The sequence below is a fragment of the Streptomyces sp. NPDC057623 genome, assembly GCF_042800355.1.
Classification (GTDB): Bacteria; Actinomycetota; Actinomycetes; order Streptomycetales; family Streptomycetaceae; genus Streptomyces.
The window spans coordinates 57,215-140,851 of sequence record NZ_JBHVGZ010000021.1; the positions used below are offsets into that span (position 1 = coordinate 57,215).

The window sequence follows — 83,637 nt, forward strand, 5'->3', positions numbered from 1 at the left end:
TACACCACACTGCCGCGCGCCACCTGTGTGGTCTCCAAGCCGACAGTGATGTGGGCGCGGCCACTCACAACGAAGTAGACCTCGTCCTGGTTGTGCGGCTTCTGTGGATCATGCTCGCCGGCATTGAGCGCGTACAGACCGACCGACATATTGCGCTCCCGCAGAAACTGCAGGTAGGCGCCCTCGTTGGCGGCGCGCTCCGCCTCCAGTTCGTCCAGCCGGAAAGCCTTCATCGCTCTTGCCGCCCTCGTCCCCGTGTTTATCGCCGATCTCGTCTGCCACGATCAGACACATGAAGAATTTCGTAGTCAAGACGATCGCCAACGCGGGTGCCCTGGCGGTCGCCGTCTGGCTGATAGACAAGATCACCCTCACCGGTGACAGCACGGGCAAGAAGATCGGCACCCTGCTCCTCGTCGCGCTGCTCTTCGGCCTGGTGAACTTCGTCGTCAAGCCGATCGTGAAGCTCCTCAGCCTCCCCCTGCTCATCCTGACGCTCGGCCTGTTCACCCTGATCGTCAACGCGCTGATGCTGCTGCTGACCTCGTGGCTCGCCGACAAGTTCGATCTGAGCTTCCATGTCGAGGGCTTCTGGACGGCCGTGCTCGGTGGCCTGATCATCTCCATCGTCTCCTGGGCGCTGCACGTCGCCCTGCCCGACGGGGACTGAGCATCCGATGACCTACCGCGTCTGCTTCGTCTGCACCGGCAACATCTGCCGCTCCCCGATGGCCGAGTCCGTCTTCCGCGCCCGCGCGGCGGAAGCCGGACTCGACGGCCTGGTCGAGGTCGACAGCGCCGGCACCGGCGGGTGGCACGAGGGCGACCCGGCCGACCCCCGTACCGTCTCCGTCCTTGAGGAGCACGGCTACGACAGCGGCCACACGGCCCGGCAGTTCCAGACGTCCTGGTTCGAGCGCGTCGACCTCGTGATCGCGCTCGACGCCGGCCACCTCAAGGCCCTGCGCCGCCTCGCTCCCTCGTCGGAGGACGCGGCCAAGGTGCGGCTGCTGCGTTCCTACGACCCCGCCGCGGGCGACGACCTCGATGTGCCCGACCCGTACTACGGGGGCCGGGACGGGTTCGAGGAGTGCCTTGAGATGGTGGAGGCGGCAAGTACGGGCCTCCTCGCCGAGGTCCGCGAACACGTGGAGGGACAGACGCCATGAGCGGTACGGGGCCTCAGGAACGGCATTCCGGCGGCGGAGACGGCACGCGCGCGGTGCGGGCCGGGCTGCCCGAGGCGGTCAAGTACGAGCCGACCCTGCCGGGTCCCGTGTTCGCCGCCCACTACCACCTGCCGGGCGAGCCCACCGGACCGTACACCTACGGCCGTGACGAGAACCCCACCTGGACACACCTGGAGCGGGCGATCGGCGAGCTGGAGGCGCCGGGGGAGGTCGGCGTCGAGACGCTGGTCTTCGCGTCGGGCATGGCCGCCACGTCGTCGGTGCTCTTCTCCCAGCTGCGGGCCGGGGACGCGGTCGTCCTGCCCAGCGACGGCTACCAGGCGCTGCCCCTGGTGCGTGCGCAGTTGGAGGCGTACGGCATCGAGGTGCGCACGGCGCCGACCGGTGGGGACGCCCAACTCGGCGCCTTGGACGGCGCGAAGCTGCTGTGGATCGAGACGCCGTCCAACCCCGGTCTCGACGTGTGCAACGTCCGGCGGCTCGTCGAGGCGGCACACGCGCGTGGGGCCCTCGTCGCCGTCGACAACACGCTTGCGACGCCGCTCGGGCAGCGTCCGCTGGAGCTCGGTGCCGACTTCTCGGTGGCCAGCGGCACCAAGCAGCTGACCGGACATGGCGACGTGCTGCTGGGCTACGTCTCCGGCCGCGACGCCGGTGCCATGGCCGGCGTACGGCGTTGGCGCAAGATCGTCGGAGCGATTCCGGGGCCCATGGAGGCCTGGCTCGCGCACCGTTCGCTCGCCACGCTCCAGCTGCGGGTGGAGCGGCAGAACGCCAGCGCCCTCGCGATCGCCGAGGCGCTGCGGGACCGGACGGAGGAGCTCGGGGTGCGTTATCCGGGGCTGCCCGGCGACCCCTCGCACGAGATCGCCTCACGGCAGATGCGGCGCTACGGATGCGTGGTGTCCTTCACGCTGCCCACGCGCGCGCGTGCCGAGCGTTTCCTGGAGGCACTGCGGCTCGTCGATGACGCGACCAGCTTCGGCGGGGTGCGTTCGACGGCCGAGCGGCGCGGACGCTGGGGCGGCGACGCCGTGCCGGAGGGCTTCATCCGGCTGTCGGTCGGTGCCGAGGATCCCGAGGATCTGGTGGCGGATGTGCTGCGCGCGCTCGACGCATCGGCTCAGTGACCGGGCCCGCCCCCGCGTCCATCAGTCTTCGGATACGGAGAACGGGCGGTCCGAACCTCCCCCCTCGTGGCTCGGACCGCCCTCGGTTCCACGCGTGAAGAACCGCGCGAACAAGGCTAGTTGACTCTCTGTCAGTGTCCAATCACAGTAGCGACAGCGACCTATCGACTTATTTATAGTTGGGCCCTGCCCTGGGGGTGGAGAGAAGGGCGGGGAAGGAGAGGGTGCGGCATGGATCTGGCCTTGTTGCGCACTTTTGTGACGGTGCACCGGGCTGGTTCCTTCACCCGTGCCGCCGCGCTGCTCGGGCTGTCGCAGCCGGCCGTCACCTCGCAGATCCGCACTCTGGAACGGCAGCTGGGCCGTCCGCTGTTCCTGCGGCAGGCCCGCGGAGTGACGCCGACGACCATGGGCGACGAACTCGCCCACAAGGCGGCGCCGCATCTCGACGCCCTGGTGGAGATCACCGAGACGGGACTCGACGACGAGTCCTCCTTACGCACGCTGCACCTCGCCGGTCCTCCTGAGTTCACCGCCGAGCGGGCGCTGCCCGCTCTCACCGAACTGACCGGCGAGGACGGCCAGGGCTTCGCACTGCGTGCGTCCTTCGGTAATGCCGAGGAGACCCTGGAGGGGTTGGCCGCCGGGCACCACGATCTGGCCATCAGTACGGCCCGTCCGCGGGGCGCCCTGCTCACCGCGACTCCGCTCTGCGACGAGGAGCACGTCCTCGTGGCCGCTCCCCGCTGGGAGGAACGGATCGGGTCAGGGACGCTGTGCCGCAAGGGGGCACATGCGCTGGAGGACGTCCCGGTCGTGGAGGTGCACGAGTCGCTCCCCTTCGCCTCCCGTTACTGGGCTTCGGTCTACGACTCCCGTCCCGCCGCCCCCGGCACCGTGATCGTCCCCGACCTGCGCGCGGTCCTCGCCTGTGCGGTCGCGGGGGCGGGGCTGGCGGTGTTGCCACGCTATCTGTGCGCGGCCGCCCTGGAGCGCGGCGACGTCGTCGCCCTGCACGATCCGCCGGTGCCTCCGCTGCGAACGTACTTCCTGGTGGTCCGCACGGGCACGCTGGCGATGCCGCATATCGCGCGGGCGCATGAGTGGCTGTTGCGGGCGGCTTCCGAATGGGCCTGAGCCCCGGCTGACGACAGGGCCTGAGCGCCGGCTTCCGGGGGGCCTGAGCAGCGGTTCCCCACGGGTCTGAGCAGGCTTTCCAGGGCCATCACACCGTGAGCTGGGCCGGTGACGGTTCGCGATGTTTCACGTGGAACCAGCCGGGCCACATTTCTCCCATGACCGTCCGACCCGTGGTCAAGCGCACCGCCCGCGCCGTTTTGCTGGATGGCGACGACCTGATCCTCATCAAGCGCACCAAGCCCGGCATGGATCCCTACTGGCTCACGCCCGGTGGTGGAGTCGAGCCGACCGACACGACTGTTGTCGACGCCCTGCACCGCGAGGTGTACGAGGAGCTTGGCGCCAAGATCACCGACGTGGTGCCCTGCTTCGTCGACACCGTCGAGCACATAGGCGAGGACGGTGGAGCGACCGGTGTGAAGGTGCAGCACTTCTTCGTCTGCCGTCTGGGGTCCATGGACCCGTCGTTGCGGCACGGCCCCGAAGTGGACGAACCCGTCGGCGAGTACGAGATCGTGCGGGTGCCGTTCACTCGGGTCGGCATCGCGTCCGTCCATCTCGTACCGCTCTCGCTGCGGCACTACCTCGACGGAAACATCGAGGGCGTGCGCGCGATGCACGCACCCGACTTGGGCTGAGACCGACCCGGAGCGCTGCCGGGCCTTGGTTCGACTACGAGGACGGCTCGTCAGTCCCCGATGACGACGAGTTCCTCGACCGAGTCATGGCGTATGCGTTCGGACGGGATGCCGACGTCTCGGAGCGCGTCCACGCCGCTGCGGATCATGCCGGGCGGGCCGGAGAGGTAGGCGTCGTATTCGGTCCAGGGCCCGTACTGGCGTATGGCCTCGGGGAGCTGGAGCAGTCCGTGCCGGTCCACCACCGGGCGGACCTCCAGCCAGGGGTGGGACTGCTTGAGCCTGAGCATGGTGTCGATGTCGTACAGGTCCTGGTCGGAGCGGGCGCCGTAGAAGACCTCGACCGATCGCCGGTCGCCGTGCTCGGCGACGTCCTCGACCAGTGCCTTGATGGGCGCTATGCCGGTGCCTCCGCCCAGGCAGAGCAGACCGCTGTCGGTGGTGTGGTCCACGGTCATCGAACCGGCCGGCGGCCCGAGCCGGATGATGTCGCCCGGTCGGGCGCGATGCACCAGCGCGTTGGAGACCCAGCCCGCGGGCACGGCCTTCACATGGAACGTCAGCAGGCCGTCCGAGCGGGGCGTCGAGGCGAAGGAGTAGTGCCGCCAGATCCTGGGCCACCAGGGCGTCTCCAGGCTTGTGTACTGCCCGGCACGGAAGGGGTAGGGCTGGTCGGGGCGGACGGTGAGGACCGCGACGTCCGAGGTTCTCAGGTCGTGCGACACGACCTCCGCGTACCACCAGGCGGGGGCACGCAGTTCGTCTGCCGCCGCCGCATCGATCATGACCTGCGAGATCGTCGTGTACGTCCGGATCCAGGCGGCCTCTGTCTCGCCGTCCCAGACCCCGGCGGCGTACTTGCTCAGCGCGCCGATGAGGCACTCGCCGACGGCCGGGTAGTGCTCGGCCCGGGTGCCGTACTTGCGATGACCGCGGCCGAGGTTCTGCAGGTAGTCGACCAGCACGGGGGTGTTGTCGATGTGCTCGGCGGCGGTGAGCAGTGCCTTCAGCAGCCGGTCCCGCTGGGTGTCCATCGCGGCCGGGAACAGGGACCGCAGATCGGGGTGGCGTACGAAGAGCAGCGCGTAGAAGTAGGAGGTGACCTTGTCGGCCACGGGGCCGATCTCGGTCATCGTCCGGCGGACCAGGGCGGCGTCGGGGGAGACGGGTGTGGCCGGGGTCGGGCGCGGTGTCGGCACGCCTATGTGTGGGGAGGGTGAGGCGAGTGAGGTGAGACCCGATATCTCCGGCGGTGCGGCGATCGCCTGGGCGGAGGCTTGCGGGGCCTGCCCCGGGGAGGGGGCGTGGGAAGGCGTCGGCGGCGTGGGCGGCATCCGGCTCGGGACGGGCGGGCCGGGCGCGAAGGCGGGATTTGCCGGGTGGGGCCGTGCCGAGGTGGCCGTCGGGGCGGGCTGTGTGCCGTCCTGGGGTGGCGGGACCGTGTCGTCGTCCGTCGTCGTCCTGCCGACCGGGCGCAACGCCGCCAGGCGGCTGCCCTCGGCGGTCTCCTGTTCGCTGCCCGGAGTCGTCGGCGGCTGCTTGCGCGGCGTGAACCAGCCGCCCCCGCCGCCGGAAGTGCCGTTGTCGGCCGACGTGGTGGTCGGAGCGTCCATGGTGTGCCTCGCCTCGAACATCTTTCAGTCGGTCTGCGCACTTCCTCGATCGGAAGGTGCCTGCTTCCCCCGCGACGGCTTGCATTCCCCGTTCGTTGCCGCAACCAATACGGCTACATACAACCTGAATTCACACTCGGTACGGACAAGTAAGGCGAGAGTGTGACATTGGCCGCAGTGCTCTCACCGCAGCATCCCATCGTGTATGGGCGCCCGGCCGCATAACCGAGAATGCGGGTCTTCGATCTCTCCGTCCCATTAGGCTGCGTTGCCTTGCGCTCGATCCGGCTGTGCGTCTCCATCACAGCTCGGACACGAACCGGAGTCGACCATACCGGCCGCGGCCCCGATCACAAGTCCCCCCTTCATCCCTCACGAATGGGGCCAGGGGGCGAACGGGCAATTCCTTCAATTACCGGCTGCTGCGCACCAATTCATAGGCTTCCCACAGATCCATCCCCATGTAGGAGTGGGTCGCGAGTCCGGCCAGATGGCGGTCCGCGTTGACCGCGACAGAGACCGGGACGGCGCTGAACAGGTCTTTGTCCGACAGCGAGTCGCCATAGGCAACGCATTCGGCCCGGGTCACCCCGAACTCCGCACAGAGCCGGTCGGCGATCCGGACCTTGGCCGCGGCGCTCAGAACTCCCGCCGGGTCGACGGGCTGAGTGAACGGCACGGCTGGAAACCGGGAGCCGAAGGCCGCGTGCGCGCCCCAGCCCGTCAGCCGTTCCACGAAGAAGGAAGGTGAGAGCGATACGACGGCGCAGTAGTCACCCTGTCCCCTGATCTCCGCCCAGACGTCGCGGATCCGGGTCAGCCAAGGAGCGGCCTCGAAAGCGGCTGCCACGTGGGCCTCGGTGAGATCGGCCCAGAGTGCGTGGACCCGCGTCGCATACTCCGGAGGCCCGATCAGCCCCGCAGAGATCTCGCGGTCGAGTGCCACGGTCTCCGTCTCCAGCCCGAGTTGCCGTGAGATCTCCACGGGGGCGGACGTTCCGTGCAGGAGTGTGCCGTCGAGATCGAAGAGGTGAAGTCTCGCCATGGGCCATGAGGCTAACGGGACATGCTGTCGCTCCCCCGGATGGAGATCGGGAACAGCCCGACGGTCGCCGCGCAGCTCGGGGAACTCTCGTCCCCGACGTAGGTGATGGACGCCCGCCGTTCGTCCATGTTTCACGTGAAACACCCAGCGGCCATCGGCACGTCGCAGAGTGACCCATGACATGGCCAAAAGCTCGTACGTCTCCCCGGAAACGGCTGGACGACCAGGGCAGTCGTCAGACAGCCTGACCTGCGTGCCGACTCCTTCCCTCGCCGCTCTGCCCATCCGCCGTCTGACGCCTCGCGACCTCACCGCCTGCGCCGACTTGTCCGAGGAACGGGGCTGGCCCCGTGAGGAACACAAGTGGGGGTTCCTCCTGACAGCGGGGAAGGGCTACGGGATCGACGACCCCGCCGGTGGGCTCGTCAGCGCCTGCGTCGTCACGCAGTACGGGCCGCAGGACCGCCCCGACCTGGCGGCCATCGGTATGGTCCTGGTCGCCGAGCGTCATGCCCGCCAGGGCATCGGGCGCCGCCTGATGCAGCACGTCATCTCCGCGATGGGCACGACACCGCTGACGCTCCACGCGACGCCATACGGCCGGCCGCTCTACGAGGAACTCGGCTTCAAGGTCGCCGGCCTGGCGGAGATGCTGCTCGGGCATTTCAGGCCCGGCGTCGCGGAGACCTCGGTGGCCACACGTGCGGCCACCGCTGAGGACCTCAGCGCGATCCTCCGGCTCGATGAGGAGGTGTTCGGCGCCGATCGCACCCACATCGTCACGCGGTTGCCCGCATTCGTCGACCAACTGCGCGTCGCCGAGGCGCAGGGCCGGATCATCGGCTATGCGGGCGCCTGGCCCAACATGGACACCCAGGTCGTGGGCCCACTGATCGCCCGTGACACGGCGACCGCGAAGGCGCTCATCGCGTCCCTTGCCGCCCACACCGACCGACCGTTGCGCACCGATATCGATGTACGCCATGAGGAGCTGCTGACCTGGGCGAAGGAGCACGGTCTGGCGTCCGTCGCCTTCAACTCGGTGATGAATTTCGGCGTCTCGGAACTGCCCGGTGACTGGAGGCGGCGGTTCGCTCCGCTGACGGTCGCGGCGGGCTGAGGCACTCAGCCGCGAACCGAGACACCCATGAGGAAGCGCCGGTCCCTGCGGGGATCGGCGCTTTTTCATCGAGACGGAGATGCCGTCACGTGATGCGGATGGTCCGCCATCAGGCCAGGTCCTCGATCGCGGCCGTCGCGAACGCGTGGTCCTGCTCCGGTGCGCCACCTCCGACCCCGATCGCCCCGATCAGCCGACCGTCCCGATGGATCGGCACACCACCCGCGATGAAGAGCAGCGGCCGGTCGAGCGCGGTGGGCAGGGTGTGGAAGGGGCCACCGGGCTGTACCGCGTCGACGAGGTCGGCGGTGGGGGCGTCGAGCTGGACTGCCGTGTAGGCCTTGCGGGTGCTGGTCTCTCCGGAGATCAGCACGGCTCGGTCGTCCCGCCGGAAGGCGAGCAGATGACCTCCGGCATCCAGGACCGTGACGCTGACCGTCACCCCGGCGGCCTCGGCGGCCCGGTGGGCGGCGGCTACGAGGAGGTCGGCGTCCTGGATGGTCAGGGGGCCGACGGCGAGGGGGGTGCTCATGGGGCTCTCCTTGCTGTGGTGCTGCGGTGGACTGTCGCGGTGCCGGATGTGCGGGGGCGGCCCTGACCTCGCACACGGGTCAGCTCAGTGGTGTACGACGGCTCGCCGCCCGGCGGGCGCGGTGCCGGAGACGACGGTGCTGGAGGATGCTCCGTCACGGCGCTCCAGTGCGGCCGAGAGGAACGCGAGCAGCAGCGCGGCCGCGGCGAGGGCGGCGCCCACCCAGTTGGGGGAGGTGTAGCCGTAGCCCGCGGCGATGACGATGCCGCCGAGCCAGGCGGAGACGGCATTGCCGAGGTTGAAGGCGCCGATGTTCACGGCCGAGGCCAGTGTCGGGGCGCCGTGTGCCTGGTCGAGGACGCGCTTCTGGAGCGGAGGCACGGTGGCGAAGCCCAGGGCACCGATCAGCGCGATGGTGACGGCCGCGAGGACCTTGTTGTGGGCCGTGAGCGTGAAGAGCGCGAGCACGACGGCGAGTGCGCCCAGCGAGATGTACAGCATGGGCATCAGCGCCCGGTCGGCGTACTTGCCGCCCACGAGGTTGCCTCCGACCATGCCGAGCCCGAACAGGACCAGCAGCCAGGTGACGGAGCCGTCGGCGAAGCCGGCGACGTGCGTCATCATCGGCGCGATGTAGGTGATGGCCGCGAAGACGCCGCCGAAGCCGAGGACCGTCATCGCCATGGCGAGCAGGACCTGGGCGTTCTTGAACGCGGCCAGCTCGTGGCGCAGGCGTACGCCCTGCTGCTTGGGCATGTCGGGGACGAGCTTGGCGATGCCGACAAGCCCGACGACTCCGAGCGCGGCGACGATGCCGAAGGTGACGCGCCAGCCGATGGACTGCCCGACGAGCGTGCCGAGCGGGACGCCGACGACATTCGCGACGGTCAGGCCGGTGAACATCATCGCGATGGCCCCGGCCTTCTTGTCAGGGGCGACCAGGTCGGCCGCGACAACCGAGCCGATGCCGAAGAAGGCACCGTGGGCGAGCGAAGCGACCACACGGCCGATCAGCATGACGGAGAAAGCGGGGGCGAGAGCGGAGAGCAGGTTGCCGACGATGAACAGCCCCATCAGCGACATCAGCATCCGCTTACGGGAGACCTTGGTGCCGAGCACGGTCATGAGGGGAGCGCCGAGGACCACGCCGAGTGCGTAGCCGGTCACCAGAAAGCCGGCGGTGGGGATGGAGACCGCGAAGTCGTCCGCGACCTCGGGCAGCAACCCCATGATCACAAACTCGGTCGTCCCGATTCCGAAGGCCCCGATCGCGAGGGCCAGAAGCGCGAGAGGCATGAAGGGATGCACCTTCCCAGAAGATTGCAGGAGCACTTTACGCGTGGCGACAATACTTGCAAGCGCGTCATACTTGCAAGCGCAGACTATTGCGACCCTGCCCTATTATGGCTTCAGCCACTCCGGGACGGAGGAGTACGTCATGACAGCGACGGACCCCGCGCTCACCGCGCTCGCCCAGGGCTGGTGCGCCCTCTCCCTGCTGCACGGCAGGATCGAGGCGCACATCGAGCGCGCCCTCCAGAGCAGGCACGACCTCAGCGTGCGCGAGTACTCCCTGCTCGACGTCCTCAGCCGCCAGCACAGCGGCGAAGGCGGCCACCTGCAGATGAAGCAGGTCGCCGACGCCGTCGTCCTCAGCCAGAGCGCCACCACCCGACTCGTCACCCGCCTGGAAGACCGCGGCCTGCTCTCCCGCTACCTCTGCCCCACCGACCGCCGCGGCATCTACACCGACGTCACCGACACCGGACTCGAACTCCTCGAACAGGCACGCCCCACCAACGACACAGCCCTGCGCCAGGCCCTCGACGAAGCCGCCAAGAACCCCGAACTCGCCCCGCTGGTCCTCGTCGTGGAGTCGCCCCCTGCGCCCGCATAGGGTGCGGTCATGGGAGATCTTGAGATACGAGCCGCCGTCGCCGATGACATCCCCGCGATCGTCGGCATGCTCGCGGACGATCCGTTGGGCGCCCAGCGCGAGTCAACGGACGACCTGACGCCCTACCTGGCCGCACTGGAAAGGCTCAGCGACGACCCGAACCAGCACCTGGTCGTCGCCGTCCGCGAGGGCCGCGTCGTCGGTACGCTGCAGCTCACGGTCATTCCCGGGCTGTCCCGCAAGGGCGCGACCCGCTCCATCATCGAAGGCGTGCGCATCCACGCCGACGAGCGCGGCAGCGGCCTGGGCACGCGACTCATCGAGTGGGCGGTCGCTGAGTCCCGGCACCAGAACTGCCAGTTGGTGCAGCTGACCTCCGACAACACCCGTACTGACGCCCACCGCTTCTACGAGCGCCTCGGCTTCACGGCCTCACACGTGGGCTTCAAGCTCCAGCTGTGACACGGGCGGGTGCCTGTTTCACGTGAAACAGGCACCCCATCGGACCGTCAGAACGAACCGCTCCCCCGCCACCCGTCCGGATCCACTCCGCCCGGCACGGCAGCGCCCTCGTCGTAGGGCCGGCGCGTGAACACGAACGACCCGAGGTCCAGGTGGTCCACCGTCCCGTCCGGGCGTCGTACGGCCTTCAGGGGCTCGCCGGCGTAGTACCCCTCCAAGCCCGTCCATGTGCCGTCACTGTTGGGCCGGAATCGCGAGCGGCGTCCCTTGCCGGACAACGGCTCCAGCGAGACCAGCCCGTCGGCGGTCAACCGCAGGGCGAAGGCATACGTCCCCCAGTACCACTGGCCGGCCAGCTCCAAGAGCTCCCCGTCGGCTTCGGGCATCGGGCGCCATGGCTCGGGGATGCGCGGCTCGGCGTCGGCCACGATGCGGACGAGGTCTGCGGCGACCGAGAACGCCAGTGGCCCAGAAGTGCAGTTGGCCATGACGACAGCGGCCAGGTCGTCCTCCACGCTCACCATGAGGCAGGCGAGGAATCCCGGGAGTGATCCCGTGTGGCCGACGAGGGTCCTGCCGTCCTGATGCCGGATCTCCAGGCCCAGGCAGTACGCGTACCCACTCGCCACGTCCGCCGTCTCCGGCGGAGCCGCCGGCGTCCTCATCTCCCACAGCGACTCGACGCTCAGCACCCGATCGTCGCCCTTGATCAGGAAGGTCGCGAACCGGGCCAAGTCATCTGTCGTCGACCACAGTTGACCGGCCGGTGCCATCTGGCCGAGGTCTTCGACGGGCTCGGGCAGCATCACGTCGGCCCAGGGATGCACCGCCCAGCCACCCGCGTGCGGTGCCTGCGGGCGCGTACTCGTCCGGCTCAGCCCCAGGGGTTCCAGCACCTCACGCCGGAGCACGTCCTCCCACGAAGCCCCTCTCACCTTCTCGACCAGGGCACCCAGCAACGTGTAGCCGGGGTTCGAGTAGTGGAAGCGGCGGCCGGCCGGATGCAGGAAAGGCTGTTCACCCAGGACATCGGAGAGCTCGGGCCGCATGGATCCAGGGGTCCGTTCCCACCAAAACCCTGGTGACTCGGCCGCCAACCCGCTGGTGTGCGCCAGCAGCGCGGCAATGGTGGACTCCCCGGCGCCGGTGCCCGGCAGGTGCTTCTCCAGCGGATCACCGAGGTCCAACAGGCCCTCGTCACGCAGTCGCAGGACGAGAACGGCGGTGAAGGTCTTGGTGATCGAGCCGATGCGGTACTGCACGTTCTCGTCCGGCGCGTGCCCGTCCATCGAGGTACGCGAGCCGTGCCACACCGCCCGTCCGTCCCGTACGACCGCGGCGACCAGCGAGGGAGCACGTCCTTCGGCCTGGGCCACGGCGATACGGTGCAGCAACGCCCGGCGCGTGGCGGGGAGCAGCTCTTCCTGAGGTGTCGTCATTCCCTCAGTCCACCTCGTCGGCCACACGGGAGTCGAGCGCATATCCCGCGGCTCGATCCGGGGACTCACACTCCCGAGTGCGGTCCGGGATCAGGTCTGCGCCATGTCCACGAATCGTGAGTAGTGGCCCTGGAAGGCAACCGTGATCGTCGCCGTGGGGCCGTTACGGTGCTTGCCCACGATGATGTCCGCCTCGCCCGCGCGGGGCGACTCCTTCTCGTAGGCGTCCTCGCGATGCAGCAGGATCACCATGTCGGCGTCCTGCTCGATGGAGCCGGACTCACGAAGGTCGGACACCATCGGCTTCTTGTCCGTGCGCTGCTCGGGACCACGGTTGAGCTGCGAAAGCGCGATCACCGGGACCTCAAGCTCCTTCGCCAGAAGCTTGAGGTTACGGGACATGTCCGAGACCTCCTGCTGACGGCTCTCGGAACGCTTCGAACCACCGGCCTGCATCAGCTGGAGATAGTCGATGATCACGAGCTTGATGTCATTGCGCTGCTTCAGCCGACGGCACTTCGCTCGGATCTCCATCATCGACAGGTTCGGGGAGTCGTCGATGTAGAGCGGAGCCGCCGAGACCTCGGGCATCCGGCGCGCCAGGCGGGTCCAGTCCTCGTCCGTCATGGTGCCGGAGCGCATGTGGTGCAGGGCCACGCGCGCCTCGGCCGACAGCAGACGCATGGCGATCTCGTTGCGTCCCATTTCCAGGGAGAAGATGACACTCGCCAGGTTGTTCTTGATCGACGCCGCCCGCGCGAAGTCCAGCGCGAGCGTGGACTTACCCATGGCGGGGCGGGCAGCGATGACGATCATCTGGCCCGGATGCAGGCCGTTGGTGAGCGAGTCGAGATCTGTGAACCCGGTGGGCACACCGGTCATCTCACCGGTGCGGGAGCCGATCGCCTCGATCTCGTCGAGCGCACCCTCCATGATGTCGCCGAGCGGCAGATAGTCCTCGCTGGTGCGCTGCTCGGTGACCGCGTAGATCTCGGCCTGGGCGCGGTTGACGATCTCGTCGACATCGTCGTCAGCCGCGTATCCCATCTGCGTGATGCGGGTACCGGCCTCGACGAGACGGCGCAGGACGGCCCGCTCGTGGACGATCTCCGCGTAGTACTCGGCGTTCGCCGCCGTCGGCACCGTCTGGACGAGGGTGTGGAGATACGAAGCACCGCCGACCTTGTTGATCTCGCCGCGCTTGGTGAGTTCAGCGGCGATCGTGATGGGGTCGGCCGGCTCGCCCTTGGCATAGACGTCGAGGATCGCCTGAAAGATCGTCTCGTGCGCGGGCTTGTAGAAGTCGTGGCCCTTGAGGACCTCGACGACGTCGGCGATGGCGTCCTTGGACAGGAGCATGCCGCCGAGGACGGACTGCTCGGCGTCGAGATCCTGCGGCGGCACCCTTTCGAAGGCCGAACCGCCGCCGTCCCACTGACCGTTGTCCCGGCCGCGATCATGCTGCTCGTCGCGTCCCCGGCCACCGTCATCACGTCGGCGGGAGGCGGGCAGACGATCACTGGGACCGCTGTCGGCCCACGGGTCGTCCAAGGGCTCGGAAATACTCACCGAGCCACCTCCTCACGTCCGCCGAGCGGACCTCGCCGTGCCCCTCAGTTCTACGGCACGCCACTGACATTCGAGAGGCCCAACTCCGGTTCTGGCACGTCGGTTTTGTGAGGGTTTCCCGGCCGACGGACGGAGTGGGCGCCGCACCACGGTAGGCCCGCGGGCACCGTCAGCCAATCTGGTTATCCACAGGCCATGTGGACGACGGCCCGGATGCTGTGGAGAACTCCGCGAAACCTGTGCACGACACGGTGGACAGCCCTGTGAACAAGCTCTGATCGAATCTCGCACATAGCACCTGACCTGCTGGTTTACCGTCCACTGGCTGTGCAGAAGAAAAACTTTCCCAGTCGGACCAAGATCCCTTCGAACAGTGCGCGGAAGGACACACCACGAGACGGCAAGTAAGGGGCTCAGTGGCATTGCATCTCTTACCTGTGGACGATTAGATTGGTGGTCATGACACAGGCTCCCGCGACTCCCAAGGCTGCCCGGCGACAGCACGACCGAGAGATCGTCGCCTTGGCCGTTCCAGCCTTCGGCGCACTCGTCGCCGAGCCCCTTTTCGTCATGGCCGACAGCGCGATCGTCGGCCATCTCGGCACCGCACAGCTCGCCGGCCTCGGGGTCGCCTCAGCCCTTCTCATGACAGCCGTCAGCGTCTTCGTCTTCCTCGCCTACGCCACCACAGCGGCCGTTGCCCGACGCGTAGGAGCCGGCGACATCCAGGCGGCCATCCGCCAGGGCATGGACGGTATCTGGTTGGCTCTGCTTCTCGGCGCCGCCGTCGTCGCGGTCGTTCTGCCCACGGCACCGTTCCTCGTGGAACTCTTCGGGGCCTCGGACACAGCGGCCCCGCACGCAACCACCTATCTACGGATCTCCGCCCTCGGCATCCCGGCCATGCTCGTCGTGCTGGCCGCCACCGGAGTCCTGCGCGGACTACAGGACACCAAGACACCTCTCTATGTCGCCGGAGCAGGCTTCGTCGCCAATGGCGTCCTCAATGTGGGCCTCGTCTACGGCGCCGACCTCGGCATCGCGGGATCCGCCTGGGGCACTGTCATCGCCCAGTGCGGCATGGCCGCGGTCTATCTCGTGGTCGTCGTTCGCGGCGCCCGCGAGCACGGTGCCTCCCTGCGCCCCGACGCTGCGGGGATAAGAGCCTGCGCACAAGCCGGGGTGCCTCTGTTGGTCCGCACCCTCTCACTGCGGGCGATCCTCATGATTGCCACGGCCGTCGCGGCCCGTCTCGGGGACGCCGACATCGCCGCCCACCAGATCATCCTGTCGCTGTGGAGCCTGCTCGCCTTCGCGCTGGACGCCATCGCCATCGCCGGGCAGGCCATCATCGGCCGGTACCTCGGGGCCGGCGATGCCGAGGGCGCCCGTGCCGCCTGCCGTCGCATGGTGGAGTGGGGCATCGCGGTCGGCGTCGTACTTGGACTGCTCGTGGTGCTCACCCGGCCACTCTTCCTGCCCTTGTTCACCAGCGACGCGGTCGTCCAGGACACGGCCCTACCCGCCCTTCTCGTAGTGGCGCTCTCCCAGCCGATCTGCGGCATCGTCTTCGTCCTGGACGGCGTCCTCATGGGCGCGGGCGACGGCCCTTACCTCGCCTGGGCCATGGTGCTCACCCTGGCGGTGTTCACTCCGGTCGCGCTACTCGTCCCGGCGCTCGACGGCGGCCTGACCGCGATCTGGGCAGCCATGACACTGATGATGACGGTGCGCATGCTGACGCTCTGGACGCGCTCCCGCTCGGGCCGTTGGATCGTCACGGGCGCGACGCGCTGAATGGCGCTGGCTGTTTCACGTGAAACACGCTGTTTCACGTGAAACGGACGTGCTCCGCTGCCTGGGACGCGCCCGTTCTCCCACAGCGAAGGGGCCGTACCCCAGCGGGTACGGCCCCTTCATTCAGCTGTGCAAGCCGAAAGCCGCGGTCAGGCCGCGACGACCTCGATGCTGACCTTGGCGGCAACCTCGGGGTGCAGACGCACGGACGTCTCGTGAGCGCCCAGGGTCTTGATCGGCGTGCCGAGCTCGATGCGGCGCTTGTCGACCTCGGGACCACCAGCAGCCTTGATCGCGGAAGCGACGTCGGCCGGAGTGACGGAACCGAAGAGACGACCGGCGTCGCCGGAGCGAACGGCCAGACGGACCTTGACCGCTTCGAGCTGGCCCTTGACCTGGTTGGCCTGCTCGATGGTCTGGATCTCGTGGATCTTGCGAGCACGACGGATCTGCTCGACGTCCTTCTCGCCACCCTTGGTCCAACGGATAGCGAACTTCCGCGGGATCAGGTAGTTGCGAGCGTAACCGTCCTTGACGTCAACGACGTCGCCCGCGGCACCGAGGCCGGAAACCTCGTGGGTGAGGATGATCTTCATTAGTCAGTCACCCTTCCCTTAGCGCGCGGTGGAGGTGTAGGGCAGCAGCGCCATCTCACGGCTGTTCTTGACAGCCGTGGCGACGTCACGCTGGTGCTGCGTGCAGTTGCCGGTCACGCGGCGGGCACGGATCTTGCCGCGGTCGGAAATGAACTTCCGCAGCATGTTCGTGTCCTTGTAGTCCACGTACGTGACCTTGTCCTTGCAGAAAGCGCAGACCTTCTTCTTAGGCTTGCGCACAGGCGGCTTCGCCATGGTGTTTCTCCTGTGTGATCAAGAAGTTTGGGTACGACCCGCCCTTTGACCCGGACCGGCCCGAAGGCCAGGCCCGAAGGCCTAGAAGGGGGGCTCGTCCGAGTAGCCGCCGCCACTGCCGCCGCCGGAGTTTCCACCCCAGCCGCCGCCACCGCCGCCGCCCTGCTGGCCACCGGCGGGAGCGCCGGTCGCCCACGGGTCGTCCGCGGGGGCACCGCCGCCTTGCTGACCGCCGCCGGAGTTTCCACCCCAGCCGCCGCCACCCTGGCCGCCACCGCCACCGCCGCCATAACCACCCTGGCCACCGCGGCCGGCACCACCGGAGGTCTTGGTGACCTTGGCCGTGGCGTTCCGCAGGCTGGCGCCGACTTCCTCGACGTCCAGCTCGTAGACCGTGCGCTTGACGCCCTCACGGTCCTCGTAGGACCGCTGCTTCAGCCGGCCCTGCACGATGACGCGCATGCCTCGCTGGAGCGACTCAGCGACGTTCTCCGCCGCCTGACGCCAGACCGAGCAGGTCAGGAACAGGCTCTCGCCGTCCTTCCACTCATTGGTCTGACGGTCGAAAGTGCGGGGAGTGGACGCGACACGGAACTTCGCGACCGCCGCACCGGAAGGGGTGAAGCGCAGCTCGGGGTCGTCGACAAGATTGCCGACGACCGTGATGACGGTCTCGCCTGCCATGGGGAACCTCTCGGCGGGTTTGCTGCTCTGGCTGCTTGGTTGCTGCTACTCGAATCCCGAGATCAGCTGAGCGGGAGAGCTCAGTGGGTCTCGGGGCGGAGGACCTTGGTCCGGAGGACCGACTCGTTCAGGTTCATCTGGCGGTCGAGCTCCTTGACGATCGCGGGCTCAGCCTGCAGATCGATGACCGAGTAGATGCCCTCGGGCTTCTTCTTGATCTCGTACGAGAGACGACGACGGCCCCAGGTGTCGACCTTCTCGACCTTTCCGTTGCCCTCACGGACGACGGAGAGGAAGTTCTCGATCAGGGGGGCGACAGCGCGCTCCTCCAGATCGGGGTCGAGGATGACCATCACCTCGTAGTGACGCATGTGGAACCCACCTCCTTTGGACTCAGCGGCCACGGTCGTTCCGTGGCAGGAGGGTTGTGATGCGTACGCAACGGTATCGGCCGCCACTGACAATCGGGGGTGACCTCGCGGTTTCCCCGAGCTGGCCCGGGCAGACACCGGTGCAGACGCTACACAGTACCCGCACACCGGCGTCCGGTTGAAATCCGGCCGCCGTCCCCCACAATCTGTACACATCGGGTGTGTATGGCGCTACGATGCGCCGCCTTCCGCAGGAGGTGCCCTATGGCACAGGCATTGCGACCCAACACCGTCGGAGGTCTTTTCGCCACGGACGGAAAGCCCCACCCTCTCCAGGACACCCTGCTCGCGGTGACCCTGGTGCTGGGCATCACGGCCTTCGTCACGGCGATGTTCCACAACCTGCACCTGCTCAGCTCCTGGACCGGCCTGGTGGGAATCCTCACCGGGGCGTACGGGCAGTGGATCTCGGAGACGACCCGCGAACGCTTCGGGCTGATCATCGGCCTCGGCGCCTCGGCGGTCGGCTTCTTCCTCGGCATGGCGCACGGCGGCCTCTTCGGCGGGGTCTTCTGACGCCAGGGGCACTGTCCTCCCCACCCCGGCCACGGAGGTTGTCCTCCGAACACCGGTAGAACACCGAATAGCGCTCCATCGAACGCCTCGGCGGCCACCAGGCCGAGGCGGAGCTTCCATACGCCCATTCGGGGCGCTCGAAAGGCGCAGTAGGCTTCGGCGCGAGAGCCGGAGCCCCTGTACCCATGGGGACACCCCAGCCCGAGGAGCGCCCCGAATGAGCCTGACCCTGAGGACGATCAGTCGCGAGCAGCATCTGGCATACATCCAGAGCCTGCCGTCGGCGAGCCACATGCAGGTCCCGGCCTGGGCGGACGTCAAGGCGGAGTGGCGATCGGAGAGCCTCGGCTGGTTCGACAAGAGCGGTGAACTCGTCGGCGCGGGCCTCGTCCTCTACCGGCAGCTGCCCAAGATCAAGCGCTATCTCGCCTATCTGCCCGAGGGCCCGGTCATCAACTGGTTCACGCCGAATCTGACCGACTGGCTGGAACCGATGCTCGCGCACCTGAAGAACCAGGGCGCCTTCTCCGTGAAGATGGGCCCGCCGGTGATCATCCGGCGCTGGGAGGCGGGCTCCATCAAGCAGGGCATCCAGAACCCGGACGTGAAGCGGCTGCGCGACATCGAGGCGGACTTCATCGAGCCGCGCGCCTTCGAGGTCGCCGACAAGCTGCGCCGTATGGGCTGGCAGCAGGGCGAGGACGGCGGGGCCGGCTTCGGCGACGTACAGCCTCGCTATGTCTACCAGGTGCCGCTGGCGAACCGGTCCCTGGAAGAGGTCCACAAGAACTTCAACCAGCTGTGGCGGCGCAACATCAAGAAGGCCGAGAAGGCCGGCGTCGAGGTCGTCCAGGGCGGCTACCAGGACCTCGCGGAGTGGCAGCGCCTGTACGAGATCACGGCCGTGCGCGACCACTTCCGGCCGCGCCCGCTGTCGTACTTCGAGCGCATGTGGACGGCCCTCAACACCGAGGACCCCAACCGCATGCGGCTGTACTTCGCCCGCCACAACGGCGTGAACCTGTCGGCGGCGACCATGCTGATCGTCGGCGGGCACGTCTGGTACTCCTACGGCGCCTCCGACAACATCGGCCGTGAGGTCCGGCCCTCGAACGCGATGCAGTGGCGGATGCTCCGCGACGCCTACGCGCTCGGCGCCACCGTGTACGACCTGCGCGGCATCTCCGACTCGCTGGACGAGACCGACCACCTCTTCGGACTGATCCAGTTCAAGGTGGGCACCGGTGGGCAGGCCGCCGAGTACCTCGGGGAATGGGACTTCCCGCTCAACAAGCTGCTCCACAAGGCGCTCGACATCTACATGTCGCGTCGCTGACCTCGCGTTCTCTTCTTCGATACCGTCAACAGCTGCAACGTCGATAGCTTCCATATCTCTGATACACCGCAGCTACGAGAAAGGCTCCAGGTCCGGCCATGGCGCTCACGCTCTACGTCGACACCGCGCGCTGGCGGGCGCATCACAAGCACGTGCAGGAGCAGTTCCCGGGCCTCGTCCCGGTCTGCAAGGGCAACGGCTACGGGTTCGGGCACGAGCGGCTGGCGGAAGAGGCCACGCGTCTGGGTTCCGAGGTCCTCGCCGTCGGCACGACGTACGAAGCGGCGCGCATCAAGGACTGGTTCGGCGGCGACCTGCTGGTGCTGACGCCGTACCGGCGCGGCGAGGAGCCGGTGCCGCTGCCCGACCGGGTCATCCGCTCGGTGTCGTCGGTGGACGGCGTGTACGGCCTCGTGGGCGCCCGTGTCGTCATCGAGGTGATGTCCTCGATGAAGCGGCACGGAGTGAGCGAGCACGAGCTGTCGCAACTGCACGCCGCCATAGAGAACGTCCGGCTCGAGGGCTTCGCCATCCACCTGCCGCTGGACCGCACCGACGGCTCGGACGCCGTCGAGGAAGTCATCGGCTGGATGGACCGCCTGCGTGCGGCCCGGCTGCCGCTGCACACGATGTTCGTCAGCCATCTGAAGGCCGAGGAACTCGCCCGTCTCCAGCAGCAGTTCCCGCAGACCCGCTTCCGCGCCCGCATCGGCACGCGGCTGTGGCTGGGGGACCACGAGGCCACCGAGTACCGCGGCGCGGTGCTGGACGTCACGCGCGTCTCCAAGGGCGACCGCTTCGGCTACCGGCAGCAGAAGGCGGCCTCTGACGGCTTCCTGGTGGTCGTCGCGGGCGGAACATCGCACGGGGTGGGCCTGGAGGCCCCCAAGGCCCTGCACGGCGTCATGCCGCGTGCCAAGGGCGTTGCCCGGGCCGGCCTCGCCACGGTCAACCGGAACCTTTCTCCCTTCGTGTGGGGCGGCAAGCAGCGCTGGTTCGCGGAGCCGCCGCACATGCAGGTATCCATCCTGTTCGTCCCCGCGGACGCCCCCGAGCCGAAGGTCGGCGACGAGTTGGTCGCCCATCTGCGCCACACCACCACGCAGTTCGACCGGCTCGTCGACCGCTGAGGGACCGTTGAGGGACCGTTGAGGGAACTCCGCTCGGCAATGCCGTAACAACGAAGGCCGTACACGGAGAACCCGTGTACGGCCTTTCGCGTCTGCCTCTATCGCCCTGTTCGCTCAGAGCGAACCGTCGGTCGTCGCCCCCGGACTGCCCCATTCCACAGGCGTCCCGTCGAAGTGGGCCGCGTGCCGCGGGGGATGGGCCGCGGGGCCGAACACGAACACGTCCTCCGCTCTGTCGAGGACTCCGCCCGAGGGATCGTCCTCGCCGGTCCGGCGCACCGGATCGCGCTCGGGCATGAGGATGTCCCGTACGACGACGGCACACAGGTACAGAGTCCCCAGCAGGTGCATGCCGATAGCCCAGTGGTAGCCGTCGGGCGGCAGTCCCTTGTGGGCGTCCCCGCTGGTCGTGTACGCGAGGTACAGCCAGATCCCGAGGAAGTAGGCCACCTCGCACGCCTGCCAGATCAGGAAGTCCCGCCACCTCGGCCGGGCCAGCACGGCCAGCGGCACCAGCCACAGGACGTACTGCGGCGAGTAGACCTTGTTGGTGAGGATGAACGCCGCGACGATCAGAAAGGCCAGCTGGGCGAAACGTGGACGCCGCGGCGCGGTGAGCGTGAGCGCGGCGATGCCGGCACAGCACAGCAGCATCAGCAGCGTGGCGAGCGTGTTGACCGTCTCCGTGCTCAGCGGATCGGTGGAGTTCTGGGCCATGATCAGCCAGAAGGAGCCGAAGTCGACACCCCGCTCCTGACTGAACCGGTAGAACTGCGACCACCCGTCCCAGGCGAGGAGCATCACCGGAAGGTTCACCACCAGCCAGGCGACAACGGTGCCGACCAGCGCCTTTCCGAAGTCCCGCCACTTGCCCGCACGCCAGCACAGGACGAACAGCGGGCCGAGCAGGAAGACGGGATAGAGCTTCGCGGCCGTGGCCAGTCCCAGCAGGATGCCGAAGGCGACAGCGCGACCGCGCGACCACATCAGCATCGCGGCGGCCGTCAGGGCGACGGCCAGCAAGTCCCAGTTAATGGTCGCGGTCAGCGCGAAGGCGGGCGCCAGGGCGACCAGCAGTCCGTCCCAGGGGCGCCGGACGTGCGTGCGCGTCACGCACACGGCGATGACGACCGCGCACGCCATCAGCATTCCGGCGTTGACCATCCAGTACCACTGCTCCTGGTGCTGGATGGTGCCGCTCCCGGTCGTGAGCCAGGAGGCGACTTCCATGAACACACCGGTCAGGACCGGGTACTCGAGGTACTCCATGTCGCCGGGGAGCTTGTCGAAGTACGGCACGAGCCCGTCGGCGAAGCCACGCCCCTGGTAGAGGTGCGGGATGTCCGAGTAGCAGGCATGCGTGTACTGCGAGCTGGCGCCGAAGAACCAGCCACCGTCGTAGCAGGGTGCCTTCTGCACCAGGCCGAGGGCGAACATGCCGATCGCCACGAGCGCGATGATCCGGACCGGAGTCCACCAGGACGTCCCGAGCAGGGCACGCCGTCCGATGGGGCCACCGATCAGCTCACTCCCGTTCGCGGCGACCTCGTCCTCCTTGGTCGGCCGCACCGGGTCGGGCTCGTGCACGCTCGTGGGCGTCGTCTCTGCACTGGGCATGGGGCACATCCTGCCGTACGTGCCTTGGAGTGAGGTGTCAGGAGGGCGATCGAGCACCGGTCGGCCGGCGAGGTCTCACGTCAGTACCACTTGTAGTCAGTGCAGTACCGGATCGGCTCAGGGTTGTTTCCCTCCCAGACCGCGGCCTGGACAGCGAATCCCACGGTGGTCGCCGCGGAGTAGGCCGAGGTCGACCAGCCCTGCGAGGTGCCCTTACCGCCGTAATGGGCACGCCACGGGTAGTAGGTGTGGGGACCGGCCATGCTGAGGGAGATGAAGCGGATCCGCACGTGGTGGTCGTCGGCCGCGTTGTCAGCCAGCGAGAGGTAGACGTGCGGGTAGTTGTGGGAGCCTGCGGTGTAACCGTCGACGTTGACAGTCCCGCTGACACCCGTAGCGCTGCACCCGGCGACCGCGACGGCGGCATGCGCGGGACTGCTCGCCTGGCCCACCAGGATCAACCCAGTGAGCGCAGTGATGGAGGCCCAGGCCCTGGAGCGGTCTCGCCATCTCATTTCATTGCCTCACTCACGTTCAGACTGATGTTCCCTGCACCGTAGGGATCTTGGAATGTCCTGTACAGATCAATCCAAGCCACCAGGGGTACGTTCGTTTCCGGACCACGGGGATGGCGGTGGAACGAGCGGCAGCGCACCCCAGGCGGCGCCTCCCCGACGAACTCGGCTCGTTCCAGACCGCTCGACAGCGCAACATCGGTGGTACATCAACCGCGTCTCGAAATGCGGCGCGGCCTGGCCACACGACCGACGAAATTCGCGATCGGCTACCAGGCCGCTCTCCACCTCGCCACCATCCTCATCCGGACACGGCGCTGACCAAGGAGACAGAACCTAACCCGTCGAGCCTCCGAAAATACCGCCGTTGCCGTTGGCATTGCCGTTGTCGTCTGTTTCCGTAGACGTGGGCGTCGGCGACGAGGTCGCTCCCCCGTCCTGGCCACCGTCCTGGCCACCGCTGGTGGGGTCACACTGCCAGCTGATCTGGCAGGTCTCACTCGCCGTGGGCGTCGGAGAGGCGGCACTCTCGCTGGGTGACACGCTCGGCGTCGGGGAAGCCGACTCGCTCGGCTCAGGAGTGAAGGACGGGGTCGGCGACGGCGCGCCCACGGCGTCGTGGATCTCGCCGATCTCCTCGGCCTCCGGGAAGCCGGGATCACTCTCGCTCTTGAGCGCGGCCTTCATGTACTCGGTCCACACTTCCGTGGGGACATCACCACCATGGATGGAGTCCTCGCCGGCCGTGCCGTTCATCGAGAGAAGTTTGTGATCCTTCGGGTTTTCGCGGAACATCGCGACCGCGGTCGAGAGTTGCTGGGTGTACCCGACGAACCAGGCCGACTTGTTCTCGTCAGTGGTACCGGTCTTGCCGGCTGCCGTCCGGCCCAGGGCCTTGGCGTTCTGACCTGTACCGTTCTCGATGACGTTCTCGAGTGTGTCGGTGACATTGTGAGCTACGTTCGCAGGCATTGCTTCACTGGCCTCAGGCTTGGTGAATCCGGAAAGCCTTTGGCCGTCCTTCTTGACCTCAACAACCGAGTACGGATCGGTGTGCTGGCCGGACGCGGCGAACGTCGCGTAGGCGTCCGCCATGCGGATCGCACTGGGGGTCGACGTGCCGAGCGCGAAGGACGGGTTGAGCGTGGCAAAGCTGTCCCTCAGGATGCCTGACCTCTGGGCGACGTCCCGCACCTTCGTCATTCCGACGTCCCAGCCAAGCTGCACGAACGGCGTGTTGATGGACTGCTCCATCGCCTTGCGCAAGGTGATGTAACCCCAGGCGCGAGGGCTCTCGTTGCGCTGCAGAAAGACCTGGTCATCCTTGTCCAGGACATAGCTGCCGTCATCATTCCGGACCTTGAGCTTGTCGTTGCCGTTGTACTTGCTCATCGGCGACAGGGCCTCGCCGTTGGTGTCGTACCTGCCGTACTGCATGGCCGCGGCAAGCACGAACGGCTTCCACGTCGAACCGACCGGGACACCTGAGGTATCCGCATTGTTGGTGAAGTGGTCGTTCTCGTAACCGGCGCCGCCGTAGATGGCGACGATGGCACCATCGTTGGGCTTCACCGAAGCAGCACCGAACTGGACGTACTTGTCCAGCTCACGCTTCTCTGGGTCGAGGCGCTCACTCTCGATCTTCTTTACGGCCTTGGTCAGGGCGTTGACCTTGTCCTTCTCGAAGGTCGTGGTGATCTGGAAGCCGCCCTTGTCGAACTCCGTCTGTGTGATGTCCGAGTGGTTGAGGACGTACTTCTTGGCCGTGTCGACCAGGTAGCTGATCTGGCCGGTCATGCCCTTGGTCGCCTTGAGACCCTGGGGCATGGGGTACTTCTTGGTGGCTTCCTGGTACTGCGCCTCCGTCAGGTGGCCGTCCTTGCGCATCTCGCCGAGGATCCAGCCCCAGCGCACCTGGGAACGTTTCTTGTTCGCCACAGGAGTCGCCGACTTGTCAAGGTTCGTGTTGCCCTCGGGGTCGTAGTACGTCGGGCCTTTGAGTAGCGCGGCGAGGAAGGCACACTCGCTCGGCGTGAGCTTGACCGCGTCCTTCCCGTAGTAGGTCTGGGCCGCAGCCTGGAGACCGTACGCGCCACGGCCGTAGTACGACGTGTTCAGGTACCCCTGGAGAATCTCGTCCTTGGTGAGTTCACCCCCTACCTTTATGGAGATGAACATCTCCTTGAACTTCCGGGAGAGCGTCTGCTCCTGGCTCAAGTAGGTGTTCTTGACGAACTGCTGAGTGATCGTCGAACCGCCCTGTGTGTCACCGCCCCGGGCCATGTTGGCCAGCGCTCGGGCGATGCCCGCGGGGTCGATGCCCGAGTCCTCGTAAAAGGTCTTGTTCTCGGCCGAGATCACCGCGTACCGCATGGCCTTCGGGATCTTGTCGATCGTGATGTTCTGACGGTTTTGGCCGCTGCCCGTGGCGACCATCTGAGTGCCGTCTGCCCAGTAGTAGACGTTGTTCTCAGACTTTGCCGCGGCATCCTCCTTGGGGATGCCGACCATCGCGTACCCGATACCTGCGACGGCCACAAGACTGCCGAAGAAGCCGATGAACAGTCCGGTGACAAGCCGCCACGACGGAACCCAGCGCGCCGCGCCGTACTTGCCCGCGCGTGGATAGTCGATGAACCGCTTCTTGTCGGGCGGGGCCGCGCGTCCTCTGCCGCGCCCGGGGCCGTTCGGCCCGCCGGGAGCGCCTCGGCGGCCGCCCCGGGCTGGTTCGGGCGCTCTACGGCGGCTGCCCGCGCCTCTCTGGGCAGCGCGCCGTGCTTCGGCGCGTCCGCCATACGGACGTTCCTCGCCTTCCGGACCGCTGGGACCCGACCCGTACGAGTCGGAAGGAGATCCGGTGGCGCCTCGCGGTGCCGCTCGGCGGCCGGAGGAAGAGCCGACCTGGCCGCGTCGGGTCGCGGCACGTCCGCCTCCCTGCGGCGGCGGCGGTTTGCGACGGTGCTCGCTCATCGAACGACTACTCCTCGGGCAGGCGCACCCCTGCGCGCCTGACAACGGCGGCTGTTTTCCGGTCCCCCCGAAGTACGGATGCGGTCGGTTCCGCATTCACCCGTACTGCACCAAGAACGACGACGCCCTCAGGCGTCACTCGGTTCCCGGTGCTGTGCATGGCGCACAGACTACGCACCGTCAAAGCCCCACCAGCCCCGAACTTCACCCCAAATCAGGCAACTCGCTCCACATGAATCGTTGATGTGATCCCGTTCACCGTTCCCCCACTTGTCGCGTCCGGGAGGCCGTTCTATCGTTCTGATGTATCGAGTCGATACATCAGCGCGAGATATGCCGAGGAGGCGAGGGGATGAGCCGACGTTCCGGGATCCTCGAGTTCGCCGTCCTCGGACTGCTCCGCGAATCCCCGATGCACGGCTACGAGCTGCGCAAACGACTCAATACGTCGCTGGGCGTGTTCCGCGCGTTCAGCTACGGCACGCTCTATCCCTGCCTCAAGACGCTGGTCGCCAACGGCTGGTTGATCGAGGAACCGGGGAACACCACCGAGGACGCCCTCGCCGCACCACTCGCGGGGCGTCGCGCCAAGATCGTCTACCGGTTGACGGCAGAAGGTAAGGAGCACTTCGAGGAACTGCTCTCGCAGACCGGCCCTGACGCGTACGAGGACGAGCACTTCGCTGCCCGATTTGCTTTCTTCGGACGCACACCCCAGGACGTGCGCATGCGCGTGCTGGAAGGCCGCCGCAGCCGGCTGGAGGAGCGGCTGGAGAAGATGCGCGCCTCCCTGGCGCGTACTCGGGAGCGCCTCGACGACTACACGCTTGAGCTCCAGCGCCACGGGATGGAGTCCGTGGAGCGCGAAGTGCGCTGGCTGAACGAGCTCATCGAGAGCGAGCGGGCCGGGCGGGACCTGAAAGGTTCCGCTTCCGGGGGGTCCGCTCAGCAGGACACCACATCTGGAGAGCCGGGCGATCTGCCCCGTCCCGGGGGTACCCCCGGGACGGATTCGCCTGGCGACACCGCCACGTGAGAGCCCAGTCAGGGCCTCACTCGTACACACAGGGAGCAACCGGAATGGGTTCGGTTCGCGTAGCCGTCGTCGGCGTCGGCAACTGCGCCGCGTCGCTGGTTCAGGGAGTCGAGTACTACAAGGACGCCGACCCGGCGTCCAAGGTCCCCGGCCTGATGCATGTGCAGTTCGGCGAGTACCACGTCCGTGACGTCGAGTTCGTCGCCGCCTTCGATGTCGACGCGAAGAAGGTCGGCCTCGACCTCGCGGACGCCATCGGCGCCAGCGAGAACAACACCATCAAGATCTGCGACGTGCCGAGCACGGGCGTGACCGTCCAGCGCGGCCACACCCTCGACGGCCTCGGCAAGTACTACCGCGAGACCATCGAGGAGTCGGCCGAGGCCCCGGTCGACGTCGTCCAGATCCTCAAGGACAAGCAGGTCGACGTCCTCGTCTGCTACCTGCCCGTGGGTTCCGAGGACGCGGCGAAGTTCTACGCCCAGTGCGCCATCGACGCCAAGGTCGCCTTCGTCAACGCTCTGCCGGTCTTCATCGCCGGTACGAAGGAGTGGGCGGACAAGTTCACCGAGGCGGGCGTCCCGATCGTCGGCGACGACATCAAGTCCCAGGTCGGTGCCACCATCACGCACCGCGTCATGGCGAAGCTGTTCGAGGACCGCGGCGTCGTCCTGGACCGCACGATGCAGCTGAACGTCGGCGGCAACATGGACTTCAAGAACATGCTGGAGCGCGACCGCCTGGAGTCGAAGAAGATCTCCAAGACGCAGGCCGTCACCTCGCAGATCCCCGACCGTGAGCTCGGCGAGAAGAACGTCCACATCGGCCCGTCCGACTACGTCGCCTGGCTCGACGACCGCAAGTGGGCCTACGTCCGTCTCGAGGGCCGCGCCTTCGGTGACGTCCCGCTGAACCTGGAGTACAAGCTCGAGGTCTGGGACTCCCCGAACTCCGCCGGCGTCATCATTGACGCGCTGCGCGCCGCGAAGATCGCCAAGGACCGCGGCATCGGCGGCCCGATCCTCTCGGCCTCCAGCTACTTCATGAAGTCCCCGCCGGTCCAGTACTTCGACGACGAGGCCCGCACGAACGTCGAGAAGTTCATCAAGGGCGAGGTCGAGCGCTAAGCAGACGGCGCCGCACTAGAACGCTCCTGCCAGAGCTGCCGAGGGTCCCCGGGTTGTACCGCCCGGGGACCCTCCCCATATGTGAGGCTGTGCCCCATGTCCGTCGTACGCGACCTGCGGGTCCTGCTGCGCTTCCGGGACTTCCGGCGCCTGCTCGTCGTACGCCTGCTCTCGCAGGGCGCGGACGGCGTCTACCAGACCGCGCTCGCCACGTACGTCGTCTTCTCCCCGGAGAAACAGACCTCGGCCGCCGCGATCGCCTCCGCCATGGCGGTACTGCTCCTGCCGTACTCCCTGGTGGGCCCCTTCTCCGGTGTCCTCCTGGACCGCTGGCGCCGCCGCCAGGTGCTGCTGTACGGCAGCCTGCTGCGCACCGTACTGGCCTCGGCGACGGCCGCCCTGATCATCACCGAAGTCCCGGACTGGCTCTTCTACGTCTCCGCCCTGTGTGTCACCGCCGTCAACCGCTTCGTCCTGTCCGGCCTGTCCGCGGCGCTGCCGCGCGTCGTCGACGAAGAGCGGCTCGTGATCGCCAACTCCCTTTCGCCGACCGCCGGAACACTCGCGGCGGCCGCGGGTGCCGGCCTGGCCTTCCTCGTGCGGCTGGTGGCATGGGACTCCGATGCGGCCGTGGTCCTTCTGGGAGCCGCGCTGTATCTGTGTGCGGGGCTGGCGTCGCTGCGCATGGCACCGGAACTGCTCGGTCCCGATCGCGAGTTGGCGCAGCCTGGGCTCGCGGCCGCCGTGTCCGGCACAGCGCGCGACCTGGCGGCGGGCGTACGCCACCTCGGCACCCCGCCGCGTCGGGAGGCCGCCTGGGCCCTGTTCACGATGACCCTGATGCGCTTCTGCTACGGCGCTCTGCTGGTCATGCTGCTGATGCTCTGCCGGTACGCCTTCTCCTCGAACGCCGATGACGGACTCGCCTTGCTGGGGCTGGCGTTGGCTATCTCGGCCGCCGGCTTCTTCGCTGCGGCGGTGGCGACCCCTTGGGCTGCGGGACGGCTGGGCTCCGGCCTCTGGATCGCCGTGTGTGCGGGGGCCGCCGCGCTCCTGGTGCCCGCACTCGGCCTCCCATTCGCCACAACTCCCATGCTGGTGGCGGCATTCGTGCTGGGCCTGACGACGCAGGGGGCGAAGATCGCGACGGACACGATCGTGCAGGCCTCGGTCGAGGACGGCTTCCGTGGCCGGATCTTCTCCGTTTACGACGTGCTGTTCAACGTAGCCTTCGTCGGCGCCGCGGGTGTAGCCGCCCTGATGCTGCCGCCGGACGGCCGCTCTGCGCCGCTCGTGGTCACAGTCGCCGTTATCTACGCGGCAGTTGCTGGGGCTATGGCCCGCTTTGAACGCCAGTCTGTGTCACATCAATGACACAGAGCCACTCCCGGCGACTTGAGTGTCAGTGGGGACCGGTAACTTACGTGCGTCTTATCTCGGCGCTCGGTTCGCGCCACGCACCCACGTTCTAGGGGGACCCCCAAGTGACCACTCCGCCGCCCCAGGGCAACCCGTTCGCCCAGGGCCAGAACCCGTACGGCCAGCCCCAGGCCCAGGCACCGTACCCGCCCCAGGCACCGTACCCGGCCCAGGGCGGCTACCCGCAGCAGCCGGGCCAGCCCGGGTTCCCCCAGCAGGGTGCGGCACCGTACGCGCCGGTTCCGCCGCAGCAGCCGCGTCGCAGGGTCAGCTTCAAGACGATCAAGAACGTCGGCGCCGTCGTGATCGTCGCCACCATGATGATCGTCGGCTACATAATGAGCCAGGACGACGCCAAGAACGCCGCCGTGGGCGACTGCCTGAAGGCCCCGTCGTCGTCCGTGTCGGACGACGCCCTGGAGGTCGTGGACTGCACCTCCTCCGACGCCGAGGTGAAGGTACTCAAGAAGGTCAAGGGTCACTACACGCAGCTCACGGCCGAGACCGAGTGCGGCAAGGTCGACGGGGCCACCAGCTTCTACACCGAGACGATGAAGACGGGCACCAGCGACGACGAGTTCCTGCTGTGCCTCAAGGACGTCTGATCTGACTCCGGCCGCTTCTGCAGGCCGCCATCGCACGCGTCGTCGTTTCACGTGAAACATCGAAGAGCGGGCGCCATGTTTCACGTGAAACATGGCGCCCGCTCTTTACGTATCGGCTCGATTCAGGCCTCTGACTCCTGCGCCCACCATTCCTTGAGCGCCGCCGCCGCCTCGTCGTGTGCCATCGGCCCGTTCTCCAGCCGCAGCTCCAGCATGTGCTTGTACGCACGACCGATGACCGGCCCGGCCCCCACACCGAGGATCTCCATGATCTGGTTGCCGTCGAGGTCGGGGCGGATGGCGTCCAGTTCCTCCTGCTCCTGGAGCTGAGCGATCCGCTCCTCCAGGCCGTCGTAGGCGCGGGACAACGCGGCCGCCTTGCGCTTGTTGCGCGTGGTGCAGTCCGAGCGCGTCAGCTTGTGGAGTCGGTCCAGGAGCGGGCCTGAGTCACGGACATAGCGGCGAACTGCGGAGTCCGTCCACTCTCCCGTGCCGTAGCCGTGGAAACGCAGGTGAAGTTCGACCAGCCGTGAGACGTCCTTCACCAGCTCGTTGGAGTACTTCAGCGCAGTCATGCGCTTCTTGGTCATCTTGGCACCGACCACCTCGTGGTGGTGGAAAGAGACCCGGCCGTCCTGCTCGAAGCGGCGTGTGCGGGGCTTGCCGATGTCGTGCAGCAGCGCGGCCAGCCGGAGGGTCAGATCGGGGCCCTCCTCCTCCAACTCCATCGCCTGTTCCAGAACGATCAGAGTGTGCTCGTACACGTCCTTGTGGCGGTGGTGCTCGTCGCTCTCCAGGCGAAGAGCCGGGAGCTCGGGCAGCACGTGGTCGGCGAGCCCGGTGTCGACCAGCAGGGTCAGACCCTTACGGGGGTGGGCCGAGAGGATCAGCTTGTTCAGCTCGTCCCGCACCCGCTCCGCCGAGACGATCTCGATGCGGCCGGACATGTCCTTCATGGCAGCGACAACCTCGGTAGCCACCTCGAAGTCGAGCTGTGCCGCGAAGCGCGCCGCCCGCATCATGCGCAGCGGGTCGTCCGAGAAGGACTCCTCGGGAGTGCCCGGCGTACGCAACACACCCTCCGCCAGGTCCTCCAGCCCGCCGTGCGGGTCGATGAACTCCTTCTCCGGAAGCGCGACGGCCATCGCGTTCACGGTGAAGTCACGCCGGACGAGGTCCTCCTCGATCGAGTCGCCGTACGACACCTCGGGCTTGCGTGAGGTCCGGTCGTACGCCTCCGACCTGTAGGTGGTCACCTCGATCTGAAAGCATCGGTCAACGTCTCCGACGCGGGCTTCCTTCTGCACCCCGACCGTGCCGAAAGCGATACCGACTTCCCACACGGCGTCCGCCCACGGGCGCACGATCTTCAACACGTCCTCGGGACGGGCGTCGGTCGTGAAGTCCAGGTCATTACCGAGCCGGCCGAGAAGCGCGTCCCGGACCGACCCGCCGACCAGGGCGAGTGAGAACCCGGCCTCCTGGAAACGGCGGGCGAGGTCGTCGGCGACAGGGGCAACCCGCAGCAGTTCACTCACCGCACGGTGCTGCGCCTGGCTCAGGGCGCTGGGCTTGTCTTCGTTGGCGTTCGGCACAACAGAAGAGGGTACGTGGCCTGGGCGACCGGGAGCGCCTCCATTAAAGGTGCACATCCGAGGGCGGAGACAGCTCCGTCGATACGCCCACAATGCCTGCTCTTACGACGTACGAAAACGCTCCCCTTTATAGGGGCACATACGGGACAGGCTGAGCGGTCCGAGCCGATCTTGTGGAGGAGACCGCGGCACTTCCCCTCAGCGCGCATCGTTACCATGCGTGGACGCACATTCCGACGACCACTGACGACGACGAGGGACGGGCGAGCGCGTGGCCGAGGCGGCAGACTTCCAGGGGATGAGTCCCTCACCTGCCCGCCGGTGGATGCGGCGCACCGGAGCGCTGCTCGCCGGTGCGCCTCTGCTGGCAGGCCTGCTCCAGCTGCCTGCCGCCGCCACGACGCACGCCGCCATGCAGGACTCTGTGCAGGACTCCGTGCAGGCCGCTTCCGGCCCGGGCACGGTGGCCGTCGCTGTGGACTCGCTCACGCCCACCGTCCCCGGTGAGGGCGACACCCTGACCGTGTCCGGCACGGTGACCAACAAGGGCAAGCAAGCGGTCACGGACGCGCAGGTGGACCTGCGCCTGGGGGCGCCCCTGAACACCCGCTCGGCCATCGACACGGTCGCCGCGCGCACCGGCTACCAGCAGGGCCTCGACGGAGCCCCGGTAGGCGGGAAGTACGTCAAGGAGTTCTCCAAGCTCACTCCAGGTGTCTCCCAGCCCTTCAGCATCTCCGTGCCGGTCGACAAGCTGGACCTGGGAGAGGACGGGGTCTACGAGTTCGCCGTCTCGCTGTCCGGTGAGACGGCGGCGCAGCAGTGGGACCAGGTGCTCGGCATCCAGCGGACCTTCCTGCCGTGGCAGCCCGACGAGGCCGGCACGAAGACCCGGACGACCGTTCTGTGGCCGCTCATCTCCTCCTCGCACATGACCGCGCAGACGGGGTCGGACGAATCACAGACTCCGGTCTTCCGTGATGACGACCTCGCCAAGGAGATCTCCCCGGGCGGCCGACTGCAGCAGCTCGTGTCGCTGGGCAAGGAACTCGACGTCACCTGGGTGATCGACCCCGACCTGCTGGCCTCCGTGGATGCCATGACAGAGAGCTATCGCGTCCAGGGCGAGGGCGACACGACCAGGCCGGGCGGCTATCGGGCGGTCGCCGCGCAGTGGCTGGCCGAGCTACAGGACGCGGTGCAGGACAAGGAAGTCGTCGCCCTGCCCTTCGCCGACCCCGACCTGGCCTCCCTGGCGCACAACGGCACCAACGCCACCGGTTCCCTGAACCACCTCAAGGAGGCCACCGACGTCGCCGCCGACACGGTCGACTCGATCCTCCACGTGGAGCCGACCACCGACTTCGCCTGGCCGGTGAACGGCGCCGTCGACCCGTCCATTGTCAAGGTCGCCACGTCCGCCGGCGCGGACAAGGTGATCGCCCGCAACGACAGCCTGGTGGAGACCGGCGGCCTGCCCTACACGCCCTCGGCGGCCCGTCCCATCGGCGGCGGTACGACGGCGGTCGTCGCAGACGCACGGATGTCGACGGCATTCCAGGGCAACCTGACGAAGGCGTCGAGTTCGACGCTCGCCGTGCAGAGGTTCCTGGCCCAGAGCCTGACTCTCAACCTCCAGACGAACAAGCAGCGCAGCATCGTCGTCGCCCCGCAGCGGATGCCCACGACGAGTCAGGCCCAGACGATGGCCGAGGCGGTCTCGGCGCTCCAGGACGGCACGTGGTCCCAGTCCCAGGAACTCACGGCCGCTGCCACGGCCAAGCCGGACTCCGCCGCCACCACGAAGGTGCCGGCGGCCTCCCAGTACCCCTCCTCACTGCGCAAGCAGCAGCTGCCGCGAGCGGCCTTCGAACAGGTCGCCACCACGCAGGACAAGCTCGACAAGTTCAAGGTGATCCTCACCAAGCAGTCCCGGGTGGTCACCCCCTTCGGACGGGCCATGAACCGCGAGATGTCCACGTCATGGCGCGGCCGCTCCGCTGAGGCCGCGGACTATCGCAACGGCATTGAGGCCTACGTCGACTCGTTGGCCGGACAGATCACACTGATCGAGAAGTCGGAGACCAAGCTCTCCGGGCGCAGTGCCACGATCCCTGTGACCGTGCAGAACAATCTCGTCCAGGGTGTCGACCACCTGGTGCTGCGGCTGACCTCACAGAGCCCGAGGCGCCTCGAGATCGGCGGCGACTCCTACTACGAACAGCGTGTCGCGGTCTCCGGCGGCCACAGCCAGACCGTGAAGTTCACCACGTCGGCGCAGGCCAACGGCCAGGCCAGGGTCGTTGCCCAGCTGTTCACCGAGGACGGCCAGCCCTACGGCTCACCCGTCACCTTCGACGTGAAGGTCACCGAGTTCACGGCCACCGTGATGCTCGTCATCGGCGGCGGTTTCCTCCTGCTCGTCCTCGCCGGGTTCCGCATGTACACGCAGCGCAAGCGCGCGGCGGCCCGCAGGGCCGAGGAGGACGCCTCCCAGGAGCCGAGCGAGACCGACGGCGACCCGGAGAACCCGGAAGGCCCCGAGGACCGTCTCACGCCCGAGGAACTCCGCGAGGAAGAGTCGGACACCGGTCCCCGGGCAGACGCCCCGGAGCAGCCGAGTGACCCGACACCGGACACCGCAGCGGAAAGCGCCGACCCGTCCGGCACGGGTGAGAGAGTGGACCGTTGAGCGATGTCGTGGCCGGTGGGCCCGGGACGATGAGGTGGGGTAACCATGAACGCGCCGTACGACGGTGACCGCGGCCAGCCCGCGGGCCCCTCGGGGCACCCCGAGGGCCCGCCGCCCGAGCACGGCCAGGTACCGCCGCAGCACCCCGCGGACATGTACCTCCAGGACGCCTACGACCAGGACCCCTACCGGGCGCAGGACCTCTCCGCCCAGGACCCGGTCGCCGAGGCGCTGTACGACCGTGCCGCCCACCCGCCGCCCCCACCGGGCACGTACCAGTCGCCCGAGTCGCTGTACGCCCAGCCACCCCAGTCGCCGTACGCCCCCGACCCGCACGTGTGGGCACAGACCCCGGCGCCCGAACCGGAGGGCCCGACCCAGTACCTGCCTTACGGCGACGACCCCCGTACGACCCAGTACGTGGGCGTCGACGACCTCGTCTCGCACTCCACCGAGGAGCGCCCCGAGCACGACGCCTTCGCGCACCTCTTCCGGGACCAGCAGCAGGGCGGTGTTCCGCCGTACCAGCCGCCGACGGTTCCGGGGCCTTCTCCGGCGCCGGCGGCGACAGCGGGGCCGTATCCGGGACCTACGCCGCCTGCCGCCGCCGAGCCCTCGGCGCCCGTCCAGGCGTCTGCTCCAGCGCCCGCGTCCGCGTCAGCGCCGAAGAAGGGCGGGCGCGCCGCGGGCCTGATGAAGTCGAGCGCCGTGATGGCGGCCGGCACGATGGTGTCCCGGCTCACCGGGTTCGTCCGCTCGATGATGATCGTCTCGGCACTGGGCCTCGGCCTGCTGGGCGACTCGTTCCAGGTCGCCTACCAGCTGCCGACGATGATCTACATCCTGACCGTCGGCGGCGGCCTCAACTCCGTCTTCGTGCCGCAGCTGGTGCGCGCCATGAAGGACGACGAGGACGGCGGCGAGGCGTACGCGAACCGTCTGCTGACCCTGGTGATGGTGGCGCTCGCCGCCCTCACCGCACTCGCGATGTTCGGCGCGCCGCTCCTGGTCAGGGCCCTGTCCACGCCCGTCGCCAACGACCCCGCCGCGAACGAGGTGGCCGTCACCTTCACCCGCTACTTCCTGCCCTCGATCTTCTTCATGGGCGTCCACGTGGTGATGGGGCAGATCCTCAACGCCCGCGGCAAGTTCGGCGCGATGATGTGGACGCCCGTCCTGAACAACATCGTCATCATCGTGACGCTCGGGATGTTCCTCTGGGTGTACGGCACCGCGGAGCGCTCCGGCATGGCCGTCACGAACATCCCCCCGGAGGGCCAGCGGCTCCTCGGCATCGGTGTCCTGCTCGGTCTGGTCGTCCAGGCCCTGGCGATGATCCCGTACCTGCGTGAGACGGGCTTCCGGCTGCGGCTGCGCTTCGACTGGAAGGGTCACGGTCTCGGCAAGGCGGCGATGCTCGCCAAGTGGACGATCCTTTTCGTCCTGGCCAACCAGGCGGGCGCCCTCGTGGTCACCCAGCTGTCGACCGCCGCCGGAGTCGACTCCGACGTCGACGGAACCGGCTTCGCCGCCTACGCCAACGCCCAGCTGATCTGGGGTCTGCCGCAGGCCATCATCACCGTCTCCCTGATGGCCGCCCTGCTGCCGCGTCTCTCGCGCTCGGCGGCGGAGGGCGACAGCGGTGCCGTACGGGACGACATCTCCCAGGGCCTGCGCACCACGGCGGTGGCGATCGTCCCCATCGCCTTCGGGTTCCTGGGCCTGGGCATCCCGATGTGCACGCTGATGTTCGGCTCCTCGGGCACCAGCGAGGCCACCAACATGGGCTACATGCTGATGGCCTTCGGCCTCGGCCTCATTCCGTACTCCGTGCAGTACGTGGTCCTGCGTGCCTTCTACGCCTATGAGGACACCCGGACCCCGTTCTACAACACGGTGATCGTGGCGGCCGTCAACGCCGTCGCCTCGGCCGCCTGCTACTTCGTCATCCCGGCCCGCTGGGCCGTCGTCGGCATGGCCGCCTCATACGGTCTCGCCTACGCGATCGGCGTCGGCGTCGCCTGGAGCCGGCTGCGCAAGAAGCTCGGCGGCGACCTCGACGGCGCCCGCGTGATGCGGACGTACGCACGACTCTGCATCGCCTCGGTACCGGCGGCCCTGCTGAGCGGTGCGGCCTGCTACGGCATCGCCCAGACCCTGGGACAGGGCGTTCTCGGCTCCTTGGCCGCACTGCTGGCCGGTGGAGCCGTGCTGCTCGGGGTCTTCTTCGTCGCCGCCCGCCGGATGCGAATCGAGGAGCTGAACTCACTGGTCGGCATGGTCCGCGGACGCCTGGGTCGCTGAGGTGGGGGGCGCGACGAAGCCTCTCGGAGTGTGCATGAGTGTGCACAACCTGCTTCTAGTTGCGTTATGCTCCTCGCGTGAATCTGACTGAGTGGGCACGGTCGCAGGGGGTGAGCCCCCACACGGCGTATCGCTGGTTCAAGAACGGGACGCTTCCGGTTCCTGCTCAGCGTGTTGGGCCTCGCACGATCTTGGTGAACGTCGACGCTGCCACAACGCCGGAGGCAATCGGCGGTCTGGGCCTGTACGCCCGCGTTTCCTCGCACGAAGAAAAAGCAGATCTGGAACGTCAGATCGCCCGCTTGTCGGAGTGGGCGGCCAAGGCCGGTCACCGTGTGGTCCGCGTGGAAGCCGAGATCGCATCCGGCATGAACGGCACCCGTTCCAAGGCGAAGCGACTGCTGGCCGACCCCGCCGTGACCACGGTCGTGGTTGAGCGCAAAGACCGCCTCGGCCGCATGAACGTCGAACTCGTCGAAGCCGCTCTGTCCGCGCACGGGCGCCACCTCGTCGTCCTGGACGACGGCGAGGTCGAAGAGGACATGGTGCGCGATGTGGTGGAAGTACTGACCTCCTTCTGCGCCCGCCTGTACGGCCGGAGGTCGGCGAAGAACCGCGCCCACAAGGCCCTGGAAGCAGCCCGGCATGGCTGATCATCGCAAGCCACTCAGGCAGATCGCCCGGCCGTTCGTCGCCGACGGTCCCACAGGTGTCTCGATACGCGACCGCCTCAAAAAGCTGACAGTCGAGGATGAGAAGGTCCTGCAGGCCGTGGGACAACACATGGGACGTCTCGCCTCCCGCGACCTGGCCCGCCGGTGCCGTGACGGCCTGGAGCACTCCACCGAAACATGGGCCGCCCGTAAACGGGAGCTGACCGCCGAATCGTCGTCCCGCTGGGCCGGGTCGGTCACCTCCAACACGCACGACCAGTGGGGCCTGTCTCGCCGCGCCCAGCATCAGCACCTTGCATCGCTGGACGCTGGTATCCGCACAGTGCGGCACCGCCTGTCACTGCCAATCGGGGAGAAGGGCAGCCAGGGCAAGCCCGGCGGCTACCGATCCAGGAACGAGTGGTTTCACAAGACGCGCCGTCTGGCCATCCTGGAGCACGAATACGAGCGGGTCCGCGCCGAGCGCGAAGCCGGACGCGTATCGGTGGTTCGGGGCAGCAGACGGCTACTCAAGCAGCGTCACAACCTCACTACGGCGCAGAAGACCGAGACGCAGTGGCGAGAGGCGTGGGAGGCCGCGCGCTGGTTCCTGACCGCTGATGGCGAGTCCGGCAAGCGCTTCGGCAACGAGACGATCCGCGTCACACCCAACGGTGAGATCAGCATCAAGTTGCCCGCCCCGATCACCTACCTCGCCAATGCCCCGCACGGCCGCTACACCCTCGATGCCCGTGTGAACTTCGCCCACCGAGGTGCAGAGTGGCGCGACCGGATCGAGGCGAACCGGGCTGTGGCCTACCGCATCCACTTGGACGTAGGGCGCGGCCGCTGGTACCTGGACGCGTCCTGGACCCGCAAAGACCTGCCCGTCTTGCCACTAGAGGTACTGCGGGCCTCAGGCGTGATCGGCGTTGACACGAACGCGGATCACCTGGCCGCCTGGCTGCTGGACGAGTACGGCAACCCGACGGGCGCACCCCGTCGATTCGACTACGACCTGACCGGGACAGCCAGCCATCGCGACGCCCAGCTCCGCCACGCCCTCACTCGCCTCCTGCACTGGGCCAGCCAGACCGGCGTGCAGGCCATCGCGATCGAAGACCTCGACTTCACCAACTCCAGGACGCGGGAGAAGTATGGCCGACGCAAGTGGTTTAGGCAGCTCATCTCCGACATCCCCACCGGCAAACTCCGCGCACGTCTGCTGAGCATGTGCGCCGAAGCCAGTATCAACGTGATCGCCGTTGATCCCGCCTACACCAGCCGTTGGGGCGCCGAACACTGGCAACAGCCCCTCACCACAACCCGACGCCCCGCAAGCCGACACCAGGCGGCTTCGGTGGCGATCGCACGACGCTCCCTCGGGCACCGGATCAGGCGACGGACGGCACCGCCCCCGCACCACCAGAGCGATGGTGTGGGGCATCGGACCGTCCAGGCTTGGCCTGGTGACCGCAGGAGTGAGGAAAGCCGCCCCTGCGTACCCGGACCACGGACACGATCCGATGGCGCTGGACGCGGAGCGAACGCGGTCGACCAGAATGCCCAAGACCGTTCGGGGCATTCGGCAGAGCATGTCCAACTCATGCTCAGTCTTTAGGAACGGTACGCGCACAACCATCGTCCGCCATCGAGTGTCGTGCATAGCGGCGGACTGTGGGCACAATTGGTTCGACGTCGGACGGCGCGCACGAGTCTGACGGCGCGCAATGGATGGGGAGGCAGGAGCGACGGTGGCGGAACGGAGCACGGCTGCCGTCGACGTGGCAGACAACAGCGGCGACGAGCCGCTGACCGCTCAGGCGGACCAGTCCACGTCCGACGGGGTGGCCAAGTATTGGGAGCGGGACACGGACATCGATGAGGCACAGGGGAGTGGCGGGACTGAGGGTCCCGGAAAGGCTTCACCGCCTGAGCTGCACAGCGGTCACAAGCTCGCCAGACGCTACCGCCTCGAGGAGTGCGTCACCCGTCTGGACGGTTTCAGCAGTTGGCGTGCGGTCGACGAGAAGCTTCGTCGCGCCGTCGGCGTCCACGTCCTGCCAGCGGACCACGCACGGGCTCGGTCCGTCCTGGCCTCGGCCCGCTCTTCCGCACTGCTCGGTGACCCCCGCTTCGTCCAGGTCCTCGACGCCGTCGAAGAGAACGATCTCGTCTACGTCGTCCATGAGTGGCTTCCCGATGCCACCGAACTGAGCACGCTCCTCGCCTCAGGGCCGCTGGAGGTGTACGACGCCTACCAGATGGTCACCCAGGTATCCGCAGCCATGGCCGCCGCCCATCGCGAGGGCCTGGCCCATTTCCGCCTCAACCCGAACGCTGTGCTGCGCACGTCGACCGGCCAGTGGCGCATCCGCGGGCTCGCGGTGAACGCCGCATTGCGTGGGGTCAGCTCCGACACCCCGCAGCGCACCGACACGGAGGCCATCGGCGCCCTGCTGTACGCCGCGCTCACCCAGCGCTGGCCGTACGAGAGCGACGCCTACGGCTTGTCCGGGCTACCGAAGAACGTCGGTCTGATCGCCCCCGACCAGGTGCGTGCCGGCGTCCACCGAGGGCTGTCGGAGCTCGCCATGCGTGCGCTGGTCAACGACGGCGCGACGGCGTCCCGCCATGAGTCCGCGTGTACAACGCCGGAGGAACTGGTGAAGGCGATCGGTGAGATGCCCCGCATCCGCCCGCCGGAGCCCGCGTTCACGGCCCCGCCGGAATATCAGCGCACGACGTACCAGCAGGGCACTTACGGCCGCCAGGCACCGCGTCCGGGCGTCACTCAGCCGATAGCGGCTCCGCCTCCCCCACTGCAGGGCCGAACCGGCAAAGCGCTCAAGTGGGCCGTCTCGGCCCTCCTGATCGCCGCCCTGGGCCTGGGCAGCTGGCAACTGGCGGATACGCTCATGGGCCAAAGCGACAAGTCCGAGGACACCAACCAGACGCAGACAACGGATGGCGACGACGAGAAGGACGAAAAGGCCAAGCCGGTGTCCTCGCTCAATATCGAAGATGCCGCCGAGTACTACCCGGACGGCAAACCCCAGCACGCGAACGATGTGAGGCTCACTTACGACGGCGACAGTTCCACGTACTGGAGGACGTACTCCTACGACGACGGACCTGAGCTCGCACCGTATAAGCGGGGCGTGGGCATCGTCTACGACCTCGGCTCCACACACACGTTGTCGACGGCGTCGATGGGGCTGCTTTATGGCGGCGACCGCACCACAGCGACCTTGTATAGGGCCAACTCGCTATCTTCGTCGGCACCTCTCAGCTCCATGACAGAGATCGCCACAGCCACGACTTCCGGTCAGGATCTGAAGATCTCCACCGACAGGACGGTGAAAGCCCGGTACGTACTCGTGTGGATCACAGCAACGCCCTACTCGGGGCAAGACCAATACAGTGGCGCCGGCTACAAGCAAGCTATCACCGACGTGACGTTTAAGGGCTGAGGGTTCACCGTCACAGACCAAGAGAGATCGACAGCAGACGGCTCAATCCCCTCAAACAGAGCTTAGTCATACGTCCGCGATCGTGTGTGACGAGGGAGCGGCGGTGGCAAACGGGGCAATCCTGAAAGTTGCCTGTCAAAGGCGGACGGTAGGACTGCGGAGATACTTCAAGCCGCTCGAAGCGCGGAAACCTTTCTACGAAGGCCCCTCGCTGAGACTGGCCCAGGAGTCGCGTCCATAGTCGATCGGTCTCTTGAAGACACACATTGTGTAGCCGTCGGACGTCGCAGAAGTCGCTGATCCCGGTGTGATCCTGATCCAGGCCTCTTACGAGTGGCGAAGAGGTGCCGCCGGACATACACGACCTTCAGCACGTTGTTGAACGCCTCGCCGACGGGCGCTATCGACACAGGATCCGACCCGAACCATGGACTGGAAAACGCCCAGTTTGCGGCGGGCTTGACGGATCCTCCATGAACCCTGTTCGCTGCCGCGGTCCATATGGAAGGTGGTGCCGCGTATGTTCCCGCCGCGGCTGGCCGCGGCCATGTGCACGGCACCAACGACCAGTTGGGAATCACGACGTTTCCCCGTCGCACCTCTCCGTGACGATCCGTGCAGCCCTGCCAGAACCCCAAATGGAACTTCCGTTTCTTCTCTGTCATCACTTCCAACTTCCCCTGCAGTCACGGTCTGCACGCTACGAGGAAAGAGACAAGGTGATGAGCAGAAGTCCTGCGAGGATCGCCGTCGTCGAAATGAAAGCGATCCAAATCAGTCGGCGCTTTCGAATAGCGCGCCCCCTCATCTCACCTGCTCTCACTAGTGCTACAGGATTGACATTACCAGCTGGGCCTGAGGCATCAATTACCTTCCTCAGGGCAAATTCGAATGAATCACTACTGTCGTTCAACCTTAGTAACTCACTTTCTCAGCGGGACTTGGACAAGACTTGCCGCGCATTCTGGATCTCTACCTCCTGGAATGCGCGAAGTTCCTGTAGGAGATTGGAGTGTTTGCGAATCATCACATCCTGCTCACTTCTTTCTACTCCACTCCAAATTTCCATAAGTTTCGTTTCACGTTTGCAGGAAATGTCCATCACTGCAACACGCTTCTCCTCCTCGGTGGGCTCATCCGCTTCTTGGAACTTGGCATCCGAAATCGCCTTTAGCGGCGAATCATACTTATACCCCCTCTCCGCCATGCAGGCAGACCATCGCCTATTTGCTTTGACAAAAAGTGGATCCTTCAAAGAAATTGTGAAACTTTCAGAGTTAATTTGTTGAGCCACGGAAATCGCAGATTCAGGCCTCTGGGTAGTAGTTATTATCGACTCAGCTTTTCCACTGCAACCCCCAGCAGGAACTTCCATGCCATTCGCCTCGACACTCGCCCGCCGACTACTCCCAAAAAGCAGCGTTCTCTCTCTCGCTGCGATCTTCCCTGGGTCTTCACCTGCGCCCGAGCTCGCTTTCGGCATGTGATAGCCGTAGGTTCTCGCAGTTTTCATATCCGTTACTCCGTATCTTCTTGTTGCCTGAACGATAGGTTCTCCAGGCAGGGGAGCGGAGTAATCGCTTCCAAATTCTTCCATGCAGCGATCAATAAGGATCTTCTTTGCTTTGTCGATCAAATAATGATCCTCAGGGCTGATCCCGTAGTCATCGATGGGCAGTTGGAAGGGTTGAGACAAATCTTGCTTGGGATCTGCTTTTGCGCTCGATTCCGTGCGATTTTCATGATTCTGACCAGAATCTGAACTCGATCCGCTCGCACAACCAGTAGCTAGCGCTAGAAGGACCAGAATCGTGGTACTGCCCGGTGTAAATTTTCGAGAAGGCCGCAAAATGACACCTCCAATAACAGCTCCGGCGGACACCTTAGAGGAGCCCGCCGGAAAGCAAACTTGATTACTACTATCCCCAGTAGGTGCAGCCTTGGCTCACCACGGAACGGCGCCAATAGAGTGATGCATTTTCGTTGTACGTATTGACAAGCTTGGAGGCATAGGTGTACTCATCAGGAGTGGCTTGGAGCCTGTCACAGGGACCAGAGTATCCGCTACGGTAGTAAATGGTCACATTGTAATTCAAGCCCCAGTTTCTTGCTTGTGCTGACGCAGCATTGTTCTTTACCGAAAGCCCATTTCCTGCGCCCGAAGTCTTGAATGTATAGGGGCCCAAATCGTAGAAACCTTCCTCCTCCTTATTGTTCTCGAAAGTCGTTCGCGAACCACCATACTGGGAGTTATAGAAGAGTACTATGCAGGCGGCGTCACAGTTATTAACCGTATTGGTGCTGGTCCACACGGCCGCGTTTGCGTTTGAAGCAGTTGCCACAACGCCAAACGTAGCGACCGATATAACCGAGGTAAGTGCAGCAATGCAACGCCTCTTAAGCATCTAAGACCTTTCCATTTCTCTCAAGTAGTAGATAGATGTGCCGATTGATCCCCTGAATCTGGCACCAATGGCGATCATTGTGATCGATGTGAGATTCTGTCTATGGTTTGCGGGCTGGGAAGCTACGCAACCTTCCCGCATCGAGTTTGGGGGATATGTGTGAGTCATGGGCCAGTTGACAATATTCGGTCCTCACGTTCTGACGAAGCTCTCTTGGCCCTCCATGTCGAGGGCGACCCCGACGCCTTCGGTGAACTCGTGCGGCGTCACCGAGACCGGCTCTGGGCGGTGGCCCTGCGTACACTCGGCGACCGCGAGGAGGCCGCTGACGCCGTCCAGGACGCCCTCGTTTCCGCCTACCGGGCCGCCCATACCTTCAGGGGCCAGTCGGCCGTCACGACGTGGCTGCACCGGATCACCGTGAACGCCTGCCTGGACCGCGCCCGCAAGGCGGCGTCCCGGAAGACCTCCCCCGTCGACGACACCGAGCGCCTGGAGCAGTTGCTGGAGCCCCACGAGGAGGCATCGGCTCCGGCAGAGCGCAACGATCTGCACCGTCAGTTGCTGGAAGCACTCGGCACGCTTCCGCCCGACCAACGGGCGGCGCTCGTCCTGGTGGACATGCAGGGCTACCCGGTCGCGGAAGCCGCCCGGGTCCTCGATGTACCGACCGGCACGGTCAAGAGCCGATGCGCGCGCGGCAGAGCCAGACTCCTGCCTCTCCTCACCCATCTACGGCCTGACAGCGCCGGAGGGGGCAAGGACTCCAGCAAGAGGCGGAACCGGACGCCGGGGGCATCCGTCCCACCGGCAGCGGGTCCACATGCCACGAGGCCACCGGCCACGGATCCGCGAGATACCGGGCCGAGCGATTCAGCTGCTGTGAAGGGCGGAGGTGGGCGAGCGTGACTTCCACGACGGACACGGCCGGGCACCCGGACGTCGCCGAGATCTCCGACCTCACCGAGGGGCTGCTCCCCCCGTCCAGGACGGCAGACCTACGGCAGCATCTGGACCAGTGCGAGTTGTGCGCGGACGTCCACGCCTCGCTGGAGGAGATCCGGGAACTGCTCGGCACTCTGCCCGGCCCCGCGCGTATGCCCGCCGATGTCGCCGGACGCATCGACGCCGCCCTCGCCGCGGAGGCTCTACTGAACGCCACGGCGCCCGATGACACCGAAGCGGCACCCCCCCTCGGGGACGCCCACCCGGTCTCCGGCGCGGACGACAGCGCGCATGTTTCACGTGAAACATCGGCACCGGCAGGCCGCCCGGCAGGCCACGCCCGCTCATCAACCACCGGTCCCGGCCGCAAGAATCGCAAGAATCCCGGACGTCGCAAGGTGGCCATCCTCGGCGCCGCATTCACGGCGGCCGCCCTGGGGCTCGGCTCCGTGCTGCTGACCTCGCTGGTGGGTGGAGGGGCCGGCCCTTCGGCCGACGGAGGGCAGAGCGGCGCTGACACCTTCTCCGCAGCGAAGCTGGAGCATCAGGTCGCCGATCTCCTCGCCAAGAGCGACAGCTCTGCGGGTGACTCCCGCAAGCCGGAACGCAGTATGGGGATGGAAGGCGGATCCGACACCAGGAGCCCCAAGATCCTGCGCGAGATCACCGTGCCCGAATGTGTCAGGAAGGGCATCGGCCGCGACGACGCGGCGCTCGCCGCCAAGGAAGGCGTCTACCAAGGCAAGGACGCTCTGCTCGTCGTGTTGCCGGATGCCACCAATGCCAGCCGGGTCACCGTCTACGTCATGGATGCGACCTGTGTGAAGCACGCGTCATCCACCACGGCCGAGGTCCTCCTGAAGGACTCTTACACGCGTTCCTGAGAGCCCAGCTGTTCGTCTCCGTCCTGCCTGACAACCCCTCCGATGGGGCTTGACCGTGTGCCCGGACACAGTGGGAATGCGCGCCCCTTAGGATCCGTTGGGTGGGGTGAGAGTTCTGAAAGGGGCTCCCCCGGTCCGATGACGCAGTCCAGAGACGAGGAATCAAGCCGTGAGCGATGTCCGTAACGTGATCATCATCGGCTCCGGGCCCGCCGGCTACACGGCGGCGCTCTACACCGCGCGCGCGTCGCTGAAGCCGCTTGTGTTCGAGGGTGCCGTCACCGCCGGTGGTGCGCTCATGAACACGACCGAGGTGGAGAACTTCCCGGGCTTCCAGGACGGCATCATGGGCCCCGAGCTCATGGACAACATGCGCGGCCAGGCCGAGCGCTTCGGCGCCGAACTCGTTCCGGACGACGTCGTCAACGTCGACCTGAGCGGTGAGATCAAGACCGTCACGGACACCGCGGGCACGGTCCACCGGGCGAAGGCCGTCATCGTCACCACCGGCTCGCAGCACCGCAAGCTCGGCCTGCCGAACGAGGACGCCCTCTCCGGCCGTGGCGTCTCCTGGTGTGCCACGTGTGACGGCTTCTTCTTCAAGGACCAGGACATCGCTGTGATCGGCGGAGGCGACACCGCGATGGAGGAGGCGACCTTCCTCTCGCGCTTCGCCAAGTCCGTGACCATCGTCCACCGCCGCGACACCCTGCGTGCCTCGAAGGCGATGCAGGAGCGCGCCTTCGCCGACCCGAAGATCAAGTTCGTTTGGGACAGCGAGGTCGCCGAGGTCCAGGGCGAGCAGAAGCTCTCCGGTCTGAAGCTGCGCAACATCAAGACTGGCGAGCTCTCGGACCTGGCGGTCACCGGCCTGTTCATCGCGATCGGCCACGACCCGCGTACCGAGCTGTTCAAGGGCCAGCTGGAGCTGGACGAGGAGGGCTACCTCAAGGTCGACGCCCCGTCCACCCGCACCAACCTGACCGGTGTCTTCGGCGCCGGCGACGTGGTCGACCACACGTACCGCCAGGCGATCACCGCGGCCGGTACCGGCTGCTCCGCCGCTCTCGACGCCGAGCGCTTCCTCGCCGCCCTCGCGGACGAGGAGCAGGCCGAGCCCGAGAAGACCTCTGTCTGAACCCCCGCCTGAACCCCATCCGCCCCACGCATCAACCAGTTAAGGAGCCCGCCGTGGCCGGCACCCTGAAGAACGTGACCGACGACTCCTTCGAGCAGGACGTCCTCAAGAGCGACAAGCCCGTCCTGGTGGACTTCTGGGCCGCCTGGTGCGGACCGTGCCGCCAGATCGCGCCGTCCCTTGAGGCGATCGCCTCCGAGTACGGCGACAAGATCGAGATCGTCAAGCTGAACATCGACGAGAACCCGGGTACGGCCGCCAAGTACGGCGTCATGTCCATCCCGACGCTGAACGTCTACCAGAACGGCGAGGTCGCCAAGACCATCGTCGGCGCGAAGCCGAAGGCCGCGATCGTCCGCGACCTCGAGGACTTCATCGCCGAGTGACGTTTCACGTGAAACACGAATGGGCCAACCCCCTCGGGTTGGCCCATTCGCTTTGGAGGCGCCTGCTCTGGAGCGTCCTTGCTCTAGAGCGGCCTCAACGCCGGTTCCTTCTGCACAGCCCCCAGCAGTCGGTCGATCGCCATCTCCATGTCTTCCTTCCAGGACAGAGCCGTCCGCACTTCCAGCCGTAGACGCGGAAAGCTGGGGTGCGGACGCACGGTCTTGAAGCCAACCGCCAGGAGATGGTCGGCCGGCAAGACACACGCCGGTTCCTTCCAGCGCGCGTCTCCGAACGCCTCGATCGCCTTGAAGCCCCGGCGGAGCAAGTCCTTGGCGACTGTCTGGACCATCACTCGGCCCAGCCCCTGACCCTGGTAGCCCGGCATGATGAACGCGGTCATCAACTGCACCGCGTCCGGCGACACCGGGCTTGTGGGGAACGCTGTCGCACGGGGGACGTACGCCGGAGGCGCGTACAGCACAAAGCCCACTGGCGCGTCGTCGACGTAGACGACCCGCCCGCAGGAGCCCCAGTCCAACAGGACGGCGGAGATCCAGGATTCCTTCTCCAGGGCGGCGGTTCCGGCTGTTACCGCGGCTTCACCGCTGACCGGGTCCAACTCCCAGAAGACACACGCGCGGCAGCGCTTGGGAAGGTCCGGAAGGTTGTCCAGCGTGAGCGGTACGAGCCGACGCCCCATGAAGGCTGATCCTCGCTTCCTTCGCCCGCGGCATCACGAGCGGCTGTCAGGGCGCTCCGTTCCCTGAGCAGGCTGCCGACGAACCCGCCGACCGCGCCCAGCCCAAGGCCCGCGCTCACCAGTCCGGTCCGGCTCACCGTTCGCATGGACCCCGCCTCCCCTAAGAGGTCTTGCCACATGGATGCGCCATACCCAAACGCATCGTATCCACGAAGCGATTCCATCGATACCGCCAGAAAGCAAAGTGCGGGCCGTGTTCCGGTACACACCGGACACGGCCCGCGTAGGGGGCCAGGAAGGAACCCCGGCCGACCGAGCCTCAGAGCTCGTCTTCGTCCACGTCACTGTCCAGGAGACTCCTCTGGAGCGCCAGCTTCTCGCCCGGGGCGAGCGTGCTGAGGATCCGCTCAAGGTCGTCCGGAGAAGCGAACTCGACGGTGATCTTGCCCTTCTTCTGGCCCAGTTCGACCTTCACGCGCGTCTCGAAGCGATCCGAGAGCCGGGTCGCGAGGTCGGACAGTGCCGGGGAGGGAACGGAACCGGCTCGCGGCCCCCTGGAGCGCTGGGCCTTCTGCGGCCGGGAGCCCATCAGGGTCACGATCTCTTCGACGGAGCGAACCGAGAGCCCCTCGGCCACCACTCGGTACGCCAGCCGCTCCTGCTCCTCCGGGTCGTCGACGGAGAGAAGCGCCCGCGCATGCCCGGCGGAGAGCACACCGGCGGCCACCCGGTTCTGCACCTTGGGCGAAAGCTTCAGCAGACGCAGAGTGTTGGAAACCTGCGGGCGAGAACGGCCGATGCGGTCTGCCAGCTGGTCGTGCGTGCAGTTGAAGTCCTTCAGCAGCTGATCGTAGGCAGCCGCCTCTTCGATGGGATTCAGCTGAGCGCGGTGCAGGTTCTCCAGGAGGGCGTCCAGGAGAAGCTTCTCGTCGTCCGTGGCCCGCACGATCGCCGGGATGACGTCGAGGCCGGCCTCACGGCAAGCCCGCCAGCGCCGCTCGCCCATGATGAGCTCGTAGCGTGCGTTGCCGATCTGCCGTACGACGATCGGCTGGAGGAGCCCGACCTCCTGGATGGAGGTGACGAGTTCCTGCAGCGCGTCCTCGTCGAAGACCTCACGCGGCTGCCTCGGGTTGGGCGTGATCGCGTCGAGGGGGATTTCCGCGAAGTGGGCGCCCATGGGAGGTGCGGGCGTCTCGACAGCGCCGTTGAGCGCCGGCTCCTCGGTTTCATGTGAAACCGGCGGCAGCGTCGCCACCTTGGCAGCGGCCACGCCACGGTCACTCAGCACCGGTACAGCGGCTGGGGACGCGGAAGCAGCGCCTCCCATCGCAGCCGGAGGCACCGTCTTCTCCGTCGGTGCAGCAGGGATCAGTGCGCCGAGACCACGGCCCAAACCCCTCCGTCGCTCGCTCACTGGATGCCCTCCGCCATACTCGGGTTGCTCTGGGCGCCGAAGTGAGCGTGCGTCGGGTCGTAATTGACGCCGACACCCTTCAGCGCGATTTCTCGTGCCGCCTCAAGATACGACAGGGCACCGCTGGATCCTGGATCGTAAGTCAGCACCGTCTGGCCATAGCTCGGCGCCTCGGAGATACGGACCGAGCGGGGAATGCTCGTCCGTAGCACCTCGTCGCCGAAGTGGGTCCGTACTTCATCCGCGACCTGGGAGGCTAGGCGCGTACGGCCGTCGTACATGGTGAGCAGGATCGTCGAGACGTGCAGCGTGGGGTTGAGGTGACCCCGCACCAGGTCGACGTTGCGCAGCAGCTGGCCCAGGCCCTCCAGCGCGTAGTACTCGCACTGGATCGGGATCAGGACCTCCTGGCCGGCCACCAGCGCGTTGACCGTCAACAGGCCGAGCGAGGGCGGGCAGTCGATGAGGATGTAGTCCAGCGGCTGTTCGTATGCCTGGATAGCCCGCTGCAGACGACTCTCGCGTGCCACCAGGGACACCAGCTCGATCTCCGCACCGGCGAGATCGATCGTGGCGGGTGCACAGAAGAGGCCCTCGACATCGGGGACCGGCTGAACGACTTCCGCGAGCGGCTTGCTCTCGACCAACACGTCGTAGATGGAGGGAACCTCCGCGTGGTGATCGATCCCCAGGGCAGTGGACGCGTTGCCCTGCGGGTCGAGGTCGATGACCAGCACCCGGCCGCCATGAAGGGCCAGCGAGGCGGCAAGGTTGACGGTCGTCGTCGTCTTGCCCACGCCCCCCTTCTGGTTGGCGACCACCATGACGCGGGTCTGCTCGGGCCGCGGCAGGCCCTCGCCGGCGCGGCCTAGAGCCTCCACCGCCAGTTGGGCAGCACGACCGATGGGAGTGTCGTCCATCGGGGGCGGTGTTTCACGTGAAACATCCTCCCCCATCGACTCGGTACGGGGACCGGGGACCGGATCGGTCATCGGTCCCGCGATGTTGGCGTCGGACCGCAAGGATTCACTCTCCTCGACTTCAGGCTCGCAATGAACAGAGCCTCCCATGCCTTCGGGGTCGTGAACCAGTGAGGCCTGGTGTTCTGTGGAGAAATCCACCTCTGTGGACAACTCCGTGCCCCCCAGGAGGGACGGAGCACCACCAGGAGCCCCCTCTCTGAGAGAACCGAGGGGCTTTCGATCTCTGGGTTCGGCCGCGGCGCGGCCGCGACCGATGATGCCGTGCAGCAATGAGCGACGTTTCACGTGAAACACGATGCCAGCGTCATCCCGAAATACTTCACGACACTCCACCCTGAGTAGTTTTGTACCCTTTTACGGAGTACACCCTGAGCATCGGCAGAGTGTCACTATCCCCACCCGGCTGTCCCAGATGAGACCTCCGCCACAGCCGGCACCCCCACGCAGGGCTGGACGATAGCGATCTTTCCGGAAGAAACGCCCTCACGCCATACAGCCCAAATACCCCTCAAGGGATTTATCGTGAGGATTTCACCACCTAATCAACGAGGTAGGGTGTGAAATGAATCGGGGGCGCCGGATGTCGACCAATCCGGCACAATTTTCGGAAGTACATTCGCGCGCTCTCCGCTTCATTGAATTGACCAAGAAAAGCATTACGGGGAGCACCATGAAGACCAGGAATGTCGCGCGCACGGCTGCCGTTATCATCGGCATCGGAATGCTGAGCGCCACCACGCCGGCCTTCGCCGACCAGGACGTCAAGGCCATCTGGGGACAGGCCTACCGCACCAACGGTGACCACGGCGTTGCCGCCGTCAAGGACCTGGCCGACGACGACAACGAGGTCTACGTGCAGTACACGCGCAGCGGCCACGGAAGCAAGATTTTCACCCTGTGGAACAAGAAGGGCAAGGGCACCACGACCTACAGTGGTGACGGCGGCACGGTGACCATCAAGAGGGTCTGCCGCTCCATCTCCCTGGCCTCGGACTACTGCGTCGAGCGGTAAATTCGGAGCCTGCTGACAAGCGGTCCGGAAACACGTAAAAAGAGGTGCCTTTCCCGCGGGATAACCCTGGGGGAAAGGCACCTCTTTTTCGCAGAATTCGATACCCGGTGTCTGGCCTCGCTCAGCGCCTGCGCCGCGCCCGGCTCGGCCGGGCCGCCTTCGCACGCTTCGCCGCGAAACGCACACCTCCCGGGCTCTCCCCGACCTCCACGCGGACGACGGTGGACATCGGATCCACCAGTCCCTCGCCCACATGCAGGATGGACGTCTCCACAGCACCGAGTTTGCTCAGCGCCGTGGCCGCGCTCTTGAGCTCCTCCTCGGCGGTGTCGCCCTTGAGGGCGAGCATCTCGCCGTACGGTCGCAGCAGAGGAATGCCCCACGTGGCCAGTCGGTCCAGCGGTGCCACGGCTCGCGCGGTGACCACATGCACCGGTGTCAGCTTCCCCATGACCTCCTCGGCACGGCCCCGCACCACCGTCACGTGATCGAGGCCCAACAGTTCCACGACCTCGGTCAGGAAGTTGGTGCGCCGGAGCAGTGGCTCAAGCAGGGTGATCTTCAGGTCCTCCCGGACGAGGGCCAGAGGAATGCCGGGCAGTCCGGCGCCCGAGCCGACATCGCACACCGTCACCCCCTCCGGTACGACCTCGGAGAGCACCGCGCAGTTCAAGAGGTGCCGCTCCCACAGGCGGGGCACCTCACGCGGGCCGATCAGACCGCGCTGCACACCCGCCTCGGCGAGCAGCTCGGCGTAGCGGACCGCATCACCGTAGCGATCGCCGAACACCTCACGTGCCTGCTCGGGCACAGGGGGAAGCTCCGCTGCCTCCGTCACGGGGGACCGTCCTTCCGTACGCACCGGCGCACCGAGCGCCGACACCAGAACCACCAGGCTGACAAAGTTCGGCCCCGCCTGCGGGCAGACGGGGCCGGGGGAACGAACGGGCCGATCAGGCGGGGAGCACGACGACGAACCGCTGCGGTTCCTCGCCCTCGGACTCGCTGCGCAGGCCCGCGGACTTGACCGCGTCGTGCACGACCTTGCGCTCGAACGGCGTCATCGGGTTCAGCTTCACGGGCTCGCCCGTGTTCTTGACCTCAGCGGCTGCCTTGGCGCCCAGCTCGGAAAGCTCGGCACGCTTCTTGGCCCGGTAGCCCGCGATGTCCAGCATCAGCCGGCTGCGGTCCCCGGTCTCCCGGTGTACGGCCAGGCGCGTGAGCTCCTGGAGTGCCTCCAGCACCTCGCCGTCACGCCCGACCAGCTTCTGCAGGTCTCGGCCGCCCGCGTCGCTGATGATCGAGACAGCGGCGCGGTCGGCCTCGACGTCCATGTCGATGTCGCCGTCGAGATCGGCGATGTCGAGCAGACCCTCGAGGTAGTCCGCCGCGATCTCGCCCTCCTGCTCCAGGCGGGTCAGGGTGTCTGCACCCTCGGCAGCGGAGGTGGTGCCTTCCGTCACGGGATGGGCTCCTTCTTACTTCTTGGACGGGGACTTGGGGCGCTGCGGGCCGCCCTTGCGCTGCCCGGACTGGGCCTTGCTGCGAGTGCTGCCGCCGGACTTCTGAGCGGCGTTCTTGGCAGCGCCGGGCTGGGTGTCCTCGGGCTCGTCGGCCTTCTGGAGCGAGGTGGTCGGCTCACCGGCCTGCTTCGCACTGCCGGACTGGCGCTGGGACTTGCTCTGCCGCTTCGGCTGCTGACGCTTGGGGGCACCAGCCGTGGTCGGCGTACCGTCCTCGGCCACGGTGGCGACAGAGCTCTCTCCCTGCACCACACTGCCGTCGGCCTGCGCCGCGAGACCCGCCTTGGTCAGGCCGTTGATGAACTTGCGCTCGTACTCGTTGCGGTCCCGGCCCTTGGCGACGATGGCCTTGACGATGACACGCTCGCTGCGCTTACGGGCCTTGCCGTGCTGCGTGACGTGCTTGGTGAGCCGCTCCAGGTACGCGGCCTGGGCCTTGGAACCCGGAGTCGGGTTGTTGCGGATGACGTACATCTGCTGGCCCATCGTCCACACGTTGGTGGTCAGCCAGTAGACCAGGACACCGACGGGGAAGTTGATGCCGAAGACGGCGAACATGACCGGGAAGACGTACATCAGCATCTTCTGCTGCTGCATGAACGGCGTCTTCACCGTGGTGTCGACGTTCTTCGTCATCAGCTGGCGCTGCGTGTAGAACTGCGACGCCGACATCAGGACGATCATGACCGCGGTGACGATCCGGACCGTGGTCAGCGAGGCTTCGAGCGCCGCGACGTCCGCGGAGCTGTCGGTGAACTTCGCGGCCAGCGGGGCCCCGAAGATGTGTGCCTTCTGCGCGCTCTCCAGCAGGCTCTGGTTGATGACACCGATGGTGTCGTTATTGGCGATGCTGTTGAGCACGTGGTACAGGGCGAAGAAGAACGGCGACTGCGCCAGGATGGGAAGGCACGAGGAGAGCGGGTTGGTGCCCGTCTCCTTGTACAGCTTCATCATCTCTTCGGACTGACGCTGCTTGTCGTTCTTGTAGCGCTCCTGGATCTTCTTCATCTCGGGCTGGAGCGTCTGCATGGCCCGGGTCGCCTTGATCTGCTTCACGAAGAGCGGGATCAGGCAGATACGGATCAGGATCACCAAGGACACGATGGACAGGCCCCAGGCCCACCCGGTGTTCTCGCCGAAAATGGCGCCGTACACCTTGTGGAACTGGACGATGACCCATGAGACGGGTGTCGTGATGAAGCTGAAGAGGCTGGCAATCGTGTCCACTAATCATGCTCCTTGGGCATGGGGCGAGGTCTCTGCGGCCGGGCCCGAAGGAACATTCTCCTCGGTGGCCGTTTCGGCGGCGGAGGGCCCGCCCTTGCGTGCGCGCCAAGCGTTGCGCAGCAACTCGTGCCACCGCGGGCGCTTGCGTGGCGGGACATGGTCCACACCGCCCAGCGACCACGGATTGCACCGTAGGATGCGCCAGGCTGTGAGCGCCGTGCCCTTGATCGCACCGTGCCGGTCGATCGCCGTGTAGCCGTAATGGGAACACGACGGGTAGTACTTGCACACCGGCCCGAGCAGCGGACTGATCGTCCACTGGTACAGCTTGATCAGAGCCAGCAATGGGTACTTCATCGCGCGCCCCCTCCCAGGAGCCGCTGCAAAGCGGCGTCCAGGTCTCGGGCCAGCTGTGCATGGTCGGCGTCACCCGCACCGGGCAGCGCTCGTACGACTACCAGGCTACCGGGGGGCAGCTGGTCGACTCGGTCGCGCATCAGATGGCGAAGCCTGCGCTTCACCTTGTTCCGTACGACCGCGCCGCCCACAGCCTTGCTCACGACGAAACCCGCACGCGTCGGGGGAGCGCTCTCCCCAGGCGCGTGCGGGTCCGTGGCACCGCTACGAAGATGGACGACGAGGTGCTGGCGTCCTGCCCTGCGTCCTCGTCGTACCGCGGTCGCGAAGTCCTCGCGCCGCCTCAGCCGGTTCTCGGTGGGCAGCACGATGTCATGACCTGATCGGAATCAGGCGGACAGGCTGGCGCGACCCTTGCTGCGACGGTTCGCGAGAATCGCGCGGCCGGCACGGGTGCGCATCCGCAGGCGGAAGCCGTGGGTCTTCGCGCGACGACGGTTGTTCGGCTGGAAGGTGCGCTTGCTCACTCGGGGGCTCCAGAAAGAAATCGGTGTTGGCGGGTGCCGTCCTGGCTGTCACCGTGCGCCCACGAGGTAGCTCGCGTTACGCCCGAGTGCACCGCTTCCCGATCACCCGAGGCGATCTGTGCCCATCGGAGGCAGGCGGCAGCAGCCATCGACAACTCGACCTGGTTACGGTACGCGCGGCTACGCCATCCGGTCAAACCAGAGGTCACGGGGAGACACTATCCACAGGCTGGGGACAACAACTTGAACCGCACCCGCCGCCCTGACTACCGTGACTGAACTCCGATTCGTTGCCTTGTCCCCTTGATTCTGGCTCCACCACTTTTGAATCCCGACCCGTCCCACCATCACACGTTCGTGGGACCCGTGAGAGAGCGTGCCCTGTGGCTGACGTACCTGCCGATCTTGCCGCAGTGTGGCCACGAGTACTCGAGCAGCTTCTCGGTGAGGGCCGCGGGCAGGGCGTCGAGGTGAAGGACGAGCACTGGATCCGCCGCTGCCAGCCGCTCGCGCTGGTCGCCGACACCGCTCTGCTCGCCGTGCCGAACGAATTCGCGAAGGGCGTACTGGAGGGCCGTCTGGCCCCGATCGTCAGCGAGACCCTGAGCCGCGAGTGCGGCCGCCCGATCCGCATCGCGATCACCGTCGACGACTCCGCCGGGGAGCCCCCGGCCCCGCCGGCGCCCCCTGCCCCGCTCCAGCCGCGCTACGAGGAGCCCGAACTCCCCTCGTACGACGGCTACGGCCGCCACCGCGCCGACGACCGCGGGAGCGCACCCAACGACCCGCTGCCCACCGCCCGCCCGGCCTACCCGAGCGAGTACCAGCGCCCCGAGCCCGGCCCCGGCAGCTGGCCCCGCCCGCCGCAGGACGAGTACGGCTGGCAGCAACAGCGACTCGGCTTCCCGGAGCGGGACCCTTACGCATCGCCGTCACAGGACTCCTACGCACAGGACTCCTACGGCGCGCCCTCCCAGGACTACCGCCCGCAGCCGATGGAGCGGCCGTCGTACGACGGGCACCGCCCCGACTACGAGCAGCACCGTCCTGACTACGAGCAGCACCGCCCCGAGTACGAGCAGAAGCGGCCGGACTACGACCAGCCGCGCTCCGACTACGACCGCGACGCCCGCCGCGACCGGCCCGAGCCGCCGTCCGGCTCCGGCCATGTGCACCGAGGCGGCCCCGTCGGCTCGAACCTGCCGACCACCGGCGCCCCCGGACCGCTGGCAGCGCAGCCCGCGCCGGCGCCCGGGCCCGGTGAGCCGACCGCCCGCCTGAACCCGAAGTACCTCTTCGACACGTTCGTCATCGGCGCGTCCAACCGCTTCGCGCACGCGGCAGCGGTGGCGGTCGCCGAGGCACCCGCGAAGGCGTACAACCCCCTCTTCATCTACGGGGAGTCGGGGCTCGGCAAGACGCACCTGCTGCACGCGATCGGGCACTACGCGCGCAGCCTGTATCCCGGCACGCGCGTGCGCTACGTGAGCTCGGAGGAGTTCACCAACGAGTTCATCAACTCCATCCGCGACGGCAAGGGCGACAGCTTCCGCAAGCGCTACCGCGAGATGGACATCCTGCTCGTCGACGACATCCAGTTCCTGGCGGACAAGGAGTCGACGCAGGAGGAGTTCTTCCACACCTTCAACACGCTCCACAACGCGAACAAGCAGATCGTGCTCTCCAGCGACCGGCCGCCGAAGCAGCTGGTCACGCTGGAGGACCGGCTGAGGAACCGTTTCGAGTGGGGTCTGATCACCGACGTCCAGCCGCCCGAGCTGGAGACGCGCATCGCGATCCTCCGCAAGAAGGCCGTCCAGGAGCAGCTCAACGCCCCGCCGGAGGTACTGGAGTTCATCGCCTCCCGCATCTCGCGCAACATCCGCGAGCTGGAGGGCGCGCTGATCCGGGTCACGGCGTTCGCGTCGCTGAACCGGCAGCCGGTGGACCTCGGGCTCACGGAGATCGTCCTCAAGGACCTGATCCCCGGCGGCGACGACGCGACGCCCGAGATCACCTCGACGGCCATCATGAGCGCGACCGCCGACTACTTCGGCCTCACCGTCGAGGACCTGTGCGGCAGCTCCCGCGGCCGCCAGCTCGTCACGGCCCGCCAGATCGCCATGTACCTGTGCCGCGAGCTGACGGACCTCTCACTGCCGAAGATCGGCGCGCTGTTCGGCGGCCGCGACCACACCACGGTGATGCACGCCGACCGCAAGATCCGCAATCTGATGGCCGAGCGGCGCTCCATCTACAACCAGGTCACCGAGCTGACGAACCGCATCAAGAACGGCTGACAGAGCCGGCCGACGAGCGGCCGGAAGAGCCGTCGTACGACGCCGAGGGCGCCCCCGGAGCAGGTTCCGGGGGCGCCCTTCGTCATGCCGCGACCGAACGTCCGGACACCGGCTGTTCGATTACCTGCCAGGTTACGGCCACTCTCCACAGATTCGGTGACTTTCTCGCGTCCACACCCTGGGGACTGGGAAGTTGTCCAGACTGTGTCCACAGCGCTCCCTGCTGAGAGACCATCAGAGCAGGTCAACTGCATGTGGATTCGTGGACGAACGATCTCCACAGGCTGTGGACAGCGAAAAGATCCACAGGCTGTGCATCAAGTTGTCCACCGGCAACCCACAGGATGAGGCCGGTTGTCCCCAGCGATTCCCGGCTTCTCCACATCGCTGTCCACTGTTCGGCAACGCGACGCGCCTTCTCACCGGCCCGAGTGAAAGGCGTCACACGAAGGTGCCGGGTTGGCCTGTGGGAAAGGTGGGTAAAGCTGGGGACGGCGCTGGGGAGAAGTCGCCTCGGTCTGTGCACGGGGTGTGCAGAACTTTCTGTTCTCCACAGATACGCCCGGTTGTCCACCGCCGTCACCCACAGGCCCCGTGGACAAAATCTCCGGCCTGAGCTGGGAAAACGAGGTTATCCACGGTATCCACAGGCCCTACTACTACTCCCAACTAGAGAGAGCTGGGAATCCGTTTCGAAGTGGGTCCTGTGCACAACTCGCTGTCCGGCTCCCGGCTGCCCCTCGTCACGACTTGACCCCGAGAGGCACCTACTGTCAGTGGGGTGCGTCAGACTGTTCCCGGTGTCCTTCCCCTCACTGGGGCCGACGACACCGAGACAGACGACGAAGCCAGGCAGGCCGAGAAGCGCCGGCAACAGCAGGAGGCGGCAACAGTGAAGATCCGGGTGGAACGCGACGTACTCGCGGAGGCCGTGGCCTGGGCGGCGCGCAGCCTCCCGGCCCGTCCGCCGGCGCCGGTCCTCGCCGGCCTCCTCCTCAAGGCCGAGGACGGCCAGCTGAGCCTGTCCAGCTTCGACTACGAGGTCTCCGCGCGTGTGTCCGTGGAGACCGAGGTCGACGAGGAGGGCACGGTCCTGGTCTCCGGCCGCCTGCTGGCGGACATCTGCCGCGCTCTCCCCAACCGGCCGGTGGAGATTTCCACAGACGGTGTACGGGCGACCGTGGTCTGCGGCTCCTCGCGGTTCACACTCCACACCCTGCCTGTGGAGGAGTACCCGGCGCTGCCGCAGATGCCGACCGCGACCGGCACCGTGCCCGGTGAGGTCTTCGCCTCCGCCGCCGCCCAGGTCGCCATCGCGGCCGGCCGTGACGACACGCTGCCCGTCCTCACCGGCGTGCGCATCGAGATCGAGGGCGACACGGTGACGCTGGCGTCCACCGACCGCTACCGCTTCGCGGTCCGCGAGTTCCTGTGGAAGCCGGAGAACCCGGAGGCCTCGGCGGTCGCCCTGGTCCCCGCCAAGACGCTCCTGGACACCGCCAAGGCGCTCACCAGCGGTGACAGCGTCACGCTGGCGCTGTCCGGCTCGGGTGCGGGCGAGGGCCTGATCGGTTTCGAGGGCGCCGGTCGTCGCACGACGACCCGTCTTCTGGAAGGCGACCTCCCGAAGTACCGCTCACTGTTCCCGACGGAGTTCAACTCCGTGGCTGTCATCGAGACCGCCCCCTTCGTGGAGGCCGTCAAGCGTGTGGCGCTGGTCGCCGAGCGGAACACCCCGGTGCGGCTCAGCTTCGAGCAGGGTGTGCTCATCCTGGAGGCCGGTTCCAGCGACGACGCACAGGCTGTGGAGAGGGTCGACGCGCAGCTGGAGGGCGACGACGTGTCGATCGCCTTCAACCCGACCTTCCTGCTGGACGGCCTCAGCGCCATCGACTCCCCGGTGGCCCAGCTGTCCTTCACGACGTCCACGAAGCCCGCGCTGCTCAGCGGCAAGCCGGCGCTGGACGCCGAGGCGGACGAGGCCTACAAGTACCTGATCATGCCGGTGCGGCTGAGCGGCTGAGCGGCTGCCGCCGGCGCCGTAGTTGTCCACAGCGTCCCCAGGCTCGGTGGATCACCGAGCCTGGGGACGATCTGTTGGATGAAGCCGCAGGTGACGGCGTACGTATGAGCGCCTATGCCCACGGATGTGCGCGTGCGTCCGGGTTTAGGGTCGTACCTGGGTACGCAGGTGCCCGACACGCCACAGCAACCTAAGGAACAACTGATGGAGCTCGGTCTCGTCGGCCTCGGCAAGATGGGCGGCAACATGCGCGAGCGGATACGCCGCGCGGGCCACACCGTCGTCGGATACGACCGCAACGCGGACCTCGCGGACGTCCACAGCCTGGAAGAGCTTGTGGGCAAGCTCCCCGGGCCGCGCGTGGTCTGGGTGATGGTCCCGGCCGGTGCCGCGACCCAGTCCACCATCGACGAGCTCGCCGAGCTGCTGGAGCCCGGTGACGTCGTGGTGGACGGCGGGAACTCCCGCTGGACGGACGACGAGCGGCACGCCGAGGAGCTGGCGGCCAAGGGCATCGGCTTCGTCGACTGCGGCGTCTCCGGCGGCGTCTGGGGCCTGGAGAACGGCTACGCGCTGATGTACGGCGGCGACGCGGAGAACGTCGCCAAGGTGCGGCCGTTCTTCGACGCCCTGAAGCCGGAGGGCGACTTCGGCGCCGTGCACGCCGGCAAGGTGGGCGCGGGCCACTTCGCCAAGATGGTCCACAACGGCATCGAGTACGCCATGATGCAGGCCTACGCCGAGGGCTGGGAGCTGCTGGAGAAGGTCGACTCCGTGACCGACGTCCGCGAGGTCTTCCGGTCCTGGCAGGAGGGCACGGTCATCCGCTCCTGGCTGCTGGACCTCGCGGTGAACGCCCTCGACGAGGACGAGCACCTGGACAGGCTCAGGGGTTTTGCACAGGACTCCGGCGAGGGACGCTGGACTGTGGAAGCCGCCATCGACCACGCGGTGCCGCTCCCGGCGATCACCGCGTCGCTGTTCGCGCGGTTCGCGTCCCGCCAGGACGACTCTCCGCAGATGAAGATGATCGCGGCGCTGCGGAACCAGTTCGGTGGCCACGCGGTCGAGTCGAAGTAACCGTCGGGAACGACCGGCGGAAACCAGAAGAAGTAATCCACACCCTGGGGATGGCACCCTGGCACCCTCGGGAGTGACCCGGTTGTCCACAACTGGGGAAAGTTTTTGAGCCACTTGTTGGGGGAGGTCGGCGAACGACCATGCACGTCACGCATCTGTCGCTGGCCGACTTCCGCTCGTACGCCCGGGTCGAAGTGCCGCTCGACCCGGGCGTCACCGCCTTCGTCGGTCCCAACGGCCAGGGCAAGACCAACCTCGTAGAGGCCGTCGGCTATCTCGCCACCCTCGGCAGCCATCGCGTCGCCTCCGACGCTCCCCTCGTCCGGATGGGCGCCGACCGGGCGATCATCCGGGCGCAGGTGCGGCAGGGCGAGCGACAGCAGCTGGTCGAACTGGAGCTCAACCCCGGCAAGTCCAATCGGGCCCGCATCAACAGGTCCTCGCAGGTCAGACCCCGTGACGTACTCGGGATCGTACGAACCGTCCTGTTCGCGCCCGAGGACCTCGCCCTGGTCAAGGGCGACCCCGGCGAGCGGCGCCGTTTCCTCGACGAGCTGATCACCGCCCGTTCCCCGCGCATGGCCGGTGTCCGCTCCGACTACGAGCGGGTGCTCAAGCAGCGCAACACCCTGCTGAAGTCGGCCGCGCTGGCCCGTCGGCACGGCGGCCGGTCCATGGACCTGTCCACCCTGGACGTCTGGGATCAGCATCTCGCGCGCGTGGGAGCCGAGTTGCTCGCCCAGCGACTCGATCTGATCGCCGCGATCCAGCCACTCGCCGACAAGGCGTACGAGCAGCTGGCCCCCGGCGGCGGCCCTGTCGCCCTGGACTACAAGCCGTCGGCTCCCGGCGAGGCGCACACGCGCGAGGACCTCTTCGAGCAGCTGATGGCGGCGCTCGCCGAGGCCCGCAAGCAGGAGATCGAGCGCGGCGTCACCCTCGTAGGCCCCCACCGAGACGATTTGCTTCTCAAACTCGGTCAGCTGCCCGCCAAGGGATACGCATCGCACGGCGAGTGCTGGTCCTACGCGCTGGCGCTGCGCCTGGCCTCCTACGACCTGCTGCGGGCCGAGGGCAACGAGCCGGTGCTCGTCCTCGACGATGTCTTCGCGGAGCTGGACACCCGGCGCCGCGAGCGCCTGGCCGAGCTGGTCGCGCCCGGCGAGCAGGTCCTGGTGACCGCCGCGGTCGACGACGACGTACCGCACGTACTGACGGGAGTGCGGTACGCGGTGGCCGAGGGGACAGTGGAGCGCGTATGAGCGAGATCCCGCCCCACGGCCCGTCCGGCAAGCCGTCCGAGAACGCCCCGAAGAAGACCCCCGAGCCGTCCGGCGTCGATCTCGCGCGCGTGGCGCTCAGGGCGGCCAAGGAGCAGGCACGCGCGCGTGGGGACGCGGCGCAGCAGAAGAAGCAGGCGCGGCGCGGCGGTCTGCGCTCCGGAGCGCGTGCGGACGGCCGCGACCCGATGGCGCTCGGCTCCGCCATTAACCGCTTGATCACCGAGCGGGGCTGGGAGACCCCGGCCGCGGTGGGCGGGGTGATGGGCCGCTGGCCGCAGATCGTCGGTGAGGACGTCGCCAATCACTGTGTGCCGGAGAAGTACGACGAGGACGAGCGGATCCTGGTCGTGCGCTGCGACTCGACGGCCTGGGCGACGAACCTGCGGCTGCTCGCCCCGACCCTGGTCGCCCGCCTCAACGAGGACCTCGGCCACGGCGCGGTGCGGCAGATCAGGGTGCAGGGCCCCGGCGGCCCCGCCCGTCGTTACGGTCCTCTGCGCGCGCCCGGTAGCACGGGGCCCGGCGACACCTACGGGTGACGGACGACAGGTGTCGGATGACGGGTGATCGGCCCGTCCGCGAAGGGTGGGCCGGGCCGGCCGGGCCGTCGTCACAGAGGTCCCCGAGGCCCCTTGAGCCACAGGTGACCGACATCACATCAGCAGTTGTCGGCGGTCCCGGAGCGGCGTCGGTGACCTGCTCGTCGTACCAGCGCACGGGGTTGCGCATCGCGACCTGACTCCGAAGTAGCCAAGGGTTGAAGGCCGGAAGCGCTGAGTGGCTCTGTGAGCCTCTTTGAGCCCCCATCCGTATATCGGGAGTCGGCGGAGGCAGGTTCAGGGCGGCACATGCGGACTCAGGTACCGGCAAACCCCCATCACTGTCGGCGCTACCGGTAGACTGGAGGCCAATCCCGCCCCAAACGTGGGGACCGTCCGGGAGAAGCTGAGCAACGCTGATCAAGGCTTACCAACGCAACATGCCGCAGCCGCTCCGGCAACCCGCCGGCGAGCCTGGCTAGTGCTGTGCCAGAAAGGGCGCTTCGTGGCCGATTCCGGCAACCCCAACGAGAACATCCCGTCCACCGACGCCGGCGCCAACGGCGCGGTCACCTCGTCGAACAGCGAGGTCACCGCCTCGTACGACGCCAGCGCCATCACCGTCCTCGAGGGTCTGGACGCGGTCCGCAAGCGACCCGGTATGTACATCGGCTCCACCGGTGAGCGCGGACTTCACCACCTGGTGCAGGAAGTCGTCGACAACTCCGTCGACGAGGCACTGGCCGGGCACGCGGACACGATCGACGTGACGATCCTCGCCGACGGCGGCGTTCGGGTCGTGGACAACGGCCGTGGCATCCCGGTGGGCATCGTGCCGTCCGAGGGCAAGCCGGCCGTCGAGGTCGTGCTGACCGTGCTGCACGCGGGCGGCAAGTTCGGCGGCGGCGGCTACGCGGTCTCCGGCGGTCTGCACGGCGTCGGCGTCTCCGTGGTGAACGCCCTGTCGACGAAGGTCGCCGTCGAGGTCAAGACCGACGGCCACCGCTGGACGCAGGACTACAAGCTCGGCGTCCCGACCGCTCCGCTCGCCCAGCACGAGGCCACCGAGGAGCACGGCACCTCGGTCACCTTCTGGGCCGACCCGGACATCTTCGAGACCACCGACTACTCCTTCGAGACGCTCTCACGGCGCTTCCAGGAGATGGCGTTCCTCAACAAGGGTCTGCGGATCAACCTCGCGGACGAGCGTGAGTCGGCGAAGGCCACGGCCGGTGCGGACGAGGCGGGCGAGGACGAGAAGCACGAGGTCAAGGCCGTCTCGTACCACTACGAGGGCGGCATCGTCGACTTCGTGAAGTACCTCAACTCCCGCAAGGGAGACCTGGTGCACCCCACCGTGATCGACCTGGAGGCCGAGGACAAGGACAAGCACCTGTCCCTCGAGGTCGCCATGCAGTGGAACGGCGGCTACACCGAGGGTGTGTACTCCTTCGCCAACATCATCCACACCCACGAGGGCGGTACCCACGAAGAGGGCTTCCGCGCCGCGCTGACCTCGCTGATCAACAAGTACGCGCGTGACAAGAAGCTGCTGCGCGAGAAGGACGACAACCTCACGGGTGACGACATCCGCGAGGGTCTGACCGCGATCATCTCGGTGAAGCTGAGTGAGCCGCAGTTCGAGGGCCAGACCAAGACCAAGCTGGGCAACACCGAGGTGAAGACCTTCGTCCAGAAGGTCGTCTACGAGCACCTCGCGGACTGGCTGGACCGGAACCCGAACGAGGCGGCGGACATCATCCGCAAGGGCATCCAGGCCGCCACCGCGCGCGTGGCGGCCCGCAAGGCCCGTGACCTGACGCGTCGTAAGGGCCTGCTGGAGACCGCGTCCCTGCCGGGCAAACTCTCCGACTGCCAGTCGAACGACCCCATCAAGTGCGAGATCTTCATCGTCGAGGGTGACTCCGCCGGCGGCTCGGCCAAGTCCGGCCGCAACCCCGAGTACCAGGCGATCCTCCCGATCCGCGGAAAGATCCTCAACGTCGAGAAGGCGCGGATCGACAAGATCCTCCAGAACCAGGAGATCCAGGCGCTGATCTCGGCCTTCGGTACGGGAGTCCACGAGGACTTCGACATCGAGAAGCTGCGCTATCACAAGATCATCCTGATGGCGGACGCCGACGTCGACGGCCAGCACATCAACACCCTGCTGCTGACCTTCCTGTTCCGCTTCATGCGGCCGCTGGTCGAGGCCGGGCACGTCTTCCTGTCCCGTCCCCCGCTCTACAAGATCAAGTGGGGCCGGGACGAGGTCGAGTACGCGTACTCCGACCGTGAGCGCGACGCCCTGCTCGAGATGGGCCGTCAGCGCGGCAAGCGGGTGCGCGAGGACTCGATCCAGCGCTTCAAGGGTCTCGGTGAGATGAACGCCGAGGAGCTGCGCATCACGACGATGGACCAGGAGCACCGCGTCCTCGGCCAGGTCACCCTCGACGACGCCGCCCAGGCCGACGACCTGTTCTCGGTCCTCATGGGCGAGGACGTCGAGGCACGCCGCCAGTTCATCCAGCGCAACGCCAAGGACGTCCGCTTCCTCGACATCTGAGTCGGTCTCAGCTGACCGCACCAGGAAGGACCTTCACCAGCAATGACCGACGAGAACACTCCCGTCACGCCTGACGAGGGACAGACTCTGCGTGTCGAGCCCGTCGGGCTCGAGACGGAGATGCAGCGCTCGTACCTCGACTACGCGATGTCCGTCATCGTCTCGCGTGCGCTGCCGGACGTCCGCGACGGCCTCAAGCCCGTCCACCGCCGCGTCCTGTACGCCATGTACGACGGCGGCTACCGCCCCGAGCGCGGCTTCTACAAGTGCGCGCGCGTGGTCGGCGACGTCATGGGCAACTACCACCCGCACGGCGACTCCTCGATCTACGACGCCCTGGTGCGTCTCGCCCAGCCGTGGTCGATGCGCATGCCGCTCGTCGACTCCAACGGCAACTTCGGCTCTCCGGGCAACGACCCGGCGGCGGCCATGCGCTACACCGAGTGCAAGATGGCGCCGCTGTCGATGGAGATGGTCCGTGACATCGACGAGGAGACCGTCGACTTCACGGACAACTACGACGGCCGCTCCCAGGAGCCGACCGTCCTGCCGGCCCGCTTCCCGAACCTGCTGATCAACGGCTCGGCCGGCATCGCGGTCGGCATGGCCACCAACATCCCGCCGCACAACCTCCGCGAGGTCGCGGCCGGCGCCCAGTGGTACCTGGAGAACCCGGAGGCCTCGCACGAGGAGCTCCTGGACGCCCTCATCGAGCGCATCAAGGGCCCCGACTTCCCGACCGGCGCCCTCGTCGTCGGCCGTAAGGGCATCGAAGAGGCGTACCGCACCGGCCGCGGCTCCATCACCATGCGCGCGGTCGTCGAGGTCGAGGAGATCCAGAACCGCCAGTGCCTGGTGGTCACGGAACTGCCGTACCAGACCAACCCCGACAACCTCGCGCAGAAGATCGCCGACCTGGTGAAGGACGGCAAGATCGGCGGCATCGCGGACGTCCGCGACGAGACGTCGTCGCGCACCGGTCAGCGCCTCGTCATCGTGCTGAAGCGCGACGCGGTCGCCAAGGTCGTGCTGAACAACCTCTACAAGCACACGGACCTGCAGTCGAACTTCGGCGCCAACATGCTGGCGCTCGTCGACGGCGTCCCGCGCACCCTCTCCCTGGACGCGTTCATCCGGCACTGGGTGACGCACCAGATCGAGGTCATCGTCCGCCGTACGAAGTTCCGCCTGCGCAAGGCCGAGGAGCGGGCGCACATCCTGCGCGGCCTGCTGAAGGCCCTGGACGCCATCGACGAGGTCATCGCGCTGATCCGGCGCAGCGACACCGTCGAGATCGCGCGCGGGGGCCTGATGGAGCTCCTGGAGATCGACGAGATCCAGGCCAACGCCATCCTCGAGATGCAGCTGCGCCGACTGGCCGCCCTGGAGCGCCAGAAGATCATCCAGGAGCACGACGAGCTCCAGGCGAAGATCACCGAGTACCAGGAGATCCTGGCCTCGCCGGTCCGCCAGCGCGGCATCGTCAGCGCGGAACTCGCCGCGATCGTCGAGAAGTACGGTGACGACCGCAAGACCATGCTGGTGCCCTACGACGGCGACATGTCCATCGAGGACCTGATCGCCGAGGAGGACATCGTCGTCACGGTCTCGCGCAGCGGCTACGTCAAGCGCACCAAGACCGTCGACTACCGGGCGCAGAAGCGCGGCGGCAAGGGCGTACGCGGCACGAAGCTGAAGGAAGACGACATCGTCGACCACTTCTTCGTCTCGACGACGCACCACTGGCTGCTGTTCTTCACCAACAAGGGCCGCGTGTACCGGGCCAAGGCGTACGAGCTTCCGGACGCCGGCCGTGACGCGCGTGGACAGCACGTGGCGAACCTGCTGGCCTTCCAGCCCGACGAGGCGATCGCCGAGATCCTCGCGATCCGCGACTACGAGGCGGTGCCGTACCTGGTGCTCGCCACGAAGGGCGGACTTGTGAAGAAGACGCCGCTGAAGGATTACGATTCGCCCCGCTCCGGCGGTGTGATCGCGATCAACCTGCGTGAGCGCGAGGACGGTTCCGACGACGAACTGATCGGCGCCGAACTCGTCTCGGCCGACGACGATCTGCTTCTGATCAGCAAGAAGGCGCAGTCGATCAGGTTCACGGCCACGGACGACTCGCTGCGCCCCATGGGGCGTGCCACCTCCGGTGTCAAGGGCATGAGCTTCCGCGAGGGAGACGAGCTGCTCTCGATGAATGTTGTTCGAACCGGTACGTTCGTGTTCACTGCCACCGACGGCGGGTACGCGAAGCGGACCCCCGTCGACGAGTACCGCGTCCAGGGTCGCGGTGGCCTCGGCATCAAGGCCGCCAAGATCGTCGAGGACCGCGGTTCGCTCGTCGGTGCGCTGGTGGTCGAGGAGACCGACGAGATCCTCGCCATCACGCTGGGCGGCGGTGTGATTCGCACGCGAGTCAACGAGGTCAGGGAGACGGGCCGTGACACCATGGGCGTCCAACTGATCAACCTGGGCAAGCGCGATGCCGTCGTCGGTATCGCACGTAACGCCGAGGCGGGACGCGAGGCGGAGGAGGTCGACGGCGACGTGGCCGTCGACGAGACCGCCGAGGGTGTCGCCGAGACCATCGGCACGGACGAGGGTGAGGCACCCTCGTCCGAGTAGCACGAGGAGTGAGTCATCGTGAGCGGAGCCACGGGCGCCGGGTCGTCCGGAACCTCGGCCGGTTCTACGACCGGTAAGGAGACGGACGGCGGGGGCCGTGGCTCCGCCGCGCGTGCGGCGGACACGCACACCACCCAGCTGAAGGCGATCAAGTCGCCGGCGAAGGACTCGCCCTCGTCGGGCGCACCTGGATCCCAGGGGGGAAACGTGACGGACACCCGAGGCTCGCAGCCCCAGCAGTACGCGGCCGGCGCGGGCTCGGCAGGTCCGGGCGCCCAGCCGCAGCCACAGCCGGCCCCCACGGGGGCGCAGCAGGGGGCCCCCGCGGCGCCTGCGTCGCCGCTGCCCGGGGAGCGGCAGGCGCAGCAGCCCGCCGGGCCCTACCACCCGCCGCAGGCCTACCAGACGCCCGCTCCGGCGAGCGCCGCACGTCGGCCGCGCACAGGAGCGAGCACGACGCCCCGCACCCGCAAGGCGCGTCTGCGTGTGGCCAAGGCCGACCCGTGGTCGGTGATGAAGGTCAGCTTCCTGCTCTCCATCGCGCTGGGCATCTGCACGATCGTCGCGTCCGCGGTGCTCTGGATGGTCATGGACGCGATGGGCGTCTTCTCGACGGTCGGCGGAACGATCTCCGAGGCGACCGGCTCGAACGAGTCGAACGGCTTCGACCTCCAGTCCTTCCTGTCGCTGCCGCACGTCCTGATGTTCACGTCGATCATCGCGGTCATCGACGTCGTCCTCGCGACCGCGCTGGCGACCCTCGGCGCGTTCATCTACAACCTCTCCGCCGGCTTCGTGGGTGGCGTCGAGCTGACGCTGGCCGAGGACGAGTGACCTGCTGCTAAACGGCGGCTGACCGCCCCCCGACAACCGATTTTGGGACTGCCCCGGTCGTGCGCTAATCTTCAGGAGTCAGCGCGCGGCACACACACCGCAGAGCGCGGCGGGGCTATAGCTCAGTTGGTTAGAGCGCATCCCTGATAAGGATGAGGCCACAGGTTCAAATCCTGTTAGCCCCACCAGCGAAAAGACCCCCGGTCCACTCGGATCGGGGGTCTTCGCATGTCCGGTTGTCAGTGCCGGATGAGAGCCTGACGCAATGATCGTCGAACGGGCATACGCGCATGTCGCCGAGGGCGAGCTGGAGGAAGGCGACCCGTGGCCGTGGTCGGTGCCGTGCGTGCGGCAGCTGCTGGACGACGGCCTGAAGTTCACCGCGCCGGTGACGTTCCTGGTGGGGGAGAACGGCTCGGGCAAGTCGACCCTCGTCGAGGCGCTGGCGGAGGGGTTCGGCCTGGACTCCTGGGGCGGATCCGCGGGCTACAAGTACGCGAGTCGGCGTGAGCCGTCGGAGCTGGGCGGGCGGATGCGGTTCGAGGCGACGCCGGCCGGCCGTCGTATGCTGCGGGGGCCTCGGACGCGCCGCAGAGGCTTCTTTCTGCGGGCGGAGACCGCGCTGGACGCGCTGGGCCGGGAGCAGGAGTCGGGAAGGCTGTCCGGGGCCGCGGACGAGATGAGCCACGGCGAAGGCTTTCTGATGGCCTTCCGGGAGCGGTTCCGGGAGCCAGGGCTGTATGTCCTGGACGAGCCCGAGGCCGCGCTGTCCTTCGCTTCCTGTCTTCAACTCGTCGGGCATCTGCACGAACTGGGGCGTTCCGGTGCGCAGATCATCTGCGCCACGCACTCACCCGTGCTGACGGCGCTGCCCGGCGCCGAGATCATCGAGGTGGGCGACCACGGAATGCGTCCCGCCGGCTGGCGGGATCTGGAAATCGTCGACCACTGGCGGCGTTACCTCAACGATCCGTGGGCCTATCTCCGGCACATCGTCCAAGAGGGATGAAGCACGCCATAGGGGCCGTCGTCATGAGCGGTGCTGCATGAGCGGTATGGCAAAGCGGTACGGCAAGAGTCGTACTGGGTAAGCAAGCTCGCTGTGACCGAGCGGTCTGGAATCAACAGGCTTCGCGCTTTGGGTCAAGGGGTGACGGCTCAGGGCGAGCCGTCGGTTCAACGCTGGTGCGGGACCAGTGGTTGCCCCGAGGAGCCGGCGTGAGCGCACTCCCGTGGGGCCGAGCCGGAGGTGGCCGAGCCAGGGGTGGTCGAGCCGGGGGCGGCCGCGTCCGCTTCCGTGTCCGTGAGGGGGCGGTGTCGGCAGCCGGGGGTCTTGCCGTGGGCCTCGGCCCGGATGCGCTGCTTCATCGTGGGTGGCAGTGCCCTCGCATAGGACCAGGCCCATTGGGGCATCGCCGGCACCGTCAGCTCCGCGCTGCGGTCCTTGTCGTCGCTGTTGCTCTTGCGCGACGTCTCGGTGTGCGGTACCGCCGCGGCGGAGGTGGTCGAGACGAAGCCGAGCGCCGTGAACAGCGCGAGGAAGGCGGTGACGATGGTGGTCCACAGCTTCATGACCGTGTTTCGGGTCATGGCCCCTCACTTTCGGGTTGGGCGATTTGCGTACTTTCCTCATGATGTGTATGGGGGCCGAGAAGTCATGGACCGACGCCCGTGACGCGGCGATCTTCAGATGAACACCACTCGAATGGGCGCAAGAAGCGCGAAGAGAGCGGAAAGGCGGAGGAAGGAGAGCGAAGTCACCCTCTGTCGGGGTGTGATCACCCTCCGATCGGAGCGATGTCATCCGCTTCTACTGCGGTGTTCCGGACGGAAGTTGAGCGCCCACGCAGGTCACCGATCGGTATCGGTCGGTGTGTATAGTCGGGCGCCAGAGGTCCCCTACGTCAAGGAAAGACGAGGTCGCACGGTGAAGAAGCTTCTCCTGGTCGCACTGGCCGCCATCGGCGGGCTCCTCGTGTACCGCCAGATCCAGGCGGATCGCGCCGAGCAGGATCTGTGGACGGAGGCGACTGACTCCGTGCCCACGGGTTCGTGAGTCACCACATCGGAATCTGAAGCAGACCCCGGCCGCCCAGCGGTCGGGGTTTTTGTGTGCCTGGAGTGCGTGTGCGCTCCTCGTCCTGGTGTCGTCGGGGCCGCGGAGCGTCACGCCGTCGAGTTGCGGGAGCCGCTCGGAGGCCTTAGAGACGGGCGTATCGGACGGTCGTACGGATTGGGTGGGTGGCGAGCGGCCGGGCTGGGCAGGATGGGCGACGGTCCATGGTCCGGCGGCGACGAGGGGTGGCGCGTGATGAGGCGGCGTACGGCGCGGTGGCGCCGGGCGAGGGTGCGGCGCGGTCGTCTCCCGGCACGCGCGCGCGTGGCCGTCGTAGGGGCGCTGCTGCTGTGCGCGTCGGCTGCCCTGCCGGGCGGGGCGGCACTCGCGGCCGCGACGCCCACTCCTTACGCCTTCGCGCCGGACGCCCGGTCCGTCACCGGTGCGTCGGGCACCGCGGACGCCGCATCCCTCACCCCCGGCGCGACGTACCGCAGCTCGCTGCCGAGCGACGCGAGGACGTACTACAGCCTCGAACTCGACGCCGTCTCCGACGTGTACGTCTCCGCGACCGCCATCCCCGCCCCCGGCAGCACCATTCGTCCGGGCGACGGGATCAAGGTCTCCGTGGAGGACTCCGACGGCCGCTCCTGTTCCTCCGGCACCAAGACCTTCGGCATCGTCAGCACACCGCGCCCGATCGCGGCGTGGGGCGCGCGCGAGGTTTCCGTCAAGCGGTCGCGCTGCACGACCGAGGGCACCTACTACGTGATCGTCGAGCGCGTCAGTACGGCGACTTCCGCGCCGGGCACCTGGGACCTGGAGCTCTTCGCGACCTCGGAGCCGCCCCTGAGGCAGACCGGCGCGACGACGGCCCCCGGGGCCTGGGACTCCGCCTCGCCGGCCCCCCTCACCGGTGAGGCCGTCCCCCGTGAGGGCGGCTCCGGCTTCGCCTCGGCGGAAGCCGTCGGCAACGGCGTCTGGAGCGCCGACGTCGAGCCCGGCCGGACGCTCTTCTACAAGGTGCCGCTCGACTGGGGACGCCAGCTGTACGCCACCGCCGAACTGGGCAGCTCGAACAGCGGCTACGGCAACACAGGCGGCGCCCTGAACCTCTCGCTCTACAACCCCGTGCACGGCTTCGTCGACGACGCGAGCGCCACCTACGACGGCCGGCAGAAGAGCGCCGAACTCGATCCCCTGCCGCCGGTCACGTACGAGAACCGGTACGCCGGACCCGCCCCGCTCAGCGCGATGCGGTTCGCCGGTTCCTACTACCTCGTCGTGCACCTCGCGGCAGAGGTCGCCGAGAAGTACGGCGAGGGGCCGTTCCGGCTGACGTTGCGCGTGCGGTTGGAGGGCGCGGCGCAGCCCGGTCCCGCCTACGCGGGGGTGCCTGAGCCGCGGGACGTCATTCAGGCCGGCACAGGCGATTGGGCTGCCACTGGAGGCGGGGCCGGGTCCGGGAGCGGCGGTGACGCTGCCATGACCGTGCTCGCGGTGAGCGGGATCGGCGCGGGGACCGCGGTGCTGGTGGTGCTGGGGGTGTGGACGGTGGTGGCGCGGCGGAGGGCTGGAGCCCTCTAGCAACGGCGGGCCCGCGGCGCGCCTCAGATGCGGGTCAGCGCCCAGAAACCCACGGCGTAGCAGGCCAGCGCCAGCAGCAGGAGCGGTACGGCCACCTTGGCGGGCGGGCCGGGACGGCGCCGTGCGAGGCCATGGGCCCGGCGGCGGGCGGCGCGGTGGCCGCCGCGTCGGTGCGGCTGCGCGTTCGAGGGCGCCGAAAGTGGAACCTGCGGGTTCTGAGCGGTGTACGAGGCAGTAGAGGCATCGACGCGTTGGTGTTGCACCGGCGTCGGGGGCTGGGTCGGGTACTGCGGTGCGCGTGGTGGGGAGGAGGACAGGACATGAGTGGTGTCGTAGGGGGAGGTGAGGGGCGCGCGATGCTGCGCGTCCTGGTGAGCCTGGCCCTGTGCATGGCTCTGCACGCGTGCCTGTGCCTGTGCCGGGGGCGGCTGTGCCGGTGGCGGGGGCGGGGGTGTCCGAGTCTGCGGGGAGGAGGCGGTGGCCTGCGGAGGCGGCAGCTGGAAGCTGCCGGTGTCCGACATGTTGGGGCGTCCATCCCCGGGGCCGGACCGCGAGGAGACGGACGATTCCTCGGAGGCCGGGGCCGACGCGGCCACGCCCTGGCGCGGATCACTCGATGCGGTGGCCCTCGGTGCCGAGTCGGTGCCGGCGGCCGAGGAACCGGTGCCGGGCGCCATCGACCCGGTGCCCGTAGGCCAGGACCCGGAGGTCCCCGAGCCCGCGCCGAACTGCCGCCGGCCACCCGTGTCCCCATCGACTCCAGGCGCGCGTTTCAGCGGCCCGCCCGCCTCGAACCCCGTGGGCAGGGGCCCGATCTGGTCGAAGATCTCGATGAGCTCGTCGTCGGGACCGGGCTCCGGCAGCAGCTCGGCGGCCGAGGCGAGGGCCTTGCGCGCCCCTGTGGCAGAGCGGAACCGCGCCTGCGGATCCGGCTGCAACAGCGAGGCCACGACCTGCCACAGCGGTTCGGGAATGCCCGTGGGCGCACCGGGAGTTCCGTGCTCGGCGAAGTACTGCACGAGCGCTTTTACGTCAGGCTTGGCGCCTTCCAGCAGATACAGGGCGACGAGTCCCACGGCGAACAGGTCGGCGGGGAAGTCCGGTTCCGCACCCATGAGTTGCTCGGGCGCGAGATAGCCAGGGGTTCCCACCACGAGGTTGGTCTCGGTCAGGCGGGGCTCACCCAGCCGCATGGCGATGCCGAAGTCGGACAGGCGCAGCCGAGGCCGGCCGGTGCCGGTGGCTTCGAGGAGCAGGTTGGCGGGCTTGATGTCACGGTGGACGACACCCTCCGCGTGCACCGCGGCCAGCCCCGCGAGGAGTTGGTCGAGGAGCGTGCAGACGAAAGAGGTCGGCAAGGGGCCGTAGTCGCCGACGAGATGGACCAGCGAACCGCCGGCCACCAGGTCCATGGTGAACAGGACCTTGTCGTCGTCGGCGGCCCAGCTGGCGGGGGCGAGCACATGGGGGTGATCGATCCGGAGGGCCTGTTCACGGACGAATCGCAGCAGCGAGTGCGCGTCGCTCTGCTGGAGCACCTTGGCGGCCACATACCGCCGACGGCGGTGGTCCCAGGCACGCCAGACGGCACCGACGCCGCCGCGCCCGATCGGGTCGACCAGTTCGTACCGGCCGGCGAAGACCTCACCCATGGTTGTGCGTCGCTCCTCCCCCTTCGGTTACCCCCTTGCCTCCCCCTCGACGAGCGATACGACTCCCCCTCGCTGAACCGCGTTCGTGCCTTCCACGGACAGAGACACACCCTCGTCGTGCCCGTCGTGATCAGCCCGCGCGCGGGCGGACCCGCGTGACCCAGCCGATGAGCGGCACGACCCCTCGTGCCGCTCAGGACGTAGGCCGTCGGCCCGGTCGCCGAACCCCCTTCGGCGACCGGGCCTCGGGGTCAGCTCTGGTGGGACTGGTAGTGCGTGACCGCGTCGGAGGTGCGGCCGGCGCCGTACACCCGGAGGAACTCTGCCAGTTCCGGGTGGCTGGGGGCGAGAGTGTCCGCCGCCTCGATGATGTCTCCCGCGGCCGCGACCGACCGCAGCAGCGACTGGATCTCACGGACCACCCGCTTGACCGTGGGCGCGCCCGAACTGCTCGTCGTCTGCGTCGTGTTGCTCAACACCGAGCCCCCCTGTGACTTCTTGATCTCTTCCATGCGCTCGGTGGCCTCCGCCGCGCTCACGCTGCCGTCCGCGACCTGCCCCGCCAGGTCCTGCAGCAGCTGCACCCGCTGGACCACGGCGGGATTGCCGATCTTCGCCCGCTGACCGCTCATCAGCTGCGACAGCATCGGTGCGGACAGGCCCAGTACCCCCGCGAGACGAGCCTGGTTGAGACCAAGATCGTCGATGAGCTTACGGAAGAGCGTCCCCAGCGGCTCCCCGTACCAGTTCCGCTGCAGATCCCGCGCTCTTGCGGTGGCTTCCTGCTGTGCGGCGTCCATTGCGTCTCCCCATCGCTTCCCCAAAAACTGTGGTTCGCTGTAGCGAACCACGCCGAGCATCTTACGGAGAGTGGTCGTTCATCGGGACCCCCAATCTTTTTGCGAGATACGGGGGACGACCCGGTACTCTGGTCTGCGACGCCCGTCGGTACGTGGTTCTTCCGTCGGACGCACCTCTTCCGGGGCCTTAGCTCAGTTGGTAGAGCGCTGTCTTTGCATGGCAGATGTCAGGGGTTCGACTCCCCTAGGCTCCACACCTCGGACCGGTCAGACGCCTCGTGGCCTCTGGCCGGTCTTTGCATGCCCGGACTCCAGTGGACGCATCTCGCTGAGTGACGTGCGTCACGCGGGTGGCCAGTGGTGCCATTGCAGATATTTGCGCAAACGGGCGAGGTGGGCGGAGCCCGCAGGGTGGTCGCGGAGCTGGTCGGGAGGATGTCAGGGGTGCTCCAGGGCATGGAGGCCTTGTGTGAGCTGGCACTAACGCAATCGGGTAATCGGAAAGACGCGGTCCGTCAGGGAAATCTGTGCGGGACTTGCACACGCGGGCCGTTGCAAACGTCATCGTGCGGAAGGGCGTAAACACTCGCCGGGATGGCGCCGCGGGCGCGGTACGGCCACGGACACGGCCGATGTTCCACGTGAAACATCGCTGTGGGGGGGGGGAACCCCAAACCCCCCCCCCCCCACCACAATTCGACTTCCGGGTCATCCCCGGCCCCCACATCCCCGCCCTCACATCACCGGCCGTCGTCGCGCCGGGCGGCCTCCTCCTCGGCTTCCTTCGCCTGGACCTCGGGGTCGAGGACGGACTGGCCGCTGCCGTCCACCGACGTGAGATGGCCCGACTCGGGAACCTCGGTCGCGGCGGGAGGCTCGACCAGCCAGTCAGGGTTGGCCTGCTTGTCCCACCACCTCCAGGCGGCGAAAGTGCCGCCCGCGAGGACGCCGAGCACCGCCAGCACCTTCGCGGCACGGCCGGCCTTGGCACGCCGCTGATGCTTGCGGACCAGCTTCTGGATCTCCTTCGGCGAGACCTGACCGCGTAGCGCGGCCATAGCGGCGACACCGCGCGCGGTGGCCTCGTCCCTGACGGGCCCGGCCGCGGCCACCGCCTGCTCCAGCCTTGGTCGGGAGTAGTCGGCGGCCTGCCGGGCAGCCTTACGGGTGCGGACGGCAGCCTCATGGGCGGCGTGGTCGACCTTCGGCGGCACATGTGTACGGGCCTGCTCGGTGGCCTGCGTCATCTTCGGCGCGAGCCGTACGCGTGCCTCGTGTGCGTAGTGCGTGGCCCTGTCCCTGGCGGTGTCGGCGTAGGGCGCCACCACTTCCGCGGCGTGCAGCACGCTGTCCTTCGCCGAGCCGGTCGCGGCGCGCACGCTGTCGATGCGGGTCACGGGTTCCTCCTCCTCGGTGGCGTACGGTATTTCGACTTTCCACCCTTTTACGGATCATGCCTGTCGGACCACTTTGCGGCATGTGAGGGCGGGCATATGGGTGCCGATGTGCTTGATCAAGTGCAATAACGGACCAATGCGGGGCAACGGTGGCTTGTCGTCGACAATGCCACGGTTCTCTCCGTCTCGCCCCCGCCACGGACCGACTCGATGGGTTTTCTGCAAGCAATCAGCCCGGTTGCGTGCGGGTGAACGAGTGCCGGGCGACGGGCGACGCGGTCCGTGCGAGGATCGGGGGGTCACAGGAAGACAACGGAAGGCAGATCGTGGCCGAGCAGCTGTACGCCACCCTGAAGACCAACCAAGGCGACATCGAGGTCCGGCTCTTCCCGAACCACACGCCGATCACGGTCAAGAACTTCGTCGAACTCGCCCAGGGCGAGCGTGAGTGGACGAACCCCACCACCGGGGAGAAGTCCACGGCCAAGCTCTACGACGGCACGGTCTTCCACCGCGTCATCAGCGGCTTCATGATCCAGGGCGGTGACCCCCTGGGCAACGGCACCGGCGGCCCCGGCTACCAGTTCCAGGACGAGTTCCACCCGGACCTCCGCTTCGACAAGCCGTACCTGCTCGCCATGGCCAACGCCGGACCAGGCACCAACGGCTCCCAGTTCTTCCTCACCGTCTCCCCGACGACCTGGCTGAACCGCAAGCACACGATCTTCGGCGAGGTCACCGACCCCGCCAGCCAGAAGGTCATCGACGCCATCGCGACCGTACAGACCAACCCGCGCACCGACCGCCCGGTGAAGGACATCGTCATCGAGTCGGTCGTCGTCGAGACCCGCGAAGGCTGAGTCCGACACCTCCCGCAGGGAACCAAACGCCCCGCTCGTCCGTAAGGATGAGCGGGGCGGTGTGCTGGGACGCGCATCGCGTACGACGACCTAGGGGACCTCATGGACCAGCCGGCAGGCAGCCCGCAGGACGCCCAGAGCCTGCCCGTCTGCTACCGCCACGCGGACCGCGAGACCGGCATCCGCTGCACCCGCTGCGAGCGTCCGATCTGCCCCGAATGCATGGTCAGCGCTTCCGTCGGCTTCCAGTGCCCCGACTGCGTCCGCGGCGGCTCCGGTACCGGACATGCTCCCAGCGCCTCCCGCCCCCGCACCATCGCCGGGGGCACCGTCACCGCCGACCCCCGCCTGCTCACCAAGATCCTCATCGGGATCAACCTGGCGGTCTTCATCGCCGTCCAGACCAGCAACGCACTCCTGAACGACCTTGTCCTCCGCGGCGCATGGCCGCCGGCGCCGTACACGCCCACCGAGGGCGTCGCGGGAGGCGAGTGGTACCGCCTGGTCACCTCGATGTTCACGCACGAGGCGCCGTGGCACATCGGCTTCAACATGCTCAGCCTGTGGTTCCTCGGCGGCCCCCTCGAAGCGGCCCTCGGCCGAGCCCGCTATCTCACGGTCTATCTCGTCTCGGGTCTGGCGGGCAGTGCCCTTGCCTATCTGCTGACCCCTCCGGCCACGGCCACACTCGGCGCCTCCGGTGCCGTCTTCGGCCTGTTCGGCGCCACCGCCGTGCTGATGCGGCGGCTCAACTACGACATGCGGCCGATCATCGCCCTGCTGGTGATCAACCTGATCTTCACCTTCAGCCCGGGGTTCAACATCTCCTGGCAGGCCCACATCGGTGGCCTCGTCGCCGGTGTCATCACGGGTTACGCGATGGTCCACGCCCCCCGCGAGCACCGCGCTCTCGTGCAGTACGGCACGTCCGCGCTCGTACTGGCCGTCGTGGTCCTGCTGACCCTGCTCAGGACTGCCCAGCTCACCTGAGCGCGGCCTTCTTCCACGTGAGCCCCGCTGTTGTCCACAGCGGGTGCCGGATCTTGTGCACACTGTGCGGGAACAACTGTGCCCCCTGTCAGCGACCCGCGTTTCCGCAGGTCAGACAGGGGGCGAACAGGTTTTCGGTTACGGGTGTCCGACCGGTACTTCCGTCACACCGGCGTCAACCTTCGATGAGTTATCCACAGATCGTCTTTCTTTTTCAACACTGTGGAAAACGGCTGTGGATAACTCAGCGGATAGCCCTGGGCAGAGCTGCGTTCACCGCGAAGTGACCGCCCGTTCGGCGGCTACTTCCACTGCGTGGAGACGCCGAATCCGGCGGCGATGAAGCCGAAGCCCACCACGATGTTCCAGTTGCCCAGAGCGTCGATGGGCAGCGAACCGTCGGTCACGTAGAAGACGACGATCCAGGCCAGACCGATGAGGAACATGGCCAGCATCACGGGCGCGACCCAGGCGCGGCTGTTCAGCTTGATGGCGGTCGCCTGCTTCGACGACGGCGGCGTGTAGTCGGCCTTCTTGCGGATACGTGACTTCGGCACGAGGGTCTCTCCTGTCGATGCGCTGCGTGGCCGCGCAGGGAACTGTGGCTGGCTCGGGGGCAGCGTACAAGGGGACTCTGATTGCTCCCCCGGGCGTCCGTTAGCGTAGTGCTTCCGCGGCGCCGAAGGAGATAAGGGTACGTTGAGCAATTCTGCCGACTCCCCCGGGACGGGATCCAGTCCTGTCCGTGGCCGATTTCGGCCGGTGCGGGTGTTGACCGCGGCCGTCTTCGCTCTCGCCGGGCTCATTTTCTTCACCAGTTTCAACACGGCCAAGGGCACCAACATCCGCACGGACGCCTCGTTGCTGAAGCTTTCGGACCTCATCCAGGAGCGCAGCCACAAGAACGGCCAGCTCAACGAGTCCAACGCGGTCCTGCGTGACGACGTGGAGGCGCTGGCCGAGCGCGACGACGGCAGTACCAAGGCCGAGGACGCCAAGCTGGCGGCGCTGGAGAAGAACGCGGGGACGCAGAAGCTGTCGGGCGAGGCGATCTCGGTCACGCTCAACGACGCCCCGCCGGACGCCACCGCCAAGCTGCCCGGATATCCCGAGCCGCAGCCCGACTACCTGGTGATCCACCAGCAGGACCTCCAGGCCGTGGTGAACGCGCTGTGGCAGAGCGGCGCCAAGGGCATCAAGGTCATGGACCAGCGGCTGATCTCCACCAGCGCGGTGCGCTGCGTGGGCAACACCCTGATCCTCCAGGGCCGGGTCTACTCACCGCCGTACAAGATCACGGCGGTCGGTGACCCGGAGAGGATGCAGCAGGCGCTCGCTGCCTCGAAGGCGATCCAGAACTACATGGTCTACGTCAACGTCTACGGCCTCGGCTGGAAAGTCACCGAGGACGGGACGGTGACTCTGCCGGGTTACTCCGGCACAGTGGATCTGGAGTACGCCAAGCCCGTGGAGTGAGCCTCTCTGGAGCTGCCGGTGCGCGTCGTCGTCAGGACCGTCAGCGAACTGTGCATCACCGTCGGCACCGTCATCGTCCTGTTCGTCGTCTATGTGCTGTTCTGGACCGGCGTGAAGGCCGACCACGTCATGGACGACCAGATCGACCGGTTACAGGAGCAGTGGGCACAGGGGGCTGTTCGCCCGACAGCCGCGGCTCCCGGCAGCGAGGCCGGTCAGGGCGAGGGCACGCAGGCGGGTCCGCCGAAGCCCGCCCCCTACACCGCGGACAAGCCCTTCGCGATCATGTACATCCCGCGCCTTGGTTTCACGTGGAACAAGCCGGTACTCGAGGGCACCGCCACCAAGACCCTCAAGAAGGGCCTCGGCCACTACGCGGCCACCGCCCAGCTGGGCCAGAAGGGCAACTTCTCGGTCGCCGGCCACCGGCGTACGTACGGCGATCCCTTCAAGGACTTCCCGCGGCTGCGCCCCGGTGACGCCGTGGTCCTGACCGACGGGACCACCTGGTTCACGTATCGGATCGACAAAGGCCCCTACAAAACCCTGCCCGCGGACATTGAGGTGATCGACGCTGTGCCCCGTAAGTCGGGGTACACGCGTGAGGGCCGCTATCTGACCCTGACCACGTGTGATCCGGAGTGGGGGCACAGCCACCGTCTGATCGTGTGGGCGCATCTGGACTCCACCCAGCCTGTGGAGGCCGGGAAACCGGAGGCGTTGCGCCGTTAGTCTGTTGGCTGTACGGCGTGAGTCTGGTGCCGTGGTGCGACGGAAGGGACGGCATGTACGGCTGGATCTGGCGGCATCTGCCGGGGAGTGCGTGGGTGAGGGCGCTGATCTCGCTCGCTCTGGTCGTGGCCGTGGTCTACGTCCTGTTCAACTACGTCTTCCCGTGGGCCGAACCGCTGCTGCCCTTCAACGATGTGACGGTGGACAACCAGTGAGCGCGCGCATCCTCGTCGTGGACAACTACGACAGCTTCGTCTTCAACCTGGTCCAGTACCTCTACCAGCTGGGCGCCGAGTGCGAGGTGCTGCGCAACGACGAGGTGTCGACCGCGCACGCCCAGGACGGCTTCGACGGCGTGCTGCTGTCGCCGGGCCCGGGGACGCCCGAGGAGGCCGGGGTCTGCGTCGAGATGGTGCGTCACTGCGCCTCGACCGGGGTGCCCGTCTTCGGCGTCTGTCTCGGCATGCAGTCGATGCAGGTGGCGTACGGCGGTGTCGTGGACCGTGCGCCGGAGCTGCTGCACGGCAAGACCTCGCTGGTCGAGCACGGGGGCAAGGGCGTCTTCGCGGGTCTGCCGACGCCCTTCACGGCGACCCGCTACCACTCGCTCGCGGCCGAGCCGGGGACGGTGCCGGCCGAGCTGGAGGTGACCGCGCGTACGCACGACGGCATCATCATGGGTCTGCGCCACCGTGAACTGCCCGTCGAGGGTGTGCAGTTCCATCCCGAGTCGGTACTGACCGAGCACGGGCACCAGATGCTGGCCAACTGGCTGGTGGAGTGCGGCGATCAGGGTGCGGTGGCGAGGTCGGCGGGGCTCGCCCCGGTGGTGGGCAGGGCCACGGCGTGACCGCGCTGCGCCCCGAGCGCGAGTCCGGCGCCTCCTACGGGGAGTCCTTCACGGACTCCTACGGCGGCGCCGGCGACCAGGGCGGCTCGTACGGCCAGCAGCCGTACGAGGGGCCCGGTGCGCTCGGGGAGTGGTACGGCGGGGAGGACCACGTCGCGCGGGCGCAGGTATCCGAGGGACACCGCGCCGACGGTTACGGCAGTGACGGCCATGGCCACGCCGGTGACATCTACGGCACCGAGGCGTACGGGGCGGGGGGATACGGGGCCGATGGGCACCGCGCTGAGGAACCCGCGGTATCCGAAGAGCCGTACGCGGAGCCGTACATACCGCCCGCCGACGACGAGACCGTGGCTCTGCGGATACCGGATCCGCCACCCACCGGTGACTCCATATCGGCTTCTGCCGCCTCTTCCGCCGCTTCCGCCACAGGAACCCCGACGGGTGGCCGTGCGGCCCGCAGAAAGGCCGCCAAGCGGCGTCACGGGCGCCATGGGGGCTCCCGGGAGACGTCGGAGGCCGCCGAGACGGGTTCGGAGGGCTCCGACGCCCCGCTTTCGCGCGTGGAGGCACGCAGGCAGGCCAAGGCGCGCAAGCCCAGTCCGGGCGTCCTCGCCAGCCGGGCGATCGGCGAGATGTTCATCACCACCGGCGTGCTGATGCTGCTGTTCGTGAGCTACCAGCTGTGGTGGACGAACGTCCGGGCGCACGCGCAGGCGGACAGGGAAGCCAGCAGCCTTCAGGACGACTGGGCGAGCGGTAAGCGCAGCCCCGGGAGCTTCGAGCCGGGGCAGGGCTTCGCCATCCTGCACATCCCCAAGCTGGATGTCGTGGTCCCGATCGCCGAGGGCATCAGCAACAAGAAGGTGCTCGACCGGGGCATGGTCGGCCACTACGGCGAGGGCAAGCTGAAGACGCCGATGCCGGACGCCAAGTCCGGCAACTTCGGGCTGGCCGGGCATCGCAACACTCATGGTGAACCGTTCCGGTACATCAACCGGCTCGCCCAGGGCGACGCGATCGTCGTGGAGACGCAGGACAAGTACTACGTGTACAAGATGGCCTCGATCCTCCCGGTGACGTCGCCGAGCAACGTGAGCGTGCTGGAGCCGGTTCCGCCGGGGTCGGGTTTCACCGGTCCGGGCCGCTACATCACACTCACCACGTGTACGCCGGAGTTCACCAGCAAGTACCGGTTGATCGTCTGGGGCAAGATGGTCGAGGAACGGCCGCGCAGCAAGGGCAAGCCGGATGCGCTCGTCAGTTAAGGGCAGATTGAAAAGTGGCAGCCACCACCGACGGTACGGAAGAGCACACGGCGGCCCCCGCGTCCCGGCGCCCCCCGCCCCGCCGCCGCGGCATGGGCCGGATCGCGACGGCGGTCAGCGTGTTCGGCGAACTCCTCATCACGGCGGGCCTGGTACTGGGCCTGTTCGTCGTCTACTCCCTGTGGTGGACGAACGTCATCGCCGACCGTGAGGCGAGCAAGCAGGCCGACAAGGTCCGTGACATCTGGGCCCACCAGGACGAGGAGGACTCCGGTCGTCCCGCGGAGTTCGACTCCAAGAACGGCATCGGCTTCCTGCACGTGCCCTCGATGAGCGGGGACGACATCCTGGTCGAGAAGGGCACGTCGTCGAAGATCCTCAACGACGGCGTCGCCGGCTACTACACCGACCCGGTCAAGGCGACCCTGCCGTCCTCGGGGAAGAAGGGCAATTTCTCCCTCGCCGCCCACCGTGACGGTCACGGAGCGGAGTTCCACAACATCCACAAGATCGAGAAGGGCGACCCGATCGTCTTCGAGACGAAGGACAAGTGGTACGTCTACAAGGTCTACGGCATCCTTCCCGAGACCTCGAAGTACAACGTCAAGGTCCTGTCCGCCGTCCCGAAGGAGTCGGGGAAGACGAAGGCGGGCCGCTACATCACGCTGACGACGTGCACGCCGGTGTACACGAGCCGGTACCGGTACATCGTGTGGGGCGAGCTGGAGCGGGTGGAGAAGGTGGACGAGCAGCGGACGCCGCCGCAGGAACTGCGGTGACGCGGGCGCGATCGGCTTTCGCTGATGTCCGCCCGGAACTTCGAACCCATTTTCAGTGACGTCTGACTCCCGCGAATAAGGAATTTTGCATTCCGCATTATGCGGATCCGTAGATTCCTTTAGTTCAGGACGGGTCATTCAGGCACAAAAGGGTGCGACCCCCAGGGGAATCTCGGACGAGCTTTCGAAAATTGGTTGATCTTGCGTCGGGGCCTGTCATATTGTCGGGCTGCACAATTCCTTACCCGACCCTTCACATTCTCGGGGGCTTGAATGGCTGTGCTCCGTCGTCTTTCCGTTGCGGCAGTGACCGCATCTCTCGCTGTCGGCGTGTTCTCCGGAACTGCTTCCGCCGGTAGCTACAACGGCGTGTGCGAAAGCTCGAACGGCGGTGAGGTCTGTCTCTACGACGCCTCGAATACCACGGGCCGTGTCTATGACACGCTCTACAGCAAGCCGACGTACACCGGCACGTATTACGGGACCAACGTCGGCATCGACAACACCGTGAACTCCACCTGGAACCGTGACCCGGACACCCGTGTCTACTTCTGGCAGTTCGCGAACTACAGCGGACTGGGCCTGGGCCAGGCGCCCGGCACCAAGGAGAACTGGGGAGACCTCAGCGAGGACAACTCCTGGAGCTCGCACTGCTTTGCCAGCAACTCCACCTGCCCGTACTGACAGGTAGCACACAGACCATCGACTGCGGCCTGCTCTGTGGAGCAGGCCGCAGTTCTCTGTACGCATCGGTGATGAGCAGGTCACTTTCCATGAAAAGAAGTTCTACAGCGACACTGTTTCTCGCAGCTATAGCAGTTCTTTCGGGGTGTACCACAGACCAGTCACCGGATAGCGGAGCATCCTCTTCCGCTGTGACGATCAAGCCGGAGCCCGGGCTCTACCGAGGCGCCGCACCGGAACTGCCGCTCGATACCTACAGCCTCACTCAGGCACAGAAGCACGATTTTGAAGACGCGATCTATGTGCTTGCGAAGAAGTGTGTCGAGGGATTCGGTGGGTCCTGGCCCGAACCGGTGGATCCAGCCGGCGCCGCCACGGCGGCGTCGCGCCGTTATGGCGTGGCGGACGAGAGGTTCGTGGGCAAGTTCGGCTACAGCCCCCCGGCTCCCGAGGGAATGAGCTGGACCGAGATCGGTCAGGCCCGTGAGAAGTCACGCGAGCGGACGGCCGGCATACCGGAGGAGACGCGCAAGGTCTACACCGGGGAGGTCTCGCGAAGTGGCGGAAAGAAGGTCCCGCAGGGCGGGTGCCGGGGTTCCGCGTATCGCACTCTGGGCATGAAGGGGCTCAGCGTCCCCTACTCCGACGAAGTCGATCGTGTGGCGTTGTCGGCCTGGAAGGAAGCGCGCGACAGCGAGATCGTCAAGAGGGCTGCACGGAAGTGGAGCCAGTGCATGAGTGAAGCGGGGTACCGCTACAACACCCCGGAAGAAGTGATTGAGAAGCCGGCGTGGAATCTGAAGGACGCCCCGCCCTCGTGGGTCGATCTGACCAAGCCGTCAGCAGAAGAAGTGCGCACCGCCGAGGACGATGTCCGGTGCAAGCAGGATTCGATGTTCCTCGAAAGCTGGAAGGCTGTGGAAACCGAGGAGCAGAAGGTTGCCCTCGAAGAGCACCGAGATCTGCTGGTGCGAGCCCGTGCGACCATAAAGGATCTCAATGTCGATGTGCGAAGAGTCATCGCTGGAAACAGTGAAATGACGGAGCAAAATCCCGGCCCAGAACGCTGACAGGGGCTCCCTTCGAGGGCCCATTTCCTCTAGCATGGCGGAGGGGTGAAGGCACAACCCCCCCCTTCCTCCTCCCGCCCCCCCCCCCCCCCCCCCCCCCCCCCCCCCTCCGACACCACCCCCCACCCCCCCCCCCCCACCCCCCC

The 83,637-nt window shown here is 67.2% G+C and carries 77 protein-coding genes and 2 tRNA genes (1 of these 79 running past the window's edge); 49 read left to right on the forward strand and 30 right to left on the reverse strand.

Going from position 1 to position 83,637, the window contains the following annotated elements; translation table 11 throughout:
* A protein-coding gene (locus ACFU95_RS22300) for a cupin domain-containing protein (RefSeq protein ID WP_383830245.1) crosses the window boundary here: on the reverse strand, positions 1-233 show its 5' portion. Its footprint begins 85 nt before the window's first position; the window shows 233 of its 318 coding nt (coding positions 1-233); its start codon is at positions 231-233; its stop codon lies off the left edge, out of view.
* A 59-nt stretch (positions 234-292) separates the two neighbouring features.
* On the opposite strand from ACFU95_RS22300, the gene ACFU95_RS22305 reads away from it, so the two are divergent.
* The 5 genes from ACFU95_RS22305 (at position 293) to ACFU95_RS22325 (ending at position 4,098) form a co-directional block, all read left to right on the forward strand.
* Positions 293-670 carry a phage holin family protein gene (locus tag ACFU95_RS22305; protein WP_383830248.1) on the forward strand — a complete coding sequence of 126 codons (378 nt, stop codon included), beginning with the start codon at positions 293-295 and terminating at the stop codon, positions 668-670.
* A 7-nt stretch (positions 671-677) separates the two neighbouring features.
* A complete protein-coding gene (locus tag ACFU95_RS22310; RefSeq protein WP_383830251.1) occupies positions 678-1,169 on the forward strand; it encodes a low molecular weight protein-tyrosine-phosphatase in 492 nt (163 codons plus the stop codon).
* The gene (locus ACFU95_RS22315) at positions 1,166-2,320 is read left to right on the forward strand and encodes a cystathionine gamma-lyase (protein WP_383830254.1); all 1,155 of its coding nucleotides are present in this window, start codon (positions 1,166-1,168) and stop codon (positions 2,318-2,320) included. Before ACFU95_RS22310 ends, ACFU95_RS22315 begins: the two co-directional genes overlap by 4 nt.
* 231 nt (positions 2,321-2,551) lie before the next feature.
* A complete protein-coding gene (locus ACFU95_RS22320) occupies positions 2,552-3,457 on the forward strand; it encodes a LysR family transcriptional regulator (RefSeq protein WP_383830257.1) in 906 nt (301 codons plus the stop codon).
* Positions 3,458-3,615: 158 nt separating this feature from the next.
* Positions 3,616-4,098, forward strand: coding sequence for an NUDIX domain-containing protein (locus ACFU95_RS22325; RefSeq protein WP_383830260.1), 483 nt, complete (start codon positions 3,616-3,618; stop codon positions 4,096-4,098).
* A gap of 50 nt (positions 4,099-4,148) precedes the next feature.
* On the opposite strand, the gene ACFU95_RS22330 is transcribed toward ACFU95_RS22325, so the two are convergent.
* Both ACFU95_RS22330 and ACFU95_RS22335 read right to left on the reverse strand, forming a co-directional pair.
* Positions 4,149-5,732, reverse strand: coding sequence for a globin domain-containing protein (locus tag ACFU95_RS22330; protein WP_383830263.1), 1,584 nt, complete (start codon positions 5,730-5,732; stop codon positions 4,149-4,151).
* Between the two features lie 391 nt (positions 5,733-6,123).
* Positions 6,124-6,756: an HAD family hydrolase gene (locus ACFU95_RS22335; RefSeq protein WP_383830266.1), complete on the reverse strand. Its 633-nt coding sequence runs from the start codon at positions 6,754-6,756 to the stop codon at positions 6,124-6,126.
* Positions 6,757-7,009: 253 nt separating this feature from the next.
* Between ACFU95_RS22335 and ACFU95_RS22340 the strand changes: the two genes are divergently transcribed.
* The gene (locus ACFU95_RS22340; RefSeq protein WP_383830269.1) at positions 7,010-7,876 is read left to right on the forward strand and encodes a GNAT family N-acetyltransferase; all 867 of its coding nucleotides are present in this window, start codon (positions 7,010-7,012) and stop codon (positions 7,874-7,876) included.
* 109 nt (positions 7,877-7,985) lie between these two features.
* On the opposite strand, the gene ACFU95_RS22345 is transcribed toward ACFU95_RS22340, so the two are convergent.
* Complete coding sequence (locus ACFU95_RS22345; RefSeq protein ID WP_383830272.1) at positions 7,986-8,408, reverse strand: heme-binding protein; 423 nt, start codon at positions 8,406-8,408, stop codon at positions 7,986-7,988.
* Between the two features lie 84 nt (positions 8,409-8,492).
* Complete coding sequence (locus tag ACFU95_RS22350; RefSeq protein ID WP_383830275.1) at positions 8,493-9,704, reverse strand: MFS transporter; 1,212 nt, start codon at positions 9,702-9,704, stop codon at positions 8,493-8,495.
* A 142-nt stretch (positions 9,705-9,846) separates the two neighbouring features.
* On the opposite strand from ACFU95_RS22350, the gene ACFU95_RS22355 reads away from it, so the two are divergent.
* Positions 9,847-10,305: a MarR family winged helix-turn-helix transcriptional regulator gene (locus ACFU95_RS22355; RefSeq protein ID WP_383830278.1), complete on the forward strand. Its 459-nt coding sequence runs from the start codon at positions 9,847-9,849 to the stop codon at positions 10,303-10,305.
* A 9-nt stretch (positions 10,306-10,314) separates the two neighbouring features.
* Positions 10,315-10,767: a GNAT family N-acetyltransferase gene (locus ACFU95_RS22360; protein WP_383830281.1), complete on the forward strand. Its 453-nt coding sequence runs from the start codon at positions 10,315-10,317 to the stop codon at positions 10,765-10,767.
* Positions 10,768-10,814: 47 nt separating this feature from the next.
* Here the strand turns inward: ACFU95_RS22360 and ACFU95_RS22365 are convergent, their stop codons facing one another.
* Both ACFU95_RS22365 and dnaB read right to left on the reverse strand, forming a co-directional pair.
* The gene (locus ACFU95_RS22365; RefSeq protein WP_383830284.1) at positions 10,815-12,206 is read right to left on the reverse strand and encodes a serine hydrolase domain-containing protein; all 1,392 of its coding nucleotides are present in this window, start codon (positions 12,204-12,206) and stop codon (positions 10,815-10,817) included.
* A 90-nt stretch (positions 12,207-12,296) separates the two neighbouring features.
* A complete protein-coding gene (gene dnaB, locus ACFU95_RS22370; RefSeq protein ID WP_383830287.1) occupies positions 12,297-13,775 on the reverse strand; it encodes a replicative DNA helicase in 1,479 nt (492 codons plus the stop codon).
* A 459-nt stretch (positions 13,776-14,234) separates the two neighbouring features.
* On the opposite strand from dnaB, the gene ACFU95_RS22375 reads away from it, so the two are divergent.
* Positions 14,235-15,572 carry an MATE family efflux transporter gene (locus ACFU95_RS22375; protein WP_383830290.1) on the forward strand — a complete coding sequence of 446 codons (1,338 nt, stop codon included), beginning with the start codon at positions 14,235-14,237 and terminating at the stop codon, positions 15,570-15,572.
* Between the two features lie 149 nt (positions 15,573-15,721).
* Here the strand turns inward: ACFU95_RS22375 and rplI are convergent, their stop codons facing one another.
* The 4 genes from rplI to rpsF form a co-directional block, all read right to left on the reverse strand.
* On the reverse strand, positions 15,722-16,168 hold the full coding sequence (gene rplI / locus ACFU95_RS22380) for a 50S ribosomal protein L9 (protein WP_383830293.1): 447 nt from the start codon (positions 16,166-16,168) through the stop codon (positions 15,722-15,724).
* A gap of 18 nt (positions 16,169-16,186) precedes the next feature.
* On the reverse strand, positions 16,187-16,423 hold the full coding sequence (gene rpsR / locus ACFU95_RS22385) for a 30S ribosomal protein S18 (protein WP_003949403.1): 237 nt from the start codon (positions 16,421-16,423) through the stop codon (positions 16,187-16,189).
* 81 nt (positions 16,424-16,504) lie between these two features.
* Positions 16,505-17,107, reverse strand: coding sequence for a single-stranded DNA-binding protein (locus ACFU95_RS22390; protein WP_383830296.1), 603 nt, complete (start codon positions 17,105-17,107; stop codon positions 16,505-16,507).
* An 80-nt stretch (positions 17,108-17,187) separates the two neighbouring features.
* Positions 17,188-17,478: a 30S ribosomal protein S6 gene (rpsF, locus tag ACFU95_RS22395; RefSeq protein ID WP_010353482.1), complete on the reverse strand. Its 291-nt coding sequence runs from the start codon at positions 17,476-17,478 to the stop codon at positions 17,188-17,190.
* 264 nt (positions 17,479-17,742) lie between these two features.
* Between rpsF and ACFU95_RS22400 the strand changes: the two genes are divergently transcribed.
* From ACFU95_RS22400 to ACFU95_RS22410, 3 genes are all read left to right on the forward strand, one after another.
* Positions 17,743-18,054, forward strand: coding sequence for a hypothetical protein (locus ACFU95_RS22400; RefSeq protein WP_383830300.1), 312 nt, complete (start codon positions 17,743-17,745; stop codon positions 18,052-18,054).
* A gap of 217 nt (positions 18,055-18,271) precedes the next feature.
* Positions 18,272-19,390 carry a lipid II:glycine glycyltransferase FemX gene (locus ACFU95_RS22405; RefSeq protein ID WP_383830302.1) on the forward strand — a complete coding sequence of 373 codons (1,119 nt, stop codon included), beginning with the start codon at positions 18,272-18,274 and terminating at the stop codon, positions 19,388-19,390.
* A 98-nt stretch (positions 19,391-19,488) separates the two neighbouring features.
* Positions 19,489-20,520 (forward strand): alanine racemase, encoded by a 1,032-nt coding sequence (locus ACFU95_RS22410; RefSeq protein ID WP_383830305.1) that lies wholly within the window; start codon positions 19,489-19,491, stop codon positions 20,518-20,520.
* 114 nt (positions 20,521-20,634) lie between these two features.
* Here ACFU95_RS22410 and ACFU95_RS22415 read toward each other — a convergent pair whose 3' ends face one another.
* The 3 genes from ACFU95_RS22415 to ACFU95_RS22425 all read right to left on the reverse strand — a co-directional run bounded on the left by ACFU95_RS22415 (position 20,635) and on the right by ACFU95_RS22425 (position 25,622).
* Positions 20,635-22,137: a glycosyltransferase family 87 protein gene (locus tag ACFU95_RS22415; protein WP_383830308.1), complete on the reverse strand. Its 1,503-nt coding sequence runs from the start codon at positions 22,135-22,137 to the stop codon at positions 20,635-20,637.
* An 80-nt stretch (positions 22,138-22,217) separates the two neighbouring features.
* Entirely contained in the window at positions 22,218-22,652 is a 435-nt protein-coding gene (locus ACFU95_RS22420; protein WP_383830311.1) for a hypothetical protein, read from the reverse strand.
* A gap of 336 nt (positions 22,653-22,988) precedes the next feature.
* Positions 22,989-25,622, reverse strand: coding sequence for a transglycosylase domain-containing protein (locus ACFU95_RS22425; protein WP_383830314.1), 2,634 nt, complete (start codon positions 25,620-25,622; stop codon positions 22,989-22,991).
* A gap of 352 nt (positions 25,623-25,974) precedes the next feature.
* Here ACFU95_RS22425 and ACFU95_RS22430 point away from each other — a divergent pair, with 352 nt between their 5' ends.
* The 4 genes from ACFU95_RS22430 to ACFU95_RS22445 all read left to right on the forward strand — a co-directional run bounded on the left by ACFU95_RS22430 (position 25,975) and on the right by ACFU95_RS22445 (position 29,809).
* Complete coding sequence (locus tag ACFU95_RS22430; protein ID WP_383830317.1) at positions 25,975-26,658, forward strand: helix-turn-helix transcriptional regulator; 684 nt, start codon at positions 25,975-25,977, stop codon at positions 26,656-26,658.
* 44 nt (positions 26,659-26,702) lie between these two features.
* Positions 26,703-27,785: an inositol-3-phosphate synthase gene (locus tag ACFU95_RS22435; RefSeq protein WP_383830320.1), complete on the forward strand. Its 1,083-nt coding sequence runs from the start codon at positions 26,703-26,705 to the stop codon at positions 27,783-27,785.
* Between the two features lie 96 nt (positions 27,786-27,881).
* Positions 27,882-29,159, forward strand: coding sequence for an MFS transporter (locus ACFU95_RS22440; RefSeq protein ID WP_383830324.1), 1,278 nt, complete (start codon positions 27,882-27,884; stop codon positions 29,157-29,159).
* Between the two features lie 110 nt (positions 29,160-29,269).
* Positions 29,270-29,809 carry a hypothetical protein gene (locus ACFU95_RS22445; protein WP_383830327.1) on the forward strand — a complete coding sequence of 180 codons (540 nt, stop codon included), beginning with the start codon at positions 29,270-29,272 and terminating at the stop codon, positions 29,807-29,809.
* A gap of 122 nt (positions 29,810-29,931) precedes the next feature.
* Here ACFU95_RS22445 and ACFU95_RS22450 read toward each other — a convergent pair whose 3' ends face one another.
* Positions 29,932-31,404: a CCA tRNA nucleotidyltransferase gene (locus ACFU95_RS22450; RefSeq protein WP_383830330.1), complete on the reverse strand. Its 1,473-nt coding sequence runs from the start codon at positions 31,402-31,404 to the stop codon at positions 29,932-29,934.
* A 271-nt stretch (positions 31,405-31,675) separates the two neighbouring features.
* Here ACFU95_RS22450 and ACFU95_RS22455 point away from each other — a divergent pair, with 271 nt between their 5' ends.
* The 5 genes from ACFU95_RS22455 to ACFU95_RS22475 all read left to right on the forward strand — a co-directional run bounded on the left by ACFU95_RS22455 (position 31,676) and on the right by ACFU95_RS22475 (position 40,526).
* On the forward strand, positions 31,676-34,096 hold the full coding sequence (locus ACFU95_RS22455; protein ID WP_383830333.1) for a DUF6049 family protein: 2,421 nt from the start codon (positions 31,676-31,678) through the stop codon (positions 34,094-34,096).
* Between the two features lie 45 nt (positions 34,097-34,141).
* Positions 34,142-36,400, forward strand: coding sequence for a murein biosynthesis integral membrane protein MurJ (murJ, locus tag ACFU95_RS22460; RefSeq protein ID WP_383830336.1), 2,259 nt, complete (start codon positions 34,142-34,144; stop codon positions 36,398-36,400).
* Positions 36,401-36,477: 77 nt separating this feature from the next.
* Positions 36,478-37,053, forward strand: a complete 576-nt coding sequence (locus ACFU95_RS22465) for an IS607 family transposase (protein WP_383830339.1) — start codon at positions 36,478-36,480, stop codon at positions 37,051-37,053.
* Positions 37,046-38,674: an IS200/IS605 family accessory protein TnpB-related protein gene (locus ACFU95_RS22470; protein ID WP_383830342.1), complete on the forward strand. Its 1,629-nt coding sequence runs from the start codon at positions 37,046-37,048 to the stop codon at positions 38,672-38,674. The genes ACFU95_RS22465 and ACFU95_RS22470 overlap by 8 nt, the downstream gene beginning before the upstream one ends.
* A 133-nt stretch (positions 38,675-38,807) precedes the next feature.
* Positions 38,808-40,526 (forward strand): protein kinase family protein, encoded by a 1,719-nt coding sequence (locus tag ACFU95_RS22475; RefSeq protein WP_383830345.1) that lies wholly within the window; start codon positions 38,808-38,810, stop codon positions 40,524-40,526.
* 931 nt (positions 40,527-41,457) lie between these two features.
* On the opposite strand, the gene ACFU95_RS22480 is transcribed toward ACFU95_RS22475, so the two are convergent.
* Positions 41,458-42,162 carry a hypothetical protein gene (locus tag ACFU95_RS22480; RefSeq protein WP_383830348.1) on the reverse strand — a complete coding sequence of 235 codons (705 nt, stop codon included), beginning with the start codon at positions 42,160-42,162 and terminating at the stop codon, positions 41,458-41,460.
* 952 nt (positions 42,163-43,114) lie between these two features.
* Between ACFU95_RS22480 and sigM the strand changes: the two genes are divergently transcribed.
* From sigM to trxA, 4 genes are all read left to right on the forward strand, one after another.
* A complete protein-coding gene (gene sigM / locus ACFU95_RS22485; protein WP_383830469.1) occupies positions 43,115-43,840 on the forward strand; it encodes an RNA polymerase sigma factor SigM in 726 nt (241 codons plus the stop codon).
* A complete protein-coding gene (locus tag ACFU95_RS22490; RefSeq protein ID WP_383830351.1) occupies positions 43,837-44,760 on the forward strand; it encodes a hypothetical protein in 924 nt (307 codons plus the stop codon). Before sigM ends, ACFU95_RS22490 begins: the two co-directional genes overlap by 4 nt.
* 169 nt (positions 44,761-44,929) lie before the next feature.
* Positions 44,930-45,898 (forward strand): thioredoxin-disulfide reductase, encoded by a 969-nt coding sequence (trxB, locus tag ACFU95_RS22495; protein WP_383830354.1) that lies wholly within the window; start codon positions 44,930-44,932, stop codon positions 45,896-45,898.
* A 53-nt stretch (positions 45,899-45,951) separates the two neighbouring features.
* Positions 45,952-46,284, forward strand: coding sequence for a thioredoxin (gene trxA, locus ACFU95_RS22500; RefSeq protein WP_234761486.1), 333 nt, complete (start codon positions 45,952-45,954; stop codon positions 46,282-46,284).
* A gap of 83 nt (positions 46,285-46,367) precedes the next feature.
* On the opposite strand, the gene ACFU95_RS22505 is transcribed toward trxA, so the two are convergent.
* From ACFU95_RS22505 to ACFU95_RS22515, 3 genes are all read right to left on the reverse strand, one after another.
* Complete coding sequence (locus tag ACFU95_RS22505; protein WP_383830358.1) at positions 46,368-46,985, reverse strand: GNAT family N-acetyltransferase; 618 nt, start codon at positions 46,983-46,985, stop codon at positions 46,368-46,370.
* 319 nt (positions 46,986-47,304) lie between these two features.
* The gene (locus tag ACFU95_RS22510) at positions 47,305-48,402 is read right to left on the reverse strand and encodes a ParB/RepB/Spo0J family partition protein (RefSeq protein ID WP_383830361.1); all 1,098 of its coding nucleotides are present in this window, start codon (positions 48,400-48,402) and stop codon (positions 47,305-47,307) included.
* On the reverse strand, positions 48,399-49,472 hold the full coding sequence (locus tag ACFU95_RS22515) for a ParA family protein (RefSeq protein ID WP_383830472.1): 1,074 nt from the start codon (positions 49,470-49,472) through the stop codon (positions 48,399-48,401). Before ACFU95_RS22515 ends, ACFU95_RS22510 begins: the two co-directional genes overlap by 4 nt.
* A gap of 583 nt (positions 49,473-50,055) precedes the next feature.
* On the opposite strand from ACFU95_RS22515, the gene ACFU95_RS22520 reads away from it, so the two are divergent.
* Entirely contained in the window at positions 50,056-50,397 is a 342-nt protein-coding gene (locus ACFU95_RS22520) for a hypothetical protein (protein ID WP_383830364.1), read from the forward strand.
* 121 nt (positions 50,398-50,518) lie between these two features.
* On the opposite strand, the gene rsmG is transcribed toward ACFU95_RS22520, so the two are convergent.
* The 6 genes from rsmG to rpmH form a co-directional block, all read right to left on the reverse strand.
* Positions 50,519-51,235 carry a 16S rRNA (guanine(527)-N(7))-methyltransferase RsmG gene (gene rsmG, locus ACFU95_RS22525; protein ID WP_383830367.1) on the reverse strand — a complete coding sequence of 239 codons (717 nt, stop codon included), beginning with the start codon at positions 51,233-51,235 and terminating at the stop codon, positions 50,519-50,521.
* 115 nt (positions 51,236-51,350) lie between these two features.
* Positions 51,351-51,860, reverse strand: coding sequence for a protein jag (locus ACFU95_RS22530; RefSeq protein ID WP_383830370.1), 510 nt, complete (start codon positions 51,858-51,860; stop codon positions 51,351-51,353).
* 15 nt (positions 51,861-51,875) lie between these two features.
* On the reverse strand, positions 51,876-53,147 hold the full coding sequence (gene yidC / locus ACFU95_RS22535; RefSeq protein WP_383830373.1) for a membrane protein insertase YidC: 1,272 nt from the start codon (positions 53,145-53,147) through the stop codon (positions 51,876-51,878).
* Positions 53,148-53,150: 3 nt separating this feature from the next.
* Positions 53,151-53,504: a membrane protein insertion efficiency factor YidD gene (gene yidD / locus ACFU95_RS22540; protein ID WP_048581443.1), complete on the reverse strand. Its 354-nt coding sequence runs from the start codon at positions 53,502-53,504 to the stop codon at positions 53,151-53,153.
* The gene (gene rnpA, locus ACFU95_RS22545) at positions 53,501-53,872 is read right to left on the reverse strand and encodes a ribonuclease P protein component (RefSeq protein ID WP_345015364.1); all 372 of its coding nucleotides are present in this window, start codon (positions 53,870-53,872) and stop codon (positions 53,501-53,503) included. The genes yidD and rnpA overlap by 4 nt, the downstream gene beginning before the upstream one ends.
* Positions 53,873-53,893: 21 nt before the next feature.
* Positions 53,894-54,031 carry a 50S ribosomal protein L34 gene (rpmH, locus tag ACFU95_RS22550; RefSeq protein ID WP_005482975.1) on the reverse strand — a complete coding sequence of 46 codons (138 nt, stop codon included), beginning with the start codon at positions 54,029-54,031 and terminating at the stop codon, positions 53,894-53,896.
* Between the two features lie 383 nt (positions 54,032-54,414).
* On the opposite strand from rpmH, the gene dnaA reads away from it, so the two are divergent.
* The 10 genes from dnaA to ACFU95_RS22600 all read left to right on the forward strand — a co-directional run bounded on the left by dnaA (position 54,415) and on the right by ACFU95_RS22600 (position 68,299).
* A complete protein-coding gene (gene dnaA, locus ACFU95_RS22555; protein WP_383830378.1) occupies positions 54,415-56,331 on the forward strand; it encodes a chromosomal replication initiator protein DnaA in 1,917 nt (638 codons plus the stop codon).
* An 892-nt stretch (positions 56,332-57,223) separates the two neighbouring features.
* Entirely contained in the window at positions 57,224-58,354 is a 1,131-nt protein-coding gene (gene dnaN, locus ACFU95_RS22560) for a DNA polymerase III subunit beta (protein WP_030049463.1), read from the forward strand.
* A gap of 204 nt (positions 58,355-58,558) precedes the next feature.
* Positions 58,559-59,434, forward strand: coding sequence for a phosphogluconate dehydrogenase (NAD(+)-dependent, decarboxylating) (gnd, locus tag ACFU95_RS22565; RefSeq protein ID WP_383830381.1), 876 nt, complete (start codon positions 58,559-58,561; stop codon positions 59,432-59,434).
* A gap of 140 nt (positions 59,435-59,574) precedes the next feature.
* Positions 59,575-60,696, forward strand: a complete 1,122-nt coding sequence (recF, locus tag ACFU95_RS22570; RefSeq protein WP_383830384.1) for a DNA replication/repair protein RecF — start codon at positions 59,575-59,577, stop codon at positions 60,694-60,696.
* A complete protein-coding gene (locus ACFU95_RS22575; protein WP_383830388.1) occupies positions 60,693-61,256 on the forward strand; it encodes a DUF721 domain-containing protein in 564 nt (187 codons plus the stop codon). The genes recF and ACFU95_RS22575 overlap by 4 nt, the downstream gene beginning before the upstream one ends.
* Positions 61,257-61,761: 505 nt before the next feature.
* A complete protein-coding gene (gyrB, locus tag ACFU95_RS22580) occupies positions 61,762-63,822 on the forward strand; it encodes a DNA topoisomerase (ATP-hydrolyzing) subunit B (protein WP_383830391.1) in 2,061 nt (686 codons plus the stop codon).
* Positions 63,823-63,864: 42 nt separating this feature from the next.
* The gene (gyrA, locus tag ACFU95_RS22585) at positions 63,865-66,456 is read left to right on the forward strand and encodes a DNA gyrase subunit A (protein ID WP_383830394.1); all 2,592 of its coding nucleotides are present in this window, start codon (positions 63,865-63,867) and stop codon (positions 66,454-66,456) included.
* 18 nt (positions 66,457-66,474) lie between these two features.
* Entirely contained in the window at positions 66,475-67,290 is an 816-nt protein-coding gene (locus ACFU95_RS22590; protein ID WP_383830397.1) for a DUF3566 domain-containing protein, read from the forward strand.
* Between the two features lie 111 nt (positions 67,291-67,401).
* Positions 67,402-67,478 (forward strand) — tRNA-Ile (locus ACFU95_RS22595).
* A 77-nt stretch (positions 67,479-67,555) separates the two neighbouring features.
* Positions 67,556-68,299, forward strand: a complete 744-nt coding sequence (locus ACFU95_RS22600; RefSeq protein ID WP_383830400.1) for an ATP-binding cassette domain-containing protein — start codon at positions 67,556-67,558, stop codon at positions 68,297-68,299.
* Between the two features lie 167 nt (positions 68,300-68,466).
* On the opposite strand, the gene ACFU95_RS22605 is transcribed toward ACFU95_RS22600, so the two are convergent.
* Positions 68,467-68,880, reverse strand: coding sequence for a DUF6344 domain-containing protein (locus ACFU95_RS22605; RefSeq protein ID WP_383830403.1), 414 nt, complete (start codon positions 68,878-68,880; stop codon positions 68,467-68,469).
* Between the two features lie 337 nt (positions 68,881-69,217).
* Between ACFU95_RS22605 and ACFU95_RS22610 the strand changes: the two genes are divergently transcribed.
* Both ACFU95_RS22610 and ACFU95_RS22615 read left to right on the forward strand, forming a co-directional pair.
* Positions 69,218-69,346: a DLW-39 family protein gene (locus ACFU95_RS22610; protein WP_003999697.1), complete on the forward strand. Its 129-nt coding sequence runs from the start codon at positions 69,218-69,220 to the stop codon at positions 69,344-69,346.
* A 255-nt stretch (positions 69,347-69,601) separates the two neighbouring features.
* Positions 69,602-70,933 (forward strand): hypothetical protein, encoded by a 1,332-nt coding sequence (locus ACFU95_RS22615; protein WP_383830406.1) that lies wholly within the window; start codon positions 69,602-69,604, stop codon positions 70,931-70,933.
* A 23-nt stretch (positions 70,934-70,956) separates the two neighbouring features.
* On the opposite strand, the gene ACFU95_RS22620 is transcribed toward ACFU95_RS22615, so the two are convergent.
* Together ACFU95_RS22620 and ACFU95_RS22625 are read right to left on the reverse strand one after the other, a co-directional pair.
* Positions 70,957-72,585, reverse strand: a complete 1,629-nt coding sequence (locus ACFU95_RS22620; RefSeq protein WP_383830408.1) for a serine/threonine-protein kinase — start codon at positions 72,583-72,585, stop codon at positions 70,957-70,959.
* 251 nt (positions 72,586-72,836) lie between these two features.
* Positions 72,837-73,385 (reverse strand): DNA-binding protein, encoded by a 549-nt coding sequence (locus tag ACFU95_RS22625; protein ID WP_383830411.1) that lies wholly within the window; start codon positions 73,383-73,385, stop codon positions 72,837-72,839.
* Between the two features lie 181 nt (positions 73,386-73,566).
* On the opposite strand from ACFU95_RS22625, the gene ACFU95_RS22630 reads away from it, so the two are divergent.
* Positions 73,567-73,639: transfer RNA gene (locus ACFU95_RS22630), tRNA-Ala, on the forward strand.
* A gap of 486 nt (positions 73,640-74,125) precedes the next feature.
* On the opposite strand, the gene ACFU95_RS22635 is transcribed toward ACFU95_RS22630, so the two are convergent.
* A complete protein-coding gene (locus ACFU95_RS22635; protein WP_383830414.1) occupies positions 74,126-74,782 on the reverse strand; it encodes a DUF5324 family protein in 657 nt (218 codons plus the stop codon).
* Between the two features lie 326 nt (positions 74,783-75,108).
* Here ACFU95_RS22635 and ACFU95_RS22640 point away from each other — a divergent pair, with 326 nt between their 5' ends.
* Positions 75,109-75,642, forward strand: a complete 534-nt coding sequence (locus tag ACFU95_RS22640) for a peptidylprolyl isomerase (RefSeq protein ID WP_383830418.1) — start codon at positions 75,109-75,111, stop codon at positions 75,640-75,642.
* A gap of 102 nt (positions 75,643-75,744) precedes the next feature.
* Positions 75,745-76,632 carry a rhomboid family intramembrane serine protease gene (locus ACFU95_RS22645; RefSeq protein ID WP_383830421.1) on the forward strand — a complete coding sequence of 296 codons (888 nt, stop codon included), beginning with the start codon at positions 75,745-75,747 and terminating at the stop codon, positions 76,630-76,632.
* Between the two features lie 302 nt (positions 76,633-76,934).
* On the opposite strand, the gene crgA is transcribed toward ACFU95_RS22645, so the two are convergent.
* Complete coding sequence (gene crgA, locus ACFU95_RS22650) at positions 76,935-77,189, reverse strand: cell division protein CrgA (RefSeq protein WP_062145592.1); 255 nt, start codon at positions 77,187-77,189, stop codon at positions 76,935-76,937.
* 142 nt (positions 77,190-77,331) lie between these two features.
* Here crgA and ACFU95_RS22655 point away from each other — a divergent pair, with 142 nt between their 5' ends.
* The 8 genes from ACFU95_RS22655 to ACFU95_RS22690 all read left to right on the forward strand — a co-directional run bounded on the left by ACFU95_RS22655 (position 77,332) and on the right by ACFU95_RS22690 (position 83,491).
* Positions 77,332-78,108 carry a DUF881 domain-containing protein gene (locus tag ACFU95_RS22655; protein WP_383830425.1) on the forward strand — a complete coding sequence of 259 codons (777 nt, stop codon included), beginning with the start codon at positions 77,332-77,334 and terminating at the stop codon, positions 78,106-78,108.
* An 18-nt stretch (positions 78,109-78,126) separates the two neighbouring features.
* Entirely contained in the window at positions 78,127-78,840 is a 714-nt protein-coding gene (locus ACFU95_RS22660) for a class E sortase (protein WP_383830428.1), read from the forward strand.
* A 17-nt stretch (positions 78,841-78,857) separates the two neighbouring features.
* A complete protein-coding gene (locus ACFU95_RS22665) occupies positions 78,858-79,055 on the forward strand; it encodes a hypothetical protein (RefSeq protein WP_383830475.1) in 198 nt (65 codons plus the stop codon).
* On the forward strand, positions 79,052-79,690 hold the full coding sequence (locus ACFU95_RS22670; protein ID WP_383830431.1) for an aminodeoxychorismate/anthranilate synthase component II: 639 nt from the start codon (positions 79,052-79,054) through the stop codon (positions 79,688-79,690). The genes ACFU95_RS22665 and ACFU95_RS22670 overlap by 4 nt, the downstream gene beginning before the upstream one ends.
* Complete coding sequence (locus tag ACFU95_RS22675; protein WP_383830434.1) at positions 79,687-80,958, forward strand: class E sortase; 1,272 nt, start codon at positions 79,687-79,689, stop codon at positions 80,956-80,958. Before ACFU95_RS22670 ends, ACFU95_RS22675 begins: the two co-directional genes overlap by 4 nt.
* Positions 80,959-80,972: 14 nt before the next feature.
* On the forward strand, positions 80,973-81,737 hold the full coding sequence (locus ACFU95_RS22680; RefSeq protein WP_383830437.1) for a class E sortase: 765 nt from the start codon (positions 80,973-80,975) through the stop codon (positions 81,735-81,737).
* A gap of 306 nt (positions 81,738-82,043) precedes the next feature.
* The gene (locus ACFU95_RS22685; RefSeq protein ID WP_383830440.1) at positions 82,044-82,421 is read left to right on the forward strand and encodes a peptidase inhibitor family I36 protein; all 378 of its coding nucleotides are present in this window, start codon (positions 82,044-82,046) and stop codon (positions 82,419-82,421) included.
* Between the two features lie 191 nt (positions 82,422-82,612).
* Positions 82,613-83,491: a hypothetical protein gene (locus ACFU95_RS22690; protein WP_383830443.1), complete on the forward strand. Its 879-nt coding sequence runs from the start codon at positions 82,613-82,615 to the stop codon at positions 83,489-83,491.
* The last annotated feature ends 146 nt before the right edge of the window (positions 83,492-83,637 follow it).

Coding starts and splice junctions, on each gene's coding strand:
- ACFU95_RS22305 (WP_383830248.1), top strand. CDS start 293: ATGAAGAATTTCGTAGTCAAGACGATCGCCAACGCGGGTGCCCTGGCG.
- ACFU95_RS22310 (WP_383830251.1), top strand. CDS start 678: ATGACCTACCGCGTCTGCTTCGTCTGCACCGGCAACATCTGCCGCTCC.
- ACFU95_RS22315 (WP_383830254.1), top strand. CDS start 1,166: ATGAGCGGTACGGGGCCTCAGGAACGGCATTCCGGCGGCGGAGACGGC.
- ACFU95_RS22320 (WP_383830257.1), top strand. CDS start 2,552: ATGGATCTGGCCTTGTTGCGCACTTTTGTGACGGTGCACCGGGCTGGT.
- ACFU95_RS22325 (WP_383830260.1), top strand. CDS start 3,616: ATGACCGTCCGACCCGTGGTCAAGCGCACCGCCCGCGCCGTTTTGCTG.
- ACFU95_RS22330 (WP_383830263.1), bottom strand. CDS start 5,732: ATGTTCGAGGCGAGGCACACCATGGACGCTCCGACCACCACGTCGGCC.
- ACFU95_RS22335 (WP_383830266.1), bottom strand. CDS start 6,756: ATGGCGAGACTTCACCTCTTCGATCTCGACGGCACACTCCTGCACGGA.
- ACFU95_RS22345 (WP_383830272.1), bottom strand. CDS start 8,408: ATGAGCACCCCCCTCGCCGTCGGCCCCCTGACCATCCAGGACGCCGAC.
- ACFU95_RS22350 (WP_383830275.1), bottom strand. CDS start 9,704: ATGCCTCTCGCGCTTCTGGCCCTCGCGATCGGGGCCTTCGGAATCGGG.
- ACFU95_RS22355 (WP_383830278.1), top strand. CDS start 9,847: ATGACAGCGACGGACCCCGCGCTCACCGCGCTCGCCCAGGGCTGGTGC.
- ACFU95_RS22360 (WP_383830281.1), top strand. CDS start 10,315: ATGGGAGATCTTGAGATACGAGCCGCCGTCGCCGATGACATCCCCGCG.
- ACFU95_RS22365 (WP_383830284.1), bottom strand. CDS start 12,206: ATGACGACACCTCAGGAAGAGCTGCTCCCCGCCACGCGCCGGGCGTTG.
- ACFU95_RS22375 (WP_383830290.1), top strand. CDS start 14,235: ATGACACAGGCTCCCGCGACTCCCAAGGCTGCCCGGCGACAGCACGAC.
- rplI (WP_383830293.1), bottom strand. CDS start 16,168: ATGAAGATCATCCTCACCCACGAGGTTTCCGGCCTCGGTGCCGCGGGC.
- rpsR (WP_003949403.1), bottom strand. CDS start 16,423: ATGGCGAAGCCGCCTGTGCGCAAGCCTAAGAAGAAGGTCTGCGCTTTC.
- ACFU95_RS22390 (WP_383830296.1), bottom strand. CDS start 17,107: ATGGCAGGCGAGACCGTCATCACGGTCGTCGGCAATCTTGTCGACGAC.
- rpsF (WP_010353482.1), bottom strand. CDS start 17,478: ATGCGTCACTACGAGGTGATGGTCATCCTCGACCCCGATCTGGAGGAG.
- ACFU95_RS22400 (WP_383830300.1), top strand. CDS start 17,743: ATGGCACAGGCATTGCGACCCAACACCGTCGGAGGTCTTTTCGCCACG.
- ACFU95_RS22405 (WP_383830302.1), top strand. CDS start 18,272: ATGAGCCTGACCCTGAGGACGATCAGTCGCGAGCAGCATCTGGCATAC.
- ACFU95_RS22410 (WP_383830305.1), top strand. CDS start 19,489: ATGGCGCTCACGCTCTACGTCGACACCGCGCGCTGGCGGGCGCATCAC.
- ACFU95_RS22415 (WP_383830308.1), bottom strand. CDS start 22,137: ATGCCCAGTGCAGAGACGACGCCCACGAGCGTGCACGAGCCCGACCCG.
- ACFU95_RS22420 (WP_383830311.1), bottom strand. CDS start 22,652: ATGAGATGGCGAGACCGCTCCAGGGCCTGGGCCTCCATCACTGCGCTC.
- ACFU95_RS22425 (WP_383830314.1), bottom strand. CDS start 25,622: ATGAGCGAGCACCGTCGCAAACCGCCGCCGCCGCAGGGAGGCGGACGT.
- ACFU95_RS22430 (WP_383830317.1), top strand. CDS start 25,975: ATGAGCCGACGTTCCGGGATCCTCGAGTTCGCCGTCCTCGGACTGCTC.
- ACFU95_RS22435 (WP_383830320.1), top strand. CDS start 26,703: ATGGGTTCGGTTCGCGTAGCCGTCGTCGGCGTCGGCAACTGCGCCGCG.
- ACFU95_RS22440 (WP_383830324.1), top strand. CDS start 27,882: ATGTCCGTCGTACGCGACCTGCGGGTCCTGCTGCGCTTCCGGGACTTC.
- murJ (WP_383830336.1), top strand. CDS start 34,142: ATGAACGCGCCGTACGACGGTGACCGCGGCCAGCCCGCGGGCCCCTCG.
- ACFU95_RS22470 (WP_383830342.1), top strand. CDS start 37,046: ATGGCTGATCATCGCAAGCCACTCAGGCAGATCGCCCGGCCGTTCGTC.
- ACFU95_RS22505 (WP_383830358.1), bottom strand. CDS start 46,985: ATGGGGCGTCGGCTCGTACCGCTCACGCTGGACAACCTTCCGGACCTT.
- ACFU95_RS22515 (WP_383830472.1), bottom strand. CDS start 49,472: ATGGGAGGCTCTGTTCATTGCGAGCCTGAAGTCGAGGAGAGTGAATCC.
- ACFU95_RS22520 (WP_383830364.1), top strand. CDS start 50,056: ATGAAGACCAGGAATGTCGCGCGCACGGCTGCCGTTATCATCGGCATC.
- yidD (WP_048581443.1), bottom strand. CDS start 53,504: ATGAAGTACCCATTGCTGGCTCTGATCAAGCTGTACCAGTGGACGATC.
- gnd (WP_383830381.1), top strand. CDS start 58,559: ATGGAGCTCGGTCTCGTCGGCCTCGGCAAGATGGGCGGCAACATGCGC.
- recF (WP_383830384.1), top strand. CDS start 59,575: ATGCACGTCACGCATCTGTCGCTGGCCGACTTCCGCTCGTACGCCCGG.
- ACFU95_RS22575 (WP_383830388.1), top strand. CDS start 60,693: ATGAGCGAGATCCCGCCCCACGGCCCGTCCGGCAAGCCGTCCGAGAAC.
- gyrA (WP_383830394.1), top strand. CDS start 63,865: ATGACCGACGAGAACACTCCCGTCACGCCTGACGAGGGACAGACTCTG.
- ACFU95_RS22600 (WP_383830400.1), top strand. CDS start 67,556: ATGATCGTCGAACGGGCATACGCGCATGTCGCCGAGGGCGAGCTGGAG.
- ACFU95_RS22605 (WP_383830403.1), bottom strand. CDS start 68,880: ATGACCCGAAACACGGTCATGAAGCTGTGGACCACCATCGTCACCGCC.
- ACFU95_RS22615 (WP_383830406.1), top strand. CDS start 69,602: ATGAGGCGGCGTACGGCGCGGTGGCGCCGGGCGAGGGTGCGGCGCGGT.
- ACFU95_RS22620 (WP_383830408.1), bottom strand. CDS start 72,585: ATGGGTGAGGTCTTCGCCGGCCGGTACGAACTGGTCGACCCGATCGGG.
- ACFU95_RS22625 (WP_383830411.1), bottom strand. CDS start 73,385: ATGGACGCCGCACAGCAGGAAGCCACCGCAAGAGCGCGGGATCTGCAG.
- ACFU95_RS22645 (WP_383830421.1), top strand. CDS start 75,745: ATGGACCAGCCGGCAGGCAGCCCGCAGGACGCCCAGAGCCTGCCCGTC.